Source organism: Bacteroides sp. 224 (assembly GCF_010500995.1).
GTDB lineage: Bacteria > Bacteroidota > Bacteroidia > Bacteroidales > Bacteroidaceae > Bacteroides.
In genome coordinates, this window is the sequence record NZ_QVMK01000008.1 from 1 (window position 1) to 81463 (window position 81463).

The window sequence follows — 81463 nt, forward strand, 5'->3', positions numbered from 1 at the left end:
TCTTCCAAAGTGAGGGTAACAGTAAGTTCTTTCATGAAGAAAAAGGGTTATTTGTTTATACCGTAAAGGTACAAATAAATAACCAAATAGACGAATAAACACAACTAATAATCCTATCTTTTAGGCATCTTTTTGTTTGCTTTATTTCTCTTATGAATCGCCAATAGCTCATTCAGGCGAGTCCAAGATATGGATAAGCAAGAACAGCAAAGTTCTGATCTTTCAAGTTGATACAACCCTGAACTTAAAGCACGGTGTTCAATAATATACTCATTTTCGCGTTGATAGAGAATTTTAAGTTGACGACGAGAACGGTCAACAAAGATATGACAGCTCTCGGGTTCCGGGTAAGAACCACTCTTGGCTATAATCTCTCCACAAAGACCAGGAATGTCACGATTGAAGTTAGAACAACAAGGGTAAAGATAGTACTTCCAAAAGGGAGTGCTACGAAAAAGACCACTACCTAAAGGTACTAAAAGATCAGAAACTGCATGCAAACCTAAACTGGAAGCGGATAATTTGTAACGACGAGAACCATCAAAGATAAACAGAACTGAATCAAAACGATGAGACTCACTTAGCAGAGCTTTTAACTTACTACTTTCATCAGGGAAAACTAAAACATCACACATAAAGCATTTGATTTATATAATTCAAGCAACAAAAGTACAGATACTAAGAAAACAGATGGAGACGTACTACGCCGAATGGTTACGGATGTATCTCACTTGTACACCCGGGTGTGCAATCTTCTGCTATATTGGCAAAAATAAGCAAAAAAATAGATAAATCAAAGAAGAGGAATAGAGCGAAAAACCAAAAAACGTGTAATAATATCGAAAAAGGTGGGACTTTGGTGGGACTTGGTGGGACTTTTTTCGGGAAGATCCACTCTTTCAAGTGATTATAAATCAGTGTGTTGTGTTTGTGGTGGTACTTATGGGACTTTTTTTAAGGAAAAACTCTCTGGAGATAGAATTGGTGGGAATTCTTTTTTCTTACTAAATTTCCTCTATAAATAGAATGAACACAGAGTCACAAAGACACAGAAAAGAATATAAACTCTGTGTCTTTGTGACTCTGTGTTCATTAATTGTTTTTTATTCAACTCGTTTATAAATCATTCTTTTATCTTTTTGGGTAATGCTTAATAATAAGTTTGTAAACCTCCGGATGCAGAAAATACCGAATGTCTTTTCCTGTTTTTAATGACTCTCGAATAAAAGTAGAACTGATATCAAATAAAGGAGCATTCACTATGCTGGCGTTTTCCGGCAAATCTTTATCCTCTACAGTAAATTCCGGACGAGGGTAAATAATGATTTTGTTTTCGGTGATGATGCGCTGATAGTCTTTCCAGTGTTGAAAATTAGCCCAATTGTCTGAACCTATAATGAGTTCAAAAGAACGATTGGGGTATGTTTCTTTTAATTTGTCTAAGGTATTGATTGTGTAAGAAGGACGGGGGAGGCTAAACTCAAAATCAGATGCTTTAAAGTTTGGATACTCTTTTATGGCAGCCTCCACAAGTTGCAAACGAAAATCATCCGGCCATAGTTCTTCCCTTTTTTTTAGTGGGTTTTGGGGAGAAATCAGAAACCATAGCTCATCCAAACCTCCAAACTCGCAAAGATAATTTGCCAATGCTAAGTGCCCTATGTGGATAGGGCTGAAAGAGCCTCCGAATATACCGGTTCTGATGAGTTGAGAGTTGAGAGTTGAGAGTTGAGAGGTATCCATGCGGCGGGTTTTGTTTAAACTGCGATGAAGTTTTCAACTATATGTAGAGTTTCGGCACAAGCTTTTTTAAGATCATCATTAATAACCACTTTATCAAACTGATTGGCGAAGCTCAATTCAAATGTAGCTTTGGATAAACGCTTTTCAATAACCTCAGGGCTGTCTGTGCCTCTTCCGATAAGGCGCTTGCGTAATTCTTCTGTAGAAGGCGGCTGAATAAAAATAGCTAAGGCGCGATTTCCGTAATATCTTTTGATGTTTAACCCGCCTACTACATCTACATCAAAAATCACATTCTTTCCGGCTTCCAATAAGTCTTCGATATGGCTTTTAAGTGTGCCGTAGAAACAATTCTCGTACACCTCTTCGTGTTCAAGAAATTCATCTCTTTTAATCCTTTCACGAAATTCTTCCGGAGTCAGAAAGAAATATTCCACACCATGTTGTTCGTCTCCTCTGGGAAGTCTGCTTGTAGCCGAAACGGAAAAGGCCAGGTTTAAGTTTTGTAGCATCAAATAATTGATGATAGTCGATTTACCTGACCCTGAAGGAGCAGAGAATATAATGAGTTTACCCTTCATGTTTATAAAACGTTCAATATCTGCTCTTTAATTTGTTCTAATTCATCCTTCATCTGAACTACAATCTTCTGCATTCCGGCATGGTTGGATTTGCTGCCTAAGGTGTTGATCTCTCTACCCATTTCTTGTGCGATAAAGCCCAACTTCTTACCTTGCCCACTATCACTCTCCATCGTATTAATGAAATATTTTAGGTGATTGGTCAAGCGTTGTTTTTCTTCATTAATATCTAACTTCTCAATATAATAAATCAGTTCTTGTTCCAATCGATTTTTATCATAATCAACGCAGATTGTCTTTTCGAGTGCTTCGGTAATGCGTTCGCGTATTTTTTCAACACGTTCTTTCTCGTAAGGTTCAACGGAATCGAGCAACGACTGAATGCGACTGATGTTTTCACGAAATTTCTGTTCCAACGCCATTCCTTCTTGCTTACGGAAGTCTACCAGTTGACTGATGGCTTCTTTCACAACAGCATGGGCATCGTTCCATTCTTCTTCACTAAGATCTTGTACTTCTGGTTTGCTCATAACTTCGGGCATGCGAAGCAAGGTGGTGAACCAGTCGGTAGGCAAAGCAATATCCAGAGATTGCGATGCATCTACAATTTGGTTATAATAACTTTTTAGCAATCCTTTGTTGATGGTAACGGCCGCCTCTGCCGAATCTTTTTTCTCTACCCACATACAGAAATCTACTTTACCACGTTCTAAAGATTTGGATACTTCATTACGAATATCAATTTCTTTTTCCCGATAGATGGGTGCTATGCGAGTATTAAGATCTAACGCCTTACTGTTTAATGATTTTATTTCGATATTTATTTTCTTATCGGCAAGTTCGGTTGTAGCCTTACCATAACCGGTCATTGATTGTATCATATTATCACAAGTTTTGTGCAAAAGTACGTAAAAGAATTAAGAATTGTTCCGGATTTTGATTAGTTTTGCAGAATAATAAGAAGAAAACTATGTCATGTATCCTGCATATTGAAACTTCTACCTCTGTTTGTTCGGTAGCGGTAAGCGAAGATGGTCATACTATTTTTACAAAAGAAGATTTTGAAGGTCCCTCTCATGCCACCTTGCTGGGGGTATTTGTAGATGAGGCTTTGTCTTTTGTTGATAGTCATGCCATTCCGTTAGATGCTGTAGCAGTAAGTTGTGGCCCCGGTTCTTATACCGGTTTACGTATTGGAGTTTCTATGGCAAAAGGAATTTGTTACGGACGCAATATTCCGCTTATCGGATTGCCTACGCTCGAAGTGATGAGCGTTCCGGTTTTGCTTTATCAGGATTTACCGGAAAATGCATTGATATGCCCCATGATAGATGCCCGCCGGATGGAGGTTTATGCGGCAATCTATGATAGAGCATTGAATACGGTTCGTAAAACATCCGCCGATATTGTAGACGAAAATTCTTATTTGGAATATCTGAATGAAAGACCTGTCTATTTCTTTGGGAACGGAGCCGATAAATGTAAAGAGAAGATAACGCATCCGAATGCTTTTTTTATTGACCATATTCATCCTTTGGCAAAAATGATGTTTCCTTTGGCAGAGAAAGCAATGGCAGATAGCAAGTTTGAAGATGTGGCTTACTTTGAACCTTTTTACCTGAAAGAATTTGTAGCTACTGTAGCAAAAAAACAATTGTAATAATATATAATATGCATTATAATACGCAACAAAAGAGATTGCCGTTGCCCGAATACGGGAGAAGTATACAAAACATGGTTGATTTCGCTTTAACTATCGAAGACCGTGCGGAGCGTCAGCGATGTGCGAATACCATTATCAATATTATGGGGAATATGTTTCCTCATTTAAGAGATGTACCCGATTTTAAGCATAAACTATGGGATCATCTGGCTATTATGTCCGACTTTAAGTTGGATATAACCTATCCTTATGAGATTGTTCAGAAAGATAATCTAAACTCGAAACCGGAAAAGATACCATATCCAAGTACCAAGATTCGCTATCGTCATTACGGGCGTACATTAGAGGTGCTGATAAAGAAAGCATGCGAATATCCCGAAGGCGATGAAAAGAATAATCTGGTAGCTTTAATCGGTAATCACATGAAAAAAGATTTCATGGCATGGAATAAAGATACTGTAGATGATAATAAGATAAACGATGATTTAATGGAATATTCGGGAGGTAAACTTCAACTGAATGAAACCATTCTAAGGCTGATGGATGCCCGTTTGGCGGCTATAAGACCCCAGCGACCCAATAATAATCATAGATATAATAATCAGAAAAGAAGGTGATTAATTAGTTGAGAGCAACTCTCAACTCTCAACTCTCAACTCAAAATACTATGGCATCATTTATCATAGAAGGCGGACATAAACTAAGTGGAGAAATATATCCGCAAGGCGCAAAGAATGAAGTTTTACAGATCATTTGTGCTGTGTTACTAACCAAGGAGGAAGTAATAGTTAACAATGTTCCGGATATCCTTGATGTAAATAATCTGATACAATTGATGCGGGATATGGGAGTAACTGTCTCAAAGAAAGACTCCTACACTTATTCTTTCAAAGCAGAACATGTTGATTTGGCATATCTGGAAAGTGATGAGTTCCTGAAAAAATGTTCCAGTCTTCGAGGTTCGGTAATGCTATTGGGGCCAATGGTTGCCCGTTTTGGAAAAGCCATGATCTCAAAACCCGGAGGAGATAAAATAGGACGTCGCCGACTGGATACCCACTTTGTTGGTATTCAGAACTTAGGAGCGGACTTTCGTTATAACAAAGATCGTGAAGTATTCGAAATAACCGCCGATGAACTACACGGAACCTATATGCTCTTGGATGAAGCTTCCGTAACCGGCACTGCCAATATTGTGATGGCTGCTGTATTAGCCAAAGGCATTACCACCATTTACAATGCTGCTTGCGAACCTTATTTGCAGCAACTTTGCAAAATGCTGAATCGGATGGGAGCCAAAATTAGTGGCATTGCTTCGAACTTATTGACCATTGAAGGAGTAGAAGAACTTTTCGGAACCGAACATACTGTATTGCCCGATATGATAGAAGTGGGTAGCTTTATAGGTATGGCTGCCATGACGGAAAGTGAACTGACCATTAAGAACGTTTCATACGAGAATCTGGGTGTTATTCCGGAGAGTTTTCGGCGTTTAGGAATTAAACTGGAACAGCGTGGAGATGATATCTTTGTGCCGGCTCAGGATTGTTACGAAATAGAATCGTTTATGGATGGCTCCATTATGACAATTGCCGATGCTCCCTGGCCGGGACTTACCCCCGACCTTCTGAGTGTTATTCTGGTAGTAGCTACTCAGGCTAAAGGAAGTGTGCTGATTCATCAGAAGATGTTCGAGAGTCGTTTATTCTTCGTAGATAAATTAATTGATATGGGGGCTCAAATCATATTGTGCGATCCTCACCGTGCTGTAGTAAACGGACATTGTCGGCGTTTTACATTACGAGGCGGCAATATGACTTCTCCGGATATTCGTGCAGGTATTGCCCTGCTTATCGCTGCCATGAGTGCCGAAGGGGTGAGTCGTATCCATAATATTGAGCAAATAGATCGCGGATATCAAAACATAGAACAGCGATTAAATGCAATCGGGGCAAAAATAACACGTATATGATAAAAAAGGAAGAAGTCTATAAAATTGGACTATTCAATAAACCTCACGGTATTCATGGAGAACTTTCATTCACGTTTACCGATGATATATTCGACAGAGTAGATGCTGATTATGTAATCTGTCTGCTCGACGGAATTCTTGTTCCTTTTTTCATAGAGGAATATCGTTTCCGGTCAGATTCTACTGCGTTGATGAAGCTGGAGGGGGTAGAAACGGCTGAACGTGCTCGTATGTTTACGAATATCGAAGTCTATTTTCCTGTCAAATATGCGCAAGATTCAGCCTCGGATGAATTAACATGGAATTTCTTTGTGGGATTTGTGGCAACAACAAAAGATCAGGAACTTCTTGGGGAGATTGTGGATGTAGATGAAACTACCCAGAACGTGTTATTTGTTATAGATCATCATGGAGATGAACTTTTGGTACCTGCCCAAGAAGAGTTTATTGTTGAAATGGATCAGGTTAACCGAAAAATCATATTAGATTTGCCGGAAGGGTTGCTGACATTAGATGAGTCATCGGAAATCTTCTAAATACGTTAAAATGAATGAAGAAACAATAGGCAACTAAAGCTATTTTCTTACATTTGCACCTTATCATATAATAAAGCATGCGGCGACGACTGTTTAATAAAGCATTTTGGCATAATTTCAAGTTTAAGTACAAGATATCCATACTCAACGAGAATACACTCGAGGAGGTTGCGGGGTTACGTGTATCAAAACTGAATGGCTTATCTGTATTACTTACTGCTGTTATCCTTATCTTTTTTATTGCAGCTTCTATCCTTATATTTACTCCCTTGCGTAACTATTTACCGGGATATATGAATAGCAAGTTGCGTGCTCAGGTGGTGGATAATGCCTTAAAGGCAGATTCGCTTAAATTGTTGGTAGACAGGCAGAACCTGTACATTATGAATGTTCAGGATGTTTTCAGGGGAATTGTACGTCCCGATTCTACCGGAACGATGGAAGAGCTTACCACCATTCGTGAAGACGAGTTGATGGAGCGTACGGAAAGAGAAGAAGCTTTCCGTCGGCAATATGAGGAAGCAGAAAAATATAACCTGACAACAATAAACTTGCAGGCAGAAGCGGCAGGCTTGCTTTTTTATACGCCTACTCAGGGAGTTATTTCTTCTCAATATGATGTAGATAGTAAACACTTTGGAATAGATATTGCTGCAAGTCCTAATGAAAGTGTTCTGTCAATTTTAGACGGAGTGGTAATTATTAGCGCATATACGGCAGAAACCGGCTATGTAATAGGCATTCAGCACAGTCAGGAATTTGTTTCATTTTATAAACACTGCGGTGCGTTACTGAAACAACAAGGTGAACAAGTGAAAGCAGGCGAAGTAATTGCCTTGGTTGGAAATACAGGTACATTAACTACCGGATCGCATTTGCATTTTGAATTGTGGCATAAAGAAAAAGCTATTAATCCGGAGAGTTTTATTGTTTTCTAAAAGAAGTTATGAGTGAAATACTAAAGAAAAAACAAATAGCCATATTAGGTTCTACGGGTTCAATCGGTTCGCAGGCATTACAGGTTATTGCGGAGCATTCCGACTTGTATGAAGTCTATGCTCTTACAGCAAACAACCGGGTAGACTTACTGATCGAACAAGCTAAAATGTTCCTTCCGGAAGTAGTTATCATAGCGAATGATGGAAAATATGAGTATCTTAAAGAGACTTTAGCTGATTTACCAATCAAGGTATATGCGGGTGCAGAAGCCATAGCTCAAATTGTTGAGTCTCAACCGATTGATATTGTATTAACTGCCATGGTAGGATATGCAGGTTTGAAGCCCACAATTAATGCCATAAAGGCAGGCAAAACCATCGCATTGGCAAATAAAGAAACACTTGTAGTGGCCGGTGATTTGATAAATAAACTGGTGATGCAGCATCAAGCTTCTATCATTCCGGTTGATTCGGAGCATTCTGCTATCTTTCAATGTTTGACAGGGGAAGGAAATAATGAGATTGAAAAACTGATATTGACGGCATCAGGTGGTCCCTTCCGTACATATACATTGGATGAGCTACAATATGTTACCAAAATACAAGCGCTGAAACATCCAAATTGGGAGATGGGTGCTAAGATAACCATCGACTCTGCTACCATGATGAATAAAGGATTCGAAGTCATTGAAGCGAAGTGGTTGTTTGGAGTCAAGCCGGAACAAATAGAAGTTTTGGTTCATCCGCAATCCATCGTTCATTCGATGGTACAATTTGCCGATGGATCTATTAAAGCCCAGTTAGGATTGCCCGATATGAAATTACCTATTCAGTATGCTTTTTCGTATCCGGACAGACTGCCTTCTTCTTTTGAAAGATTAGATTTTACTAAATATTCAAACCTTACCTTTGAGAAACCCGATACGGAACGTTTTCGCAACCTCGCACTTATGTACGAGGCTATGAATAAGGCAGGCAATATGCCATGTATTGTAAATGCAGCCAACGAAATAGTAGTATCTGCTTTCTTGGAAGATAAGATTTCGTTTTTACAAATGAGTGATGTGATAGAAAATGCAATGAATCGTACTTCATTTATAGCACAACCTACGTATGAGGATTATGTGGCTACAGATATGGAAGCGAGACGTATTGCAATGGAATTGCTATAACCTAAATAATAAGTAATTGAATGGAGACATTTTTGATTCGTGCTCTACAGCTCATTATGAGCTTGTCGTTGTTAGTGATTATTCACGAAGGAGGGCACTTTCTTTTCGCCCGCTTGTTTAAGATACGGGTAGAGAAGTTTTGTTTGTTTTTTGATCCTTGGTTCACACTTTTCAAATTTAAACCAAAGAAAAGTGATACAGAATATGCAATCGGATGGTTACCCTTAGGTGGATATGTGAAGATTTCCGGAATGATTGACGAATCGTTGGATAAAGAACAGATGAAGCAGCCGGAACAACCTTGGGAGTTTCGTACCAAACCGGCTTGGCAGCGTTTGTTGGTGATGGTAGGAGGAGTGTTGTTTAACTTCCTGCTGGCGTTGTTTATTTATTCCATGATTCTTTTTGCTTGGGGAGATTCATACATCTCGGTGAAAGATACCCAGTGGGGAATGGATTATAATGAAACAGCCAAGAAAGTAGGATTTAAGGATGGAGACGTTCTAATTTCTGCCGATGGAAAAGAATTCACACGTCTGGATCTTCGGGCAGTGGTTGATGCTCGACAAGTGACTGTGCTTCGTGGAGGAAAAGAAGTATCTGTTTATATTCCCGAGGATATGATGCAGCAACTGATGGTTGATTCTATACGTTTCGCCTCTTATCGTTTTCCGTTTGTGGTGGATAGTGTAATACCTAACTCTCCGGCATTAGCTGCCGGCATACAGCCGGGCGATAGCATTGCAGCATTGAATGGACAATCGGTGGTTTACTCGGATTTTATGGCTAATATGGGTCTTTTAAAGAAAAACATGGAAGCTAATCCGGATAGTATACCACAAATAGCTGTTACATACTTCCGCTCAGGCATAGAGAACACAGTGACTATGGCTCCGGATTCATTGTTTAAAGTGGGTATTGCTCCTGTGGTAAATATGGCAAAATTGCTTCCGACGGTAACAAAATCATTTGGTTTCTTCGAATCCTTCCCTGCCGGTATTGCACTTGGGGTTAATACGCTGAAAGGATATGTAGGAGATATGAAATATCTTTTCTCGAAAGAAGGAGCTAAACAGATTGGTGGATTTGGTACAATTGGTAGCATTTTCCCGGCAACGTGGGATTGGCATCAATTCTGGTACATGACGGCTTTCCTTTCTATTATTCTGGCTTTCATGAATATTCTGCCTATTCCGGCGTTAGATGGAGGACATGTCTTATTCTTATTATACGAGATTGTTGCCCGTCGCAAACCCAGCGATAAGTTTATGGAATATTCGCAGGTAGCAGGTATGTTGCTGTTATTTGGCTTACTTATCTGGGCAAACTTCAATGATGTGCTGAGGTTTTTCTTCTAAAGCATGTTTTTAATAGCATATAAAAAAGCTCGACTGGCATAGTGCTGGTCGAGCTTTTTATATATAATAGAATAGAGGTTTATTTCAATCCTAATTTCTTAGCAATATCTTTAGGAAGTGCATCCTTATGCAATACAATATTCATAGTTTTGTATTTTACGAATGCCTTAGAAGCATACCACATACCGTTGTATTTACCGCTTTTTCCCCAAGAATTCTTTACCATATAATATTCTTTGCCATTTTGGTCTTTAGCAATACCATAAATAAGCATACCGTGGTCATCGGTTGTTTCCCAGTTGTCATAAGCAATCTGACGCATTTCCTGAGTTACTTCTTTTTCAGGACCTGGTTTAGAAGTAGCTTCTTTTTGTTTGTCGGCAGGAGCCATGCCTGTCCAACGAGCCATATCAGAGCCGGTGAGGTCGGTGCGTTCCATATCAGGAAGAACAGCAATTCCGTTGCGGGTAAATCCGATTTCGCTTACGTCGCTACCCCATGCAATGGTGTAACCTTTGTTTACGGCGTTATCCATAACAGCCATGAATTCATCAATCGGAAGATTCCATGAATTGCCATTGCGCCAGTTGTCCTGGATTTCAAGAGCGAATTCTGTGTAGAAAGGATGATGAGTATAAGAAGTAACTGAGATATAATCATCAGCATTCAAACCTAAAGATTCGGCAAATGATTTCGGAGTATATTCTTTCCCTTTATAAGAGAAATTTTCGGGGCAAGCTCCTAAGTAAGTGTTATAAACATTAACAAGACCTTGCTTCCAAACCGGGGTCAGTTTTTTGAGCGTTCCTTTAGCAATAGCATTAACATAACCTTCTGCCACGGCATCCAGTTCTGCATGAATGTGCATAGAGTCTCCATACATAATTCCCGGCATAGCCTCTTGAGGAACTAAACCATAATGCTTCATACAATAAATAACATCGTAAAAGCTACCACCCGGTGAGAAAGAGTTGTCGCCATGCAAGCGAACGTATCTTTCGGCACGATCCACCATAGTGTGGTGTACAATAAACATCTCTGCTAAATCGTGTTCTCCTTTTCCTTTACGAAGTAGTTCGGATTCTAAAAGTCCTAATCCGGAGAAACTCCAACAAGTACTGGAGCGATTTTGGTTTTTCACAGAGGTGATAGGGTTTTCTTTCACGGTAGTAAAAACAAAGCCTTCTTTGGCTTCTTGTGCCGCAACACTCATAGTAAACGCTGTGAGGGCAACGATAAGTGTGAATTTCTTAATCATAAAATGAATATCTAATTAATATATATGCAAAGGTATGTTTTTTTATTTGTTTTTAAATAAAGGAATTCAATATATTCAATAATATCATTTTGTGTGCTGAAAAAAAGAGTATATCTCAATGCTTACAACTTATGAATTATATTTTCGGTAGTCGTAGAGAAAAACTATCTTTGGGGAGAAAACTCCTTATTTTTTGGGACGACCTGATTCACGGAGTAATTTATCTTCTTTATTAATTATTAAAGAGAAAAATAAAACATTTAATGAAACATATAATTAGTGATAAAACAGCATTAATATTAGAAGGTGGCGGAATGCGCGGTGTTTTTACCTGTGGCGTATTAGATTATTTTATGGATCATAACATTCGTTTTCCTTATACTGTAGGAGTGTCAGCAGGGGCATGCAATGGTCTTTCTTATATGTCAAAGCAAAGAGGCAGGGCTAAATACAGCAATATTGATCTGCTTGAGAAATATAACTATATAGGATTCAAATACTTATTTAAAAAGGGTAATATAATGGACTTTGATTTATTGTTCCATGAATTTCCCGAGCATATCCTTCCTTATGATTATGAAGCTTATTTATCCTGTCCGGAGCGTTATGAAATGGTAACAACTAACTGCCTTACAGGAGAAGCCAATTACTTCGAAGAAAAGAAAGATAGAAAACGTATTATTGATATTGTAAAAGCTTCCAGTAGTTTACCATTTGTTTGTCCGGTTACGCATGTCGACGGAATCCCCATGTTAGATGGTGGGTTGGTAGATTCTATTCCTTTGCAACGAGCCATGGATTTGGGATATACCAATAATAATATTGTAGTGTTAACTCGCAACCGAGGTTATCGAAAAGAAAGTAAAGATATTAAAGTACCATCTTTTTTATATCGTAAATATCCTAAGGTGCGTGAAGTATTTGGTCAGCGGGGAGCATTATACAACGCTCAACTTGATATGGTAGAACGCATGGAAGATGAAGGCTTAATTAAAGTAATTCGCCCCTTAAAGCCAATAAGCGTAGACCGAATGGAAAAAGATACCAAGAAACTAACCGCGCTTTACGAAGAAGGCTATGAATGCGCAGCAAATAAGCTGAAAGCTTAGAAACCATTTACAGTAAAGGCTATTCAATCACTGAATAGCCTTTACATTATTCTTTTACGTTTGATTTTTTAGGGGTCAATAATGAGGTAAAAGAATTAGGTTAAAAAGCATACAATAGGAATAGTATAAACACGATTAAATGTATTCCAACAAGTATACTATTGTTCACAAATTTAGATTTCACGTTAACTGTGTTCGAATGTGTGTTACGCTTCTTCATACTTGTGTTCTGTTTAGTTCTTTGCAAAGATAAACTTTTTTAAAGAAATTTAAGTAAAGAATTCCGTTAAAGATCTAAGCTTTTTGATCTTTATTTCGGATTTAATATGTGCAAATATTGTAGTAACGTTTGTTTTAATTGTATTTTCTGTGTTTTATTCCTTAAAAAAGAGAATCCCTGCCCGAATAAACGAACAGGGATTATTTTAGAGCTTTTTTAGAGTTTATTTTAGTCCTCTATTCTCAAGTAGGGCTTCGGTTCCGGGTTTAGAACCGCGGAAGTTGATGTACATATCCATAGCATTATCAATACCTCCCGGAGTAAGTATGTAATTACGGAAACGTGCTGCCACTTCTTGGTTATAGATGTCGCCTGTTTCAACAAAAGCCTGATAAGCATCACAATCTAACACTTCGGCCCAGATGTAGCTGTAATATCCGGCTGTATATCCGCCTCCCATAGTATGATTGAAATAGGTAGAGCGATATCTGGCAGGTATTTGTTTTAATAGTCCGCGTTCAGCCAATGTTCCAAACTCGAAATCTGCTACATTGAAATTATTAGGTATTTGTTTCAACACATGATAATCCATGTCGAGGTAGGCAGCAGCCAGATATTCGGTAGTAGCGAAACCTTGTCCGTATTTGCCGCTTTTATCCAGTTTCTCGATAAGTTCTTCAGGAATCAATTCGCCGGTTTCGTAATGTTTGGCATATACTTTCAGTACTTCCGGTTCCAAGGTCCAATGTTCCATGATTTGCGAAGGCAATTCAACGAAATCGCGTGGAACGCCGGCTATACCATAATAATGTACATCTTTGAACAGATTGTGTAATCCATGTCCAAACTCGTGAAATAAGGTGCTGGCTTCGTCGGCACTCAATAAGGCAGGTTTGCCCGGTGTTGGTTCGCTAAAGTTACATACGATAGTTACAACAGGTGCTAAACGCTTTCCGTCTTTATAAGTTTGTGCACGGTATGCACCGCACCAAGCGCCACTTCTTTTTCCCTTGCGGGGGAAGTAATCCATATAAAGAATACCTAAGTGTGTACCGTCTTTATCTTTACATTCAAAAGCTTCTGCATCGGGATGGGGCAATGGCAAATTGCTTACCGAAGAGAATGTGATACCATATAATTTTCCGGCTACATAAAAGGCACCATCTCTTACGTTTTCGAGTTTTAAATAAGGGCGGATTTCATTTTCGTCGAGATTGAATTTAGCCTTTTTGGCTTTTTCGAAGTAGTAGCGCCAGTCCCAGCCTTCGGCAGTGAAGTTTTTACCTTCTTTTTTGATTTCGGCTTGAATGTCGGTCAGTTCTTCTTTGGCTTTCTTTAATGAAGGAGTCCACAATTCGTTTAATAATTCATAAACGCTTTCGGGAGTTTGCGCCATTCTATCTTCAAGAACAAAGGAAGCATAGTCTTCATAACCCATTAATTGAGCTTTCTCCAAACGTTTTTCTACAAGCTTTCTAACAATCTCTTTATTGTCGTTTTCATTGTTATTATTACCACGATTAATGTATGCCTCAAAAAGTTCTTTCCGAAGTTCGCGATTATCGGCATTTTGTAAGAAAGGAAGTGCACTGGGGTTGGCCAATGTAAATACCCATTTTCCTTCCAATCCGGCAGCTTTGGCAGCTTGTGCGGCGGTAGCTATTTGTGTTTCGGATAAACCGGCCAGATCCGATTCTTTTTCTATAATTAACTTATAGTTGTCGGCATCACGACGCATGTTTTGGGCAAAGCTGATTTGCAAAAGTGATATCTCGCTGTTTAGTTTACGTAAAAGTTCTTGTTTGTCTTCCGGTAGGTTGGCTCCTCCGCGTACAAAGCTTTTATAGGTTTCTTCCAAAAGTTTGGCATCTTCCTTATTAAGATTCAGTTGATCTTTCTTTTCGTACACCGATTTAATGCGTGTAAAAAGTACAGGATTTAAACGAATGTCGTCACTGTGCTTAGAAAATTGTGGCGACATTTCTTGATTTAAAGCATCCATTTCATCATTGGAGTTTGCACCACTTAGTCCATAAAATACCATTTGGGCTTTACGGAGTAATTTTCCGCTTTGATCCATAGCTGCAATGGTGTTTTCGAATGTAGGCTCTTCGGGGTTGTTGCAAATAGCTTCAATTTCCGCAGCTTCTTCTTCCATACCTTTTATAAAGGCAGGTTTATAGTGTTCCTGTTTGATTTCATTGAAAGGAGGAACCTCAAAAGGAGTAGAATACTCGGTGAAGAAAGGATTCATTTCATTTTGTTTTTCTGTACAGGCTGCAACTAATACGGTAAGTGCGGCAGCCATCATGATTTTTTTCATTGGAGATCATTTAGAAATTTAATAATAAAAATGTAAAGTGCAAATATACAGAAAAGGGAGGATAAAACCATGTTTCTCTTTCAAAATGAAACTTAATTGCCTATTTGTTAGATGGAGAAGGATAGGACATTCTTGAGGTGAAATAGGACATTGAAATTAAAAAAATGTTATATATCTTCGTGAGTATAGTAATAATAAAGTAGAACAGGGTTGATTATTCTTTTTCTACTTAAAAAACGGTAAGAAGATGATAGGTGAATTGCTAAAAAAAGAAATTAGCCGGGATGCAAGAGTCATTTGGAGTCTACTTGAAGAGAACAGGCGAATGACAGTAGAAGCTATCCGTGTAGATACACGATATGCTGAAGGTTCTATACTACTTTCATTGGGTTGGCTGGCAAGGGAGAACAAAGTGACCTTTTTTGAATTGAATGGGTCTTTAGCAGTTGAAGCGAATCTTCCTGATTCAAGTCTGTATTGTTAATGTAAAGGTTGATTGGAATCAGGCTAAAGATCTACATCCTGCTGCCTATTTGCATTCTTTATCTGTAAGTTTGGCAGCAGGGTGTTTTTATCTTTTAACAAGAAAGTGGACATGAACAAATATGCTTATTGGTCTGTTTTATACGTATTCAATAATAAAAACAGAATCAATATGGCTAAGTTTGAAATTACAAAAAGGAAGAATGGGGAGTTTCAGTTCAATTTAAAAGCTTCTAACGGCGAGATTATACTGACAAGCGAAGGATATAAAGCAAAAGTTAGTTGCAAAAATGGTATAGAATCCGTGAAAGTGAACAGTCAGAATGCCGAACATTTTGATAAGAAAGTGTCCTCAAACGGAAAATTCTACTTTAATCTAATAGCTTCCAATGGTCAGGTAGTAGGTACCAGTGAAATGTACGAAAGCGAATCGGGAAGAAATAACGGTATAGCTTCTGTCATGAGAAATGCTCCTGATGCGATATTGTTTGATTTATCCAATGAGGAAAAGTAAAGCGTTAGAATTTAACTTTAACTTCTACATTACCGTTTTCTACAGTCCACTTAGGGCCTTCTTTCACTAAGCGAATAGCTTCTTGATCGGCCGATGGACAAAGAGTTTTAATAACCATTATATTTTGGGGATTTCCCAAACTGTCGATATGGAAGGAGAGGGTTACTTCTCCTTTCGTTTTTTTACATTCGTCGGTAGGACGGATGAGGTTCTTTTTAAGATATTTGCGATAGGCTTTCCAACCATCTACTGGTGCAGGTTGAGCGGTATCTTTGGTGTCTTTTAGTTCTTTTTGAGAAATAATTGAAACAGATTCTGTAAGATCTACTTTATCTCTTGGTATGATTCCGGTGGAAACAACAACTTCACATAGCCTGTTTCCTTCATCTTCCTTCATCGCAATTAACATTGGCTTGCTTGTATCTGCTTTCAAGCTAACAGGTTCTAAACCAATGTAATTGAATTTAAGCATACTTCCATTGTTTGCTTTCAATTCAAAGTTTCCGTCTATATCGCTGACTGTGCCTGAACCGGGTTTACCATCTATAGAAACATTTACCCCAATGAGTGGCTCGCCCGACTGTGATAAAACTTTTCCTTTAATTAAGGAAGAGGTGTTGTAAGCTCCCGTGAAATTTTTCTTTGAACGAGTAAGTGCTTGGCTGTCTACTTTAATGGTAATATTATCTGCAAACACACTTTCTTCGGCTACTGTAATTTCTTGAACTTGTATGTCGCTACCGGGCACACTTACTTTAGCAAGAGCTTTGGGTGCTTTTTTTGCTTTTGGGGTAGTTTCTGCTATTGCAGGCACGGGTATGGGGTCGGGTTTTGTTGAATCTTCCTGGTGTATAACGGGAGAGGAGACAGTATACAAATCCGTATCGGGCGACAGATGTGTTTCGTTAACAAGAAAGTATGTGCCTAACCCAATCACAACTAATATACTTGCAGCAACACTCCATGCTCTGAGCGTTTGCTGTTTTTGCTTTGTTTTAGATTGAATTCTCTTTTGAAGAAGCTCGGCATTGCTTTGGTGGCTGCCCTTCACTTTATCGTAACCCTCCAGCGCATCGGCAAGGAAGGGGTCTCTCATGGCATCTTTTTCGATGCGGTGAGCCTCTTTTCCCTTACGAGAACCTGTTATGTAACGCCAAAGTTTCATTTCGAATGTTTATCTATACAAAGTTTTAAATTACGCTTCCCGTTTTGAATATAGCTTTTTACAGCTTTTAAAGAGAAGCCTGTTTTATCCACAATATCTGCATAAGACATTTCTTTCATAAAAAAATGAATGATGCTGACGCGCTGTTGCTCGGGAAGCTTTTCCAAACATCTTCGAAGAGCAACCGTTTTTTCCTGATCGTTCTCCTCTTCACATAATAGATGCAAAACTTCGTCGGATTCCATAATTTCGGTATTGAAATCTACTATTATTTCTTTATTCTCTTTTCGGAGAATCTGTAAGCAATGGTTTTTGACTACACTGTAAAGCCATGTTCTGAATACATCAATCTCGTAACCTGCTATTTTAAGATGAAGGTTCTCAAAAAGTTGCATAACAGCGTCTTGTGCTTTATCCTCGTCGCGCAGATACTTTAAGCAAACCCCATAAATCAGTGGAATATATCGATTGTACAATTCTCCAAAGTATTCGGCGTGTCCGGACTTTCTGTGCAGTTGCAGCAGTTCTTCATCCGTATGTGTTGATATGTTTTTGAGGCGAAGCAAAAAGTTTTTTTGCAAAAATAGAAAAAAAATGATGGAGGTTTATGGAATCGGTTATGAAATTGCATCTATAGGGTAAAGATCATAAATTCATGTTTTAAATTTAAATATAATAGTATGAGAACAAACAGTAAAAAAGCAATGATGCTTTTCTTATTTTCGGTAGTGATTTCATTATGTAGTGTATATGCACAAACCATGAAAGTACAGGGTATAGTAACGGATGCTAACAATGGATCGCCTTTAGTGGGATGTAATGTTACTATAGAAGGTAAATCCGGTTCAGGCACAGTTTGCGATATAGATGGAAAGTACACCATTATGGCTGCTAAAGGGGAAATACTTCGTTTCTCGTATATAGGATATAAGCAGCAGAAAATTGAAGTAAAATCAGGTGTTTTGAATGTAGCTATGTATCCTGATGAGGCGTTGGCGCTTGAGGAGGTGATTGTTGAGGCAGGAATCATATCAAGAGATAAAGCCGGTTTTACGGGAACTGTTTCGGCTCTTTCTCAAAGAGAAGTGAAAGCAGCGAGAAAAGTTGATCTCGTGCAGGCATTGGGGCATATTGATCCAAGTTTTACTACGAACGAAGAATACAACACCTTTAAAGAAAATCGTTTCCGAACAGCTCTCGACGAACCTTTATCTACTTTCTCCATTGATGTAGATGTAGCATCTTACAGCAATATGCGCAGATACATCAATCAAGGGCAAATGCCTCAGGCAGATGCCATACGTGTTGAAGAATTAATCAACTACTTCTCTTACGACTACGAAAAACCAACAGGTAAAGACCCGGTGAAAATCTCGGCAGAAGTAGGAAACTGTCCTTGGAATGAAAAGCATCGCTTAGTGCGTATCGGCTTAAAAGCCCGTGAGGTGGCGGATGATAATTTACCTGCTTCTAATTTAGTATTTTTGATTGATGTGTCGGGCTCTATGTATGGTCCTACTCGTTTGGAGCTTGTAAAATCTTCCTTAAAGTTATTGATTAATAATCTGAGAGAAAAAGATCGGGTAGCTATTGTTGTGTATTCAGGGTCGGCAGGTGAAGTTTTACCTTCTACCTCGGGAAGCGATAAGCAAAAGATTCGGGAAGCATTGGATAAATTAACAGCAGGAGGTTCTACAGCTGGTGGGGCAGGTATTCAGTTAGCCTATAAAATTGCGAAAAAGAACTTTATTGAAAAAGGGAATAATCGTATTATCCTTTGTTCCGATGGTGATTTTAATGTAGGAGTTTCTTCTAAAGAGGGTTTGGAAAGCCTTATTGAACAGGAAAGAAAATCAGGTGTATTTTTAACGGTGTTAGGATACGGAATGGGTAACTACAAAGATAATCGTATGCAGGTACTTGCCGAAAAAGGAAACGGAAACCATGCCTATATCGATAATATGCAGGAAGCTAATAAGGTATTAGTGAGTGAGTTTGGCGGAACAATTCACACAGTAGCCAAAGACGTAAAATTGCAAATAGAATTTAATCCTGCTTTTACCCAAGCTTACAGACTGGTGGGCTATGAAAGTCGTCTGTTAAATAAAGAAGATTTTAATGATGATACCAAAGACGCAGGCGAAATGGGAGCAGGTCATGCGGTAACCGCCTTCTACGAAGTAGTTCCTGTAGGTGTAGAAAGTAATTTTGTAGGTAGTGTAGACGATTTAAAGTATCAAAAAACAACTAAAAAAGCCAAAGCTACTTTCTCCGATTCCAATGAATTGTTAACCATTAAACTACGATATAAACAACCCGATGGAACTACAAGCAAGAAAATAGAACTTCCTTTAATAGATAAGGGAAAGAACAATGTATCATCCGATTTCCGCTTCGCCGCATCGGTAGCCATGTACGGACAGCTTTTAAAGAAGTCTGATTTTAAAGGCAATGTTACTTATGAAGATGTAATAGCCTTAGCCAAAACAGCTCTTAACAATGATGAGCAAGGCTATAGACGCGAATTTATACGATTGGTGGAGGCAACCAAGGGGTTGGACAAGTAAGCAAAATAAATATAATATAACATGATTTTCCTTTTGGGTTAATAATTACTCACGTGGTTTTAAGAAAACAAAAAACATAGTAGCAAATGAACTTTCTTTGGAGTCTTTTTGTTATCTTAGTTCATTATAATAATCTAAACCAATAAAAATAAAACCACGTATGGTGAACAATAAGGAAACAAGTTCCGATGCCACAGCAGTGTGGAGTGTTTTAAGTGAATCGATGGCAGGAATAGCGATTCAGGAGTTATGTAATCAGTTAAAAATGACTTTTGGAGAAGTCATGAATGCCGTCAGATGGTTAGCTAAAGACTATAATATTGGTCTACAGATGCAAAATGAACAACTTATCGTTGTTGGTGTAAAGTAACTAAATTGCATAAAAAAGGAAGAGCTGTCGAAGAAAAACGATGGCTCTTTTTTCTTTTGCCTTGTGCCATTCAATTGCCACGCCTGTGGCACAGTTGTGCCACGGGCATGGCACAGTTGTGCCACAGGCATGGCACAACTATACCGCCCAAAGATTGAAAAGTTATCTTTTGTATGTTAACGTTTTTAGTTGACTACTTTCAGTCTTATTAATAGAGTTGGTTGACTCGGTTTAGCCTTTAAAGAATTGCAATACCTCTTCTTTGTAGGTTGGAGATACCTCAATCTCTGTATTATCTTCCAGTACTACATAACCTCCGGAGTTCTTGTGGTAGGCTTTTACATAGTGAAAATTGATAATGTGCGATTTGTGTACCCGGATAAAAGGATAGGGGAGTATTTCATGGAAATGCTTCAGAAACCGGCAAACCATTTTCTTTGTTTTGTTTTTCAGATAGATGTCTGTGAAATTTCCATTGCCCTGAAGTCGGATAATCTCTTCCATCTTTACTACTTCAAAGCCTTCGAGAGTAGGTAAAATAACCTGTTGTTTTTCAGCTCTGGGTTCTTTGAAATTCTCAATAATCACTTTATTCCGATTAAAGATTTCTTGTTTGAGAATATCTTGTTGCACTTTATTGACTGCAAGAATTAACTCCTCTATGCTAACAGGCTTTAGGAGGTAATAAGCTGCACTCTGGTTCAGAGCACGCAGCGAATATTCGGAAAAGGCCGTAACGAAGATTGTTTCAAAGTAAAGGTCTTTGCACCCTTCCAATACATCGAATGCATTACCAAACGGCATTTCCACATCCAGAAATACCAATTGAGGCTGTAAATCATGTAGTAAAGGAATGGCTTCTTTGCAGTTTTGTGCCTCTCCAATAAGTTCTATTTGAGGACAATATTTGGCAAGGTAGTTTTTTAAGGCCTCGCGTGCTGCCTGTTCATCTTCAACGATGACGCTTCTTATTTTTTGTAGGGTGTTCATTTCTCTATATTATAAACAAAACTTGTAGATTAAAAATGTAAACAAAAAACTTATGAACTTAAATAGTCCACAACATCGACCCGAAGGGTCAACTTAAAACAGCCCGGGGTAAAGTGAGCGTAGCGAACGGCACCCCGGGTTACAAGATGCAACCAACCGGCGTCCCAACGGGACAGTTCAATAATCCTCAATCCTCCCAAATATATTCCTCATTATACTCTATATTATACTCTTTTAAAAATAGCAAATACTCTTCTTTAAAAGAAGTTCTTTTATGATGCTCTTCCTGCCCCTGAATGTATTTTACTGTTTTTTCATATAAAGAAGGACTTACCGAAAAAGCTCCATATCCTGTTTGCCACGAAAAGTTTATGTAGTAAGAATCTAAACTTTTAATCCATCTGCTGCTATGTCGTTTTATATCCTTTGTCAGTTGTGAAATAGATAGATTCTTAGATACATTGCAAAAAATATGAATATGATTCTCTGTACCATTAATTAATATGGGTGTAGAATCCAGTTCTTTAATGATTCGTCCAATATAGGCATAAAGTTTTGTCTTATCTTCGTTTCTGATAGGAGTGTGTGAACTATTCTTGATGTGGAATATAAGATGAGTATATTGTTTTGAAAGAGATTGTCCCATAAGATTGTGTTCTGGTAGTTGGTATTATGCAAATGTAATAGAAAAAATGTAATTATTGGGTTGTTGAGGGATTAAGCTGTCCCGTTGGGACGCGGGTTGGTGGCCTCCTATAACCCGGGGTGCCGTTCGCTACACTCACTTTACCCCGGGCTGTTTTAAGCTGACCCTTCGGGTCGATATTGTGAACTATTTGAATTTATTAGTTTTGAGTATAGTGTTATCATGTTTCATCTTAATTTAAAAAACTATCCAATATTAATCAAAAAACGATCAATAATCTCTCTCTCGTCCCAACGGGACATTTTAAAGCAGCCCGGGGTAAAGTGAGCATAGCGAACGGCACCCTGGGTTACAAGACACCATTAACCGGCGTCCCGAAGGGACAACTCAATAATCCTCTCTCCTCCCCAATATTCATCATTACAATAATATACTTTTTTAAAATAAATTTGAAATCGGAAATTCCAACGTCACCACTACACCGCTTTCCGCTCCTTCTTTTTCCTCAATTCGGAGAGAAATGTGGGTGTGATAGAGTTTATTTAACAGCTCAATACGTTCGTATGTATTGATTAATCCCCTTGAATGATGCTGCTTTTGATGTTGAGTTTTTAGTTCTTTACTCTTTTTCAGTCCAATACCATTATCCTCAATACGGATATGGAGATTATTGCCCTTTTGCTGAATATCCAACAATAAAAAACCGGCTTCCTCTTTATAACGAAGCCCGTGCCAGATTGCATTTTCCAGTTGAGGCTGAATAACCATATTTGGAATATACACAGCATCGGCATCCAAAGATTCATCGATGATAATCTGATAAGTAAATTTATCTCTGAACCGAATATGTTCCAGTTCCAGATACTCTTTCATCTGTTCTATTTCGGTGCTGAGCGAAATAAAATCCTTGTTGGAATTTTCCATGACGTTGCGCATCAATCTGGAGTAAGAAGAAAGATACTTATTGGCTTCCAGTTCGTTGCTTTGTGCTATAAACTGATTTACACTATTCAAGCTATTGAAAATGAAATGCGGATTCATTTCCCTCCTTAGAGATTGAAGCGCAATCTTTTTATTTTTATGACTGATGGTATATAAAGAACGCGCAATAAAAATGGTAAAAATCAGAATAAGAGTAATAGAGCCTAACAATACGTAATTAAAACGATTCTTTTTGCTAATTAACTCATCTTTTAAAACACGCTCTTTCTCAAGCTGCGCAATTTTGTCTTCATGCTCCTGAAAGAATTTCTGATCTATAAGCGTGCTGTCCGATTTAATCAGTGTATCTAATTTCTCTATAAAGTTGGCGTATGCAAGCAGCGCTTGAGTATTGTTTTTTGATTTCCGGTATTGAGAAACAAGTTCTTCCAACGTTTTTTTTGCTTCCATGGTTTGCCCACTATGAATGGCTAATTCGTATGCTTCCTGAAGTGCGGAGATTGCCTTCTCTGAGTTATTGACTTCCAAATAATTGGTTGAAAGATTGCGCAACTGCTTAACTTCCAGCTCCGGATTGCTTATCTTTTTGGTTTCTTCCACTAAAGCTTCATTAATGGCTATAGCCTTTTCGTACTGTTCATCTTCCAGGTAAGTCTGGGCAATATCCTGTTTAATTTTAACGGCTTCTTCCGATTGTTCCGACACATTATCCAATGCGCTCACTAAGTTATCAATGGCTCCCTCTTTATCTTTCATCTCCAATTTTACTTCTGCCATTTGTCGGTAAGCATTGGCAGCCTCTTTTTGATTATTGGAAAGATTGGAGATGTCAATATTCCTTTGAATGTAGGTAGACTGTATTTCCGGGTTCAAGCGATTCTTTAAGCGGCTTGCATCATTCAGGTTCATTTCTTCGAACTCTTTCTTTTTAGTTGTTTTTGCAGCCAGATTATAATTTTCGATAGCAAGATCGGATTTGGATTGTAGTTCTTGTACTCGCGCTATTTCCCGATAAGCATTGGCAAGTGCTTCTTTATCTTTTCCCTTTTGATAAGAAGAGATAGCTTGCGAAAGATAGTTCTCGGCTTTGGCGTATTCTTGTTTAAGGCTTAATTCATTGGCAAGAACCATATAATCGGCAGCAATCTCACCTGCCGACTTGCTTGTTTCCAAACTCTTTTTCAATTTGGAAGCAGCTTTGCTTGTACTATTCTGTCGGGAATATTGATATAAGCTGTCTTGTCCGCAGACGATGACCGACGGAAAAAGAAATGCAATGATAAGAAGCTTTTTTAATAACATATTTCTCCTGTTCTGTTCTTCCTTGCAAAGAAAATACATTTAAAACATTTAGTTCTTATGTTTCACCAATTAAAAACAGGGTTTCACCCGTTATGCTTCATTTCTCAATTTCGGATCTTCTACTTTTGGAGCATAAATTAATTAAATAACGAAGAAATATGAAACATTTTATTCTACTAACTGTCATTTCAATGACTCTGATTTTTTCAACGATGGCTTGCAATGTAAAGGCCAAAAATCATTCGGATGCAATCACCATTCAAACAGAGAAAACCGATGAGGAATTCAGTAAAGAAGCGAAGATACAATTAGCTATTCTGTTAGATACTTCAAGTAGTATGGACGGATTAATAAATCAGGCCAAGGCTCGCTTATGGAATATTGTCAATACGCTGACTACCCTGAAGTATAAAGGAAAAACACCCGAAATAGAGATTGCTCTATATGAATATGGCAACAGTGGAATTCCTCAATCGAAAAATTTTATCCGGCAAGTAACGCCTTTAACGAGCGATTTAGATTTAATCTCCGAAAAACTATTTGCTTTAACTACCAATGGAGGTTCCGAATATTGTGGCGCTGTGATATCCGAAGCAGTTCAATCATTAGAGTGGGGTAGGCGCGAAGCCGACATGAAACTGATTTATATTGCAGGAAACGAGCCGTTTACACAAGGCCCTGTCAATTACAAAAAGGCAGTTGCAAAAGCTTTGGATAATGAAGTATATGTAAATACTATTCTTTGCGGAGATTGGGGCGATAAAGCTTGGCAGGATGCAGCAGTAATAGGAAAAGGGAAGTATTTTACAATAGACCATAATGCCGCTGTCCGTCATTACGATACTCCTTATGATGATCAAATCAGTGAATGTAACAAGCAATTAAATGCTACTTATGTAGGTTATGGCCATGTTGGAACAGCTAAAAAACAAAGTCAGGCCGTTCAGGATGAGAATGCTATGCAGGTTTCTTCTTCCAATTATGCAGAACGTGCGGTAAGTAAAACCAAGAAAGCATACAATAACAGTTCTTGGGATTTGGTAGACAAGGTGAAGGAAGATAAAGAAGTGATTAATAAATTGCAGCAAACCGATCTGCCTAAGGAGTTGCAGGGAAAATCAAAAGAAGAAATTGTTGCTTTTGTTGCCGAAAAGGATAAACAAAGAAAGGCTATTCAAGAGGAAATCTCCGCATTGGCTATTAAAAGACAGGCATATATTGATGAACAAATGAAAAAGGATGCCGATAATAAAGGAGATGACTTGGGAGAGGCTATTAACTTGTCTGTCTGTGAGTTAGCTGTAAAGAAAGGCTATGTGGCAGAGAATAATAAATAAAGTTCTTTGCAGGAAGCAGAGAAAAGACAAAATCATTGACTAACTTTGTACCAGTTTTTACTTGATCATGAAAAAGATTGATTTATAATGGTACTCGCCACAAATGAGGATTTCTATCGGCAGGTATATCAGGTTATGGGTAGCAAATTCGCAAGGACGCTTGGCGCCGGGATGGGCAGAACAGAAATCGCTTTTGGAAGCAGAGGGAGTTATATTCAAAAGTAATGGTGATGTAAATATGAAAAAGAGTCGTTGGGAATGGGAAAACGTTTCCTGACATAAAAACAGGTATTATGATAAAGAATTTAGTTTTTGATTTTGGAGGAGTGATTGTCGATATCAATCGAGAGAATGCGGTAAAACGTTTCGAAGCAATCGGAGTTTCCAATGCCGAAGAGCTATTAGACAAATACCATCAGAAAGGAATCTTTTTGGAGGTAGAAAACGGACGTATTACTGCGGAAGAGTTTTGTAAGAAGTTAGGCAAGATGTGTGGAAAAGAAATATCATACGAAGAAGCCCGCCAGGCATGGTTGAGTTTTTTTGTTAATGATCCGCAATATCGGTTAGATTACATAGCCGAACTTCGTAAGAAATATAAAGTATATATACTTAGCAATACCAATCCTTTTGTGATGAGCTGGGCACGTAGTCCGGAGTTTACTTCCCAAGGAAAACCGTTGGATGATTATGCCGATAAACTATATCTTTCCTATCAGGTAAGACAAGTAAAGCCTGATAAAGAAATCTTTGAATATATGATTAAAGATGCCAATTTGAATCCAGACGAAACCTTGTTTATCGATGATGGAGCAGCTAATGTGAAGATGGGAAGAGAACTGGGCTTTTTAACGCTTCAACCCATCAATGGAAAAGACTGGAGAGGGAAACTGAGCGAGATGTTGCAGTATTAATTTAGAGCCCGCAGTTGCCTTACCTGTAATTTGTAGGCAACACCCCAAACATCTTCTTAAAAGCCTGTGTAAAATAGCTCGGGCTACTAAAACCAACTTCATAAGCAACTTCGGATACAGTCAACTTCCCTTTTTTGAGAAGCTCTGCTGCCCGTTTCAGCCGGATGGTCTTAACAAATTCAGTGGGTGTATTACCAGTGATGGAATTTATCTTCCGGTATAAACTTACGCGGCTCATGGCCATATCCTGACTAAGATCTTCGATAGAGTATTCGGAGTTGCTTATATTCTTCTCAATCATATTCAGCACATTCTCTATAAATTCTTTGTCCGGAGAGGAAATGGTAATATCATTGGGAGTAACCTCAGTCTCTTTTTCAAATGCTTGTTGCTGTTCCGGCTTTTGATAAGCCATATATTTCCAGACAAATACGCTAATGAGCAACAACGCAGCCAGCGCATAGCAAACATAAGCCAAGTTGGTTTTGTACCAGGCAGGCAGACATTTCACCTGCATAGTAGTAGCACGTTCGCTCCACAAACCATCTTGGTTGCTTGCTTTTAAAACAACGATTCCGTTGGTTCCGCCTACATGTACTTTTCCTTCTTCATCTTTGCAGATTGACAGGAAGTTATCCAGATTTATAGAAGGATCTGTGTTACGAATCATACGAAATGTTTGTTTCGCTGTATTATATACAATTATTTTCTGATCGGATAATATCCATAGATTATTCTCATTATCCGATAGAATATCGTGTATCACATCGCCACCAAAATCGTATTTAAAGGTGTATTGGGTAAAAGTCTGAGCTTGGGAGTTGTAATAATAAATGCGATTATGTTGGGTTTTGACCCACACATTGCCGCCGGGAGTAACAGATAATCTGGCGTAATTATGATCTTCCTGAGGGCTGTATTGTGATTTTTTTCCATCAGGCGAAAGCCTCAGAAATCCATTCGATTCGGTGGCTACAAATATATCTCCGTTTCGGGAGGAAGTAATGCAATTGATGATTCCTGTGTTCTCCCAGGCTTTGTGCATCTCTTTTGTTTGCAGGTTATATCGGAACAGGTTATAGCTGGTACCGATCCAGAGATTGCCCGAATAATCTTCATGGAGTCCTCTTATTCTTTCGTGAGTCACTGCCGGTATTGTACAGACCGGAGACTCTGTTAAACTATCATTTTGAACCTGAATATGAATCACTTGGGAATTGTGCTTAATTGCAAAAATACCATCCCGGCTTTTTGATTGTTCGAAAGCTGCCAATAATCCTCCATGCGGATAGACCGTAAAATGATTATCGGCTACCCTGTAAAAAGAGAGGTTCAAACGTAGTTGCCAGAACCAATAGGAACCTTTTTCATAAATTAAATTTAGTGGAGCCACCGGAAAACCAAGTTTTTCTTTCACCAACGGCAATTCATAACGTGTGATGGATGCTTGCTGAAATGAGAGGATGAAAGAAGGTGGATAATTACTTGCTATCCATAAACGACCCGAACGATCACTGCTTATGTTATGAACAATTTTCTTTCCTGCCGGAAGAAAATCAGTAGTGGGCAGCGGACTAAGCGAGTTTTCTTCCGTAATTTCATAAACATATAGATCTTTCATAGTAGTAACCCAGACATTACCCCGCACACTATCTTGTGCTATACTGTTAATCTGTTTCCTTAATGGATCACTTTCTTCGGTTGCAGTTTGCGGAACAAACATTTTCTCCGGATCTTTTTCTTTGGGATCGAAGCGGACAATTCCTTTCCCCCAGGTTCCTATCCAAAAATAAGGAGATTTGGAGTCTTCTATGATGCAGGTGGGATTTTCCTGAAAAGCCCAGGGGTAAGGTATGAAACGATCTTGATCAACATCATATTTAAAAAGTCCTCCCCGCCATTGAATAACCCATAATGTGTGTTGGCTATCTTCATACAGATGATAAATATTTCGCGATTCTCCATGCCAGTATGTTTGGTAAACGCCTAACTTTTGTCCTTGCGCATTATAACGATATAGTTCGTTCTTTGTGCCCACCCAAATGCTGCCGTCTGAAGTCGCAAAAATGGCATTGATAACCCATCCCTTTATGGTTTGATCTGGTAGGGGCATTACTTGATAATTGCTTTTATCCAATATGTACACTCCTCGCTTTGTCCCAAACCAGATTTTCCGTTCCTTGTCTTCTGTAATGCAGGTAATATGATTACTTTCGAGTAGGTCCGGGGTGTTTGAATCTGAACGGAATGCTTTCACATCATATCCATCATACCTGAAAAGTCCTTCTTTGCTTGTTGCATACCACATAAGTCCCTCCGAATCCTGAAAGATGGAATAGATATCTCCGGTAGGTAACAGATTCTTTGCAGGTATATTAGATAGAGTAATTTGCTGGGCAATTAATGGAATTTGTATAAAGAGAAGGAGTAATATAAGTAATTGTGTCTTCATAAAATATGATTAATCTGATGATATCCGGCGCGCAAACTTAGTGAAAATATACCAAAATATGATGCTATGTAACCTCATTAACATTCGCTGAAACGTGTGTAACATCCGTTCAGGTGTTTTTTGGCTTATATTTGCAGCAATAATATTAATGTGAATAAACCATGAAAAAAAATTTGCTATTATTTCTCTCACTCTTTTTTTCTTTATCTCTTTTCTCTCAAAACAAGGTACTCATCAAACCTGTTGTCGGTGAGTATTGGTGGGGTGGTGCTGTTGGTATTGGTTCGCAAATGCCCTATATACAACCTTTGGAGGAATACGATCTTGCCTCGAAAAATAACAATAATCAGGTTGTCCCTTTACTTCTTTCCAATAAAGGCAGATATGTTTGGACGGAAAAGCCTTTTCGATTTTCTGTTTCGAACGAAGGAATTACCATTCAATCTGATTTTGAGAATATATCCGTAACCACCGCAGGCACTACGTTAAGAGATGCCTATAAAGAAGCTTGTGGCAAGTACTTTAAGCCCAGTGGCGTATTGCCCGATACTTTGTTCTTCACCATGCCTCAATATAATACATGGATTGAACTGATGTATAACCAAAATCAGGAAGATATCCTTAAATATGCGCGCGGTATTATAGATAACGGATTTCTTCCCGGCGTTCTGATGATTGATGATAACTGGCAACGCTATTATGGAAACTTTGATTTCAGGGCAGAAAAATTTTCCGACCCGAAAGCAATGGTGAAAGAATTGCATGATATGGGGTTCAAAGTAATGTTGTGGATATGTCCGTTCGTATCAGCAGATAGCCCGGAATGCAGGTTCCTTCATTCAAAGAATTATCTGATTAAGCATAAAAATGGTAAACCGGCTATTATAAGTTGGTGGAATGGTCAGAGTGCTTGTTATGACTTAACAAATCCCGAAGCATCCGCCTATTTTGTATCTATTCTGAAGAATATGCAAAAGGAATATGGCATTGATGGGTTTAAGTTCGATGCAGGCGATAACAGTTTCTATACAAGTAAAGACCTGGTATGTTATCAAAAAGATGCCATATCTGTGGATCATACGAAAGTCTGGGCACAAATTGGACTTCAATTTCCCGTGAATGAATACAGAGCATGCTGGCAAATGGGTGGTGAGGCACTGGTGCAACGTTTGGGTGATAAGCAGTATTCGTGGGATGCCGTTCAATCACTCATTCCTCAAATGACTGCCGCGGGGTTGCTGGGATATGCTTATACCTGTCCGGACATGATTGGCGGTGGCCAATACCGTTCTTTCCTGAACATGGATCCCGATAAATTTAATCAGACTTTGATTATACGTTCAGCACAGGTACATGCACTAATGCCTATGATGCAATTTTCCGTGGCACCCTGGCGGATACTGAATAAAGAGAATCTTGAAATCGTAAGAAATATGGCAAAACTTCACGAAAGCATGGGGTCTTACATTATGCAATGTGCCAGAGAATCTGCAACGACGGGAGAGCCTATTGTAAGACATATAGAGTATTCATTTCCGGGAGAAGGTTTTGCCGAATGCAAAGATCAGTTCATGTTAGGAGATAAATATATGATTGCTCCTGTGGTAACTCAAACAAATATTCGAACGATTAAACTGCCGAAGGGTCGATGGAAAGATGATTTGGGGAAGATACACAAAGGTGGAAAAACAATAACATTGGAGGTACCTTTAAATAGGTTGCCGTATTTTGAGAAGATAAAATAGATAACCACATGAAGAAAAGCATATTAATCTCATTTTTATTGGTAGCAGGAATACAGCTATCGAACTTAAAAGCAGAAATTCCTCCGGTTTTCGGTGTTGAATATCAAGATAAAATTCAAAAGGACGAATTAACTCGCGCATTTATTTCTCCTCAACGAATTGTTTGGAAATATGAAGGTGATGGTCGTCTTATCAACAATGAAGAAGTATTGCTAAAACAAGGAAATAGTCAGGCAGAAATGGGCAAACGCAATATGTGTACAATGATGAGTACAGAAAATGAAACATCCTCTATTCTGCTTGATTATGGAAAAGAGCTACATGGCGGACTACAACTAATAACAGGAGGTTCCTCCCGTCGTGAGCCTTCTTTAGTACGTATACGTTTTGGAGAATCGGTAGGAGAGTGTAACAGTCAAACAGCTAATAGTGGATGGAGAGTAGGCTATTCTACTGATGATCATGGCAAGCGGGATATCATCATGGAGATTCCTCGTGAAGGAACCCTTGAAATAGGAAATACGGGTTTTCGTTTTGTGCGTATTGATTTACTGCAAAAGAATACAACTATACGCTTGAAGGAAGCTCGTGCTATTCTTCGATATCGGGATATTCCTTACCAGGGTACTTTTAAAAGCAACGACGATAGACTCAATAAAATTTGGCTGACCGGGGCTTATACCGTACATCTGAACATGCAGGAGTTTTTATGGGATGGTATTAAACGAGATCGGGTGATCTGGTTGGGCGATATGCATCCCGAAGTTGCAACCATCATGAGTGTATTTGGAGCTAACGAAATAGTTCCTCGTACACTTGATCTTGCCTGTGAGCAATTTCCTTTGCCCAAATGGATGAATGACATGAGCGCCTACTCCTTATGGTATCTGATTATTCAGTATGATTGGTATATGCACAGTGGAAACCGGAAGTTTTTGGAAAAACATAAAGCTTATATCTTAGGGTTAATCGACCAGATAGATGATAAAATAGATAAAGAAGGTAAGGAAACATTGGCAAAGAAGCGTTTTCTGGATTGGCCTTCATCCTCTAACGAAGAAGGAGTGGAGGCAGGCTACCGGGCACTTATTGTATGGGCTATGCAAGATGCTCAAAAATTATGTAATTTATTGGAAGAACCTGTATATGCCCAGAAAGCCGGAGCATGTGTAGAACGAATGAATCGTTATATTAAAGAACCTCATAACCTAAAACAAGCAGCATCATTAATGGCTATTGCAGGCATAATAAATCCAAAGAAAGCCTGTGAAGAAGTTGTTTCCGTGGGAGGAGCCAAAGGATTCTCTACTTTTTACGGATATTATATGCTACAAGCGCAAGCTTTAGCCGGGGAGTATCAGGAAGCAATGAATATAATTCGTCAGTTTTGGGGAGCTATGCTCGACATGGGTGCCACAACTTTCTGGGAAGACTTCAATATGGAATGGTTGGAGAATGCTGCTCCTTTAGATGAAATGATTCCTCCCGGAAAGAAAGATATACATGGAGATTTCGGTGCTCATTGCTATCCGGGTTTTCGTCATAGTCTTTGTCATGGTTGGGCATCAGGCCCTACGGCTTGGATGACAGAACACATTTTGGGTGTGCAAGTAATGGAACCTGGTTGTAAAGTAATAAAGATAGAACCTCATTTGGGTGATCTTGAATGGGTGGAAGGTACTTATCCGACACCTTATGGAATAGTTGAAATCAGGCATACAAAAGATGCCAATGGAAAAATTACTTCTAAGGTAAAGGCACCGAAGGGGGTTAAAATAGAGAAGTAGCGTTATCAGAACAAACTAAAGGATCTGTAGAAAAACCGTACTGCGGTTATCTTACAGATCCTTCATTTTATTTACTTCTTCAGCATCTTATCACTCAACATCTTCATATAATAACCTCCTACTACTGAGCGAGCCTGGAAGCCAACATGCGTTTTGCTATCCGTGTTATACCAGTCGCTCATAGGTATTCTGTCAGTAGTTTCGTTGGTCCATTTATAGATTGGAGAGATAAAGGTTTTGAATGTTTCCGCATCATCTGCCAAGGTAGCTGTCCAGATAATCCAGTCGGATTTGCTATAATTTCTCCGGCTGTCAAGTGGTAGGCCATAGACGTTTTGCTTGGTCAGGTAATAAGCTAATTCTTTTTGAGCTACGGAAGCAGGGAATACATCTAACTTCAATAGCTTGTTCCATACTAAGTTGTATTTCTGGCTCCATGTACCTGCTTTGTCGAAGGTGAGTTTGTAATGATCGCCATCGTCTGCCATCTTCATCCATTCTTGCGCCATTTCTTTGGCTTTGTTGATGTACTTCTCTGCAATGTCTTTTTTGCCGAGCATATCAGCTAAATAACCATAAGAGGCAATACCCATGATGGCTTTTACGGATAGGTTCACGTTGTGAGCAAAGTGCCCTGCAAAGTCGTCTGTACAAAGTTGGTTTTCAGGGTCGAGTCCTTTTTCCACTAAATAATCTGTCCAGATGGTTAATACTTTCCAGTGCTTCTCTGCGTATTCCGCATTACCTTCCATAGCGGCAATGGCGGCTGTAAGAGTTAGCATATTTCCAGCTTCTTCTACAGGCATATCTCCACCGTAAGTTTGTCCGTTGGCTAATGGATAAGTACCAACATCATGAGAGGGGAAAGGTTTTTTCCATTTGCCGCTTTCGCTGTAATAGAAGATGTGGTTTAGCAATCCTTTGGCAAGTTCGGGGTTGTAATATAAAAATAGGGGAGCCGATGGATAGGTTACATCCACTGTTCCTATAGAACCATTACTAAAGTTTTCTTTAGATAAGAATGCTAAATCTCCATTCGGAGTTTCTACCAATTTATGAGCAGATATAGCCTGACGATAAGCAAGAGCACAGAGCTCAGCGTATTCTTTGCCGCCTGCTGCTTGTGCTTCCTTCATGAGTTGAGCATCAAAATCGGCACATGTTTTCATTAATTTGCTATATTCATTGGTAGCTTTCTGGATTTGATCGAGAATAGTAAGATTACCTTTGCGATTCCAGTAGGGGCGAAGGTTATCTCCAAAGTACTGGATCGAATAAAGATCATCATAAGCCAGCATCACATATCCCGAAGTGTGTTTGGCATCTACCTTGCCTAAGTTATGAGCAATGGAGAGTGCTTCCAGCTCTTCTGTTAGGTCGCCTTTTGAACTTGGATTGTAGGTGTTATCTAAGCTTCCTGTTTCAAGGAATTGTTTTTGTATCTGCGTAGATTTACCAATGGCAGAGAAAACGTTATTTTGTTTGGGAGCCGAGAAATAAACATACCCCCAGTCGATACGGATGTTATCGCCTGATCTGTCGAGTACCTTTTGAGTCTTGGTTCCTGATTTCAGCAGGTGAAGTTTGGCATCTGCCACCTGTTCGCTTTGTACGGATTGGTGGATAACATCCTGCGCCCATTGCGGACCTGCTTCGAAGTAAACAGAAACATCATGCGTTTTTCCGTCTAATGATTTTGCCTGATAAGTAATGTAATTCACAGGACGAGTCATTAAATCCAAATCATCCATTAACAGAGGAGCTGTAAAGATGAGATCGAGTTGCACACCTCCACATTCGAAGGTATAGAAAGTTTGTGTAGGCAATACATTTACACTTTTCTGTTGTGCTTTTTTAGTGAAGATCTCTTCATTATTCTTGCGCATCCAGATACCGAAATCGAGGTAGCTTTCTCCACCTCCGTCGTTACAATGAGCAGCGATAATGTTTTTTCCCGGGCGGAAATGTTTTTTAGCTTCTTCAGAGATGCGTTCCATAGCGCCCTCGCGAGCAGAGTTGCCTGTGTTGACAAATCTGTATCCATTGATAAAGATTTCCACGCCATCATCATGCGAATATTGGATAAACAAATCACGATCGAGCATTTCTTTGTCAATGTTTACTTCTCGACGCACCCAGATATCAGGAGTTCTCCAACTGGTGATTGCTTTTAATCTTCCGGGAGAACCGAAAGAACCTCTTCCTTCTTTCCAGGATGAAGCATCGTAGTTTTCAGATGTCCAATCTACATCAGGCGCTTCTGTGGTATAACGAGCGAGCCAGTTTTCCTTTTCAAAGGTGGGAACAATCATTTGCATGGGTACCTTTTCTTCACCCATAAAACGGTATGCTTCGCCATCTACTTTGATGACACCTAACAGTTGTTGTTCGTACCCTGTCCAATGACGAATAGGACCGTCGTACAGGTTGTCATTAAATGACCATCCCGAAGTGTAAGGGTCGATGGTGATAAGCGGAACAGCAGGTGCTCTGAGATCGCTTTGCACGGTTGGAGCATGCACTGTTGTAGATTCGCAGGCTGCAAGAAGCGCACCTGCGGCGAAAACCGACAAGCTTTTTTTGAAGTTTCTGAAATTCATAAAGTTTTGTTTAATTGTTTAAAAGAGAAGTTCTCTTCTTAAAATATTTAGTGATGTTTATAATTGGTTTATATTATTCAGAACACAGAGGCACAAAGCCACAGAGCAATTAATTAAACCTCTGTGCCTTTGTGTCTTTGTGTTCATTATCATTAAAAGTCTATTTCAACCCGAACCCCATCAGGGTTATTCTCGAAAGAAACAAATAATGTTTTGCTTGCTTCATGCCATTCCCATGTGCTGTTCACAGCTTCATTTTGGTTTGCATCCATAAATTTGCATTCTTCGGGTTGCTTTGGCAGAAAGATACGCATTACATTGGTACTTTCGATAGGACTCTTTGCTAAGAAAGAATAGGTGTTCTTTTCTATCTTCTCGTCGTACACGCGTGCGGCAGTGGCCAGTACTTGTGGTTTCTTTTTATTGCTTACCTTATTTATATTGTAAAGCATAGATTGATGATTGGGCTGTACTTCCTTTTGTGTAATTACGGGTAAAGACGGATCGTACAAATCAATAAACAAACCTTCTATGCGATAAGGAGTTGGGTCGATGCTTTCGTCCAGTACAGATATTAATTCGTAGTTGCCACGTTGTAGATATAGACTGTTTTTGAAAGTCAATGTTCCTGCTTTGGCAGTTTGCTCATAGAGGTTTTTAACTACTTCGATGAGTTCACGGTCGCCTTCCTTATTTAATACGTATTCTTTAGGATCTTTACGAAGTACATAAAGAGTTCCTTTTCCTATCTTATAGGCACCTTCGGCAGGAGCAGACTCTAAACCGAGCTTTTCGAAAAGATGTGCCGAAGCAGTGAGATATTGATTTCCTTCCTGATTCCACCACTCGCGCACAGTTTGGAAAGGATCGTTATCCCGTCCGCTGTAAACCACGATACCTCCTTTTTTGATCCAGTCGGCAAGGTGTTCATGGGCTTTAGGCTCCAAGGGCTTCATATTGGAATAAGTCATTAATAAGATGCGTGTATCTTTTAAAGTACCTGAGTAGGATAGGTTTTCGATATGTGCAATGCTTACAGGAACTCCTCTTTTAAGGAAAGGCAATGCCTGTCCGTAGAAATTGCTTAGCTGCGGATCATCATACCCTTCGTGAGTAGGGAAGCGTTGGAACATTAAAGAGTTCCCCATCAATACACTGATTCCTTGAGAACCGCTTACTTTGTTGTTAGATAGAGACATATCGTTCAACGCATTCACCATTACATGCATTTGAGTAGCATACTTGCGGGGAATGCGTGCTTTTTCTTTGCTTCCCGCGGATACATTATATAGTCCTTCGTATACGCGTTCGGGCCAGGGCATTATCTCGTAGTTGTCAATGTCGGGATAGAGTAGTTGAGCAGTAAAGGTAGCCTGATAGTTTTTACGATAATCTTCCCAATCGCGTGGCCAGTCTTCAATGGGGTCTGTCAGGAAGAACATTTTACGTCCTGTGGGAGCTGTCATCGATTGCATGCTGCCATATTCGAGAAAGGCCGTCTCGAATACACGTTCGCGGTAGTTCCCGTTATAGAAATTGGGCTCGCGGGAAGTACCTGTCCATACCTGTGCAATATATCCATCTACGCAAGGCATAGAAGCAAGGCTTGCTTCAGGACTGACAATCTGCCACTGAGAATAATTAACCAATGAGTGTGTAGGAACGTAACAGCGTATGTTCATACCCTTACTTTTTCCATATTCTTTGGCGTAGGTAAAAACATCTTCCAGCGCACGATAGTACAACTGATATTTTAGTTTGCTACTTAACCAAGTGTTTTCGGGAGATTCATGTTGAGGCCTCCAGGGAAAACCGTAATACTCTTGCCATTCTTTTTTGAAGGCATCACTATATCCTGCGCGTGCCCAGAATTCGGGCTCTTCCATGTAGATGGCATCGATGCCTGCGTCAATGACGCGTTTCACATGCATCTCTTTGATGTATTTCAGGTAGTTTTTGGAGGGAACAATGTAGGGAACCATGCGTCCGTGCCAGATGGTATCTCCGTTTTGTTGTACCTGTCCTTCGTCCAGGTGCCACTTTCCGTCCCATTGCCCGGTGAAGTAATCCTGGTATTCTCCCCAGGCAATACCTGTCATGAAGTGGGTGCCATATCCTCTGTCTTGCCAGGACTTAACACGGTCTTCAAATTGAATACGTTTGGATTTATCGCTTGGATTTCCTCCTACACCGTAAATAATAGCCGCATCTCCTCGGTTGTCGATGGTGGGGCGCCACTCACGGGAAGTCTGGAATACAGTCTTTTCTTTGTTGGTTGTTTCTGCGGTGGTATTTGTCTTACAACTATAGGTAAACATTGAAAGAGCAATAGCCGCAATAAATAGTGGTGCAGTTGTGGTATGCGTTTTAAGGTTTTTAATTAACATGGTATTTAGGGTTTAGCTGTATTTAATAAATAAATGTTTGCTTTGGATCGTTTTTAGCAGTTCTTCCCGCTGTGTTTCTGAGGCTGCAAATATAGCCGTCGATAATATTTCGCCTTCTGCTCCGGTGTTGGTGATGACGGCTGCTTGCCCGGCTCCTTCTACCCATCTTCCGCTTTCGGGAGAAATGATGTGCTTACGTTCGAAGGAATCATTTCCCGAAGTAGTCAGGCAATTATTGTGCAGATGAACAGATTCTTCATTAACAAGATCGGGGCTTTTGCCAAAACTGATTTTCCATCCGTTTCCGTTGGGATGATCTCCAAGTGCCAGTACAGAGCTATTTCCCATGTTGATTAGAGCATTGGACTGCTGGTGTTGGCATAATATTTCTCTGATTTTGTCTAAAGCATATCCTTTCAGGAAGCCCGAAAGATCTATTCGGGTTCCTACTTGTGTGTAGTAGATGCTTTGATTCTCTGCTATCAGCGAGATGTCGGCAATTCTGCCGGGAGCGTAATTATCAGATTGAATAGTGATATCGAAACAACCCAGGGTCTTGGGGTAATATTCGATACATATTTCAATCATCTCATATAAATCCTTACTAATACTAACAGGAGATAGGGCAGCGGTATGATTTACCCGGTATAGCTCGCTTTCGGTGTTATAAAAGTTACCGATTTTCTCTAAACGGATTAATTCATTGTATATCTCTTCAACTATCAGCTTAAGCGAAACTTCGGGTTTACCGTAGATCAGAATATCTACCCGGGTATGCATGGCTGTGAACCAGGCGTATAATAATCCTTCGTCTTCGTTCTGCTGTTTATATATTTGTTGAATCGACATACAATGATGGTTTCCTAACTTATGGAATGACTTGCATTAACGCCGGGCATGCACTTGCATCATACACTTCTAAAACTTCTGTGGGGCAAGGTTTGTTGAAATCTTTATAGGTAAGATTACGGGCATCCCTGTTTTTCCATCCGTTTTCAATATTATAACGCATCCATGGCAGGTATTGCTTTTGGTTGCAATCTTCTATTAAACGAATGATGTATTCTGCAAATATAGCAGTATATATTCCTTGTTCAACCCCATTTTCTACAAAAAGAATCCCTTTGCTGTCAGACATTTTGTTTTTTACATAGTCTGCCGCTAATATGGCATCTTGTTTATAAAACTCTTCTCCGGTTTCTTTATAAAGCATTACTGCGGCACCGATGCAGGTAGCTTGGTTATATACGTGTGTTTTCCAAGCGGGGCGACCATTGCCGTGCTTCGAGTCGGCTACTTTCCCATCAGAAAGGTCGAAGACGTTTTCTCGCGACCAACGATAGATTTCTTTGGCTTTATTCAGGTATTCCTTTTTCTCGGTAATGTTGTATAAAGTCATGGCAGCAATAACGGTAGGGTAGTTGATGCATGACATTTTCCCTTTGGCGGGGTCTTTAAACATCCAGAACATACCTCCGTTTTCAGGATCGTAAGAGCCTTTATCGCCTACCTTTTCCGAACCATTCCACACACGGTCGAAACCCGATTCGGATAAAGCAAGATAACGCTGGTTCTCGGTTAGCTCATATCCTCTTGCTAAAGAGATAACCCACCACATGATGTCGTCGTAAATAAACCACTCTTTTTCGTTATGCCAGTCGAAATTGGCATATTGGCGTTTCATTCCTTCGAAGAAATCATTCAGGCTGTTCAGGTATTTGGCATCGCCTGTGCGTTTGTAGGCATTGGTCAACATATCCCAATACATGGCTTGTGTCCAGATGGCAGCTCTTTTTTTACATTCAGTTGTTTCGTAATAAACTCCAAAATCTTTGTTGTAGAAGGTACTGTGGAATGCGTCGATGGCAAGGGTGGCGGCTTCCTGAGCCGCCTTTTCTTTCTTCTTTTTATTAACCGGAGAAGAAGCCGATGCGGTATTATGCATCGAAATTCCGGTTAATAAAAGAAGTACAATAATAAATGTTCTCTTTGAGTTGATTTGTATGGTATGCGTCATGGTTATTTTCTTTTCTTTTCATTAGAGAATGAATATGGGAAATCTTCTTTATCTACACCTCTGTTCTTGTTAGGAGTAGGAGACATTTCGAAGTTGATTGTTGCTCCATCCATTAGTGTTTTGTGAGTTAGGTAGTTTTTTGAATAGTTGTTTCCATTCACTGTCATTGTATTCACATAACGGTTTTTCTTGTTGTTCTCCGGTGCATTGATAACAACTTTCTTACCGTTTTCCAGTTCAAGTGTTACCTTTTTAAATAAAGGAGAACCTAAAATATATTCATCTGTTCCGGGACAAACAGGATAGAATCCTAAAGCAGAGAATACATACCAGGCAGAAGTTTGTCCGTTATCCTCGTCGCCACAATAGCCGTCGGGGTAAGGGGTGTACATCTTATTCATAACTTCGCGTGTCCAGTACTGAGCTTTCCATGGTTCGCCCGAATAGTTATATAGGTAAATCATGTGTTGAATGGGTTGATTACCGTGCGCATAGTTCCCCATGTTCATGATTTGCATTTCGCGTATTTCGTGAATCACAGAACCATAGTAGCTTTCGTCGAACAAAGGAGGTACATTGAACACAGAGTCCATCATAATATTGAAGTCTTTTTGACCTCCCATTAAGTCGATCAATCCTTGCGGATCGTGGAATACCGACCAAGTGTAGTGCCAACTGTTTCCTTCGGTAAAGGCATCTCCCCATTTCAACGGGTTGAATGGCGATTGGAATTTGCCATCTTTATTTTTTCCTCTCATTAATTTATGCTCAGGGTCGTAGAGATTCTTGTAGTTCATAGCCCTTTTAGCAAAGATGTCGATTTCCTTTTTGGGCTTTCCTAATGCTTTTCCCAGTTTATAAATTGTCCAGTCGTCATAAGCATATTCTAATGTACGGGCGGCATTCTCGTTGATATTTACATCGTAAGGAACATATCCTAATTTATTGTAATATTCATGTCCCAAACGTCCTGTAGAACTTACTTTCGGATGTACGGCATTGGCTCCGTGTACTACAGCTTCCCAAAGTGTTTCAATGTCGTATCCGCGCAATCCTTTTAAATACGCGTCGGCCACTACCGATGCAGAGTTGTTACCTACCATACATCCTCTGTGACCCGGACTCGCCCACTCAGGTAAGAAACCGCTTTCTTTATAAGTGTTTACTAAACCTTCTTGCATTTTTGCATTCATTGATGGATACATCATATTCAAGAAGGGGAACAGGCTACGGAATGTATCCCAGAAACCGGTATCGGTAAACATATATCCCGGCAACACTTCGCCATTATAAGGGCTATAGTGTACTATCTGGTTGTTTTTATCAATTTCATAAAAACTACGTGGAAACAATAAGGTACGATATAAACAAGAATAGAAAGTACGCAAGTTGTCGATATTACTATCTTCTACTTTAATTCTGCTCAATACTTTATTCCATTCGTTTCTTCCTTGAGCTGCAATTTGATCGAAACTATTAGTACCCAGCTCTTTCAGGTTTAGTTCAGCTTGATCGAAGCTTATAAATGAAGAGGCTACTTTGGCATGAACAACTTCTCCTTTTTGAGTTTGGAAACCAATAATACCCCCGGCATGATCGTGTTGAATTTCTAAGCCTGCGGTGTTGATTTGGTTTGCAGCTACAGAAGCTGTATAGGTAAATGGTTTGTCGAACTCAATCACAAAATAGTTTTTGAAGTTAGCGGGTACTCCTCCGCTATTCTTGGTGGTATATCCGATAATCTTGTTTTGTTCGGGGATAATCTTTACATAAGATCCTTTGTCGAAAGCATCTACCACTACATAAGAGTTTTCATTTTGTGGGAAAGTAAAGCGGAACATTACAGCACGTTCCGTTGGAGCAAGTTCGGTTACTACATCATAATCTGCCAGATACACTCTATAATAATATGGAGTAGCTATTTCGGACTTATGAGAGAACCAACTGGCGCGGGCATTCTGATCGAACACCGCTTTGCCTGTTACAGGCATAATGGTAAATTGCCCATAATCATTCATCCAAGGGCTGGGTTGATGGGTTTGTTTAAATCCCCTGATTTTATCTTCTGTATATTGATAAGCCCATCCGTCGCCCATTTTTCCGGTTTGAGGGGTCCAGAAATTCATTCCCCAAGGTCGGGCAATGGCAGGATACGTATTACCTGTTGATAAACTGTGTTTGGATAAGGTCCCGACCAACGTACTTACGTAATCTACCGGATCTTCTTGTTGCGCATTGGCACGAATACCCATAAAGAAACATAGAAATAAAAGAATACTAAGTTTTGTTTTCATGGAAATAATAAATATATGAATTAACTTTTTAATTATTTTCGGCTTTCATTGTAAATGTAGTAATTCAGAGGTTAATTAAACGGTTATTTTACGGTTAAAATAAGATTATTCAGCTTTATAATTTTCTTAATCAGGGAATATAACCTGTTTATAGAGTAAATAATAAGATGTACGCTCATCCTGTTTTCTCTCTCCCATGATTTTGTTTTTTGCATTTTTGCCAGCACGCCAGCACGATTCGCTTGTATCTATTTGATGTATAGTTTGTTAGACCGTGCTGGCAACCCGTGCTGGCAAGCGTGACGGCAAATTTGCCAGCACGCTCGGTTGTAATGATATTAAAATCGTCTCCTGCTTTCGTTTTTCTTGTTTGCTACCGGCAAACAACTTGTTTACTGGTAGCAAACAGTTTGTTTGCCGGTAGTAAATAATTTGCTTGTCAGTGTTATTGTATAGTAATAATACTTTTTGAAGCTTTTTTTGCACCACTTTTATTAAGCCATTTTTAGTTGTATTTGAATAAGATTTTGTAGGTATTACCCTATTTTTCCGCTTTAATTATATGGAAAAACTTGTTTTAGACTTACCTCACTTATTTCTAAGCAAAAGCTTTCAGAGTATTTTCATTATTACTATATTTGTCTGCCTACTTTTGAGACAGTGCTTATTATGAAATTACCATACGCTTTCTTATTGCCTTTTCTTTTTTTTCCTATTGTTGCCTTTGCCCAGGGAGTACGCATTCAGGGCAATGACTTTTTGATAGATGAAAGATCTTCTTATAATATATTTAGTGAAGTGCAGCCAGTATTTAGAAATCAGTTTATTTTAGATTTTGAAATAGCACCGATGAATATCCGCGAAGCTTCGGGAACAGATATCGGCTATATACTCCGTATTAAGAACAAAGAGAAAAATACTACTTATAATATCTTTTATAACGACCAAGGAGGAAGAACCGTTTTTAAATTCAACCATGAAGGACGAGATGTGTTGATCACTTCTTCTTTTGATAGACAGGCATTGCGGGAGAACCAATGGATTAAAATGCATCTTGAATTTGATTTGCAGAAAGATTCTTTACTATGGCAAATCAATGACGAACGTTTTTATGCGGGCGGACTAAGGTTGGAAAAGGAGTGGAGCCCCTGCATTCATTTTGGAAAGAGCGAGCACGTGATTGATATTCCCACTTTCGAATTGCGAAACCTCTCGGTAGGTAATTCGGATAAGATGTACAGCTTTCCGTTAAATGAAAATGAAGGCTCCGAAGTACATGATGTTCACAAAAAAGTGATAGGGCAGATCATTAACCCCGTGTGGCTTATTAACGATGCCTATTATTGGAAAAGAGAGAACTTATTCTTCCGATCTCGCCAGGTAGCTGGTTCCAATATGAATATGGATACCCAGGAGGTTTATTATTTCAATAAAGACTCTATTACCTTTTATAATGTAAATACAGGAGAGAATTATTCGCGCGTATATAAAAATGAATGTCCGGTACCTCTGAGCCTGGGGACTAATTTTATCGACCTAAAGAATAAGCAACTCTATGTATATGAGGTTTGGACGCCAACGCCGGGACATGTGATGATGGCGCAACTCGACCTCGAAACATTTCAGTGGACAGAAGTTTCTACGGAAGCATTACCTACTCAATTGCATCACCATAGTTGTTTCTTCGATGAGGCAAACCGGAGATACATTATATTTGGCGGATTTGGGAATACGCTTTATAATAAGAATTTCTATTCCTTCAATCTGGATACAAAGAAATGGGAAACATTATCCTTCAGTGGAGATGTTATTACACCCCGTTATTTTTCATCTATGGGCTATGATAAGAAAGAAAATGCTCTTTATGTTTTTGGTGGAATGGGGAATGAATCGGGCGATCAGTTTGTAGGCCGGGTATATTATTACGATTTGTACAAGATTGATTTAACAACAAACACCATTACCAAGATATGGGAGATCTCTCGCCAGGGTGAGAGTGAAAACATAGTACCCGTTCGCCATTTAATTATAGCCGATGGTAGTTTCTATACCTTATGCTACCCCGAACATTTTTCAAAAACATACTTGAAGTTGTATCGTTTTTCATTGGAAGACGGCAGTTATGAAGTGGCAGGAGATTCAATCCCCATCCTGTCGGAGAAGATAACCACTCATGCCAATTTGTATTATAACAATCGGTTCGATAAACTGTATTCCATTGTGCAAGAGTTTGATAATGATGATATTGCTTCTAATATTAAGGCTTATTCATTGTTGTTTCCTCCGGCAACTAAAGAAGAACTGACCATTTATGCAGAGAAAGAAATATCCACATCGGGTAAGCTTTGGACGATAATCTTTTTATGCCTGGGAGTGGGTTTGGTAGGAATCGTTTGGGGCACTATATACCTTTTAAGAAAGAAAAAGCAAAAAGTGTCTCCCCAAAGTGAAGAGTCCGAAACCGAAGAATTGGAGGTACTTTGGAAGTTTCCGGCAGGCAAAGAACCCACTTCGAACTCCATTTATTTGTTTGGTGAATTTATGATTCGAGACAGGAATAATCGGGATATTACTTATTTGTTAAGCACCAAGCTTAAACAGGCTTTCCTCTTGATTCTTCAATACAGTTTAAAGAATGGAATAAGCACACAAGAATTTAGTGAAGCACTATGGCCCGATAAATCCGAAGACAAAGTAAAGAACTCCCGCGGAGTTACCATCAATAATCTCCGTAAAGTATTGGGCGATTTAGATGGCATCAATCTGGTTCACGATAAAGGTTACTATAAACTACTGTTTACAGAAGAATGTTATTGCGATAGTGTAAGGTGCTTTGAAATTGTAGAAAAGAACTTAGATGGTGACTCTTTAATTGAATTGTTCACTATCTTATCCCGAGGCAAGTTTCTGGATTCCGTAGAGTTCCCGTTTGCCGATTCTTTTAAAGGGAACATGGAAGCGAAACTTGAACCGATATTATTGGTGATGATGGAGAAGAGTTATTCTTTGAAAGAGTATCCCAAAGTAATTGCTTTATGCGAAGGTTTGTTCCAGATTGATCCGCTTAATGAAGAGGCTATTGGTTATTTAGTCAGCTCTTTGGTTAAGTTAGGGATGAACGACGAGGCAAAGAAACAATATCTGTTATTTGCTACGGAGTATAAAAGAATAATGGATACGGAGTACCCGGTGCCTTTTCAGGAGTTGAAGGTTTAAAGAGCTGGGCGGTCTGATTCTGTTGTGTCTTTAAACTCTTAAAAGAGACTGTAATTTAAACTATGTCAGTAAAGAATAAATTTTAACTTTATTCACACAGCTTAAATTACAGTCTCTAAAAAACTATCAATCTTCCAACATCTTAATAAAGTATCCTCCTACTACCGAACGAGCACGGAATGACACATGCGTTTTGTCGTCTGTATTATACCAGTCGCTCATTGGTACTCTGTCGGTTGTTTCATTTACCCATTTATAGAGTGGAGAAATAAACTTCTTAAATGTTTCCGTATCATCGGCTAAAGTAGCAGTCCAGATAATCCAGTCGGATTTGGTATAGTTTTTCCGGCTGTCGAGTGGTAAGCCATAAGTGTTTTGCTTAGTCAGATAATAAGCTATTTCCTTTTGGGCTACAGAAGCAGGGAATATATCTAACTTCAATAGTTTGTTCCAGATTAAGTTGTACTTTTGACTCCAAGTACCCTCTTTATCAAAGGTAAGCTTGTAATGATCGCCATCGTCTGCCATCTTCATCCACTCTTGCGCCATTTCTTTGGCTTTGTTGGTGTACTTTTCTGCGATGTCTTTTTTGCCAAGCATATCGGCCAGGTATCCGTAAGAGGCAATACCCATGATGGCTTTTACAGAAAGGTTCACATTGTGAGCAAAGTGCCCTGCAAAGTCATCGGTACAAAGCTGATTTTCCGGATCGAGTCCTTTTTCTATTAAGTAATCTGTCCAAGTGGTTAATACCTCCCAATGCTTTTCTGCATATTTTGCATTTCCTTCAACGGCGGCAATGGCGGCTGTAAGGGTCAACATGTTTCCGGCTTCTTCCACAGGCATATCTCCGCCATACGTTTGTCCGTTGGCAAGCGGATAAGTACCTACATCATGAGCAGGGAAAGGTTTTGCCCATTTTCCGCTTTCACTGTAATAAAAGATGTGGTTCAATAATCCTTTTACCAGTTCAGGGTTATAATATAAGAATAGGGGAGCTGAAGGATAAGTTACATCTACCGTTCCTATAGAACCATTACTGAAATTTTCTTTAGATAAGAACAGCAAATCTCCATTGGGAGCCTCTACCAACTTATGAGCCGATATAGCTTGACGATAAGCCAATGCACAAAGTTCGGCATATTCTTTACCACCCTTTTCTGTGGCATCTTTCATTAGTTTATAATCAAATTCAGAAGATTTCTTCTTGAGATCATTGTATTCTATGTTTGCTTGTGAAAATACAAGTTCAATAGTTTTGTCTTCGTTTTTGTTCCAGTACGGACGTAGGTATTCTTCAAAATATTGAATAGAGTAATAATCATCATATCCAATCATTACTTTTCCGCTTAACGTTTTACCTTTTCCTAACGATTGGGCAACGGCTACATCCGCTTTGTTCTTCGTGCTGATATCTCCGGTGAGATTTCCATCTTTGGCAAATGTTTCGCGCATTTTGAATCCGTTGCCGGTGGCAAAAGAACCGTTTTGTTTCTCTGTTACTAAATAGAAATATCCCCAGTCAATGCGAAGATCGTCTCCACGTTTCTTTAAGACAGCCTGCTCGGTACTACCAATACGGGTATACAAAAGATCATCCGTTTCCAAACCATTAGAGATTGAATTCTGGCTTGGAAGATTGACTGCCCAGTTGGGTGCTGCTTCAAAGTAAATTTGAGCATCATGTTCTGCACCATCCGTAGAAGTGATCTTGTAAGAAATGTAGTTCACAGGACGTGAAATAAGCTCCAGATTATCCATCAATAACGGGGCCAGGAACGTTAACTCAAGTTGAACAGGACCGCATTGGAACACATAATGTGTTTGGGTAGCTTGTACATCCACTGATTTTTGTTCTGCTACTTGTTCAAATTGTTTTTCTTCATCGGCTTCCACATAGATACCAAAATCGACTAAAGCTCCTCCGGTACGGTTATTACAATGAGCGGCAATGGTCAGTTTATTATCCTTTATAGAATTCATCACCTCAGCCGGAAGTTCCTCAATAACATCTTTACGCCATACATATCCGGTTTTTACGACTTCAATTCCGTTTACATACAACTCGAATGTGTCATCATGAGAGTATTTCAGATATAGTTTCTTATTGCCTGCTTTTTCTTGATTGATTTCAATATCTCTACGCACCCAAATATCTTTCGTTTCCCAAAGCGTTTTTACATTTGTTTCGTCGGACGTTCCGAATGCTGCTTCGGCCACCTCCCAATTTTTATCATTGAATCCGGGAGTTTCCCATCCTTTGGCAGGTTGGTTAAATGTATATTTTCCCATCCATGCCTCATCTGTCGACATAGGTGCTATGGCTACCAGAGGGATTTTTTCTACTCCCATGAAGCGATAGGTTTGTCCGTCTACACGAAGCACACCGATAAGGGGAAACTCTTTCCCTGTCCAGTGTTTCACCGGTTCATCGTACAATTTGTCTGTCATTGACCAGGCAGAGGTATAGGGGTCAATGGTAATCAACGGATAAGCCGGAGCGCGTAAATCATTTTTAATAACCGGAATCTCCGTATCTGTTTTACATGCCATCAGGCAGATACATGAGCCTAATAATAAGATTTTCTTCATCTGTAAAATTGTTTAGTTATAAGAATATAATAATTAGTTAATTAGGGTGCGGGTACTACTAAAGCTTTTCGGGTCCATTCATCATATTGATTCATCATTTTAGCCAATCTTTCAGGATATAGAGAGGCTACATCTTGCATCTCTGTTCTGTCTTCATTCAAATTATAAAGTTGCCAGGGTTGATTTTGACCTCCTGGTTGTACTATTTTCCATCCGTCTTTATCTATCAATGCTTTTTCGTTGAAATGTTCGAAGCCAAGATATGCATGCCCTTTTCTTTTCCCCTTTTTAAGAATAGGAACCAGGCTTTTTCCTTCTAAAGGAATGATTTTATTTCCCTTATAAGTTTGAGGATAGTGGGTGTTGGCAAGATCTATGCATGTAGCCATAATGTCCATCACATGGCCTTTCTCTTCGGTTATTTTACCGATATTTTTCTTAATACCTTTGGGCCAGTGAGCAATCAGTGGAGTACATATCCCTCCATCGGTTGATTTGGCTTTCCAGAAACGGAAGGGCGTATTCAGTACATTGGCCCATTTCGCACCAATAGAAGCATAAGAGGTCTGAGGTCCCGGCAGAACTTTTTTCTTTCTGGGATAAATAATTTGTTCTCCGGATCGGGTCATGTCCGGTCGGTCATTTTCGCCTGGAGAATAGTTCTGGCAATCTTCATTACTACATCCATTGTCGGATAAAAATAGAATAAGCGTATTATCCAACTGATTATTTTTACGTAAGGCTTCCATCAGTTGACCGATTCCCTGATCCATACGATCTACCATGGCTGCATGAACGGCCATGGCACGTGCATCCCACTCTTTAGTAGGGTTATCTTCCCAGGTATCAGTGAATTGGCGTGGGGTTAAGAAATTATCTCTGTCTCCGAATATTTTTAGCTCTTTTATTCTTTCATATCGTTGATTACGGATAGCTTCCCAGCCTACTTTATACGTATTTTCATATTTGGCAATATCTTCCGGTAGTGCATGCAAAGGCCAATGTGGGGCGGTATAAGACAGATACATAAAGAATGGCTTGTCTGATTCTGCATATCTGTTTACATAAACAACAGCACTGTCTGAGAGTGCCTGCGTAATATAATAGTCTTCCGGTACCGATTTTACAGGCGTTTCTCCATTCACCAAACTGAAAGGATCGAAATAATCTACCACACCATAAATAGTGCCATAAAAGTCATCGAAACCTCTATGAGTAGGATAGTTCTTCTTGTCGGCAAATTCTTCATAATATACCTGATGAGCAAGCCATTTGCGTTGATCCGTTTTTAAAGGTGTTTCTGCTACATGCCATTTACCTAACATACTGGTATGGTAGCCTGCTTCTTTCATCACTTCGGCAATGGTCACTGCATTGGATGTTAAAGTGCCGCGATATCCCGGTTTATGTTCATCGAAAGTCATCCGTCCAATTCCTGCCTGGTGTTGGTAAAGACCGGTTAACAGACTTGCACGCGTGGGGCAACTTCTACTTGTATTGTAGAAACTATTAAACCTTAAACCCTCCTGGGCAAGTTTATCCAGATTAGGAGTGTTAATTTCTCCTCCATAACAACCCAGGTCGGAGTAACCTAAGTCATCTGCTAATATGACGATGATGTTCGGGCGACTGTCTTTTTGAGCATAAGTCAAAAGACTGAAACTGGCTAAAGCAAATAATGAGACCGATTTTAGAATGGGTTCTTTCTTCATTATGGGGCGAATTTATATATAAAGGTTATTAGTCACTGACAAAGTGGGCTGTTGTGCAACAAAAATACAAATTCCATTATATAATGAATAGTAAATTCTAACCATTAAACATCAATTGTTGGTCAAAAAAGAAGTTGAGATGCTCCATACGCCCTAAATAAGTGCGGTTTGGTTGGTAATTGATATTTTTTGAACAGAATTTATCAAGATAAAATTTTATCTATTCTTAGCTTTGTAGTATAGAATGTTTGAATGGAAAACAGGTGCAATTAACTCCTTACTAATATATTAATTCATGAAAACAAAACAAATGATTTGCATGCTGGCGGTAGCCACTTTATTAGCATGTACTCCAAAGAAAGAAGCAAAATTTACCTTATTAAAGGAAGAAGCATTTAAAACAGAAGTAGACGGTAAACCTGTATCGCTCTACACATTGGATTCGGGGAATGGTTTAACTATTCAAGTTACTAATTTCGGCTTGAGGGTGGTGTCTATATGGGCTCCCGATAAAGACGGTAAGTATGAAGATGTAGCAATCGGGTATGAAAACATAGAACGCTACCTGAATAATACAGGCGAAAGGTTTTTAGGATGCGTAGTGGGTCGTTATGCCAACCGCATAGCCAAAGGAAAGTTTGAGTTAGACGGTACGGAATACCAATTGCCGATCAATAATAACGGGCAAACTTTGCACGGCGGACTTAAAGGTCTTGATATGATTGTTTGGGATGTAGAGGATGTTAAACCGAATTCCATTAAGTTCTCTTGCTTGTCTCCCGATGGATCGGATGGCTTTCCGGGTAACCTGAAAATCAATGTAGAGTATCTTCTGACTCCCGAGAACGAATTCAAAATAATGTATGAGGCAGTAACAGATAAGTCTACTATTGTGAACTTGTCTAACCATGCTTTCTTTAATTTGAAAGGAGAGGGGAATGGAACGATTACCGATCATGTATTAACAATCTATGCCGGGCATACTACTCCGGTGGATAGCGTGTTAATTCCAACAGGAGAGATTACTGCTGTAGATGGCACTCCTTTTGATTTCAGAAAATCAACAGCCATCGGTGCCCGAATTGACGCAGACAATAATCAATTAAAAAACGGAATGGGATATGACCATAACTGGGTGCTCGATCGTAAAACAAGCAACAGCGTAGAATTGGCTGCTACTCTGTATGAACCTGCAAGTGGTAGATTGATGGAGGTATATACCGATCAACCTGGTTTACAGTTCTATAGTGGTAACTTCTTTGATGGAAAGGTTAATGGTAAATATGGTAAGCCAATTCGTTTTCGCGAAGCAATTGCACTTGAAACGCAAAAGTTTCCTGATAGCCCGAATCATCCGAACTTCACATCTACTCGTTTAAATCCGGGCGAGGTGTATAAGCAAACTTGTATTTATAAGTTTTCGGTGAAATAATTTAGAAATAAAAATGAAGAGGCTGTCTCAAAAGCCTCTTCATTTTTATTTCTTTTTCTTATTGTTCTCGTAATCTTTGATAAGTCCTTCGCAAAGCCAATTAGCTAAAGCCTGACGATTATCGGATATAATAAATCTCTTTTGGTCGGCACTGTTTCGTATATTACCCAATTCTGCCAATACGCAAACCGGAGTTGTATTTTTTAATACATATAAATTTCTGGGGCTTATTGTGCCCGAGAAGCCTCTGTTAGGTTGATGTATCTTATATCGACTTTCAATGTTGTTTCTGAGTGTATTTGCCAACCTTTTACTTTGAGCGTTTCCGGTTGAATAGTAGAAGTAAGCATCTACTTGTTGTGATTTCTTTCGACTGTCTAAATGGATAAAAACAGCACGTTGGTAGCTGGATTTGGTCTTACTACTGATACTATTTATTTTATCGCACCGTTGTTTCAATCTTGGAAATTGTTCTTTAGGTATCGGATCGCCCATACATGTTTCTGACTTGTTGTTCTCTAAATATTTGTCGTCTCTGATGCCATCTTTAGCATCTTGTATAATGATGTGTACGGTGGCTCCTTCCATTAACAGATTCCTCGCCAAACGCAAGGTGATATCATACGCATATTCATCTTCGTGAAGTTTGAAATTACCCACTTTACCAATGGCACCACAATCCGGCCCTCCATGTCCGCAGACTAAATAAAAGCAGGCACCGGCTAATTTATTGGATTGAATGGTGTATTCCTCCCATTTTTTGCCAAAGAGCGGCTCTTTCCTCTTGCTTTTAGTAGTTGTTGGCGGAGGAACTGGAGTACTATTAAGTGGTGGTAATTTGTATTTGACTCCTAATAGTAAAGAGTTGTTTTTTCCAAACTTACCACGATTAAGTTTTAAGAATTGCTGATAATGCTTTTGTTCTGTTCGCTTGTTTCTTTGGAGGAAGGAGTGAACTCCTTCTCCGTTTTTAGGAGAGTCCAATTCTTGGGCTACTGTAGTAATACAGGAGATAATAAATGAAAATATAACAGTAAAGGTAAACCTAAGAATCATTTTGTATAGTACTTGTTTTTTGAATAAATACAAAAATAGCATGTTTACATGAATAAACAGAAATTTATTGCTGTTTTTAATAAATATTTATGCTAATCATTATTTAAATGGTGTAATTTTCAGAATATTACATTGTGTCGCTTATTCTGAATTTCGGAAGTTTTCATTCATAACTTCGGATTGCTATAAATATCTACAAGTAAAGTTGTATACAGTAAACTAAAACTTGTATATTTGAAAGCATAAACTTTAAATAATAGCGTCTTATGAAGAAGATTTTGTTTATTTTTTCAGTTGTATTTTTGGGAGTATTCTCTTCGTGTGAGAGTGATAAGAGTTTACCTAAATCTAACCAAGAAGAAAATCTTGGCGATTTAATTGTCCCCAACGACTTTGATTGGAAAACTACCAGGACTGTGACATGCAATATCCAGTCGAGTGTACCTACTGTGATTTATATTTATAATGCGGTAACTTGTGATGAAAAAGGATTGGTAGCAATATATCATCCTATTGCGAATAAGGATAATGCATTTTCTTTGAAATTGGCTACTCATCTTAACGAGGTTTATCTAAAGTATTCGGATGTAGTGGTTCCTGTGAAAATAGAAAATGGCATGCTTAATTATACCATACCTGAAACAGGTACAAGAGCTACCCGAACAATTGAGCCTTGTAATGGTTGCAATGAGAACGACATTATTTATTTCCCTTGTTTGGGAGATTGGGCGACAGTGCTGTATGAAGATCTTTTCCCCAATGAAGGCGATTATGACTTTAATGATGTAGTTCTAAATTACAAACGTACCTACTTCTTAGATATTGAGTCGAAAAGACTACAAAGAATCGTACTTGAAATGAGGGTAAATGCGCTTGGAGGTACATTAAATTATTATCCTTGTTTCAGGATAGATGGAGTTGCCAGAGAAAAAGTGTGGAGAATTGGGCTTCAGCCACAGGGAAATTTCACGTTTAAATTGGGTGATGATCCGGATAAGGATAAAGATTCAACATTTAGGATTCTCGAAGTGAATGATAAACCTGTGGGATGTCAGTTCTTGAATACACTGCCTAATGAAAAGAAACGACCGAAATCAGAACTGAAACATTTTCTGATTGTAATTGATTTCTTACCAAATAATATGCCAACCTTAGGCGAATTAAGTTCACTGGATGTCTTTATTTATAATGATGACATGGAAATACATGAAAGAGGTGGAGTACCGGCCTGGACAGAATGTCCGATCTTGGGTAAAGACTATTATTGCAGTATAAGAAATTTGGTGTGGGGAATCACTGTTCCTCTTGAAATTAAACACGCTACTGAGCGCACTAATTTCTTAAAAGCATATCCAAAGTTTAAGAGATGGGTTATAACCGGTGGTGTTGAGAACCAAAACTGGTACTACGATGGTAAAGAAGAACATCTCTTTACTATTCCGGAAAATTGATTTTTAAGCAAGTATTACAATGAAGAAGCCTGTTGAATAAAAAGTTCGGCAGGCTTTTTCTTTTATGGAATTACCGTTACCTTTGTACTCTTTCGTGTAAATCCGGCTTGAAACAGTAAAATAAATGAAACGCATCTTCATATTGCTTTTTATCTTATTTGTAGCAGCATTTGTTGCAGATATCCTCTTTGGAAGCATAAACCTTTCATGGACGGATTTTTGGGCAGTGCTAACCGGTAATAATGAAGATGTAATCTATAGAGAAATCATACTGAATCATCGTTTGCCTAAAGCCATTACAGCCATTCTTACCGGGGCTGCTCTCTCAGTGGCAGGTGTATTAATGCAAACACTTTTCCACAATCCGCTTGCTGGACCTGATGTGTTGGGAGTAACGTCCGGAGCAAGCTTGGGGGTTGCGTTTCTTACCCTTGGAACTTCTGTTCTTCCTTTCTGGATGATGGCGGGTTGGGGGCAGATATTGGCTGCTATTATAGGTGCAGTTGGCGTTTTGATGCTTGTGGTGATTGTATCAATCAGGGTGCCGCAAACTGTTTCCTTACTGATTCTTGGAATGATGTTCGGATACTTTGCCGGGGCAATAGTCAGTGTTTTGCAGAGCGTCAGCAACCCCGATACATTAAAACTCTTTGTAACATGGACTTTCGGTAGCCTGAGTGCTGTACATTGGGAGTATATGAAGATCATGGCACCAATAATTCTTCTTGGAATTTTTATTGCTTTTATGCTTCAGAAGCAGTTGAATGTATTTTTGCTGGGTAAGAACTACGCCGGCGGATTGGGCATTTCAATTTCGCGTTTGCGATTACTTGTTATTTTGGCTACTGCTTTATTAGCAGGTACTTCAACAGCTTTTACCGGGCCTATTGCTTTTATCGGAATTACAATACCGCATATAGCCCGTGGACTTTTCCGTACTTCCAATCATCGGATTATTTTGCCGGCATCAGTTTTATGTGGTGCAATTACTATGCTTATTTGTGATTTGATATCTCAACTTCCGGGTGCTAAAGGTACTTTACCAATAAATGCGGTAACGGCTTTATTTGGCGTACCTATTATTGTTTGGATTATTGTAAGAAATAAAGGTTAAAATGAAAAATAAAAGAAAACTCTTTCGGAAAATGATTATAATAGCTGTACCTTGTTTACTGGCTTTAATTGTGGGATGTAACCTTATAATAGCTTTGAGTACTTCCGGTAAGTGTTATGATAATACCTCGGATATTCCTTTTAATAATGTAGGGCTTTTACTGGGTACCTCTCCGGTATTGAGTAATGGAAACACCAATTTGTATTTTAAATATCGAATCGAAGCTGCCGCAGCATTGTATAAAGCAGGCAAAGTAAAATACTTCCTTGTAAGTGGCGACAACCGGAAGAAAGATTATAATGAACCGCTGGAAATGAAAAACGCATTGATTGAGCGTGGCGTGCCGGAAGAAGTTATCTATCTGGATTATGCCGGCTTTCGAACATTAGATTCTATGGTAAGAGCCAAACAGGTTTTCGGACAAACTAAATTTACCATCATCTCTCAAAGGTTTCATAATGAGCGAGCCATTTATATTGCCGGTAGGCACGATATTGAAACTATTGGCTTTGATGCAAAAGATGTCAGAGTAAAAACGGGGATAAAAACCCGTATTCGCGAATGGTTTGCCCGGGTGAAGGTTTTTGTGGATTTGGTTATCAATAAAAAGCCTCGCTTCTTGGGAGAAGAAGTGCATATTCCTTCTTAGAAAAGATTTATATTTGAACACAAAGACACAGAGTCTCTCAGTGGGAGTAATTAAAATCTCTGTGTCTTCGTGTCTCTATGTTCAAAAAAGAATTTACTTAGCCAGTTTCAGAACTAAAGTTCCATTCTCACTATAAAGTCCCACGCTCTTATTATTAAGATCAAATGTTTTCACTTCGGTAAGTGCTTTCAATATCTTTTTTTCAAGAGTCATATCCGGACAAGCCATCATGGTAGCAGCCATTGGAGGGAAAGAAATAGCCGTTTGGTTATCTTCTTTAGTCATAAAAACACCATTAATCATATTGCAGCCGGCATTACCATGAACTCTTTTTTTGTTGACATCAAAGTTGAGGAATGGTTTCTTTTCAAGATCAGAAGGAACAGCCTCGCCGTTCACCTCTACTATTTTCCATTCGCCTTCCAATGAAGCGGTTTTGCTTACTACTATTTTATGAGTTAATATAACTACAGGGCGATTACTGCTATTGGTTAATGCTATGTTTTCTCCCATTTTTTTGTATCCTTTTACATTCTTTAGTGCATTCAATACATTGTTTTCTAAAGTCATGTTCGGGCACATCATACGAGTGCTTGCCAATGCTCCCATATCTAAACTACCGGGTTTGGCATTTGTATCGAAAGAACCCATAATTCGGTTACAACCACTGTTACCATATACTTTTCCGGTAGTAGATTCAAACCCGATAAACGGATACTCTTGTCCTTCGGAAAGTACCACTTCCGAACCATTGATTTCCACAATACTCCATTCTCCGTTAATATCGGAAACAGTTGCTACCTCTTTCGCTGAGCGACAAGAAGATAGAGAAGCTATAGCGCATACTACGCATATAGTAAAGAATGTTCTTTTAATCATTATCTTATTATGTTTAAGTTAAAAAACTGATCTAATTTGTGCTTTTAAGTCATAATTATCAAAGCAAAGGTACATAAGATTATGAAGTGAACAAATTTCATATCGAAAAAGTTCTTTTACTTTATAGCTTCTATGCGGAAAGCATATTGATATGTACTGTTTTTCTTTATCTCATATTTGGGGCGAGGTCCCGGTCCACAGCTTGCATTTCCGATGCCGCGTTGTATGCAGTCCAGATTCAACACCACTTCATTGCGACGGATGTTTTCAAGATCATGGCCATACTTTACCTGCCACAATTCCTGATCGGTGTAGTGCAGAGCCGAGAAATCGAATGTTCCGTTTGCAGTGATTTTGATACCTTTTCCGTTACTGTTGGTTAATGTAAGCCAGCGGGTATCGCATCTTTCTCCCATTGTTTGTGCATGGGCGTAGTATTCGCGCATATCCTCTACGGTGCTGGAATACATTCCTATGTATGCTGCATTTTTACGGTCTTGGTAATTTTCCATTGGGCCGCGACCAAACCATGCCAATTGTTGCCGCAGGCTTGGCACAACTGTGCCACGCGCAAGGCACAGCAGTGCCACAGGCATGGCACACTTGTGCCACAGGCGTGGCACAAAAAGACAACCCAAAGACTCTGACTGCTTCATCCCAAAGAGTCTGTATGTTTATCCTCAATTTGGAAGTTATAGTGACTGCTGTTGAGGATGGAATTATTTCAGAACACTTATTAAATAATATCACAGATTAATTTTATTGAACCGGTTAGAAGAACGGATTATTTCTGTATCTTTGCTTTGTTATATCTATATCAATAATCAAACAATTAAAGTACACTTAAATGGGTAGAGTTCTTATTATTGGTGCGGGCGGTGTAGGAACCGTTGTGGCGCATAAAGTTGCACAAAATGCGGACGTTTTTACTGATATCATGATTGCAAGTCGCACAAAGTCTAAATGCGATGATATTGTAAAAGCCATAGGTAACCCTAAAATTAAAACAGCAAAGATAGATGCTGACAATGTGGAAGAATTAGTAGCCTTATTTAATGATTTCAAACCGGAAATTGTTATTAACGTGGCTCTTCCATATCAGGATTTAACTATCATGGAAGCATGTTTGCAAGCTGGTGTTAATTATCTGGATACAGCCAATTATGAGCCTAAAGATGTTGCTCATTTTGAGTATAGTTGGCAATGGGCCTACCAGGAGCGCTTCAAAGAAGCTGGTCTGACAGCTATTTTGGGTTGTGGATTCGACCCGGGAGTAACCGGTGTATTTACATCTTATGCAGCAAAACACTATTTTGACGAAATACAATACCTGGATATAATAGATTGTAATGCAGGAGATCATCACAAAGCTTTTGCTACCAACTTTAATCCGGAAATCAATATTCGCGAAATTACTCAGAAAGGTCGTTATTATGAGAATGGAAAATGGGTAGAAACAGAACCGCTCGAAATTCACCGACCAATTGATTACCCGAATATAGGTCCGAAAGAATCCTATTTACTTTTCCATGAAGAGTTAGAGTCCTTGGTAAAGAACTATCCTACCATTAAACGTGCCCGTTTTTGGATGACGTTTGGTCAGGAATACCTGACTCATTTACGTGTTATTCAAAATATTGGTATGGCTCGTATTGACGAAGTAGATTATAATGGACAAAAGATTGTGCCCCTTCAATTCTTGAAAGCTGTATTGCCTAACCCACAAGACTTAGGAGAGAATTATACAGGAGAAACATCTATAGGTTGTTGTATCCGCGGCTTAAAAGACGGAAAAGAACGTACTTATTATGTCTACAATAATTGTAGTCATGAAGCTGCTTATAAAGAAACTGGTATGCAGGGGGTAAGCTATACTACCGGAGTACCGGCGATGATAGGGGCTATGATGTTCCTGAAAGGTGAATGGGCTCGTCCGGGAGTATACAATGTAGAAGAATTCAATCCGGATCCGTTTATGGATCAGCTAAATAAGCAAGGACTTCCATGGCATGAAGTTTTTGACGGAAAAAACGAATTAAGTGAATAGTGAGCAAATGAAAGTAGGAGACAAAGCTCCCGAAATATTGGGCATCAATGAGCATGGGAAAGAGATTCGCTTAAATGATTATAAAGGAAAAAAGATTGTATTATACTTCTATCCTAAAGATAATACGTCCGGATGTACTGCACAAGCATGTAGCCTTAGAGATAACTACGCCGAATTGCGTAAAGCAGGTTATGAGGTTATTGGAGTAAGTGTGGATAATGAAAAATCTCATTTAAAGTTTATTGAAAAGAATAATTTGCCATTCACATTGATTGCCGATACAGACAAAAAACTGGTGGAACGGTTTGGCGTATGGGGCGAAAAGAAAATGTATGGGCGTTCTTATATGGGCACTTTCCGTACCACCTTTTTAATTGACGAAAATGGAGTGATCGAACGAATTATCGAACCCAAAGAAGTAAAAACAAAGGAACATGCTGCTCAAATTTTGAAGTAAACAAATCAACAATTTATAAGATAGAATTAAAAAGTGAGAAGTCAATGGTGTTTATCTGACCTGACTATTAGCTACTGACTACTAACTCCTAAATTCTAACTCCTAAAACAAAACATTATGGCAAAAAAAGACGAACTGAATTTCGACTCAGATAAACCGGTAGTAAGCGAGAAACTGAAAGCATTGCAAGCTGCCATGGATAAAATAGAAAAATCCTTTGGTAAAGGTGCTATCATGAAGATGGGAGAGAGTGTAGTGGAAGAAATTGAAGTAATTCCTACAGGCTCTGTAACATTAAACGCGGCATTGGGCGTGGGAGGATATCCTCGTGGTAGAATCATTGAAATCTATGGACCTGAATCATCCGGTAAAACAACCTTAGCTATTCATGCTATTGCAGAAACTCAAAAAGCGGGAGGAGTTGCTGCCTTTATTGATGCAGAGCATGCTTTCGACAGATTTTATGCTGCTAAATTAGGTGTAAATGTAGATGAACTTTATATTTCTCAGCCGGATAACGGAGAACAAGCTTTGGAAATTACTGAACAATTGATACGATCATCAGCCATTGATATTATTGTTGTTGACTCTGTGGCTGCTCTGACTCCCAAAGCCGAGATCGAAGGAGACATGGGAGAGAATAAAGTTGGATTGCAGGCGCGTTTGATGTCTCAGGCATTACGTAAATTGACTTCGGCTGTAAGCAAAACCCGTACAACTTGTATCTTTATCAATCAGCTTCGCGAAAAGATCGGAGTGATGTTTGGTAGCCCGGAAACAACCACCGGTGGTAATGCATTGAAATTCTATGCTTCGGTACGTTTGGATATTCGTGGTGGTCAACAGCTTAAAGACGGAGACGAAATAATCGGTAAACAAACCAAAGTAAAGGTGGTGAAGAATAAAATGGCTCCTCCTTTCCGCAGAGCCGAATTTGATATTATGTTTGGTGAAGGTATTTCGCGTTCAGGCGAAATTATCGATTTAGGTGCTGATCTTGGTATTATCAAGAAAAGTGGCTCGTGGTATAGCTATCAGGATACTAAATTGGGTCAGGGTAGAGATGCGGCTAAACTTTGTGTAAATGATAATCCGGAATTGGCAGAAGAACTCGAAACACTAATATTTGAAGCGCTAAAAGCACAAGCAAAGTAGAAACTAAAAATATTTGAGGCTATTCCATTATAGTTATCAGTAAGATAGCAAATTTCTATAATGAGATAGCCTCTAATTGTTCTTGTTTATTTTAGTTCATCTCCTTTTATGCCCAGTGCTTGCATAATGGGATAGGCTAACATCTCCCAATGAAAATGGGTGTTTTCTTTAGGCTGATCCATACTGAACCAGGTGATATTCTTTCCTTTTATATTTTCAACCAAAGTAGAAACTGCATTTCCGTATTCTTCAGTAAAAGGAATGAGAATGATTCTTTTTACATCTATCGAATCTCCAATAATATTTAGTAAATCCGTATAAAGTTCTTCTCTTGATGTAATTTCCTCCGGAGAAACACTTGCAAAAGAAAAGTCTCCTAAATGATTTTGAAATCCAACTCCGTCTAACTCATTTTGTAGGTCGGAAGGATAGCAGTGATTTATCTTTTTTGTGCTTTTATCATGAACAAGTAATACCTGGATATCATTACTTTCGGTAGGAAGAGAAGCATCAAAAGCTAAATAAGTTACCAAATTTGACAGGTCGATTTCGGTTAATGTTCGTTGCAACATTTGTTCAAAGTTCTTCTTGAAATCGGCTATAATCATATTCAGAAAAGTAGCATCGATAAGCATTACTGTTTCGGGAAATTGAACTTTTTGATTCATTGTTTATATGTTATTGTTTTGACTGAATAAAGATACAATATTCCTTTTATTGAGCAGCTATACAATATGTCTTTTTGTCTTTCGATGCTTTCTTTTTACTGTTATTTTGTCAGAATTTATTGTTTGGCAAATCTTTTGGATGCTATTGATTGTTATTTAATTAAAGAAAAAATAAAAGGAGAAAAGATATATGAACTTTAATAACTTTACAATTAAATCGCAAGAGGCTGTACAAGAGGCAATAAACCTTGTACAAGCTCATGGGCAACAAGCTATTGAAACTGCCCATTTATTACATGGGGTAATGAAGGTGGGAGAAAATGTAACCAATTTCATTTTTCAGAAGTTAGGAATGAATGGTAACCAAATTGCTTTGGTGCTTGATAAAGAAATAGATTCTTTACCGAAGGTATCCGGAGGAGATGGTAATCCTTATTTAAGTAGAGACACAAACAATGTTTTGCAAAAGGCCAATCAATATGCCAAAGAAATGGGCGATGAGTATGTGGCTTTGGAACATTTGCTGCTTGCTTTACTCACCGTTAAAAGTACGGTTTCTACTATACTGAAAGATGCAGGAATGACAGAAAAAGAGCTTCGTTCAGCCATTACCGAATTGCGAAAAGGGGAGAAGGTAACTTCCCAGTCTGGCGAAGATACGTATCAGAGTCTGGCGAAATATGCCATAAATTTGAATGAATCGGCGAGGAGCGGGAAACTGGACCCCGTTATCGGGCGTGATGAAGAAATACGTCGCGTATTACAGATATTAAGTCGCCGTACCAAGAATAACCCTATATTAATAGGTGAACCGGGTACTGGTAAGACTGCTATAGTAGAAGGGTTAGCACATCGTATTCTAAGAGGAGACGTACCCGAAAACCTGAAGAATAAACAAATTTATTCCTTAGATATGGGAGCACTGGTAGCAGGTGCCAAATATAAAGGTGAGTTTGAAGAACGTTTGAAGTCGGTAATCAATGAAGTCATGAAGTCGGAAGGAGATATCATCCTCTTTATTGATGAGATTCACACATTGGTAGGTGCAGGTAAAGGAGAAGGGGCTATGGATGCCGCCAATATCTTAAAACCGGCATTGGCTCGTGGTGAACTTCGTTCCATTGGTGCCACAACTTTAGATGAATATCAGAAGTATTTTGAGAAAGACAAAGCACTTGAACGTCGTTTTCAAACAGTACAAGTAAATGAACCTGATACCATGAGTACCATTTCTATTTTGCGCGGATTGAAAGAACGCTATGAAACTCATCATAAGGTACGTATTAAAGATGATGCTATCATTGCAGCTGTAGAATTAAGTAATCGTTATATCGCCGATCGCTTTTTGCCGGATAAAGCCATTGACTTAATGGATGAAGCCGCAGCCAAGTTACGTATGGAAGTAGATTCCGTACCGGAAGGACTCGATGAAATATCCCGTAAGGTAACTCAATTAGAAATTGAACGGGAAGCAATTAAGCGCGAAAAAGATGAAGTAAAACTTCAACAGCTAAATAGAGAAATCGCGGAACTAAAAGAACAGGAAAACTCGCTGAAAGCGAAATGGCAAAGCGAGAAAGAACTGGTAAATAAGATTCAGCAGAATAAAGTAATTATTGAGAATCTTAAGTTTGAAGCCGAAAAAGCAGAACGCGAAGGAGATTACGGAAAAGTAGCCGAAATACGCTATGGTAAACTTCAGGAACTCGATAAAGAGATAGAAGAAACCCAGCAGAAGCTCTATGAATTGCAAGGAGATGCTGCTATGATTAAAGAGGAAGTAGATGCAGAAGATATTGCAGATGTGGTATCTCGTTGGACTGGAATTCCGGTAAATAAAATGCTGCAAAGCGAGAAAGATAAATTGCTGCATCTGGAAGAAGAACTGCATAAACGTGTGATAGGTCAGGATGAAGCTATCGAAGCAGTGTCTGATGCGGTTCGTCGTAGTCGTGCCGGATTGCAAGATCCGAAACGTCCGATCGGTTCCTTTATTTTCCTCGGCACCACCGGGGTAGGTAAAACAGAGTTGGCCAAAGCACTGGCCGAGTTCTTATTTGATGATGAAGGAATGATGACTCGTATTGATATGAGTGAGTATCAGGAAAAACATTCAGTGTCTCGCTTGGTAGGAGCCCCTCCGGGGTATGTGGGGTATGATGAAGGCGGACAATTAACAGAAGCCATTCGTCGTAAACCTTACTCGGTGGTGCTGTTCGATGAGATTGAGAAAGCTCATCCGGATGTATTCAACATCCTGTTGCAGGTGCTTGATGATGGTCGGTTGACTGACAATAAAGGTCGCATCGTGAATTTTAAGAATACCATTATCATCATGACTTCGAATATGGGCAGTTCTTATATTCAAAGTCAAATGGTTAAGATGAATGAGAAAAACAAAGAAGCGGTTATTGAAGAAACCAAAGCCGAAGTGATGAATATGTTGAAGAAGACAATTCGTCCCGAATTCCTGAATCGTATTGATGAAACTATCATGTTCTTACCTTTGTCCGACAAGGAAATTAAGCAGATTGTTTTACTACAGATTAAAGGAGTTCAGAAAATGCTGGCTGATAATGGTGTAAACCTCCAGCTGACAGATCAGGCTATAGAGTTTATAGCACAAGCCGGATATGATCCTGAATTTGGTGCACGTCCTGTTAAGAGAGCCATACAGCGTTATTTGTTGAATGATCTTTCCAAGAAATTGTTGGCACAGGAAGTGGATCGGAATAAACCGATTGTTGTGGATGCTATTGAAGAAGATAAATTGTGGTTTAAGAATTGATAAAGGAGAGGGTGTGTCAAAATGATATTATTTATGATTTGAACACAGAGACACAAAGGCACAGAGAATTTAACTCACTAAGAATGAGAGACTCTGTGCCTTTGTGTCTCTGTGTTCAAATCGTATTTTATCATTAATTGGGACTTTTGACACATTCTCTTTTTAAATCATAAAATACACTTTGGGTAATGCAATAACTGATTATTTTTGCATTATTAATCATAATCAAAGTATCAATGAAAAAGTATTTCGTTTGCATCACGTTATTCTTTCTGTTATTTTTGGGAGTTGCTTTTGCTGAAAATTATCCTCATCAAAGCAATGTACTTTGGGTAACCACTCCCAATCATTCTGATTGGATTTACAAAACCGGAGAAAAGGCAATTGTAACAGTTGCTATTTACGAATATGGTATTTTACAAGATAATCTGGTTATAGATTACAGTATTGGTCAGGATTGTCTGGATTCGGACACCAAAGGAAATGTGACACTGAAAGGAGGCAAAGCTGAAATAGCATTGGGAACCATGAAGAAACCTGGATTTCGCGACTGCGTAATGAGTGTTAAGCTCAAAGGGCAAACGTATAAACATCATATTAAGGTGGGTTTCTCTCCCGAACAAATTGAGCCTTATACACAGATGCCTAAAGACTTCAAAGATTATTGGAGTAAAGCAATTGAAGAACAGAAGCAATGCCTGTCAGCTCCCGAAGTTAAATTTGTAGAAGAGTATTCATCCGATAAGGTTGATTGTTATTTAGTTAAATTGCAATGTTATAAACCCGGTAGATATATCTATGGATATTTGACAAAACCCAAGAAAGCAGGTAAATATCCGGTGGTGGTATCTCCTCCCGGGGCAGGAGTGAAGCCCATGAACCCACTTAAAACTATTTTCTATGCGGAATCAGGATGTATTCGTTTTGATATGGAGATTCATGGATTAGATCCGTCGGTAGATGCTCAGACTTATAAAGACATTTCTCGTGCCTTTGGAGATCATCATGAAAATGGTTATTTAGCAAATGGAATTACTGATCGGGACACTTATTATATGAAAAAAGTCTATTTGGGCTGTGTGCGTGCCATCGATTATTTGTCTTCACTACCTGAATGGGATGGTAAAAATATGATTGCTCAAGGTGGAAGCCAGGGAGGAGCTTTAGCGTTGATTTTAGCTGGGCTTGATTCACGCATTACTGCGTGTGTGGCTAATCATCCGGCATTGTCTGATATGGCAGGGTATGCAGAGAAAGGATGTACAGGTGGTTATCCTCACTTCGGGCGTAAATACAAAGGTGTACAACTGACTCCCGAAGTAATTAAAACCCTTTCTTATTATGATGTAGTAAACTTTGCCCGTTGTATTTCAGTTCCTGTTTTTATGACTTGGGGATTTAATGATAATGTGTGTCCTCCAACTACAAGTTATGGTGTTTATAATGTGCTAACTTGTCCTAAAGAGGCGTTGATTACTCCTGTAAATGAGCATTGGGTATCACTCACTACACGTTATGAGCAGTTGAAGTGGATAAAGTCAAAATTGAAATAAAGAATTGTTCTAAACTAATGAAGGATCTGTGGGTAGTACGGTAGTTTCCACAGATCCTTCATTGCATTCGAGATGAATTTAATATGCTTTATTCAGCCTCTTGTACCTCTTCTTCTTTCTGCTCTTCGAAATCTGTGATTCCGTTAGATATAAGAATGTTGTACCAATTAATAAGCTTTTTGATATCTGTTACGTATACTCTGTCACGATCGAAGTTGGGTAGTATCTCTGCCATATAGGTGCGAAATTCTTCGGGTGAAGCCTTTTTAGTATCAATAGAAGCAATTGCCCCGTTTTCTTTTGTTTTGATAGAGTTTAAAACATTTCTCAAAGGTACTTCTTCTTCATCTGTATACATGGCTATATCTGAAAGAGCAATGATTTTTTCGTTTCCATGAGCCGGCATACGTTTTTTATCTGCATTGATAGATTCTACAATGAGCATGTTTTTCCCTTGAGAAACAAGTTTATACAATCCCGGTTTACCCGAAATAGATAAGATAGTCTTTAACATAAGTATAATTAATTAGTTTTATAATTATTGTGCGGCAAAAGTAATATTCAGTATTGATACCTGCAAAGACAATCAGATAAAAACGACTTATTTAAACAATAATTTAGAAACTGTTTAAAAGCTCTTTCACTTGAGGAATCAAAGGAGTGGAACCATCATTGCAGATTAAAAAATCAGCCTGCTTTCTTTTTTCCTCATCATCCATTTGATTACGAATTCGTTTAGCTATTTCTTCGTAAGTGCTTGAGTCTCGTTTTACGGCTCGTTTTATTCGGATTTCTAATGGAGCATAGATCATCACAATTTTGTCTACCTCATTGGCAAATCCTGCTTCTATAAGGATGGCAGATTCCATGGCCACAATTTTATGATGTTTATGTCGGTTAACCCACTCCTGAAAATCCTTTCTTACCTCCGGATGAATAATATGATTGATTTGTTGGGTATGTGCTGGGTCGCTAAATAGGTAAGATGCCAAAAGAGGTTTGTTTAATTCGTTGTCTTTGTAGACTTCTTCACCTAACAATGCAATAAGTTCCCGGCGTATGCGAGGATTTGAAATCGTGAGTCGTTTAGATTCCACATCAGAAATGTATACCGGTATTCCCATGATTTCCAAGAGACGAGAAACAACAGATTTGCCACTTCCGATACCGCCTGTAATTCCAATTTTAATTGTCATCGATACTTGTTTCTTCAATTAAGAAATCAACCTGTTCCGGAGTGATTCGTATGTGACTTACCCCTCGTGGTGTATCTGTCAGTTTGACGGAATACTTTTCCGTAGTAAGATGCATTAAATGGTTGTAAGACACATTGATGGTGAAATCGTCTGCATCAATCTCTTTAAACCGGCTTAAGCCTATCTGGAAAGTGACCTTAACTTTAGATGGGAAAGTTCGCAATGTTTTATTTGAAGGAAAGTCAACGCCGGTTATCGGAACTTCAACCACTTTTTCTGTGTACATATCAACAGGTAGGATCACTTCTACCTGATCCGGAATAAATTTGGCTCCTTTGATCGTTTGAAGAGGGATTTGTTGTTTTATAGTATCTGATATGTCGTTAATCTCAAAATGGGAAGTATAAGCTGTCTTTATTGTGTCAAGAAGAGTCGGAGGACCGTAAACCAATACAGAATCCGGATTACAGATAGTATCCGAAATATAATATTCTCGTCCGGCGGTCACTTTGCCTTTTATTCGTACGGGTATTTGTTTGGACTTTCCGGTAGAATAGATATACTCCAGTGTGTCTGGTTTTACCGATAATAAACGAGTAGAAGCATTCATTTGGCTTAGGATTCTTTTCTCAAAGTCGGAACTTTGTATTCTTACATAGTTGCCCGAGCCTTGGTAATCTTTAAAGTCCAGGTTGACTGGAAAGAAATTTTTGCTGACCATATAGTTCATCAAAACATTTCCTTTATCTTTCACTCTAATTTGTAATTGTGCAGGTGGTTCGGTAGTTATGATTACATTTTCCGGCACATTTTTTAAGCGAACAGGGAGTGATAGTTCTGTTTCGTAATCGTCATTTAATGTCTGAAGAAGCCAGAAGGCACCAGAGACAAAGAAAAAAAACAGAAAAACAAAAAACTCTCTACTCTTTTTGCTGAGCAGAAAGTCTTTCGTTCGTTTTAATATCTTTAGATAAGTATTTTTTATGTTCCTACGATCAAACATAGGCTTGTTTTTTATACTTCCTACTATTTAGCCTGAGCATTTTCAGGAGAAGCAAAGATTGAATTTTTATCAATTTTGATTTTTACGTGATCTGCAATTTCAAGAATCACATAATTATCATTCAGTTCTTTTATCTTTCCGTGAATTCCGCCTGCAGTTACTACCTGCTGACCTACTTCGAGTGATTTGCGAAAGTTTGCAATTTCTTTTTGTTTTTTGTTTTGAGGACGAATCATAAAGAAATACATGATAGCAAACATAGCTATCAACATAATCCACATCATACTTCCACCACCTGCGGCTGGCGGAGCTCCTGCCCCTTCTTGTAAAAATACCAATAATAAGTTCATAATCTAATTTTTAGAGTTTATAGCTTTTGAGTTTTTAGGTTTTGGAAATCAATTTTTGGCTAACTTACCTTCTTTTTTTAGCTGGTTAACAATTCCGTCGAGTGTACCATTGATAAAACTTCCGCTTTTAGCTGTACTGTATATCTTGGCTATTTCCACATATTCGTTGAGTGAAACACTTACCGGGATATTAGGAAAACTAAGAATTTCGGAAAGAGCACATTGCATAATGACTACATCCATAAAAGCAATACGGTCTAATTCCCAGTTTTTGGTGTTTTCGGCAATAAGATGACGGTAATAGTCGGAGTTGAGAACAGCACGACGGAATAGGCGACGCGCAAATTCTTTATCTTCTTCATCTTTGAATTCGGGTAGCAAAGGTTGTTCAGCACCTTTTTTCTCTTCAAAGCGTTTGATTGTTTTCAAAACAAAGGTATCAACAATTTCTTTATCATCATTCCAGTAGAGGCTTTGCTCTTCTAAAAGTAGGTCCAGAGACTCATTGTTATAAATGAAATTTTTATATAATTTCCTCCAGAGTTCACGATCGGATTCATAAGATGATTCGGGAGATTTCATGTATTCTTTGTAAATGTCTGAATCTACAATCATGTCATATAGTTCTTTGATGAAATCTTGATTGTTTGCCCACGTTTTCTTTTGATTCTCAATAAAATCTACCAGTTGTTTATTAACTTCCAATTGTGCTACAAACTTATTCTCAACAAATTTTTTGTTGGGATTTAATTCTTCTTTAGATGGTGCAAGTTTTGCTTTAGCTGTGTCTATACGCTTTTGTGCATAGCTTGTTAGTGCAATCATCAACATTAATAAGTAATTGTAAAGGTCGTAGGCTTTCGAGAGACTGAAGAATAATTCTTTCTCCGCTGAGTCTAGATTTTTGCTCCCGTTTTGGTAGTATGCATACACTATTTGTATGATTTTAAGACGAATAAGAACCCTGTTGATCATATTTATAAATTATACTATTATATCAAGTTGCAAAAGTAGATATTTTTAATGAGTAAACACAAACAAATTACATTTTTTAATATGCAAAACAGATTCTCTTTAAATTTTCTTTTGGTGGTTCAAAAAAAATAACCAAATTTGAAGCCAACAACAATACAGACCTAACATTATGGAAGATTTTAAGAAAAAAAATGGTATGGAAGTAAGCGATAAAGAGATTGTGTTTTCCAAATCCATAAAAGCGGGGAAGCGCATCTATTATTTAGATGTGAAGAAAAACCGGAAAGAAGAACTCTTTTTAGCAATCACTGAAAGCAAAAAAATAGTGACGGGTGAAGGAGAAAATTCTTCAGTTAGTTTTGAGAAGCATAAGATTTTTCTATATAAGGAAGATTTTGAAAAGTTTCTGAGTGGTATTCAAGAAACCATTGAGTTTATAAATCGTCATCAGGAGGTAAGCTTGAATGAGGAGTTGGGAGCAGCGCTTTCTGAAGTGGAGCTTGAGCCTGCCGTTTTGGATGAAGAAATTAAAATAGATATTGATTTTGAGTAGTCAACTACTTTGATATTAAAAAAAGAAAGCGTAATTTTGCACCGCTTTTTACAACATCGTATGATATACGACATCGTGTGATGGAGAGTTAAGCAGGAATACTTAATTTAGAGTAACACAAAATTTTAAAAAAATGAAATCAATTGAAATTAAAGGAACTGCAAGAGAAATTGCAGAGCGTTCTTCTGTTCAAAGTAAAGCTTTAAAAACTATCCGTAAAAACAATGGTGTACCTTGTGTACTTTATGGTGGAAAAGAAAATATCCATTTTACAGTAACTAATGAGGCACTTCGTAATTTGGTTTATACTCCTAATATTTATGTGGTAAATCTGAATATCGACGGCAAAGAAGTTAAGGCTATTATGCAAGACATTCAGTTTCATCCGGTAAAAGACACTATTCTTCATGTGGACTTTTTAGAAATCACTGATGGTAAACCTATTGTAATTGAAGTTCCGGTACAAATGGAAGGCTTGGCAGAAGGGGTAAAAGCAGGGGGTAAACTTACTCTGCAAATGCGTAAGCTTAAAGTAAAAGCTCTTTATGAAAAAGTTCCTGAAAAATTAGTTGTAAATGTAGCGCATTTAGGACTTGGTAAAACTGTAAAAGTAGGTGAACTGTCTTATGAAGGTCTTGAACTGTTGAATGCAAAAGATGCTGTAGTATGCGTTGTTAAGTTGACACGTGCTGCCAGAGGTCTTGCTGCGGCTGCTCAAGGAAAGAAGTAATAATATAGTAGTCGGTATTTGGTAGCTTTTATTTAAGGATATTGTAATTTACTGTCTTTAACTTGTAGCTCTATTTACTAACTCCTAACTACTGAAAGAATGAAATACTTGATTGTAGGATTGGGTAATATTGGTCCTGAGTACCATAACACCCGTCACAATATAGGATTTATGGTATTGGACGCCCTTGCAAAGGCGTCCAATCTTGTTTTTAGTGATAAGCGTTATGGTGCTGTAGTCGATATGCCTTTGAAGGGGCGTCGGCTTATTTTGCTAAAACCATCTACATACATGAATCTGAGTGGTTTTGCGGTTCGCTACTATATGCAGCAGGAGAAAATACCATTGGAAAATGTCTTGGTTATAGTGGATGATCTTGCATTGCCTTTTGGAACTCTACGTTTAAAAGGAAAAGGAAGTGATGCCGGGCATAACGGCCTGAAGCACATTGCTTTAACATTAGGTACTGAAAACTATGCCCGATTACGTTTTGGAATTGGAAATAATTTTCCTAAAGGTCATCAGGTAGATTATGTATTGAGTCCTTTTGATGAAGATGATTGGAGTACGATGCCTGAGCGTTTAGAGGCGGCCGGCGAAATTGTTAAAAGTTTCTGTCTGGCAGGTATCAATATAACAATGAATCAGTTTAATAAAAAGTAATGGAAGCAAGAATCGATAAATGGATGTGGGCAGTGCGCATCTTTAAAACGCGTACTATTGCGGCTGAAGCTTGCAAGAAAGGTCGTATTACTGTGAATGGTGCTTTGGTGAAACCTTCCCGAATGGTGAAATCGAGTGATATTATTCAGGTAAAAAAGCCACCTATTATTTATTCATTTAAAGTATTGCAAGCAATAGAAAAGAGAGTAGGGGCGAAGCTTGTACCTGAGATGATGGAAAATGTGACTACTCCAGAGCAATACGAGTTACTTGAAATGAGTAAAGTAAGTGGCTTTGTAGGTAGAGCTCGTGGAATGGGGAGGCCAACCAAGAAAGATAGACGCAGCTTGGAAGACTTTACTGCTCCTGAGTTTCTGGATGATTTTGATTTTGACTTTGATTTCGATGGTACAGATGAATAATAAAAAAGAGGCTTATAGAGCCTCTTTAATTTTTACTATCATATCTTGATATTCTGCATCTGTCAGATAAACCTTTCCCGGATTCATTTGGAAAGTTGCTCCATAATCGGGACCGTCCACATATTTAGGTGCCAGATGGAAGTGCAGGTGCGATAATTTATCTGAGTATGCTCCATAGTTAATCTTTTCGGGCTGAAAAACTTTATCCATGGCACGGGTAACGCGAGTAACGTCTGCCATAAATGCGTTTCTATCTTCGTCGCTTAACTCGAACAAATCGTTTACATGATCTTTGTATGCTACTAAGCAGCGGCCGTGATAAGTTTGTTCTTTAAATAAGAATACACGTGAAACGCTTAAAGGAGCAATTTCAATCATTAAATTATGCAGTGTTTCATTGTTTTGGCAGTATAAACACTCTTGCGGATTACTTTTCATGATATTTTAAAATATATAGTTATAGAGCAAAAATAGCTGTAAGTTTTGAGTTAAATGTAGATTAATTGGTCTTTTCTATAATATTTTTGCTTTTTTCTGACTTTCTGTCATAAAAACTGTCATTGTATAACTGCAGATAATAAAATAATCTGCCGAAAAAACATTCTTTCTGCGGAATTTGTTTTGGCATAGGGTTTGTTTCTATAATGGCGTCTACTTTAGACCGAAATAATGAGATTATAAACGAAATATTAAAATATAAAATTATGGGAAAAATAATTGGAATTGACTTAGGTACTACAAACTCTTGTGTTTCTGTATTTGAAGGTAACGAGCCTGTAGTGATTGCTAACAGCGAAGGAAAACGTACTACTCCTTCTATTGTAGCATTTGTAGATGGTGGCGAACGTAAAGTAGGTGATCCTGCTAAGCGTCAAGCTATCACAAATCCTCAAAGAACTGTATTCTCAATTAAACGTTTTATGGGCGAGAATTGGGAACAGGTGCAAAAAGAAATTTCGCGTGTGCCTTACAAAGTAGTAAACCAAAATAATATGCCACGTGTAGATATTGATGGACGTTTATACACTCCACAAGAAATCTCAGCAATGATTCTTCAAAAAATGAAAAAGACTGCTGAAGATTATTTGGGTCAGGAAGTTACTGAGGCTGTAATAACTGTGCCTGCTTACTTCTCGGATTCACAACGTCAAGCTACTAAAGAAGCTGGTCAGATTGCAGGATTAGAAGTGAAACGTATTGTAAATGAACCTACTGCAGCAGCTTTGGCTTATGGATTAGACAAAGCTCACAAAGATATGAAAATAGCTGTGTTCGATCTTGGTGGTGGTACATTCGATATCTCTATCCTTGAATTTGGTGGTGGTGTGTTTGAAGTACTTTCTACAAATGGTGATACTCACTTAGGTGGTGACGACTTTGATCAGGTAATTATCGATTGGTTGGCTCAAGAGTTTAAGAATGATGAAGGTGCTGATTTGACTAAAGATCCGATGGCGCTTCAGCGTTTGAAAGAAGCTGCCGAAAAAGCAAAAATTGAATTGTCTTCTTCAACAAGTACTGAAATTAACCTGCCCTACATTATGCCGGTAGATGGTGTTCCTAAGCATTTAGTGAAAACTCTGACTCGTGCTAAATTTGAATCTTTGGCTCATGGATTGATTCAAGCTTGTTTGGAGCCTTGTAAAAAAGCTATGGACCATGCAGGTTTAGGTAATTCGGATATTGATGAAGTAATTCTTGTTGGTGGATCTTCGCGTATTCCTGCTGTACAGAAGTTGGTGGAAGATTTCTTTGGAAAAGCTCCTTCAAAAGGTGTAAATCCGGATGAAGTAGTAGCTGTTGGTGCTGCTGTGCAAGGTGCAGTTTTAACAGATGAGATTAAAGGTGTAGTATTGTTGGATGTTACTCCGCTTTCAATGGGTATCGAAACTCTTGGTGGTGTAATGACTAAGATGATTGATGCAAATACTACAATTCCTGCTCGTAAAACAGAGGTGTATTCAACTGCTGTAGATAACCAATCAGAAGTAACAATTCATGTTCTTCAGGGTGAGCGTCCGATGGCAAATCAGAATAAATCAATAGGCCAATTTAATTTAGCTGGTATTGCTCCTGCGCGCCGTGGTGTTCCTCAAATTGAAGTTACATTCGATATTGATGCCAATGGTATCTTGAAAGTTTCTGCAAAAGATAAGGCTACTGGTAAAGAACAAGCTATTCGTATTGAAGCATCCAGTGGCTTGAGTAAGGAAGAAATTGAAAAAATGAAAGCCGAAGCCGAAGCTAATGCTGAAGCTGATAAGAAAGAACGTGAAAAAATTGATAAGCTGAATCAGGCTGATAGCATGATATTCCAGACAGAAAAACAACTGGAAGAATTGGGTGATAAATTGCCTGCTGATAAGAAGGCTCCAATTGAAGCTGCCTTGAATAAATTGAAAGATGCCCACAAAGCACAAGATTTAGCTACAATTGATACTGCAACGGCTGAATTAAATGCTGCTTTCCAAGCTGCAAGCGCTGAAATGTATAACCAAAGTGGTGCGCAGCCAGGAGCGGAAGCAGGACCTGACATGAATGCAGGACAGAGTAATGGAGGTTCTTCGAATGATGGAGATAATGTGCAGGATGCTGATTTTGAAGAAGTCAAATAGAGCGGATAATTATCGATAGGTAACGATAGCTGTAAATAGATGAATGGGGTGTAACTCAATGAGTTATGCCCCATTTTCTGTTTTATATATTTTGTTATATGTATTGTTATATTCGCATGTTTCGCTTATATTTGTACCTTATTTGTATCTGTACGAAAAAGGTGATAATGTTGTACGATATGATACGTATCTCTAAATATGCGCATAATTAGACTAAAGTAATGATGATATGGCCAAAGCTAAATTTCAAATAGAAAGACGTTGTGAGGTGTGCGGAATGCCATTTCTTGCAAAGACGATAGAGTCCAGGTATTGCAGCAATAAGTGTACTCAGAAAGCTTATAAACGTCGTAAAGCGGAAGTGTTGAAGAATGAAGCTTTAAGTAAAATTGCTGAGAAGGTAGATGATACACGTGAGTATATTACGGTTAAAGAAGCTATGGCTATGTATTCGGTTGGAAGAACTTCTCTTTACCAATATATACGCAGTGGAAAGATACCAAGTATTAATTTAGGAAAGCATCTTATTAGGATTAGACGACAGGAATTAGATGAGTATTTTCCTAAGCGGAATTTTGCAAACAATGATGTAAAGCGATTGCCGAAACTTTATAATATGGAGCCGGAAAATTGCTATACTATCGGTGAAATTGCAGAGAAGTTTCATATGGATGATAGTACCGTTTATCTACATATTCGCAAGTATAGCATTCCTACTCGTCAGATAGGGAATTATGTATATGTGCCAAAGTCTGAAATTGATAATCTGTATAAATGATGTAGAGTATGAAAAAAGCATTTGATCACACTCGTGTTTCTGTCAAGCTTCGTAAGTCTACGAACTATGAAGTATGGCATCTGTATCTTGAAGCTTACCCAGTGTATGAACAAGGTAATAAAAAGCCTACACGTGTTCGTGAATATATCAATCGATCTATATCTACTCCTTTATGGGATAAGAATAGGAAAGCTCGTACTGGTTCTGACGGTACAGTTTCTTATAGGCCGAAGCGTGATGTGAATGGTATTATTCAATGTAAGTCAAACGTAGACCAGCAAACTTGTGTCTATGCTGACAAAATCAGAGATATCCGTCAAAGAGAATATGATAATGCCTTTCTTTTTACAGACGCTGAAGCTGCTCAAGCGGAACAAAATGAACGTTCTCAGTGTAACTTCATTGAGTATTTTAAACAGGAAAGTGCTCGGCGGCACAAAACGAACTCTGAATCCATTGTCGTAAACTGGGAAAGGGTTTATGAACTGCTTAAGATTTTTATCCAAGGTGATACTATACTTTTTGCCCAAATGGATATTCATTTGATTGAAGAATTCAAAAGATTCCTTATCACTGCACCACAGGGTGGAAATAAGAGTGGAATCATTTCTTTAAATACGGCTTCTACTTACTTTTCTATTTTTAAAGCAGCCTTGAAGCAGGCGTTTATTGACGGTTATCTGACGATAGATTTGGCATCTAAATCAAAAGGTATAAGAGGGCAAGAAAGTCGACGTGAATACTTGACAGCAGAGGAGTTGAACAAGCTGGCGATTACTCCGTGTGATAAGTTTGTTATGAAGCGAGCTGCGCTGTTTTCTGCACTTACCGGTCTTCGTCATTGCGATATTCAAAAGCTGAAATGGGAAGAAATACAAAAGGATGGTGATGAGTATAGGTTGAATTTTACGCAGCAGAAGACTAAAGGGGTGGAATATATGCCGATTTCAGAACAGGCTTATAAATTATGTGGTGAGCCACGAAAACCGGAGTATCTAGTCTTCCCGGATTTGCCAGATCCATCCTGAATTTCCAGACCTTTGAAACAATGGATCAAATCTGCTGGTATCACAAGGAACATTACTTTTCATTGCTTTCGACATACCTATGCTACTTTGCAATTGGCAGGAGGTACTGATATTTATACGGTTAGTAAAATGTTAGGGCATACTAATGTGAAAACCACCCAGATTTACGGTAAGGTTGTTGACGAAAAGAAAAACAATGCAACAGAGGCAATCCATTTAAATGTGGATGTAGACAAAATAAAAGACTGAAGAATTATAGATTTAATTGAAAACAGAGCCATTCATACTTAAAATAGTGAATGGCTTTTTTTATTCTTGTTTATCTATTGTGATAATGAAAATATGATGAAAGGCTAATGGCGTCTTATGATATGAATCATTATAGTGTGTCATTCGTAGATTTTACATTTTAAATATTCATTGAATATCAATGTGATGAAAAAATAGAGGTGATGATTCGAATATGCTAATGATGTTGATATTAATCAGTAGCAAATCAGCATTATTCTTTTGTGTTCTTTTGCGGTGAAATCAAGATAATCAACGATAAGTATAACAATGAAAATCTATACATTCATGGATGAAGAAGATATTAAATTTGAGGATTTGCCAAGAGCAATATCATGGATGATAAATGAACTGACAGAACTAAGTCAGAAAATAGACGGTATGAGGAATCAGCATGTGGCTCCAACTCAAGAGTCGGACAAGTGGTTTAATTTGCAAGATTTGTGTGCCTACCTACCTAATCATCCAGCTGAGCAGACGGTATATGGATGGACCAGTACAATGAAAATTCCTTTTCATAAAAACGGAAAGCATATTCGATTTCTTAAATCAGAGATTGATGCATGGCTTTTGGGTGACAAGAATAAATCGGATAAAGAACTGAATGAAGATGTGAAACAGTATATTTTGTCTAAAAGAAACCGTAAATTCTAACGAATGAGCCAGTTTTTATCATTCAGTATACCATCTCACTAATAATGCAATTATTAAAGTGTAATCTAATACATGGTGTGTAAAAAGTGTTTGCAAACCAACTAGGGAGAAAACTGACCAAATAGCAGTCGGTTGAAGAAATAACAAAGAAGTCATTAAATAATAAAGAAAAGCCTGATAATATGCTTGGTAATAGGTAAGTGTCAATGTTGATCTTGTAGTCTTAATTTGATCGTACTTTAATTTTGCCCTTCGTAACCGGTCACAATATAACAAAGATTAAATCAATTAAAAAATAACAACAAATGGAGCAAACGGAACCAATGAGAGAACCAGATTCTATAAATATGATTCAGCTTAGGCTTACAGAACGTGTGAAGCAATTGGAGGATATAATAGGAAAGTTGGGTCCCATAGAAATTCTTCTAAAACGGATAAAATACATAGAGGATCACCTTTTTATGACAAAGGAAATTCTTTCATTAAATGAAGCCAGCGACTTTCTTAATGCTTCCAAAAGTCAACTTTATAAGTTGACTAGAACCTTAGCTATACCTCACTATAAACCAGGTGGAAAGGCTATCTATTTTTATAGAAGTGAGCTTCTGGAATGGGTAAAACAAAATCCTGCCAAGGTAACAGTAAACAAAGGGGATATGAAAGATATCAATGTGGGATAGATGATAGATAAGATTTTATTTCTTAACAGATTATCAATGAGCAGTGTGCATTATACAAACGATATGGAACAAATACATGACTCTTTAATGATGGTGGTATCTTATTTACCATATCTATTGATGGGTGTGCTTTTGTTGATTATCGCCTCGCTTTTATTTCATCTTTATGAAATGAATTTTTCTAAAGAAGAAAATGTGTTTCGTTTTATAAGATCATTTTTGGGAGATTGTATATTCCTGATGCTGGTATTGATGCTTTTATTATTCCTTTATTAGTTCATAACCCCAAAGAAATTAAGTAGTAACAATGGAAAAGAAAAATGTGGAAGATGTTGGAGGTTCTACTATGTGCTCCGCCTGTTTATTGAAACTAAGTTATATTATCGAACGGATGGAAAAAATAGAGAGTGCCCTTTATTGCATTAAAGGTACACTTAACTTCAAGGAAGCACGCGAATATCTCGACCTATCCAATAGTCAGCTTTACAAGTTGACAAGGAATGGAGACATACCGTATTATAAACCGACCGGCAAATTGATCTATTTCAATAAACAAGAACTGGATGAATGGGTGTGTCGGAATCATTCAGAGACGAATGCAGAATGTGGAAGAATAAAAGAAAAAGATTCAAATCATGATTGAGAACAAAAAGATAAGTTTGGGTGAAGATATAGACGAAAGTGCCTTTGAGCAGATTTTGAAGTTTATCCGACTCAGAGTAACGGATGTTTATGCTTATCCGCCGGAGATAGTACAGGTGGATGGTATCACCATTGCCACGCTTGGAAACTTCAGCGCATCGACCGGAAAGCCGAAGAGCAAGAAAACGTTCAACGTATCGGCTATCGTGGCTTCTGCATTATCAGGTGAAGAGGTACTGCGCTACAAGGCAATCTTACCGAAAGAAAAGCATAAAGTGCTGTATGTGGATACAGAGCAGAGTAAATGCCATTGTCATAAGGTGTTGGAGCGAATACTGACTCTGGCAGGAATGCCCACTGACCGTGAAAATGAGCGACTGGAGTTTTTTATGCTGAGAGAGTATTCACCCAAACATAGAAGGCAGATCATTAACCTTGCACTGGAAACAGATCCGAATATCGGGTTTGTGGTAATTGATGGGATTCGTGATCTCATGTACGACATCAACAACCCCAGTGAGTCAGTAGAGCTTATCAATGACCTGATGCGGTGGTCTAGTGTGCATGACCTGCATATCCATACGGTGCTACATCTTAATAAAGGTGATGACAATACCCGTGGGCACATAGGTACTGAATTAAATAATAAGGCTGAAACCATACTCCAGGTCACGAAAAGTCCGTTTGATAGTAGTATCAGTCAAGTGAAGGCTATGCATATCCGGGAAAAAGAATTTACTCCGTTCGCCTTTAAAATCAATAATGAAGCACTGCCGGAACTGGTGGATAACTATGCGTTTGAGACAGAACGTAAACCTCTCTTTGAAGTATTGACGGAAGAGCAGCATGTGAGTGCATTGGAGAGTGTGTTTTCGGAGGGCTCAATTGTTGGTTATGAGAATATGCTCAAAGCTCTGCAAAAAGGTTATGAGACCATCGGTTATAAACGGGGACGGAACGTGTGCGTGGAGCTGAACAAGTACCTGATGGGAAAAGGGGTAATAACCAAGAAAGACAAGACTTATTCTTACGAACCTAAAGCCTTTGATAATGAGGAGTGAATATCGAATGGAAACAAGTTTAGTTTACTCCGGGGCTATATATGGTAAATTAATGTCGAACTGCTTAAATACCAAAGAAACATTATGAACATTGCTCAGATAAAACAAATAGATCTGGTAGACTATCTGAGAGCTATCGGCTTTTCACCAACAAAGGAGTCGGCTAAGTCGGCCTGGTATCGTGCTCCTTATCGAGAAGACAGAACACCGTCATTCAAAGTTAATAAAGACAAAAATCTATGGTATGACTTTGGTACGGCTCAAAATGGTGACATCATTGATTTGGCAGAACTGCTCTATAAATCAAAAGACGTATCCCGACTGCTCAAACTCATCGAGAACGCAGCACCGGCTCTGGCTCCCCGAGTCAGAACACCTATATCCCCGAATGGAGAACGGCTAACGGATCAGTTTAGAAATGTAAAAGTGGTAGACTTGAATCATGAAGCATTGAAATCATATCTGCAATCCCGTGGTATTGATTTGAATATTGGGGAATGCGAATGTAAGGAGGTTCATTATGCCTGTTATAAAAAAGAATATTTCGCTGTAGCCTTTCCGAATATAGCCGGTGGATATGAAATCCGCAATCCTTATTTTAAAGGTTGTATTGCACCGAAGGATATATCCATTATCCGAAAGGCGGATAGATTAAAACGGGATTGCTGTTGCCTGTTTGAGGGTTTTATGGATTACCTCTCCTATCTGACATTAGTGAAATTAGGAAGAATAACTGAAGGGAGCGAAACTCCGGATTATATTATTCTGAACTCGGTCGGTAATATTAGCAGGGGCATCGAACCCATTAAAAAATATGAAGTCATTCATTGTTATCTCGACAATGATGATGCCGGAAGACGAGTTGTGGACACCCTGCAAGAATTGTTGGGTAGTAAAGTACAGGATATGTTTGCTGCATATCCGCTCTATAAAGACCTGAATGACTTCTTACGAAATAAGAAGAAAATCTGATTGAACGCTTCTGACTTCTAAAACAAGCTCCTTTCCTCCGGGAGCTTGTTGCTACTCTGTGCCTCTGAATAACATTTCCAATTCCTTCATCCTTTCTATTATAGTACTGAATTTCGGTTTTTCTCCATATATCATAGATGTTTGCATGTCTGAATAATCCTTTTCCCATACTGTCAGTATGTCGTCACCAGGTACAAGAACTATTCTTTTTCTTATATCAGGGTTATAGTCTATATCTTTTACAGATGTGAATATTTCCCTATGGTGTCGTATTGTTTCCCATAGCTGGTCATTCTTGATGGCTTCTTTTGCAAAATTCTTCTCCATCATTATTGCCAAGTCATACATGTGTCGGGATTTTCTGTTAGCTTTTTCTCCATGCCCTTTTATAGAAAACAGTTCATGTAGTAGAAATGCCTTTTCTAAAAAAGTTTTCCCAGCTATGGCGGTATTTATTTCTGAATCTATGAGAGTTGTTTCTATGGTTGGAAATTCTTTCTCAACCATGCTTTGTACTTTAGTTGTCTCGTATGGTTCCATCAGTGAGCGTGCACCGATTTCCAACATAACGACAGTTTTCAGATAATCCAGTTCGGTTGGTAAAACACTCTCATATTTTATCCATATTTTTCGAGGTTCTGGATAGGTATTGTTTTCCTTACCATTGGGTTCTACCTCTATGGTGCACAAATCCCCCAAGCCACATTCCTTTATTGCCTTATTCAGTTCCGGATAGAATTCATCTTTTACAAAAAGAGACGAACTTTTTCTAAGTTTCTTTATCTGTTTTTTGGTTAAATCTCCTTTCATTCCAAATTTTGCAGGATCTACAGCAAGGTCTATGTCTTCTGAAAATCTGTTTATTAATCCCCATACCTTTGAAATTGAAGTCCCACCCTTGAATGTTAAATTGGTGGCAAATGAAAGACTGAAAGTTATCTGGAGCATGGCAGTTACCCAAATGTCCTTTTCGATAGCTTGCGCCGGCAACCCGATTTTATTTTCTGCTGCCTGAAGCACTTTTTGTTGTTGGTCTTTTGTAAGTTTGAAATAATTATTCATAGGTGCTAGTTATTAAATTCCTGATCCAAACAGGCATAAGTGGCAAGTCTTTTATGAGTGACTCTTTCGGCTCATGCTTTAATAGTTCATGGATCTTTTTAATGTTTTCTTCTTCCAGGTTCTCCTTTCCCAATGCTTTAAGTGCAAAGGTAATCAGCATAGCCAGTTTGCTTGTAAATGCCAAATTTTTGGGAGTTGTACGTTTGAATGTTATTTTCCTTCCATTGTACATTTCAAGGTGTCTTGCGGAACCGTCGGTCAGATAAACATAGTTCATGGGAACCTGTGTGGAAAGTCCTAACACATTCAATGCATATATTCCTGTAGGTACAATTCTTGCCTTATCTCTCTTTGCTAAGGCGTTTGCTACATCATCAAGTGATGGCATAAGTATGCCTAGCCCTAATTCTTCATCCACTTTGGGATAGCAATATATTCCTTGGGCAATCCTTACGATTTTCTCTTCTTTGCATAATCGCACCAAAGTTTGCCTTATGGCATCAGAAGAGCCAAGGTCTATAAAATCATCCGGAAAGAAGATACTTCCCTTTCCTAATGATTCAATTCTTTTTTCTATTTTTGATGCTACATTATCCATGTTCACCTCCTTTTGTCACAAATTTATTATTTATTTGTGACTGAACAAAAAAATAAAGTATTAATTTTTATCTTCTGTCACAAATATGAGCTGTATTTGTGACAGAAACCGCTTTTTAAATTCAAAAGCATGTGCGATTTTTCGAAACACTCTGGTATTCAGAAGGAGTTTTATTGAATTCCTTTTTGAAACAGGAAGTGAAATATTTGGCATTATTAAAGCTAGCAATAGTAAACACTACAAAGAAAGCATCCATAATAGACGATATAATATCGTTACCATCGAGCCCATTAAAAAATATGAAGTCATTCATTGTTATCTCGACAATGACGATGCCGGAAGGCGGGTTGTGGATACCCTGCAAGAATTGTTGGGTGGTAAAGTACAAAATATCTTTGCTGCATATCCGCTCTATAAGGATCTGAATGACTTCTTACGAGATAAGAAGAAAATCCCATAATAATAGTAATATATGGATATTATTTATTTAATTTGTGATTAAATAGTAATATTATACCATATATGAATAATACAGACTATATTACCAACCAAGATATTATGCTACTTTTAGCGAAGCGCATAAAGGAGTACAGGCTTGCCGCACGGATGAGTCAAAAGGAAATGGCGGAGAAATCCGGTGTTAGTCTTGCGACAATAAGCCATTTTGAACAGGGCGTCAATCAGAATATGACCCTGAATAATTTCATATCACTGTTGCGGATAATAGGCATGGAGCAACGTATAAGTGATTTACTGCCTGAGTTGCCCATGCCGCCAATGGCACTTAAAAAAATAAACAAACTCATTCCCAAAAGAGTAAGGAGGAACAATAATGATACAAAATCTTGATGTGTTTTTATGGAACCGGAAAGTAGGTACATTAATAGCCTATAAGGAGAGATATACAGAAAAAGTAAGTTTCTATTTCGATAATGACTTTATAACCTGAGTTCGGGATAAGAAAAGTTTAAAAAGAATGGGTAATCTCCGTTTTATTTATTATCTTTATGGTTGACAATCAATCAGTTAACAAATAAAC

71 protein-coding genes and 2 pseudogenes are annotated in these 81463 nt (G+C 38.6%); 42 read left to right on the plus strand and 31 right to left on the minus strand.

The window, feature by feature from the left end; all coding sequences use genetic code 11:
• Positions 1-113: 113 nt before the first annotated feature.
• From tnpB to D0T60_RS05785, 4 genes are all read right to left on the minus strand, one after another.
• Positions 114-635 (minus strand): IS66 family insertion sequence element accessory protein TnpB, encoded by a 522-nt coding sequence (tnpB, locus tag D0T60_RS05770; RefSeq protein ID WP_163217208.1) that lies wholly within the window; start codon positions 633-635, stop codon positions 114-116.
• A gap of 496 nt (positions 636-1131) precedes the next feature.
• On the minus strand, positions 1132-1743 hold the full coding sequence (gene nadD / locus D0T60_RS05775) for a nicotinate (nicotinamide) nucleotide adenylyltransferase (RefSeq protein ID WP_163217209.1): 612 nt from the start codon (positions 1741-1743) through the stop codon (positions 1132-1134).
• A gap of 14 nt (positions 1744-1757) precedes the next feature.
• Positions 1758-2324: a guanylate kinase gene (gene gmk / locus D0T60_RS05780; RefSeq protein WP_163217210.1), complete on the minus strand. Its 567-nt coding sequence runs from the start codon at positions 2322-2324 to the stop codon at positions 1758-1760.
• Positions 2325-2326: 2 nt separating this feature from the next.
• Entirely contained in the window at positions 2327-3205 is an 879-nt protein-coding gene (locus tag D0T60_RS05785) for a YicC/YloC family endoribonuclease (RefSeq protein WP_163217211.1), read from the minus strand.
• Positions 3206-3294: 89 nt separating this feature from the next.
• Here D0T60_RS05785 and tsaB point away from each other — a divergent pair, with 89 nt between their 5' ends.
• From tsaB to rseP, 7 genes are all read left to right on the plus strand, one after another.
• The gene (gene tsaB, locus D0T60_RS05790; RefSeq protein WP_163217212.1) at positions 3295-3984 is read left to right on the plus strand and encodes a tRNA (adenosine(37)-N6)-threonylcarbamoyltransferase complex dimerization subunit type 1 TsaB; all 690 of its coding nucleotides are present in this window, start codon (positions 3295-3297) and stop codon (positions 3982-3984) included.
• Between the two features lie 11 nt (positions 3985-3995).
• Positions 3996-4604, plus strand: a complete 609-nt coding sequence (locus D0T60_RS05795; RefSeq protein ID WP_163217213.1) for a DUF4290 domain-containing protein — start codon at positions 3996-3998, stop codon at positions 4602-4604.
• A gap of 50 nt (positions 4605-4654) precedes the next feature.
• Positions 4655-5959, plus strand: coding sequence for a UDP-N-acetylglucosamine 1-carboxyvinyltransferase (murA, locus tag D0T60_RS05800; protein WP_163217214.1), 1305 nt, complete (start codon positions 4655-4657; stop codon positions 5957-5959).
• Positions 5956-6495: a ribosome maturation factor RimM gene (gene rimM, locus D0T60_RS05805; RefSeq protein WP_163217215.1), complete on the plus strand. Its 540-nt coding sequence runs from the start codon at positions 5956-5958 to the stop codon at positions 6493-6495. The genes murA and rimM overlap by 4 nt, the downstream gene beginning before the upstream one ends.
• Before the next feature lie 77 nt (positions 6496-6572).
• A complete protein-coding gene (locus D0T60_RS05810; RefSeq protein ID WP_163217216.1) occupies positions 6573-7433 on the plus strand; it encodes a M23 family metallopeptidase in 861 nt (286 codons plus the stop codon).
• An 8-nt stretch (positions 7434-7441) separates the two neighbouring features.
• Positions 7442-8605, plus strand: coding sequence for a 1-deoxy-D-xylulose-5-phosphate reductoisomerase (locus tag D0T60_RS05815; RefSeq protein ID WP_163217217.1), 1164 nt, complete (start codon positions 7442-7444; stop codon positions 8603-8605).
• A gap of 20 nt (positions 8606-8625) precedes the next feature.
• Positions 8626-9963 (plus strand): RIP metalloprotease RseP, encoded by a 1338-nt coding sequence (gene rseP / locus D0T60_RS05820; RefSeq protein WP_163217218.1) that lies wholly within the window; start codon positions 8626-8628, stop codon positions 9961-9963.
• 79 nt (positions 9964-10042) lie between these two features.
• Here rseP and D0T60_RS05825 read toward each other — a convergent pair whose 3' ends face one another.
• Positions 10043-11218, minus strand: coding sequence for a C1 family peptidase (locus D0T60_RS05825; protein ID WP_163217272.1), 1176 nt, complete (start codon positions 11216-11218; stop codon positions 10043-10045).
• Between the two features lie 266 nt (positions 11219-11484).
• Between D0T60_RS05825 and D0T60_RS05830 the strand changes: the two genes are divergently transcribed.
• Complete coding sequence (locus D0T60_RS05830) at positions 11485-12330, plus strand: patatin family protein (protein WP_163217219.1); 846 nt, start codon at positions 11485-11487, stop codon at positions 12328-12330.
• A gap of 443 nt (positions 12331-12773) precedes the next feature.
• On the opposite strand, the gene D0T60_RS05835 is transcribed toward D0T60_RS05830, so the two are convergent.
• Positions 12774-14873, minus strand: coding sequence for a M3 family metallopeptidase (locus D0T60_RS05835; RefSeq protein WP_163217220.1), 2100 nt, complete (start codon positions 14871-14873; stop codon positions 12774-12776).
• 247 nt (positions 14874-15120) lie between these two features.
• On the opposite strand from D0T60_RS05835, the gene D0T60_RS05840 reads away from it, so the two are divergent.
• Together D0T60_RS05840 and D0T60_RS05845 are read left to right on the plus strand one after the other, a co-directional pair.
• Positions 15121-15357 carry a winged helix-turn-helix domain-containing protein gene (locus D0T60_RS05840; RefSeq protein WP_163217221.1) on the plus strand — a complete coding sequence of 79 codons (237 nt, stop codon included), beginning with the start codon at positions 15121-15123 and terminating at the stop codon, positions 15355-15357.
• Between the two features lie 171 nt (positions 15358-15528).
• Positions 15529-15870 carry a YegP family protein gene (locus D0T60_RS05845; RefSeq protein ID WP_163217222.1) on the plus strand — a complete coding sequence of 114 codons (342 nt, stop codon included), beginning with the start codon at positions 15529-15531 and terminating at the stop codon, positions 15868-15870.
• Positions 15871-15874: 4 nt separating this feature from the next.
• Here D0T60_RS05845 and D0T60_RS05850 read toward each other — a convergent pair whose 3' ends face one another.
• Both D0T60_RS05850 and D0T60_RS05855 read right to left on the minus strand, forming a co-directional pair.
• Complete coding sequence (locus D0T60_RS05850; RefSeq protein ID WP_163217223.1) at positions 15875-17035, minus strand: energy transducer TonB; 1161 nt, start codon at positions 17033-17035, stop codon at positions 15875-15877.
• Positions 17032-17601 carry an RNA polymerase sigma factor gene (locus D0T60_RS05855; RefSeq protein ID WP_163217224.1) on the minus strand — a complete coding sequence of 190 codons (570 nt, stop codon included), beginning with the start codon at positions 17599-17601 and terminating at the stop codon, positions 17032-17034. Before D0T60_RS05855 ends, D0T60_RS05850 begins: the two co-directional genes overlap by 4 nt.
• Positions 17602-17715: 114 nt before the next feature.
• Here D0T60_RS05855 and D0T60_RS05860 point away from each other — a divergent pair, with 114 nt between their 5' ends.
• Both D0T60_RS05860 and D0T60_RS05865 read left to right on the plus strand, forming a co-directional pair.
• Positions 17716-19602 (plus strand): VWA domain-containing protein, encoded by a 1887-nt coding sequence (locus tag D0T60_RS05860; protein ID WP_163217225.1) that lies wholly within the window; start codon positions 17716-17718, stop codon positions 19600-19602.
• A 160-nt stretch (positions 19603-19762) separates the two neighbouring features.
• On the plus strand, positions 19763-19972 hold the full coding sequence (locus D0T60_RS05865; RefSeq protein WP_163217226.1) for a winged helix-turn-helix domain-containing protein: 210 nt from the start codon (positions 19763-19765) through the stop codon (positions 19970-19972).
• A 231-nt stretch (positions 19973-20203) separates the two neighbouring features.
• Here D0T60_RS05865 and D0T60_RS05870 read toward each other — a convergent pair whose 3' ends face one another.
• The 3 genes from D0T60_RS05870 to D0T60_RS05880 all read right to left on the minus strand — a co-directional run bounded on the left by D0T60_RS05870 (position 20204) and on the right by D0T60_RS05880 (position 23852).
• Positions 20204-20962 (minus strand): LytTR family DNA-binding domain-containing protein, encoded by a 759-nt coding sequence (locus tag D0T60_RS05870; protein WP_163217227.1) that lies wholly within the window; start codon positions 20960-20962, stop codon positions 20204-20206.
• Positions 20963-21149: 187 nt separating this feature from the next.
• Positions 21150-21608, minus strand: coding sequence for a transposase (locus tag D0T60_RS05875; protein WP_163217228.1), 459 nt, complete (start codon positions 21606-21608; stop codon positions 21150-21152).
• Between the two features lie 438 nt (positions 21609-22046).
• Complete coding sequence (locus tag D0T60_RS05880; RefSeq protein ID WP_163217229.1) at positions 22047-23852, minus strand: histidine kinase; 1806 nt, start codon at positions 23850-23852, stop codon at positions 22047-22049.
• Positions 23853-24010: 158 nt separating this feature from the next.
• Here D0T60_RS05880 and D0T60_RS05885 point away from each other — a divergent pair, with 158 nt between their 5' ends.
• The 3 genes from D0T60_RS05885 (at position 24011) to D0T60_RS05895 (ending at position 26103) form a co-directional block, all read left to right on the plus strand.
• Complete coding sequence (locus D0T60_RS05885; protein ID WP_163217230.1) at positions 24011-25189, plus strand: VWA domain-containing protein; 1179 nt, start codon at positions 24011-24013, stop codon at positions 25187-25189.
• 103 nt (positions 25190-25292) lie between these two features.
• The gene (locus D0T60_RS05890; protein ID WP_370524392.1) at positions 25293-25466 is read left to right on the plus strand and encodes a hypothetical protein; all 174 of its coding nucleotides are present in this window, start codon (positions 25293-25295) and stop codon (positions 25464-25466) included.
• A 16-nt stretch (positions 25467-25482) separates the two neighbouring features.
• On the plus strand, positions 25483-26103 hold the full coding sequence (locus D0T60_RS05895; RefSeq protein WP_163217231.1) for an HAD family phosphatase: 621 nt from the start codon (positions 25483-25485) through the stop codon (positions 26101-26103).
• Positions 26104-26122: 19 nt separating this feature from the next.
• Here the strand turns inward: D0T60_RS05895 and D0T60_RS05900 are convergent, their stop codons facing one another.
• A complete protein-coding gene (locus D0T60_RS05900) occupies positions 26123-28555 on the minus strand; it encodes an AraC family transcriptional regulator (RefSeq protein ID WP_163217232.1) in 2433 nt (810 codons plus the stop codon).
• A gap of 161 nt (positions 28556-28716) precedes the next feature.
• Here D0T60_RS05900 and D0T60_RS05905 point away from each other — a divergent pair, with 161 nt between their 5' ends.
• Both D0T60_RS05905 and D0T60_RS05910 read left to right on the plus strand, forming a co-directional pair.
• A complete protein-coding gene (locus tag D0T60_RS05905; RefSeq protein WP_163217233.1) occupies positions 28717-30300 on the plus strand; it encodes a glycoside hydrolase family 31 protein in 1584 nt (527 codons plus the stop codon).
• A gap of 8 nt (positions 30301-30308) precedes the next feature.
• Positions 30309-32087, plus strand: a complete 1779-nt coding sequence (locus D0T60_RS05910; RefSeq protein ID WP_163217234.1) for an alpha-L-rhamnosidase C-terminal domain-containing protein — start codon at positions 30309-30311, stop codon at positions 32085-32087.
• A 71-nt stretch (positions 32088-32158) separates the two neighbouring features.
• Here D0T60_RS05910 and D0T60_RS05915 read toward each other — a convergent pair whose 3' ends face one another.
• From D0T60_RS05915 to D0T60_RS05935, 5 genes are all read right to left on the minus strand, one after another.
• Entirely contained in the window at positions 32159-34687 is a 2529-nt protein-coding gene (locus D0T60_RS05915) for a glutaminase family protein (RefSeq protein WP_163217235.1), read from the minus strand.
• Between the two features lie 152 nt (positions 34688-34839).
• Positions 34840-37005, minus strand: coding sequence for a hypothetical protein (locus tag D0T60_RS05920; protein ID WP_163217273.1), 2166 nt, complete (start codon positions 37003-37005; stop codon positions 34840-34842).
• Positions 37006-37086: 81 nt separating this feature from the next.
• Positions 37087-37923, minus strand: a complete 837-nt coding sequence (locus tag D0T60_RS05925; protein ID WP_163217236.1) for an FAD:protein FMN transferase — start codon at positions 37921-37923, stop codon at positions 37087-37089.
• Between the two features lie 19 nt (positions 37924-37942).
• Positions 37943-39091: a glycoside hydrolase family 76 protein gene (locus D0T60_RS05930; RefSeq protein WP_163217237.1), complete on the minus strand. Its 1149-nt coding sequence runs from the start codon at positions 39089-39091 to the stop codon at positions 37943-37945.
• Positions 39092-39093: 2 nt separating this feature from the next.
• Complete coding sequence (locus D0T60_RS05935; protein WP_239059503.1) at positions 39094-41343, minus strand: GH92 family glycosyl hydrolase; 2250 nt, start codon at positions 41341-41343, stop codon at positions 39094-39096.
• A 711-nt stretch (positions 41344-42054) separates the two neighbouring features.
• Here D0T60_RS05935 and D0T60_RS05940 point away from each other — a divergent pair.
• Positions 42055-44601: a kelch repeat-containing protein gene (locus D0T60_RS05940; RefSeq protein ID WP_163217239.1), complete on the plus strand. Its 2547-nt coding sequence runs from the start codon at positions 42055-42057 to the stop codon at positions 44599-44601.
• 126 nt (positions 44602-44727) lie between these two features.
• Here D0T60_RS05940 and D0T60_RS05945 read toward each other — a convergent pair whose 3' ends face one another.
• Positions 44728-47193, minus strand: a complete 2466-nt coding sequence (locus D0T60_RS05945) for a glutaminase domain-containing protein (RefSeq protein WP_163217240.1) — start codon at positions 47191-47193, stop codon at positions 44728-44730.
• Positions 47194-47234: 41 nt separating this feature from the next.
• The gene (locus D0T60_RS05950) at positions 47235-48908 is read right to left on the minus strand and encodes an arylsulfatase (protein ID WP_370524393.1); all 1674 of its coding nucleotides are present in this window, start codon (positions 48906-48908) and stop codon (positions 47235-47237) included.
• Between the two features lie 292 nt (positions 48909-49200).
• On the opposite strand from D0T60_RS05950, the gene D0T60_RS05955 reads away from it, so the two are divergent.
• Positions 49201-50337, plus strand: coding sequence for an aldose epimerase family protein (locus D0T60_RS05955; RefSeq protein WP_163217242.1), 1137 nt, complete (start codon positions 49201-49203; stop codon positions 50335-50337).
• Between the two features lie 45 nt (positions 50338-50382).
• On the opposite strand, the gene D0T60_RS05960 is transcribed toward D0T60_RS05955, so the two are convergent.
• The gene (locus D0T60_RS05960) at positions 50383-51393 is read right to left on the minus strand and encodes an N-acetylmuramoyl-L-alanine amidase (protein ID WP_163217243.1); all 1011 of its coding nucleotides are present in this window, start codon (positions 51391-51393) and stop codon (positions 50383-50385) included.
• A 266-nt stretch (positions 51394-51659) separates the two neighbouring features.
• Between D0T60_RS05960 and D0T60_RS05965 the strand changes: the two genes are divergently transcribed.
• From D0T60_RS05965 to D0T60_RS05975, 3 genes are all read left to right on the plus strand, one after another.
• Entirely contained in the window at positions 51660-52844 is a 1185-nt protein-coding gene (locus D0T60_RS05965) for an LruC domain-containing protein (protein WP_163217244.1), read from the plus strand.
• Positions 52845-52968: 124 nt separating this feature from the next.
• Positions 52969-53958 (plus strand): iron ABC transporter permease, encoded by a 990-nt coding sequence (locus tag D0T60_RS05970; RefSeq protein WP_163217245.1) that lies wholly within the window; start codon positions 52969-52971, stop codon positions 53956-53958.
• Position 53959: 1 nt separating this feature from the next.
• Positions 53960-54607, plus strand: coding sequence for a vancomycin high temperature exclusion protein (locus D0T60_RS05975; protein WP_163217246.1), 648 nt, complete (start codon positions 53960-53962; stop codon positions 54605-54607).
• A 93-nt stretch (positions 54608-54700) separates the two neighbouring features.
• On the opposite strand, the gene D0T60_RS05980 is transcribed toward D0T60_RS05975, so the two are convergent.
• Entirely contained in the window at positions 54701-55483 is a 783-nt protein-coding gene (locus D0T60_RS05980) for an META domain-containing protein (RefSeq protein WP_370524394.1), read from the minus strand.
• Positions 55484-55602: 119 nt separating this feature from the next.
• Positions 55603-56040, minus strand: a pseudogene (locus D0T60_RS05985) (beta-galactosidase); the annotation flags it as partial.
• Positions 56041-56333: 293 nt separating this feature from the next.
• Here D0T60_RS05985 and D0T60_RS05990 point away from each other — a divergent pair.
• The 3 genes from D0T60_RS05990 to recA all read left to right on the plus strand — a co-directional run bounded on the left by D0T60_RS05990 (position 56334) and on the right by recA (position 59145).
• Positions 56334-57533, plus strand: coding sequence for a saccharopine dehydrogenase family protein (locus D0T60_RS05990; RefSeq protein ID WP_163217249.1), 1200 nt, complete (start codon positions 56334-56336; stop codon positions 57531-57533).
• 7 nt (positions 57534-57540) lie between these two features.
• The gene (gene bcp / locus D0T60_RS05995; RefSeq protein WP_163217274.1) at positions 57541-57990 is read left to right on the plus strand and encodes a thioredoxin-dependent thiol peroxidase; all 450 of its coding nucleotides are present in this window, start codon (positions 57541-57543) and stop codon (positions 57988-57990) included.
• A gap of 117 nt (positions 57991-58107) precedes the next feature.
• Positions 58108-59145: a recombinase RecA gene (gene recA, locus D0T60_RS06000; RefSeq protein ID WP_163217250.1), complete on the plus strand. Its 1038-nt coding sequence runs from the start codon at positions 58108-58110 to the stop codon at positions 59143-59145.
• A gap of 86 nt (positions 59146-59231) precedes the next feature.
• Here the strand turns inward: recA and D0T60_RS06005 are convergent, their stop codons facing one another.
• A complete protein-coding gene (locus D0T60_RS06005; protein WP_163217251.1) occupies positions 59232-59813 on the minus strand; it encodes a DUF6621 family protein in 582 nt (193 codons plus the stop codon).
• A gap of 190 nt (positions 59814-60003) precedes the next feature.
• Between D0T60_RS06005 and clpB the strand changes: the two genes are divergently transcribed.
• Together clpB and D0T60_RS06015 are read left to right on the plus strand one after the other, a co-directional pair.
• Complete coding sequence (gene clpB / locus D0T60_RS06010) at positions 60004-62601, plus strand: ATP-dependent chaperone ClpB (protein ID WP_163217252.1); 2598 nt, start codon at positions 60004-60006, stop codon at positions 62599-62601.
• Positions 62602-62837: 236 nt separating this feature from the next.
• Entirely contained in the window at positions 62838-64154 is a 1317-nt protein-coding gene (locus D0T60_RS06015; protein ID WP_163217253.1) for an acetylxylan esterase, read from the plus strand.
• Between the two features lie 88 nt (positions 64155-64242).
• Here D0T60_RS06015 and D0T60_RS06020 read toward each other — a convergent pair whose 3' ends face one another.
• From D0T60_RS06020 to nusB, 5 genes are all read right to left on the minus strand, one after another.
• Positions 64243-64668: a DUF5606 domain-containing protein gene (locus tag D0T60_RS06020; protein ID WP_163217254.1), complete on the minus strand. Its 426-nt coding sequence runs from the start codon at positions 64666-64668 to the stop codon at positions 64243-64245.
• A gap of 103 nt (positions 64669-64771) precedes the next feature.
• Positions 64772-65350 carry a dephospho-CoA kinase gene (gene coaE, locus D0T60_RS06025; protein ID WP_163217255.1) on the minus strand — a complete coding sequence of 193 codons (579 nt, stop codon included), beginning with the start codon at positions 65348-65350 and terminating at the stop codon, positions 64772-64774.
• Complete coding sequence (locus D0T60_RS06030; RefSeq protein WP_163217256.1) at positions 65340-66353, minus strand: CdaR family protein; 1014 nt, start codon at positions 66351-66353, stop codon at positions 65340-65342. The genes coaE and D0T60_RS06030 overlap by 11 nt, the downstream gene beginning before the upstream one ends.
• A gap of 23 nt (positions 66354-66376) precedes the next feature.
• The gene (gene yajC / locus D0T60_RS06035) at positions 66377-66703 is read right to left on the minus strand and encodes a preprotein translocase subunit YajC (protein WP_163217257.1); all 327 of its coding nucleotides are present in this window, start codon (positions 66701-66703) and stop codon (positions 66377-66379) included.
• Between the two features lie 48 nt (positions 66704-66751).
• Positions 66752-67678 carry a transcription antitermination factor NusB gene (gene nusB / locus D0T60_RS06040; protein ID WP_163217258.1) on the minus strand — a complete coding sequence of 309 codons (927 nt, stop codon included), beginning with the start codon at positions 67676-67678 and terminating at the stop codon, positions 66752-66754.
• A gap of 169 nt (positions 67679-67847) precedes the next feature.
• On the opposite strand from nusB, the gene D0T60_RS06045 reads away from it, so the two are divergent.
• From D0T60_RS06045 to D0T60_RS06060, 4 genes are all read left to right on the plus strand, one after another.
• On the plus strand, positions 67848-68231 hold the full coding sequence (locus D0T60_RS06045) for a DUF3276 family protein (protein ID WP_163217259.1): 384 nt from the start codon (positions 67848-67850) through the stop codon (positions 68229-68231).
• 133 nt (positions 68232-68364) lie between these two features.
• Complete coding sequence (locus D0T60_RS06050; RefSeq protein WP_163217260.1) at positions 68365-68961, plus strand: 50S ribosomal protein L25/general stress protein Ctc; 597 nt, start codon at positions 68365-68367, stop codon at positions 68959-68961.
• 99 nt (positions 68962-69060) lie between these two features.
• Complete coding sequence (gene pth / locus D0T60_RS06055; protein WP_163217261.1) at positions 69061-69624, plus strand: aminoacyl-tRNA hydrolase; 564 nt, start codon at positions 69061-69063, stop codon at positions 69622-69624.
• Complete coding sequence (locus D0T60_RS06060; RefSeq protein WP_163217262.1) at positions 69624-70046, plus strand: RNA-binding S4 domain-containing protein; 423 nt, start codon at positions 69624-69626, stop codon at positions 70044-70046. Before pth ends, D0T60_RS06060 begins: the two co-directional genes overlap by 1 nt.
• A 12-nt stretch (positions 70047-70058) precedes the next feature.
• Here the strand turns inward: D0T60_RS06060 and D0T60_RS06065 are convergent, their stop codons facing one another.
• Positions 70059-70484, minus strand: coding sequence for an HIT family protein (locus D0T60_RS06065; RefSeq protein WP_163217263.1), 426 nt, complete (start codon positions 70482-70484; stop codon positions 70059-70061).
• 266 nt (positions 70485-70750) lie between these two features.
• On the opposite strand from D0T60_RS06065, the gene dnaK reads away from it, so the two are divergent.
• The 9 genes and pseudogenes from dnaK to D0T60_RS06110 all read left to right on the plus strand — a co-directional run bounded on the left by dnaK (position 70751) and on the right by D0T60_RS06110 (position 78764).
• Positions 70751-72661 (plus strand): molecular chaperone DnaK, encoded by a 1911-nt coding sequence (gene dnaK, locus D0T60_RS06070; RefSeq protein WP_163217264.1) that lies wholly within the window; start codon positions 70751-70753, stop codon positions 72659-72661.
• Positions 72662-72890: 229 nt separating this feature from the next.
• On the plus strand, positions 72891-73439 hold the full coding sequence (locus tag D0T60_RS06075) for a helix-turn-helix domain-containing protein (RefSeq protein ID WP_163217265.1): 549 nt from the start codon (positions 72891-72893) through the stop codon (positions 73437-73439).
• An 8-nt stretch (positions 73440-73447) separates the two neighbouring features.
• A pseudogene (locus D0T60_RS06080) lies at positions 73448-74716 on the plus strand (phage integrase SAM-like domain-containing protein).
• A gap of 327 nt (positions 74717-75043) precedes the next feature.
• Complete coding sequence (locus D0T60_RS06085; protein WP_163217275.1) at positions 75044-75409, plus strand: helix-turn-helix domain-containing protein; 366 nt, start codon at positions 75044-75046, stop codon at positions 75407-75409.
• 305 nt (positions 75410-75714) lie between these two features.
• Complete coding sequence (locus D0T60_RS06090) at positions 75715-76089, plus strand: AlpA family transcriptional regulator (RefSeq protein ID WP_239059501.1); 375 nt, start codon at positions 75715-75717, stop codon at positions 76087-76089.
• 63 nt (positions 76090-76152) lie between these two features.
• Positions 76153-76365 (plus strand): hypothetical protein, encoded by a 213-nt coding sequence (locus D0T60_RS06095; protein WP_163217266.1) that lies wholly within the window; start codon positions 76153-76155, stop codon positions 76363-76365.
• Between the two features lie 31 nt (positions 76366-76396).
• The gene (locus tag D0T60_RS06100) at positions 76397-76732 is read left to right on the plus strand and encodes a helix-turn-helix domain-containing protein (protein WP_239059502.1); all 336 of its coding nucleotides are present in this window, start codon (positions 76397-76399) and stop codon (positions 76730-76732) included.
• Positions 76725-77792 carry an AAA family ATPase gene (locus D0T60_RS06105; protein WP_163217267.1) on the plus strand — a complete coding sequence of 356 codons (1068 nt, stop codon included), beginning with the start codon at positions 76725-76727 and terminating at the stop codon, positions 77790-77792. The genes D0T60_RS06100 and D0T60_RS06105 overlap by 8 nt, the downstream gene beginning before the upstream one ends.
• Positions 77793-77876: 84 nt before the next feature.
• Positions 77877-78764 carry a toprim domain-containing protein gene (locus D0T60_RS06110; RefSeq protein WP_163217268.1) on the plus strand — a complete coding sequence of 296 codons (888 nt, stop codon included), beginning with the start codon at positions 77877-77879 and terminating at the stop codon, positions 78762-78764.
• A 51-nt stretch (positions 78765-78815) separates the two neighbouring features.
• Here the strand turns inward: D0T60_RS06110 and D0T60_RS06115 are convergent, their stop codons facing one another.
• Complete coding sequence (locus D0T60_RS06115; RefSeq protein ID WP_163217269.1) at positions 78816-79826, minus strand: nucleotidyl transferase AbiEii/AbiGii toxin family protein; 1011 nt, start codon at positions 79824-79826, stop codon at positions 78816-78818.
• A complete protein-coding gene (locus D0T60_RS06120) occupies positions 79819-80424 on the minus strand; it encodes a DUF6088 family protein (protein ID WP_163172352.1) in 606 nt (201 codons plus the stop codon). The genes D0T60_RS06115 and D0T60_RS06120 overlap by 8 nt, the downstream gene beginning before the upstream one ends.
• A gap of 85 nt (positions 80425-80509) precedes the next feature.
• On the opposite strand from D0T60_RS06120, the gene D0T60_RS06125 reads away from it, so the two are divergent.
• Both D0T60_RS06125 and D0T60_RS06130 read left to right on the plus strand, forming a co-directional pair.
• Complete coding sequence (locus D0T60_RS06125; protein WP_163217270.1) at positions 80510-80884, plus strand: toprim domain-containing protein; 375 nt, start codon at positions 80510-80512, stop codon at positions 80882-80884.
• Between the two features lie 62 nt (positions 80885-80946).
• Positions 80947-81273 (plus strand): helix-turn-helix domain-containing protein, encoded by a 327-nt coding sequence (locus D0T60_RS06130; RefSeq protein WP_163217271.1) that lies wholly within the window; start codon positions 80947-80949, stop codon positions 81271-81273.
• The last annotated feature ends 190 nt before the right edge of the window (positions 81274-81463 follow it).

Coding starts and splice junctions, on each gene's coding strand:
- tnpB (WP_163217208.1), bottom strand. CDS start 635: ATGTGTGATGTTTTAGTTTTCCCTGATGAAAGTAGTAAGTTAAAAGCT.
- nadD (WP_163217209.1), bottom strand. CDS start 1,743: ATGGATACCTCTCAACTCTCAACTCTCAACTCTCAACTCATCAGAACC.
- gmk (WP_163217210.1), bottom strand. CDS start 2,324: ATGAAGGGTAAACTCATTATATTCTCTGCTCCTTCAGGGTCAGGTAAA.
- D0T60_RS05785 (WP_163217211.1), bottom strand. CDS start 3,205: ATGATACAATCAATGACCGGTTATGGTAAGGCTACAACCGAACTTGCC.
- tsaB (WP_163217212.1), top strand. CDS start 3,295: ATGTCATGTATCCTGCATATTGAAACTTCTACCTCTGTTTGTTCGGTA.
- D0T60_RS05795 (WP_163217213.1), top strand. CDS start 3,996: ATGCATTATAATACGCAACAAAAGAGATTGCCGTTGCCCGAATACGGG.
- murA (WP_163217214.1), top strand. CDS start 4,655: ATGGCATCATTTATCATAGAAGGCGGACATAAACTAAGTGGAGAAATA.
- rimM (WP_163217215.1), top strand. CDS start 5,956: ATGATAAAAAAGGAAGAAGTCTATAAAATTGGACTATTCAATAAACCT.
- D0T60_RS05810 (WP_163217216.1), top strand. CDS start 6,573: ATGCGGCGACGACTGTTTAATAAAGCATTTTGGCATAATTTCAAGTTT.
- D0T60_RS05815 (WP_163217217.1), top strand. CDS start 7,442: ATGAGTGAAATACTAAAGAAAAAACAAATAGCCATATTAGGTTCTACG.
- rseP (WP_163217218.1), top strand. CDS start 8,626: ATGGAGACATTTTTGATTCGTGCTCTACAGCTCATTATGAGCTTGTCG.
- D0T60_RS05830 (WP_163217219.1), top strand. CDS start 11,485: ATGAAACATATAATTAGTGATAAAACAGCATTAATATTAGAAGGTGGC.
- D0T60_RS05835 (WP_163217220.1), bottom strand. CDS start 14,873: ATGAAAAAAATCATGATGGCTGCCGCACTTACCGTATTAGTTGCAGCC.
- D0T60_RS05840 (WP_163217221.1), top strand. CDS start 15,121: ATGATAGGTGAATTGCTAAAAAAAGAAATTAGCCGGGATGCAAGAGTC.
- D0T60_RS05845 (WP_163217222.1), top strand. CDS start 15,529: ATGGCTAAGTTTGAAATTACAAAAAGGAAGAATGGGGAGTTTCAGTTC.
- D0T60_RS05850 (WP_163217223.1), bottom strand. CDS start 17,035: ATGAAACTTTGGCGTTACATAACAGGTTCTCGTAAGGGAAAAGAGGCT.
- D0T60_RS05860 (WP_163217225.1), top strand. CDS start 17,716: ATGAGAACAAACAGTAAAAAAGCAATGATGCTTTTCTTATTTTCGGTA.
- D0T60_RS05865 (WP_163217226.1), top strand. CDS start 19,763: ATGGTGAACAATAAGGAAACAAGTTCCGATGCCACAGCAGTGTGGAGT.
- D0T60_RS05870 (WP_163217227.1), bottom strand. CDS start 20,962: ATGAACACCCTACAAAAAATAAGAAGCGTCATCGTTGAAGATGAACAG.
- D0T60_RS05875 (WP_163217228.1), bottom strand. CDS start 21,608: ATGGGACAATCTCTTTCAAAACAATATACTCATCTTATATTCCACATC.
- D0T60_RS05880 (WP_163217229.1), bottom strand. CDS start 23,852: ATGTTATTAAAAAAGCTTCTTATCATTGCATTTCTTTTTCCGTCGGTC.
- D0T60_RS05885 (WP_163217230.1), top strand. CDS start 24,011: ATGAAACATTTTATTCTACTAACTGTCATTTCAATGACTCTGATTTTT.
- D0T60_RS05890 (WP_370524392.1), top strand. CDS start 25,293: ATGAGGATTTCTATCGGCAGGTATATCAGGTTATGGGTAGCAAATTCG.
- D0T60_RS05895 (WP_163217231.1), top strand. CDS start 25,483: ATGATAAAGAATTTAGTTTTTGATTTTGGAGGAGTGATTGTCGATATC.
- D0T60_RS05900 (WP_163217232.1), bottom strand. CDS start 28,555: ATGAAGACACAATTACTTATATTACTCCTTCTCTTTATACAAATTCCA.
- D0T60_RS05905 (WP_163217233.1), top strand. CDS start 28,717: ATGAAAAAAAATTTGCTATTATTTCTCTCACTCTTTTTTTCTTTATCT.
- D0T60_RS05910 (WP_163217234.1), top strand. CDS start 30,309: ATGAAGAAAAGCATATTAATCTCATTTTTATTGGTAGCAGGAATACAG.
- D0T60_RS05915 (WP_163217235.1), bottom strand. CDS start 34,687: ATGAATTTCAGAAACTTCAAAAAAAGCTTGTCGGTTTTCGCCGCAGGT.
- D0T60_RS05920 (WP_163217273.1), bottom strand. CDS start 37,005: ATGTTTACCTATAGTTGTAAGACAAATACCACCGCAGAAACAACCAAC.
- D0T60_RS05925 (WP_163217236.1), bottom strand. CDS start 37,923: ATGTCGATTCAACAAATATATAAACAGCAGAACGAAGACGAAGGATTA.
- D0T60_RS05930 (WP_163217237.1), bottom strand. CDS start 39,091: ATGACGCATACCATACAAATCAACTCAAAGAGAACATTTATTATTGTA.
- D0T60_RS05935 (WP_239059503.1), bottom strand. CDS start 41,343: ATGGGTATTCGTGCCAATGCGCAACAAGAAGATCCGGTAGATTACGTA.
- D0T60_RS05940 (WP_163217239.1), top strand. CDS start 42,055: ATGAAATTACCATACGCTTTCTTATTGCCTTTTCTTTTTTTTCCTATT.
- D0T60_RS05945 (WP_163217240.1), bottom strand. CDS start 47,193: ATGAAGAAAATCTTATTATTAGGCTCATGTATCTGCCTGATGGCATGT.
- D0T60_RS05955 (WP_163217242.1), top strand. CDS start 49,201: ATGAAAACAAAACAAATGATTTGCATGCTGGCGGTAGCCACTTTATTA.
- D0T60_RS05960 (WP_163217243.1), bottom strand. CDS start 51,393: ATGATTCTTAGGTTTACCTTTACTGTTATATTTTCATTTATTATCTCC.
- D0T60_RS05965 (WP_163217244.1), top strand. CDS start 51,660: ATGAAGAAGATTTTGTTTATTTTTTCAGTTGTATTTTTGGGAGTATTC.
- D0T60_RS05970 (WP_163217245.1), top strand. CDS start 52,969: ATGAAACGCATCTTCATATTGCTTTTTATCTTATTTGTAGCAGCATTT.
- D0T60_RS05975 (WP_163217246.1), top strand. CDS start 53,960: ATGAAAAATAAAAGAAAACTCTTTCGGAAAATGATTATAATAGCTGTA.
- D0T60_RS05990 (WP_163217249.1), top strand. CDS start 56,334: ATGGGTAGAGTTCTTATTATTGGTGCGGGCGGTGTAGGAACCGTTGTG.
- bcp (WP_163217274.1), top strand. CDS start 57,541: ATGAAAGTAGGAGACAAAGCTCCCGAAATATTGGGCATCAATGAGCAT.
- recA (WP_163217250.1), top strand. CDS start 58,108: ATGGCAAAAAAAGACGAACTGAATTTCGACTCAGATAAACCGGTAGTA.
- D0T60_RS06005 (WP_163217251.1), bottom strand. CDS start 59,813: ATGAATCAAAAAGTTCAATTTCCCGAAACAGTAATGCTTATCGATGCT.
- clpB (WP_163217252.1), top strand. CDS start 60,004: ATGAACTTTAATAACTTTACAATTAAATCGCAAGAGGCTGTACAAGAG.
- D0T60_RS06015 (WP_163217253.1), top strand. CDS start 62,838: ATGAAAAAGTATTTCGTTTGCATCACGTTATTCTTTCTGTTATTTTTG.
- D0T60_RS06020 (WP_163217254.1), bottom strand. CDS start 64,668: ATGTTAAAGACTATCTTATCTATTTCGGGTAAACCGGGATTGTATAAA.
- coaE (WP_163217255.1), bottom strand. CDS start 65,350: ATGACAATTAAAATTGGAATTACAGGCGGTATCGGAAGTGGCAAATCT.
- D0T60_RS06030 (WP_163217256.1), bottom strand. CDS start 66,353: ATGTTTGATCGTAGGAACATAAAAAATACTTATCTAAAGATATTAAAA.
- yajC (WP_163217257.1), bottom strand. CDS start 66,703: ATGAACTTATTATTGGTATTTTTACAAGAAGGGGCAGGAGCTCCGCCA.
- nusB (WP_163217258.1), bottom strand. CDS start 67,678: ATGATCAACAGGGTTCTTATTCGTCTTAAAATCATACAAATAGTGTAT.
- D0T60_RS06045 (WP_163217259.1), top strand. CDS start 67,848: ATGGAAGATTTTAAGAAAAAAAATGGTATGGAAGTAAGCGATAAAGAG.
- D0T60_RS06050 (WP_163217260.1), top strand. CDS start 68,365: ATGAAATCAATTGAAATTAAAGGAACTGCAAGAGAAATTGCAGAGCGT.
- pth (WP_163217261.1), top strand. CDS start 69,061: ATGAAATACTTGATTGTAGGATTGGGTAATATTGGTCCTGAGTACCAT.
- D0T60_RS06060 (WP_163217262.1), top strand. CDS start 69,624: ATGGAAGCAAGAATCGATAAATGGATGTGGGCAGTGCGCATCTTTAAA.
- D0T60_RS06065 (WP_163217263.1), bottom strand. CDS start 70,484: ATGAAAAGTAATCCGCAAGAGTGTTTATACTGCCAAAACAATGAAACA.
- dnaK (WP_163217264.1), top strand. CDS start 70,751: ATGGGAAAAATAATTGGAATTGACTTAGGTACTACAAACTCTTGTGTT.
- D0T60_RS06075 (WP_163217265.1), top strand. CDS start 72,891: ATGGCCAAAGCTAAATTTCAAATAGAAAGACGTTGTGAGGTGTGCGGA.
- D0T60_RS06085 (WP_163217275.1), top strand. CDS start 75,044: ATGGATGAAGAAGATATTAAATTTGAGGATTTGCCAAGAGCAATATCA.
- D0T60_RS06090 (WP_239059501.1), top strand. CDS start 75,715: ATGGAGCAAACGGAACCAATGAGAGAACCAGATTCTATAAATATGATT.
- D0T60_RS06095 (WP_163217266.1), top strand. CDS start 76,153: ATGGAACAAATACATGACTCTTTAATGATGGTGGTATCTTATTTACCA.
- D0T60_RS06100 (WP_239059502.1), top strand. CDS start 76,397: ATGGAAAAGAAAAATGTGGAAGATGTTGGAGGTTCTACTATGTGCTCC.
- D0T60_RS06105 (WP_163217267.1), top strand. CDS start 76,725: ATGATTGAGAACAAAAAGATAAGTTTGGGTGAAGATATAGACGAAAGT.
- D0T60_RS06110 (WP_163217268.1), top strand. CDS start 77,877: ATGAACATTGCTCAGATAAAACAAATAGATCTGGTAGACTATCTGAGA.
- D0T60_RS06115 (WP_163217269.1), bottom strand. CDS start 79,826: ATGAATAATTATTTCAAACTTACAAAAGACCAACAACAAAAAGTGCTT.
- D0T60_RS06120 (WP_163172352.1), bottom strand. CDS start 80,424: ATGGATAATGTAGCATCAAAAATAGAAAAAAGAATTGAATCATTAGGA.
- D0T60_RS06125 (WP_163217270.1), top strand. CDS start 80,510: ATGAGCTGTATTTGTGACAGAAACCGCTTTTTAAATTCAAAAGCATGT.
- D0T60_RS06130 (WP_163217271.1), top strand. CDS start 80,947: ATGAATAATACAGACTATATTACCAACCAAGATATTATGCTACTTTTA.